Source organism: Salmonella sp. SAL04214 (assembly GCF_046550615.1).
In the GTDB taxonomy this organism is placed as follows: domain Bacteria; phylum Pseudomonadota; class Gammaproteobacteria; order Enterobacterales; family Enterobacteriaceae; genus Salmonella; species Salmonella enterica.
This window is the reverse complement of sequence record NZ_JBGDXT010000009.1, coordinates 134584-226357: the sequence shown is the minus strand read 5'-3', so window position 1 is coordinate 226357 and position 91774 is coordinate 134584. Positions and strand designations below refer to the sequence as shown.

The window sequence follows — 91774 nt, the reverse complement described above, 5'->3', positions numbered from 1 at the left end:
GTGGGGCTATAGCTCAGCTGGGAGAGCGCTTGCATGGCATGCAAGAGGTCAGCGGTTCGATCCCGCTTAGCTCCACCAAATTTACTCCCGATAAATTTGGCGTATACGTAAAAGCACTATGGGGCTATAGCTCAGCTGGGAGAGCGCTTGCATGGCATGCAAGAGGTCAGCGGTTCGATCCCGCTTAGCTCCACCAACATTCGAACCCTCGCTGAAAAGCGAGGGTTTTTGCTTTTTGTCACAAAATTATGGCCTTTGATCTGCTCTTCAGGTGCGTTTGTTTGCCGCTGCTTTTGCGGTCAATATGAGCTTTTGTTAGATTGCTTCATAATGCGAATATACTTATTATTCATGCGCCTTATATAATGATGTGAGCATTAAAGCAATGCCGGATAAGTGTAACGTATTAAAAAATATAAAAATATTCTTACTGGCCTTCTGCCTGACCGTTCCGGCTATTCTGTTATCTCGTTTCATTTCTCCCCGCGCCACAATTGATTCCAGCTATATCTTTCTGGCCTGGCTACCGCTCTGCGTCATGTTTTCCGTGCTGTTTTTATTTGGCCGCCGTGGCGTCGCGCCGATGGTAGGCGGAATGATGTTGACTAATGAATGGAATTTTCATTTACCTCTGCCACAGGCGATGGTGCTGCTATTTTGCCAGACGTTTCCCGTGTTGCTGGTTTGCGCTATCGTACGCTGGCAGCTGGGCGCGCGCTGGCGCTACGGAATACCCAACCAAGGCATCTGGCTACGCGTTTTCTGGTTAGGGTTAATGACGCCGTTTGGCATAAAAATCAGTATGCATCTGGCGGGGCACTACCTGGCTTTCCCGGTGACCATCTCTACCTTCTTTGGCACCGGCACCGCTATTTTCTCGATTGTCGATTTATTGAGTCTGATTTCTGCCGCGCTTATTTTTACCCTCTTTTTCTATTATCCGCTGCGGATGATAGTCAGCCCGCACTATATGCGTATTTTCTGGCGGAGGGATGTCGCTCCTTATCTCGCCAAAGAAAAACGCCTGTTTACGCTTCTCTGGTTTGCCACTCTGGCGACGCTATTAGCGGTGCTGTGTACGCCTTTCGAGACAAAGTATATTGCTGGCTATCTGGTGCCAGTTCTGTTCATTGGATTTACCATCGGCGTGGGGAAAATCAGCTATCCGCTGTTGAATTTTAGTTGGGCTCTCACTGCGCTATTCCTGCTTAGCTATAACCGCAATTTTCTGCAGGGCGTGGGCTCAGAATATTCGCTGGCATTTATCCTTTCAGTTCTCATTTCTTTTAGTATTTGTTTGTTGTACATGGCGCGGATTAATCAGCGCAGCGAATGGTTGAATCGACAGTGGCACTCGCAGGCATTGACCGATCCATTGACGCAACTGCCTAACCTGCGTGCGCTGGAACAGTTTCTTTTACAGGATGCCGGGCAAAGCGTGTGTTATCTACGCATGGAAAACCTGGAATTTCTGAGCCGTCATTACGGTATGCAGATGCGCGTGCATTGCGAACGCGAGGTGTTTCGCGTGTTGCAGCCGCTGCTGCTGGAAAAGGAGAAAATTTTCCATCTGCCGGGCAGTGAGTTATTGCTGGTATTGACGGGACCGGAGACGGAAGCCCGCCTGCAATATATGCTCAATGTGCTTAATAACCGCAAAATTTACTGGAACAATACCGGTCTGGACATGGAATACGGCGCATCGTGGGGAACATTCGATGGTCGCCAGGAAACCTTGCAACCGCTGTTGGGGCAATTAAGCTGGCTGGCGGAGCAATCCTGCTCGCACCGTCGGGTGCTTGCTCTGACCCAGAGTATTGAAGCCGCTTCCGGGCAGACGACGGAACGGGTGCTGCGGTTGCAGAAAATCCGTCAGGCGCTGGAGCGCGGCGCGCTGGTTTTGTATGCGCAACCCATTCGCGACGCGCAGGGAAAAGGGTATGACGAGATTCTGACGCGGCTTCGGTGCGACGACGGTATCATGATGCCCAATCAGTTCATTCCGCTTATCGCCCAGTTTAACCTGAGCGTACGGTTTGATATGCAGGTGATGGAAGCGCTCCTGCAATGGTTGTCCGCGCATCCTTCGGCGGAGCAGGGGGCGCGTTTCTCGGTTAATTTGATGCCGCTGACGCTGCTGCAAAAAGAGACGGCGTCGCGCATTATGCAGCTTTTTAAACGCTATGGCGTCCCGCCTGCTTCGGTCATCATCGAAATTACTGAAGAACAGGCCTTCTCTCATTCCGAAATCAGTATGCACAATATCAACCAGCTGCGTAAGTTTGGCCTAAAAATCGCCATTGATGATTTCGGCACCGGCTATGCAAACTATGAACGGCTAAAACGCCTCAAGGCGGACATCATTAAAATCGACGGTTGTTTCGTAAAAGATATTCTGACGGACTCCCTGGATGCGATGATCGTGAAATCCATCACTGATTTAGCGAAAGCGAAATCGTTGAGCGTCGTGGCTGAGTTTGTTGAAACGCCTGCGCAGCGCGATCTGCTATTGCAGCTTGGCGTACACAGTTTGCAGGGATATCTGATTGGCCGCCCGCGCCCGTTAGGCAAATAAGCGGCATAAAAAAACCGGGGATAGCTCCCCGGTTTCTACATTAAACGCAGACTTACAGTACCAGCGCCGCGATAGAGGCGGACAGTACGCTCACCAGCGTAGAACCGTAAACCAGTTTCAGACCAAAACGGGAAACCACGTTGCCTTGCTCTTCGTTCAGGCCTTTAATCGCGCCCGCAATAATACCGATGGAAGAGAAGTTCGCGAAGGACACCAGGAAGACGGAGATAATGCCTTCAGCGCGTGGAGAGAGGGTAGAGGCGATTTTCTGCAGATCCATCATCGCCACGAATTCGTTGGAAACCAGTTTGGTCGCCATGATACTTCCTACCTGCAGCGCTTCACTGGACGGTACGCCCATTACCCATGCGACCGGGTAGAAGATGTAACCCAGAATGCCCTGGAAGGAGATGCTGTAGCCGAACCAACCGGTAACCGTTGCGAACAGCGCGTTCAGCGCCGCGATCAGCGCGATGAAACCGATCAGCATCGCCGCGACGATAATCGCCACTTTAAAACCTGCCAGAATGTACTCGCCCAGCATTTCGAAGAAACTTTGGCCTTCATGCAGGTTCGACATCTGAATATTTTCTTCGCTGGCATCAACGGTATAGGGGTTGATCAGCGACAGTACGATAAAGGTGCTGAACATGTTCAGAACCAGCGCTGCGACCACATATTTAGGGTCCAGCATGGTCATATACGCGCCCACAATAGACATGGAAACGGTCGACATCGCCGTTGCAGCCATGGTGTACATGCGGTTACGGGACATTTTGCCGAGGATATCTTTATAAGCGATAAAGTTCTCAGACTGACCGAGGATCAGCGAGCTGACGGCGTTAAAAGATTCCAGTTTGCCCATACCGTTTACTTTGGACAGCAGGAAACCTATAGCGCGGATGACCACTGGCAGAACACGGATATGCTGGAGAATACCGATCAACGCGGAAATAAAGACAATCGGGCACAATACTTTCAGGAAGAAGAACGCCAAACCTTGATCGTTCATACTGCCGAAGACGAAGTTTGTCCCTTCGTTGGCAAATCCGAGCAGTTTTTCAAACATCTCGGAGAAACCTTTTACGAAGCCAAGGCCAACATCAGAGTTCAGGAAGAACCAGGCCAGTAATACTTCGATAACAAGTAACTGAATGACATAACGAATGCGAATTTTTTTACGGTCACTGCTAACCAGCAGTGCGAGTACCGCAACAACGGCAAGCGCCAGGACAAAATGAAGGACGCGGTCCATATTTGCTCCAAATATGAGGCAGGTTTAATTTTCGTGCACATTCTATGCAACAGCCGTAAAGAAAACGAGATCCAACACACACTATAATAAGGACCTGTGACGAGATTCAAAATTAGTGATCTGTAATACACTTTTACTGTACTGAATATGAAAATGAAAAGTTATATCAGTGTGCTAATCTTGTAATGTTAAGCCAAACTGTTCTGATACAGGTCGTCATCGTATCGGTCTATCGTTTCACACTATCAAAGTAATCACCCGTACCCATTGAAATGCACTTGATAATCATTATCAATAAACATAGCATGAAACATAGCAAAGGCTATGTTTTTGAGGCAAAAGATGACTGACAATCGCGTAGAGAATAGCAGCGGACGGGCGGCGCGCAAGCTAAGGCTCGCATTAATGGGACCTGCGTTCATTGCCGCGATTGGTTATATCGATCCCGGTAACTTCGCGACCAATATTCAGGCCGGCGCCAGCTTTGGCTACCAGCTACTCTGGGTGGTGGTCTGGGCGAACCTGATGGCGATGCTGATTCAAATCCTCTCGGCAAAACTCGGAATCGCCACGGGCAAGAACCTGGCGGAGCAAATTCGCGACCATTATCCGCGCCCGGTAGTCTGGTTTTACTGGGTACAGGCGGAAATCATCGCGATGGCCACCGATTTAGCTGAATTTATCGGCGCGGCAATAGGTTTTAAGCTGATCCTGGGCGTCTCTTTATTACAAGGCGCGGTATTGACCGGTATCGCGACGTTTCTGATTTTAATGTTACAGCGCCGCGGTCAAAAACCGCTTGAAAAAGTCATCGGCGGTTTACTGCTTTTTGTCGCCGCTGCTTACATTGTGGAGCTGTTTTTCTCTCAGCCTGATATGGCGCAGCTCGGAAAAGGAATGGTTATCCCGGCGCTACCGAACCCGGAAGCCGTATTCTTAGCCGCCGGCGTGCTTGGCGCGACGATTATGCCGCACGTGATTTATCTGCACTCGTCATTAACGCAGCATCTGCACGGCGGAACGCGGCAACAACGGTACTCAGCAACAAAATGGGATGTCGCTATTGCCATGACGATTGCCGGTTTTGTCAATCTGGCAATGATGGCGACCGCCGCGGCGGCGTTTCATTTTAGCGGCCATACAGGCATCGCCGACCTCGATCAGGCATACCTGACGCTGGAACCGTTACTAAGCCATGCGGCGGCAACGGTGTTTGGTCTTAGTCTGGTAGCGGCAGGGCTTTCCTCCACCGTGGTAGGGACTCTGGCGGGGCAGGTGGTGATGCAAGGGTTTGTCCGTTTTCACATTCCGCTGTGGGTACGGCGCACCATTACCATGCTGCCCTCATTTATTGTGATTTTGATGGGGCTGGACCCTACCCGAATTCTGGTGATGAGCCAGGTGCTGCTGAGTTTTGGTATTGCGCTGGCGCTGGTGCCGCTCCTGATTTTCACCAGTAACGCTACGCTAATGGGCGAGCTGGTGAACACGCGGCGAGTAAAACAGATTGGCTGGATAATTGTCGTGCTGGTCGTCGCCCTGAATATCTGGTTGCTGGTTGGAACGGTGATGGGATTGTCATAAAGACAGAAAGATAGCAGGCCCGATGCGTGGGCGTCATCGGGCTGTTATTCAGCAGGAGGCTTAGTGATGATGTTTGTGACCCCGGCCTCGCCCGCGATGATCGTCGCGATCGCGCCAGCCTTCCCGATAACCGCGTTCATACGCTTTACGCTTATCCCAGCCGCGATGATAGCCGTTGTCATGGCGCCACCAGCGATTTTTACGCCATTCATAATGGTTGTGCCAGTAATCACGGTCGCGCCAGCGACCACCGTCCCAGTAGTTACCGTAATCATCGCGATCGCCAATCTGTAATTTTATTGAGGGCAACAGGGTGATTTCGCCCGCATTCGCGGCAAGCGGTGTAAAAGCCAGCAAGGCTGCCGCCAGAATCAGTGACCTGAACATACTTTCTCTCCTTCACGATCGAGCCGTCGCCGGCCTGTTAATGCAATATTACAAAGCAGTAAAGATTTGTTTCATCGCCTTAACTCTTAAATCATGAAGGAGAGCATTTTTTGCTAAAACCGGCCCTCCAGAATAGCGTCAATTTCTGCACATTCCGCCGCCGAAAAACGGCGATTGGCCAGCATTCCTACGGCGTCTTCGATTTGCGACGGTTTGCTGGCGCCAATCAGTACCGAGGTAACGTTATCGTTACGCAGCACCCAAGCGAGCGCCATCTGAGACAATTTTTGGCCCCGTCGTGCAGCCAGTTCATTCAACCGGCGAACTTTTTCCAGTTTGTCGGCGGTAATCTGTTCTGGTTTAAGGAAACGGCTTCCGCTCGCCGCGCGGGAATCTTCCGGAATGCCATTCAGATAACGGTCAGTGAGCTGCCCGCCCGCCAGCGGCGAGAAGGCAATACTGCCGACGCCTTTTTCCTGCAACAGCGCCAGCAGCCCGTCCTCTACCCAACGCTCAAAAAGCGAATATTTAGGCTGATGAATCAGGCAAGGCGTGCCGAGATCCTCCAGAATATCGATAGCTTGTCTGGCCAGATCGGCAGGATAGTTAGAGATCCCCACGTACAACGCTTTGCCCTGGCGCACAAGGTGATCTAACGCTTTCATCGTCTCTTTAAGCGGCGTTTCGGGATCGGGACGATGGTGATAAAAGATATCGACATACTCCAGCCCCATACGTTTCAGGCTTTGATCGAGGCTGGCGATAAGGTATTTCCGTGAACCCCAGTCGCCATAAGGGCCATCCCACATGGTGTAGCCCGCTTTGGTGGAGATGATCAATTCATCACGCCACGGTAAAAAATCTTCCTGCAGAATGCGGCCAAAATTGCATTCTGCGGAGCCCGGCGGCGGCCCATAATTATTGGCGAGATCAAAGTGGGTAATGCCCAGATCGAACGCGCGTTGCAGCAGCGCCCGGCTATTTTCTACCCGTGTCGCATCGCCGAAGTTGTGCCATAACCCCAGTGAAATGGCGGGAAGTTTGATGCCGCTGCGCCCGCAGCGACGATACTCCATTGTGTGATAACGATTTTCATCGGGCTGATAAATCATGACCTTTCCCCCTGTGGCGTGAATAAATAGTGTATACGGTTACACTCGCCAGGCGGTATCCGGCTTTTACTGTTTGCCGCTGTAAACATTGTTTTCCAGGCTTTCATCCCCGCCGTGCTGGACAGCCATCGGCATTCCTTAATACTCAACATAATGTCAACGTCAGAAGGAAAGCTGTCATGCAAAACCCCTATACCGTGGCCGACTATTTGCTGGACAGACTGGCAGGATGCGGCATTGGCCATCTTTTTGGCGTACCGGGCGATTATAACTTGCAGTTTCTTGACCATGTGATTGACCACCCGACCTTGCGTTGGGTGGGATGCGCCAATGAGCTGAACGCCGCTTATGCCGCGGACGGTTATGCGCGCATGTCGGGCGCTGGAGCGCTACTCACCACCTTTGGCGTGGGAGAACTTAGCGCTATTAACGGTATCGCGGGCAGTTACGCGGAATATGTCCCGGTCTTGCATATCGTCGGCGCGCCCTGTAGCGCTGCGCAGCAGCGTGGCGAATTGATGCACCATACCCTCGGTGACGGCGATTTTCGTCATTTTTATCGCATGAGTCAGGCGATATCTGTTGCCAGCGCAATATTGGATGAACAGAACGCCTGTTTCGAGATTGACCGTGTATTGGGTGAAATGCTTGCCGCACGCAGGCCAGGATACATCATGTTGCCCGCCGACGTGGCGAAAAAAACGGCCATCCCGCCTACGCAGGCGCTGGTGTTGCCCGTGCATGAAGCGCAAAGCGGCGTGGAGACGGCTTTTCGTTACCACGCCCGTCAGTGCCTGATGAACAGTCGGCGCATTGCGCTATTGGCCGACTTTCTTGCCGGGCGTTTTGGTTTACGACCACTGTTGCAACGCTGGATGGCGGAAACGCCCATCGCTCATGCGACACTACTGATGGGGAAGGGGCTTTTTGATGAACAGCACCCGAACTTCGTTGGCACCTATAGCGCAGGCGCCAGCAGCAAAGAAGTGCGTCAGGCCATAGAGGACGCCGATAGGGTTATCTGCGTCGGCACCCGTTTTGTCGATACCCTTACGGCCGGATTTACCCAACAATTGCCGGCGGAACGCACGCTGGAGATTCAGCCTTACGCGTCGCGCATCGGCGAAACCTGGTTCAACCTCCCGATGGCGCAGGCGGTGTCTACGCTGCGCGAACTGTGCCTTGAATGCGCTTTTGCGCCGCCGCCGACGCGTTCCGCCGGACAGCCAGTGCGGATTGATAAGGGAGAACTGACCCAGGAAAGCTTCTGGCAAACTTTACAGCAGTATCTCAAACCCGGCGATATTATCCTTGTCGACCAGGGGACCGCCGCCTTTGGCGCTGCCGCGCTGTCGCTTCCTGACGGCGCGGAGGTTGTGGTACAGCCGCTGTGGGGATCTATCGGCTATTCCTTGCCCGCCGCGTTTGGCGCGCAAACCGCCTGTCCCGATCGGCGGGTGATTCTGATTATCGGCGATGGCGCGGCGCAGCTCACGATTCAGGAGATGGGCTCGATGTTACGCGACGGGCAGGCGCCGGTCATCCTGCTGCTCAACAATGACGGCTATACCGTAGAGCGCGCCATTCACGGCGCGGCCCAGCGGTATAACGACATCGCGAGCTGGAACTGGACGCAGATACCACCGGCGCTAAACGCGGCGCAACAGGCGGAGTGCTGGCGGGTGACGCAGGCTATCCAACTGGCAGAGGTCCTCGAACGTCTGGCGCGCCCACAACGTCTGTCATTTATTGAAGTGATGTTGCCAAAAGCCGATCTGCCGGAATTACTGCGTACCGTGACCCGGGCGCTGGAAGCCCGCAACGGGGGATAATGGCCCCCGCTGCGCCGGATTAGGGTTCGTGACGGTTGGCGGCCAGCAACGGTTTTCCCGCCAGCAATAGCCAGGCGGGGAGCATCACAATGCAGAGCAGCGGCAGCAGATTGGTATCCGGTACGACGACTGCCGCCATAAACAGACTGAGCCAGCCGTCGCGCGTCACTACCAGCACTAAGCCAAGAATCGCGCAGGAGACGGTAATCGCCGCGGGTACGGCCTCAACATGGGCATGGAGCATGAGCCCCAGCGCCGCGCCGATAAACACAGCCGGAAAAATGCGCCCGCCGCGAAAGCCGCTCGCCGCCGCGATGACCAGCGCGGCGAGTTTGACGACGGCTAAGGTAAAATAATCTCCCGCGCCCAACGTCTGGCTAAACGCCATTTGTTGCATTTCGTCCAGGCCTTTAAACAGGGTAAGCGGCCCGCCAATGACGCCCAGAATACCCAGTATAAAACCGCCAATGCCGAGAATCAGGACCGGATTTTTCAGTCGGTGCAGCAACTCATGCAGACGCGGAAGGCACCAGACGGCGACCATCCCTGCGGCAATGGCGATCGCCGCGACGATCGCTCCGCTGGCAATGTCCACCAGCCGCATCTGCGTGTAATGGGCGATGGGTAACGAAAAATGCGGATGAAAGAACAGGCTGGTGGTGAGTGACCCCGCCGCTGCCGCCATTAACGGCGCAAACAGGCGATCCCACATGGGAATATCGTTAGAGCCGCTAAGCGTTTGCGAAAAAATCAGCGCCGCAGCGACGGGCGTGCCGAACAGCGCGCCGATGGTGCCCGCTGAGGCCAGAATCGTCCAGTCTAACGCCGTGATACGCGGAAACAGGCGGGAGCCGAAAGCCGCTGCCAGCGCGATATTTATTGTCATTATCGGATGCTCTGGCCCCAAACTTACCCCACCAGCAAGGCCGATGATTAAGGCGAGAAGCAGCCCGGGCAGCGCAGATGGCGAGACCGGCATACTGATTAACGGTTCGATGGCCGGATCGGGGCCAGCGTGTCCGGGACTGTAACGGATAATCAAACCCACCACGATCCCGGTTAGCGTGAGCATACCCACTATCCAGAACGGCGAATCATAAGCGATGCCGATGCTGGTGGGCAGTCGTTGCCAAAGAAATTGCTGAAAAACCGACGCGACTTTCATCGAGGCGATTAAAACCAGGCTTGACGCTACGCCAATAATCAGCGCGGGGGGCGACAGCAGCAGCATCGTTCGGGCACGCGGGTGGAACATAATCTCTTCCTTACACGGGGTCGTATACCTATTTTGCACAGCCTGCCCGACGGCATTGCTGCAATTGGTGCTGAAACAAGAAAGTAATTCTGTGATGAAGATCTATATTTATAGGCAGTCAGCCTGATGGCCGTTGTTGTTATGCCCCCATGAATTTACAGTGTGACAAAGACTTATTTTGACTTTAGCGGAGCAGTAGAAGAATGACAAAGTATGCTTTAGTAGGAGATGTAGGCGGCACGAATGCGCGTCTTGCCCTGTGTGATATCGCCAGTGGAGAAATCTCGCAGGCCAAAACGTATTCCGGCCTGGATTATCCCAGTCTTGAGGCCGTGGTGCGCGTTTATCTCGATGAGCATAGCGTCAGCGTGGAAGATGGTTGTATCGCCATAGCCTGCCCGATTACCGGTGACTGGGTAGCGATGACTAACCATACCTGGGCTTTTTCTATTGCGGAAATGAAAAAAAATCTCGGCTTTAGCCATCTGGAAATCATCAACGATTTCACCGCCGTGTCGATGGCGATCCCGATGCTGAAAAAAGAGCATTTAATTCAGTTCGGCGGCGGCGAACCGGTAGACGGCAAACCTATTGCGGTGTATGGCGCGGGAACCGGCTTGGGCGTGGCGCATCTGGTGCATGTGGATAAGCGTTGGATTAGCCTTCCGGGCGAAGGCGGGCATGTCGATTTTGCGCCTAATAGCGAAGAAGAAGCTATGATTCTGGAAATATTGCGCGCCGAAATTGGCCACGTTTCCGCCGAGCGCGTGCTGTCTGGCCCGGGGCTGGTGAATCTTTACCGGGCGATTGTTAAGTCCGACAACCGTCTGCCGGAAAATCTGCGCCCGAAAGATATTACCGAACGCGCCCTGGCGGATAGCTGTATCGATTGTCGCCGCGCGTTGTCGCTCTTTTGCGTCATCATGGGGCGATTTGGCGGCGATCTGGCGTTAACCATGGGGACATTTGGCGGCGTTTATATCGCTGGCGGTATTGTCCCGCGCTTCCTGGAATTTTTTAAAGCGTCCGGCTTCCGTGGTGGCTTTGAAGATAAAGGCCGCTTTAAAGATTATGTACACGGTATTCCGGTCTATCTGATTGTCCATGATAATCCTGGCTTGTTAGGTTCCGGCGCGCATCTGCGCCAGACATTAGGTCATATTCTATAAGCCAGATGGCGGCATAAACGCCTTATCCGGCCTACAATAGTGTGTCATCTGTAGGCCTGATAAGCGCAGCGTCATCAGGCAATGAAACATTCTCTTGCCAGTCTCAAACCGCGTGCCTCACGCGGCTTTTTTCATTGCCTTTCCTGTGCATGAATGCTTCAACTGTCTGAATTATTTCACTTTACTCTTGCTGAGCGAAAGGTCAAACACCAGCGCGTTGAGTCATCATGTCATGGCGGTTAGTCAGGCGAAAACAGGGATTTATTTTACTATACGTATCCGGTTCGCTGCCTTATTTACGGTTTCATCGCGGCAGCTTGCCGGAAAGGATCCTCATTTTCGGGGAAATGTCCCTGAAAAACACCGCAATATGACATGATCGAATACCATTATCATTAGTAAGGATTTTGGTTAAAGAGGAAAAACCACAAAATCAAAAGGGGATTATTTGAGATAAGGTTTATTGACAGGAAATTATCGTCGGCTGCGCCACGTTACGTAAATTCAATGATATCAATTTGTTAATAATATGATTTGTTTGATGCTATAACTGACACGCTTAAAAAGTAAGTTTTTACGCTTGTTCCTCTTTTTTGTCGCTAAAAATATTTTCATTAGCCTCTCGACAGGAAGAAAATTTTCAGGCTATTTTCTAAAGGAGCCACCATCGTGGCAGCGTCGCTCGGACGGTCCGGGCGCTAACGTTAATCTGAGGATATTATGGCTGACTTCCGCCCTGAACGTCGCTTTACGCGTATCGATCGCCTTCCGCCCTATGTTTTTAACATCACCGCTGAACTCAAAATGGCTGCGCGTCGGCGCGGTGAAGATATTATTGATTTCAGTATGGGTAATCCTGATGGCGCAACCCCTCCCCACATTGTCGAAAAACTTTGCACCGTCGCGCAGCGTCCGGATACGCACGGTTATTCCACGTCTCGCGGCATACCGCGTTTACGCCGCGCGATTTCTCACTGGTATCAGGAACGTTATGATGTCGATATCGATCCGGAAACCGAAGCGATTGTGACCATCGGTTCCAAAGAGGGACTGGCGCATTTAATGCTGGCGACGCTGGATCATGGTGATACGGTACTGGTGCCGAACCCGAGTTACCCGATTCATATCTATGGCGCCGTTATCGCCGGGGCGCAGGTGCGTTCGGTTCCATTGGTAGAGGGAGTGGATTTCTTCAACGAGCTGGAGCGCGCTATTCGCGAAAGTTATCCGAAACCGAAAATGATGATTTTGGGTTTTCCGTCTAACCCTACGGCCCAGTGCGTCGAACTGGAATTTTTTGAAAAAGTGGTCGCTCTGGCTAAACGTTATGATGTGCTGGTGGTGCACGATCTGGCGTATGCCGATATCGTGTACGACGGCTGGAAAGCGCCATCCATTATGCAGGTGCCCGGCGCGCGCGACGTGGCGGTTGAATTTTTCACGCTGTCGAAAAGCTATAATATGGCGGGCTGGCGTATTGGGTTTATGGTGGGCAATAAAACCCTGGTCAGCGCGCTGGCGCGCATTAAAAGTTATCACGATTATGGCACCTTTACCCCGCTTCAGGTGGCGGCTATCGCCGCTCTGGAAGGCGATCAGCAGTGCGTGCGCGATATCGCCGAGCAGTATAAACGTCGTCGCGATGTGCTGGTGAAGGGGTTGCATGAGGCGGGCTGGATGGTTGAAATGCCGAAAGCCTCAATGTACGTCTGGGCGAAAATCCCGGAGCAATATGCGGCGATGGGATCGCTTGAGTTTGCCAAGAAGCTGCTGAATGAGGCGAAGGTTTGCGTTTCTCCAGGGATAGGCTTTGGTGACTATGGCGACACCCATGTACGCTTTGCATTAATAGAGAATCGCGACCGCATTCGCCAGGCCGTCAGAGGGATTAAAGCGATGTTCCGCGCCGATGGCGTGCTGCCGTCACATCCAAAACCCGTTGAAGCGAGCACGGAGTAGAAAAGCAAACAGGAGCCCCATGGCTCCTGTTTTTCTTTGCATTGTACTTTTAAATCATCAGGGCGAAAGTACCGGCCCAAACGATGACCATAAATGAAATGCCCATAAAGAAATATTTCACGTTTCATCTCTCCGCGTACCTGTCGTACGCCTAAATGAACTTACACTTACCTGATTATAGAGAGTTGATGCCGGACAATACGAAATTGAGAATTATTCGTGTTTCGACCGCCTGCATCACCTCAGAATTCTGCGCGTCATCGCTCCAGACGGCGCTAATGTACGCCTAAAAATGAGGTGAAACAAGAGGCATTTTCTTATTTACTTTTAGTAACTTACAAGTGTCGGGAATCGGCGACAGTTTAATTTCTGACAGTGATGAATCGCTATTGAGCGACGCCGCCGACACAGTAAAAAAACGCCTGTAAACAGGAGACTTATCGCTAAAAGCAGGAATGAGTAATTTACGATATGAATATTATGGCAATGCGAAATGCCAAAATAAAAGGCCTTGCGGCCTTTTTCAGATGTAGAGTGACGCTTCCCCCAGCGGGCGAGTCTTGAAACGGCGATGAATCCAGAGATATTGCTCCGGGGCGCGCATGATCTCTTTCTCAATAATTTTATTCATATAGGCAGCGGCTTGATTTTCATCTGCCGGGTAACCTTCCATTTCAGGGGTAATATACAGACGATAACCCGAGTTATCGGATTTCCTTACCATTGTAACGGTCAACATGGCGGCGCCAGACAGCCTGGACAGTACATAGGTGCCGTTGGTGGTGGCGACGTTTTCAACCGCGAAAAATGGCGCAAAGGAGCTGCCTTTAGGGCCGTAGTCCTGGTCGGGAGCAAACCAAACGGCTTCCCCTTTTTTTAGCGCGCCCACAATGCCGCGCAGATTGTTTCTGCCGATCATCGCTTTATTTGAGCGCATACGGCCGCGCGTCTGCACCCACTCCATGAGCGGATTGTTATGCGGACGATAGGTCGCCATCATCGGCTGGCAGAGACCCATTACCCGGCCTCCCAATTCCAGCGACATAAAATGCACGCCAACGACCATTACGCCGCGATTTTGCGCCTGCGCACGGGTAAGGTTGTCCAGCCCGTCCACATCAAACCATTTGCGAACCCGGCTATCAGGCCAGAACCAGGCCATGCCCGTTTCAAGCAGCGCCATGCCAAGAGAGTGGAAATTCTCGGCGATCAGTTTTTCCCTTTCTTCCCGGGAGAGGGTCGGAAAACAGAGTTCAATATTTTTCTGGGCGATTGACTCACGTCGCTTCAGGAAGGGGCGCGCCAGCTTACCGGTGCGGGTGCCCAGAAAACGCAAAACCGGGTAGGGAAGCTGCACCAGTAACCAGAGGACGCCAACACCAAACCACGTCAACCAGTAGCGCGGGTGCAAAAACGCGCGTGAAAATTTGCTTTGAGGAAACATAAAATACCTTCTGTAGATACGAAAATAATGTATCGCAGAAGAGTCATTATCCGCAGCGGTACACTCTGAAATACGCATCATCCTTCAAGTTGCGTTCGCTTATCCGAAGCACTTACTTGAGTAAGCTCATCAGGGTAACTTGAATGATTTGCGTATAGTTAGGCCATCATGTACGACAATGGTTCCCGTAAGGAGTGTAAAACTAAGTCAGTACTAAACCACGAGGGCATGAACGCCAGGCAGGCTAATGTACCACCAGTTATTTACTCGCGCCCAGAAATTCTTTATCAAGAAGCGTAAATATTTCTCCCGTAGCAAAAATAAGCTAATCATTATTTTTAATGCATTGTTTTTACAGTAATAATTTTATTTCAGACGAAGGTCATTGAAAAATGATTAAAAAAATAAAATGTGAGATAAATGTTATGGAAATGACTTGCTGATAAGGTTTATCTTAAAGGAGAAGTGAGAGGGACCGTAAGGCTATATGGAAGCCTTGCCATAGACAGGAGGTATTATAGATGATCTATTTATGGACATTTCTTGCAATAAGTATACTTGCCGTGAGTGGCTATATCGGTCAGGTGATGGGGACTTTTTCTGCGGTTTCTTCTTTTACGGGAATGGTTATCCTTGCCGCGCTGATTTATTTACTCAATGTATGGCTGCAGGATGGCGATGACATCGTTAGCGGATTATTGCTTTTTCTCGCACCGGCATGTGGGTTAATTATTCGCTTTATGGTGGGATACGGTAAGCGTTAGTCAGTACATACCCTTCATACTTCAAGTTGCTGATGTGTTGGCTATGGATTACTCGGCCCATTCATGGGCCTCGCCCTGACGGGACGTCGCTCACCCCAGTCACATCGTTATCTATGCTCCCGGGGACTCACTCCCTTGCCGCTTTTAAGCAACTCGAATTATTTTTGGTATACACGATGTCAGCGAATAGATAGCGCCGACAATGTCGGCGCTTCTGTTCCCCGGGAAGGCTAATCGTTTATTGCGCGTCCGCAAGCTGCAGTGAGTCCTGATTATGTAACGCATTCTGGCGCTGACGTTCCAGTTCCAGCGCGCCGCGATGGGAGAGGTAACAGAATAGAATGCAGCACACAATACCGCCCATCAGAAGATAAAATCCGCCGTACCAGCCCAGTTTATCCACCATGACGCCAAACAGGCTGGTGCCCAACGAGGCGCCGAAAATATAGCTCATGAACCCACGTAAACCGACGGCGGAACCTACGGCAAAGCTGGGGACTATCTCCATTGTCTGTACGGACGCGAGGAACTGCGGAACGTAAATCAGACAACCTACAATGGCGGCGAAAATCGTTACCATCAGCAAAGATTCACTTTTCCAGTATCCGATCAGACAGACAAAAATCAGCGCCATGCAAATCATGGCTAACGGCATTCTGCGGCCCTTAAACAGTTTATCTGACAGCCAGCCTGCCAGTAGCGTGGAAGGAATCGCCGCCCACTCGAAAAAGAGAAACGCGACGCTCATCTGTTCTTTTGAAAAGTGTTTTACTGTCAACAGATAGATAGGCAACCAGCTAATCATGCCAAACCGCACCATATAGACGAAGACATCGACCAGCGAAATATACCAGGCATTTTTATTGCGCAGCACATAAGTACAGAAGATTTGCCATGCGCTCATATTTTCCGGCGCTTTTGCCGTATTCTTCGTTTTCAGTACGACTTTTTCTTCCGGCATCATCTGTTCCAGGGAGGGAAGACCTTCTTCGCGCGGCGAACCTTTTCCCAAGACCAGAACAATTAAGGCAAAAATGACGGCGACGCAGGCCGGAACGATATAACTGGCGCTTTGCCAGTGTTCGCTGCCCAATATCGCAAAAGCCGCACCGACGATAGGCGCGACGATCCCGCCGCCAACGTTATGCGAGATATTCCAGAAGGCGCCTACGCGTCCGCGTTCCCGGCGAGGGAACCAGTTTGCAATGGTAATAAACGAGGGGCCGACGCCCATGCCCTGAAAAAGGCCATTGAAGACCACCAGAGCGGCAAATATCCAGAATGCGCTACTGAATCCCAGCCCAACGTTAACAATCGCGCAGAGTACCAGACCGCACGCCATGAAGACTTTTGGGCTGGCTTTATCCGCCAGACTGCTCATTACGCCTTTACTGATTCCGTAAGCAATAAGCATACAGCTACTCAGCAGGCCGATTTGCGTAGCGCTGAGATCCAATTGCTCTTTTAAATAAGGCGTCGATAATGTGAAGTTGTTTCTGACTATATAGTAAGCGAGATATCCCAGAAATACGCTTAACAATGCCTGTATACGATATCGACCATACGTAGCCTGGACTTTTTCCGGTGGGACTTTATGCGCCGATTGCCCTGTTTTTAATATTGTTAACATGGAGTCACCTGTATTTTATAGTGAGATGAACATCAGGAGGTTTTGTCGGTAGAGTGAAAGGAGTGACAATAAAATTCAAGTCGAAGAAATGTGTCAAAATTGACTCAATTGGGTGAATTTAAAGGTTATTTTTGACCCATCCTGAAGGGTGTGGTGAAACTTTAATTATTGGCATGGCCGTTTTATCGTTAGCATGTGCGGATATTAACAAATTTGCTGCCAGTGATCTGATACGCTTTATTGATGTTTTCGAGCGACGGACCCGTTATTATTCAAATAACGTTGTTCTGGATGCCAACAGAAATAAAAGGGTAAGTTTTGTCTCAATATTTTCTTTATGTGATATCGATATTTATGAACGGGATCACAAATCGACTTTTCTCATGCTGTAGTCGTTTCGCCAGAGTGGGCGCTTTTACGCTATGGCTGGCGGCGATGTTCGGTTCTTGCCAGGCGTACAGCCGCGAGCTGGTGATGGCAACGACCTTTTCACCCAGCGCGACCGCCTGGATTATCCAGCGCTGGCAGACGGAGCCGGGTTCCGTCATGATTCGTACGCTCAATCGTACCAGCGGTTCTTTAGAGCAATTACTTGATACGGCGAATGCGGAAAATGTCGATCTGATCCTGACGTCATCCCCCATGCTGTTGCAACACCTTCAGGAGCACCAAAAGCTGGCGCTATTGGATAGCGCGCCTGCCGCCAGCCAGAAGCTGGTGCCGCGTTCTATCCGCTCAACTTCAGTGGCGGTAGCGGTATCCGGATTTGGGCTATTGATCAATCGTTCAGCGCTCGCTGCGCGCCATCTTCCGCCGCCTGCCGACTGGCAGGATATGGGCCTGCCCAGTTACCAGGGCGCTCTATTAATGAGCAGTCCGTCACGCTCAGACACCAATCATTTGATGGTGGAGTCGCTGTTGCAGCAAAAAGGCTGGACGGCAGGATGGGCGACGCTGCTGGCAATCTCGGGTAATTTGGTCACGATTTCCTCTCGCAGTTTCGGCGTAGCGGATAAAATCAAAAGCGGGCTTGGCGTTGCCGGGCCGGTCATTGATAACTATGCTAATTTGCTACTTAACGATCCTAATCTTGCTTTTACCTATTTCCCGTATTCTGCGGTGTCGCCCACTTACGTCGCGGTGTTGAAAAACAGCCGTCATGCAGACGAAGCGCGTGCTTTTATTCATTACTTATTAAGTCCGAAAGGGCAAAGGATACTGGCTGACGCGAATACCGGTAAGTATCCCGTCGCACCGCTTAGCGCCGATAATCCTCGCGCCGCGCAACAACAGCGTTTGATGGCCCAGCCGCCGTTGAACTATCGTCTGATCCTGAAGCGTCAGCAACTGGTACAACGCATGTTTGATACCGCGATCAGTTTTCGTCTCGCGCAGCTTAAAGATGCATGGCGAGCGTTGCACAGCGCAGAAACGCGGCTTAAACGCCCCTTACCTGAAATCAGAGCCTTATTGACCAGCGTCCCGGTGGATGCGGCAAGCAGCGAAGATGAAACCTGGCTGGCGCAGTTTGATAATAAAAGCTTTGCCGAACAAAAAATGATGGAGTGGCAGATCTGGTTTCTGAACAATCAGCGGCTGGCGATTCACAAACTGGAAGAGCTGAAATGAAGGGGAGATTATTGCAACGGCTTCGTCAGCTCAGTATCAGCAACAGTTTACGGGGCGCATTTTTAACGGGCGCATTACTGACGCTGATTGTCAGTATGGTCAGCCTTTATTCCTGGCATGAGCAAAGTTCGCAGGTTCGCTATTCGCTTGATGAATATTTTCCTCGCATCCACTCCGCTTTTTTAATTGAGGGGAACCTGAATCTGGCCGTGGATCAGCTCAATGAATTTTTGCTGGCGCCGAACACGACGGTACGTTTGCAGTTACGTACGCAGATTATTCAGCATCTGGATAAGATTGAGCGTCTCAGTCAGGGGCTTCAGCTTGCTGAGCGGCGGCAACTGGCCGTCATTTTACAGGATAGCCGGACCTTGCTGGCGGAGCTGGACAACGCCCTCTACAACATGTTTTTGGTGCGGGAGAAAGTCAGCGAGCTTTCCGCTCGCATTGACTGGCTCCATGATGATTTCACCACGGAGCTAAATTCGCTGGTACAGGATTTTACCTGGCAGCAGGGGACGCTGCTCGATCAAATTGAGGCGAATCAGGGCGATGCAGCGCAGTATTTGCAACGTTCGCGCGAGGTGCAGAACGAACAGCAGCAGGTATATACCCTGGCGCGAATTGAAAATCAGATTGTTGACGACCTGCGCGACAGATTGAATGAACTCAAGTCCGGCAATAATGACGGGATGCTGGTGGAGACCCATATTCGCTATCTGGAAAACCTAAAAAAAACGGCGGATGAGAATATTCGTGCGCTCGATGACTGGCCCAGTACGATCACGCTGCGGCAAACCATCGACGAACTATTGGAAATCGGGATGGTAAAAAATAAGATGCCCGATACCATGCGCGATTATGTTGCGGCGCAAAAAGCCTTACTGGACGCCAGCCGCGCCAGAGAGGCTACGCTAGGGCGCTTTCGCACGCTGCTTGAGGCGCAGTTAGGTAGTAGTCACCAGCAAATGCAGACGTTCAATCAACGCCTGGAACAGATTGTTCGCGTTAGCGGCGGGCTTATTTTAGTGGCGACGCTCCTGGCGTTGCTGCTGGCCTGGGGACTCAACCACTATTTTATCCGTTCCCGGCTGGTAAAGCGTTTTACCGCGCTTAATCAGGCTGTGGTACAGATAGGGCTGGGGAGAACCGACTCGACTATCCCGGTTTACGGGCGCGATGAGCTAGGACGGATAGCCCGTTTGCTGCGCCATACGCTGGGCCAGCTCAATATGCAACGCAGGCAGCTTGAACAAGAGGTCGCCGAGCGCAAAGAGATAGAAGCCGACCTGCGCGCCATGCAGGATGAGTTGATTCAGACGGCGAAACTGGCGGTAGTCGGCCAGACCATGACCACGCTGGCGCACGAAATTAACCAGCCGCTGAATGCGCTTTCAATGTATTTATTTACGGCGGGACGCGCGATTGAACAAGGTCAGAGCGGACAGGCGAGAAATACGCTCACCAAAGCGGAAGGGCTCATTAACCGGATTGACGCCATCATCCGTTCGTTGCGGCAGTTTACCCGCCGGGCGGAGCTGGAAACGCCATTGTATCCCGTTGATCTGCGCCAAACCTTCGTGGCGGCATGGGAGTTATTGGCCATGCGCCACCAATCCCGGCAGGGAGCGCTTTCACTGCCAACCGACACCGTATGGGTTAGCGGCGATGAAGTGCGTATTCAGCAGGTTCTGGTGAATGTGCTGGCGAATGCGCTTGACGCCTGTTCGCATGATGCGGCGATCGCGGTGACGTGGCAGACGCAGGGAGAGGCGCTGGAGGTTTATATTGCAGATAACGGCCCTGGCTGGCCTGTGGCGCTGTTGCCCTCTTTACTCAAGCCGTTTACCACCAGTAAAGCTGTCGGGTTGGGTATTGGGCTGTCGATTAGCGTGTCGCTGATGGCGCAAATGAAGGGCGACCTGCGTCTGGCGTCGACGCTGACGCGTAACGCTTGCGTGGTGCTGCAATTCTCGGTAACGGATGTCGATGATGTTGAATGATGAATGTTCTATTTTGCTGATTGATGATGACGTTGATGTACTTGACGCCTATACCCAAATGCTTGAGCAGGCAGGCTACCGCGTGCGTGGCTTTACCCATCCTTTCGAGGCCAAAGAGTGGGTAAAAGCGGATTGGGAGGGGATCGTTTTGAGCGATGTATGTATGCCGGGGTGTTCCGGTATCGATCTTATGACGCTGTTTCATCAGGATGACGATCAACTGCCAATCTTATTGATTACCGGACATGGCGATGTACCGATGGCGGTTGATGCGGTGAAAAAGGGCGCCTGGGATTTTCTGCAAAAACCCGTCGATCCGGGCAAGCTGTTGATATTAATTGAAGACGCGCTACGCCAGCGCCGGTCGGTCATTGCACGGCGGCAATATTGCCAGCAGACGTTACAGGTTGAACTGATTGGGCGCAGCGAGTGGATGAATCAGTTTCGACAACGGTTACAACAACTGGCGGAAACGGACATTGCCGTATGGTTTTACGGTGAGCATGGCACTGGACGTATGACTGGCGCCCGTTATCTCCATCAACTGGGGCGTAACGCGAAAGGGCCGTTTGTACGCTATGAACTCACGCCGGAGAATGCCGGGCAGTTGGAGACATTCATCGACCAGGCGCAAGGAGGTACGCTGGTGTTGAGTCATCCCGAATATCTGACACGCGAACAGCAGCACCATCTGGCGCGTTTACAAAGCCTGGAGCATCGGCCTTTTCGTTTGGTGGGCGTTGGCAGCGCTTCGCTGGTGGAGCAGGCGGCAGCTAACCAGATTGCGGCCGAGCTTTACTACTGTTTCGCCATGACCCAAATCGCCTGCCAGTCTCTTTCTCAGCGACCGGATGATATCGAGCCGTTATTTCGCCATTATCTTCGAAAAGCCTGCCTGCGGCTCAATCATCCAGTGCCGGAAATAGCGGGGGAATTACTGAAAGGAATAATGCGACGCGCCTGGCCAAGTAATGTGCGCGAACTGGCTAATGCGGCAGAGCTTTTTGCTGTTGGCGTGCTGCCGCTGGCGGAAACGGTCAACCCGCAGTTGCTTCTGCAGGAGCCGACCCCGCTTGACCGGCGCGTTGAAGAGTATGAGCGACAAATTATTACCGAAGCATTAAATATTCATCAGGGACGAATTAATGAAGTGGCGGAGTACCTGCAAATTCCCCGTAAAAAACTTTATCTGCGCATGAAAAAATATGGTCTAAATAAAGAGCATTATAAATTCTGATATTACAGTTACTTTCAATCTGGCTGACAACATCAGCAACGATGTCGTTAGCCAGATAACGTCGCATCACCGTAATGGTAAATCATTCCATCATGATTATAGATTGCTTATTATTCACCTGAGCATCAAATTCTATTTCTTAACTTCAATATAAGGTAAAAATGCGTCAAGTTCTCTGGCGTAATAAATGTACTCTTGTCCGACGATTTGACAAGATGAAAACTTCATCACCTCTCCAGATTACATCTGAATATGAGGACAAGAGAAATGAAAAAACATGCTATTGCAGTAATGATGATCGCCGTATTTTCTGAGTCGGTTTATGCGGAGTCTACCTTATTTATTCCGGACGTCTCTCCTGATAGCGTCACGACATCCCTTTCTGTGGGGGTGTTAAATGGTAAATCCAGGGAGCTGGTTTATGATACCGACACCGGGCGGAAGCTGAGTCAACTGGACTGGAAAATAAAAAATGTCGCCACGTTGCAGGGGGATTTATCATGGGAACCCTATTCGTTCATGACGCTGGACGCCCGCGGCTGGACGTCTTTGGCGTCGGGATCGGGTCATATGGTTGACCATGACTGGATGAGCAGTGAGCAGCCAGGCTGGACCGATCGTTCAATTCATCCGGATACCAGCGCCAACTATGCTAATGAATACGATTTGAACGTGAAAGGTTGGTTATTGCAGGGCGATAACTACAAGGCGGGCGTAACAGCGGGCTATCAGGAAACCCGTTTTAGCTGGACGGCAAGAGGCGGGTCTTATATTTATGATAATGGTCGGTATATTGGTAACTTTCCTCATGGCGTGCGCGGCATAGGTTATAGCCAGCGTTTCGAAATGCCCTATATCGGGCTGGCGGGTGATTATCGTATTAATGACTTTGAGTGTAATGTACTGTTTAAATACAGCGACTGGGTAAATGCGCATGATAATGACGAACACTACATGCGCAAACTTACCTTCCGTGAAAAAACGGAAAATTCACGATATTATGGCGCTTCTATTGACGCCGGATATTATATTACCAGTAATGCAAAAATCTTTGCTGAGTTTGCTTACAGTAAATATGAAGAAGGTAAGGGCGGTACGCAAATCATAGATAAAACCAGCGGTGATACGGCGTATTTTGGTGGCGATGCCGCAGGTATAGCTAATAATAACTATACGGTTACCGCGGGGTTGCAGTATCGCTTCTAGACCACATCGGGATGTCATCGGTCATAACCGGCCGATGACGACTTTTTGCTGAACGTGTGGCATGTCCGGTGATATTGCATAGGGGCAATAAAAGCAACATGAAAGGGGAACCGCTCGAAAGACTATGCAGCAAGAAGAGAATGTCCTGGGTATCAATGGTGTCCCCTGCAGACACCTAATGAATGTCGTAAGTACAGGGGATTTATGATGAATTACAGAAGTGAAGAATTTTATGCCCGCATTTATGCCCGCAAAGGCAATTCATGAGACATTTTGAATGGGTGAGAAGTGGCTGCGTTTCCAGTTTTGATAGTCGGCATAAACCCACCTGGATGCGCTGCCTATTTTGTGCGGGGAAGGCAATTTACCTTTCTTGATTTCTGAGTAAATGAACGTTTTACCCATGCCAGAATCCTTCATCATGAACTTTAAGTCAACAAGTGAGTCGTCGCGTAATTCGCGCATAGGTTTTATCTCCGGTTTAGGAATCGAACCTGGAAGGAAGGGATATCTTGAGAAATGCACAGGCCTCATCGAGTGTGAGGCTGTGTGATTCTATGGTTACTCCGATAAAATAAATCCCCGCGAGTGCGAGGATTGTTATTTTTGCGGTGCTGAGAGCCGAGCTGCTGCGCTTCAGCATCTGTGGACTCTCCCCATAAGCAAACAAGCACCCCGAAGAGCGCTTGTTTTATCTTTCAGCATAAGATAGCTATGTGCTGAATGACATACGAACGTATAATCTTCGCATGAGATATGTTAAAAGCTATCGCATCATTGGAGCTTGAAGTTGTCGATATCATCTACAAATTCCAGATACCCATCTTCAACGCTTTTTAAAACAAGTAAATGCTTAATTCCCTCACTTAATGAGGTTGGCCTTTCAAGTACAAACTCGAACCCATCCTCGTGAATTTTTCCTAACCAATAACCACCGCCATATTCTTTAAGCCTTTGAAAGAAAACATATCCTCCAGGCTTGAAATAATTGAGTGTCTCGTCTCTATAAACGATTTGGTAGTTAGGTACTTTGCCACCCATTTTAGCCACCATGAATACTGTATTTTCATACAGTATAAATTAAAGCAAATGTTGGTCAATTTTGAAGGGTGAAATATCACTTCACCTCCTGTTGTGGTGCTGGCAGTGGCATCCAGTGGGTTACTTCCTTGAGGTGTAGGTCATTACCATCACCATCATCCCAACAAGGCTTCTCATCATCAAACCAGTCAGCATAAATTCCCACCTGAACATTAGGAATGCTTGCCAGATAATGTGTTCCACTAAAATCGCCAGCTAGTACATACTCACGATCAGGCATTCGCTCACTACAGCTTATCCAACCATCCGTAGTTGCCGGAGAGTTGCCAGCCTGAACGGTAGGCATATCCGGACCTTTGCGAATCGCCCTAGCAAGCTCGATTGGGTCATCGTACAACCAGTCACCTGTTTGCGGATGATTAGCCTCTGCCAGTTGAGCAGCCCACTCCAGTCCGTCTTTGTGTCCTTGAAGATAGTCCAGCGGTAACTCATCACGATTACTTACAGCTTCGGCCACCTGAAGCATGGCGGCGCGGCAGGAATTCATAAATTCCAGCGCAGTCACCAGGTCGCGCCTGTTGACCTTGCAAGAATGCTCATCGATGTGGTGCCATTCACTTAGATGGTCTGCCTGATACTGGAAACGCTCAATGATGCCACTGATATCTTCCGGCACTACCGGAACTGGCTGGGCGTGACGATAGAGCGGGATATCTCCCACCTCCTGGTTTTGTTTACCCCAAATCAAAGAGGTTTCTCGACCCCTGGCAATATGATGAAGATTTCGTTCGTCGGTGAACACAACGGGGTCGGCACCTTTCTCCGCTTCGAGCGATGCCAGCGCTATACGCGCCAGTTCGCGCAGGTTTTCGCTATACGGTGACGTGTTATCACGACTGATTACGTGGTTCGCCGTATCAATTAAAATCTGTTTTTGCTGTTCTCTGGTAATAGTGGTCATGGGTTATCCCTCAGCCTGCCGTGCTTTCAACTTGGTTAGGGAATGTCAGGCTCTCATTAAAGGCCGCTCCGATACGCATTGCGGCGGGGATAAATTCGCTTTTCCCCTTATCTACTTCATCAAAAATTTCGTCATAGCGCGTCACATCAAATAGCGATACTTCACAATCGCCAGTCGTCGCAAACGCGATCCGATTTGAGGGACACTCCGCCAGTAGCTTATTGAGTTTCTTTACCCAGGCTTTTTCCTGTTTCGTCAAAGTAGCCATATCACTCCCCCTCAACCTTGATGCCAGCGGCATGGATTGCATTAGCACATTCATTTCTCATGCTGGATGCACCATCAGCAAATCCCTCGTACCGCTCAGCAGTAGAGCCAAGAACTGGAAGTTTAGGGAGGCAAACTGTCCGCGCCTCCAGCTCTGCTATGCGACTCTCGGCACTGTTTGCACGGGTGTGTTGTGTAATAAGCGATCGATTCGCCATTACTAATTTCTCGCGCTCTGCATTTAATGCAGCCGCCAGCTTATCTGCGCGGTACCGCTCATTATCAAAGCTGATACGCCAGTTTTCCCGCTCCTGCTCTGCGGCTGCCAGTCGCTCCCGTGCCTGTCGCATATCATCACGCAGCGCCAGCGCCACGGCCTCTATTGCGTCTTTTTCCCGCTGGAGTTGAATATTCTCGTCAAGCAGCGCCAGCGCGACTTTCGGGTTAAATGCAGCAATAAATTCAGCGTTAGCCTCAGCATTCGGTTGACAATCAAACCTACCCCACTTAATAACGTTCTCACAGCGCTTATCTCGCGGGGTGTGGATGGAAAAAGTTTTAGTATCGATATCAGAAAATACCTTCCAGGGGCCTTTTGTCGCCTTCTCCGCCACTTCACGCAGCGCACGTTTGTCGATGTTCATACCGCACCGCCTTTACGAGGTTGGGCGGCGAACTCGCAAACTGTTACACCGCCTTCTTCGGTGTAATCTGCTGACGAGATATGCAGACCATGAACAATGCTGCCGTCGTCACGTTGAATGTTGCCAACCCACAGCAGTCCGTCAGTAAAATCACCGTACCCGGATTCATGACCGTCACCACATTGTGAACAAATTAACTCTATGTCCGATGGCTCAAGGAAAATTTGTTGAGGGACAAGCCCGTAACCATCAGGGATTGCACTTGTCCGCACCGCAACCAGCGCCGCGTATTTAGCCTCAAGTTCCGCATAATCACTATGACGCACCATATCAGTACAGAATGATTCTCCTGTTATTGGTGGTGATAACTGGTCACTGACAATCGTATATATTTTCACTTCTTTCATTTCTTCCAACTCCGCAACATTGCATTCAGATATTTGTTTTCATTAACAGAACCGAAACTATTTCGCTTAAGCATTTCTTCGCGTGGAATATCGTTTATGGGTTTGAAGCGGTGTCGAATAATCATTTCCGATGGAAGGATGCCGGGGTCGTAGGAAAAACCTCTCATGATGAATTCCTCAGTTATTGCTGATAGCGCCGTAACGCGAACGGTAATCACGAAGGCGCTGGTCTATTTCAATAAATTTGGTGTAAGTGGCTTTTCGGAATGGTCGGATTGCTGTTTCGTTTATTCGGTCTTTTTCCTGTTTTTCTGCGAGTTGTATATCGCGTCGGTACTTCCGTTCTGCTTTTGTTTCCGGTGGCAGAGCAAGAAACGCGTCGAGATTGTTTTTGATATTTTCCAGCACCTCCGACTTGGAGCTACCGGAGCAGTTGCGCGGGTCATCCGCACCATATAGAGGTGCAGGCATAATTTACTCCAGGGTAGGTTATCCGAATAATGTGGTACGTATAGGGTTATTTCTTTCGTAAACGTGATAGCCTGCTTTTTACCGACTCTTCACTTCGCCCGAGAATTTTTGCTACATTTCTTTGTGTATAGCCTGATGAGATAAGCGTCTGCATTCTTTTGTCTTCGTCGTCGCTCCATCTTGGCTTAACGAATGCCGTTTTTAATGACAGTTTTTTTGCTATGTAATAAAACTGATTTATGTTTAGGCCCAGATGTTCTGCTGCACGGCAAGCTACCATGCGACCGCAAACTGACTCCATCTCAGCTGGAGTTATGTTTAATCTTCTCATTAAGCCACCTGTTTAAGCTCATTTATTCTGATATTCATTACCTGAACGCATTTTGTCTGCGCATCATCGTGACCAGCCAATAATTGCCAGTCATGCTGATATCTCTCAATTAGCTTTTTCTTGTCAGTTTCTGTTGCTGCATAATCGCTGAAGTCTTTCAGGATTTGTTCGCAGTCAACCGATGGAGATTTCTGGTTGGTATTTTCTGGTGATGGTTGATTGCATGATGCTGGCATGGCCCAGTCCGGCAGCGATGGAGGGAGCCAGTAAAATCCTGTTCCATCCTTCAGTTTTGCCCTGTGCCATCCTTGTTTCTTATCTCTGGATATCTGCGCAAATCCTTCCTCAAGATTATACAGATACCGTCCTATTCCCCACTGAACGGCTGCGCGCTTCATTGCTCCTGAACGACCGCCTTTGACGGCTTCTACCTGCGTGTTTTCAGCGGCATCCCATTTAGTTACCCATTCGGAATCAATCTTGATTGATATTCCGCATTCAACGCCGCCATTGTTTGGAATATCGCGATATTCATTGCGCCATCCGGCCTTTCCGCAAACATCGTCCAGGCGTTTCATGATTGCCCTGTTCGTGACATAAGCCAGCACCATAGCCCATAACTTCCCATCGCGTGTTTTCCCGCTTTGCTGTATTCGCCACTCAATATCTTCAGCAGCGAACGGTTCATCTAACAGATCCAGATTCATGAGTAATACCCCGCAAATTCATCCCAGCTAATAATCGGATTCTGCCGTTCTGCGGCTAAGTTAATTTGCTGCTCCACTTCTTCCTCAATTTCAGGAGGAATGAGGGCAATAAACTCGTTATCATCAAAATCATGCAACATGACGCGCCTCCCATTCTTCGTCCTGCCACTTATCCCAACCAAGAGCTATTCCTGCAGCCCATGTATACGCATCAGACATTCCCTGTTTTGTATCCGGAAATACTTTCTCATATAGCTTGTTGAACTCCCTGTTTCCTTGCTGAACAAGAATTGTTCCGTTAACAGGCGTAATGGTCATGGCGTGGTACTCCTGGCTGATTAAGAATTTCACCGAGACGTTTCCATCCGGCCCGTAATTTTCTGGTGATACGCTCTAAAAGTGATTCATTAAGTTGGGCGATACCCATGACGGCACCGCCCGCGATAGCAAATGTCATCGTGGGACTCTCCATTTTCATTTATTGGCATAGCTAAAACGCCTCGATATGAAGCGCTGTGGATATGCGATAAAACAGCCGCACTCAGGCGGCTGTTGTTGTTTCTTCTTTCAGGCTTTCGATATATTCACGCGGGTCGTCGTAACACTGGCATTCGCTATACCAATCCACCCAGCGATCCGTAAGCTCCATTTCTTCCAAATCCTGGTCAGTAAGGCTCTCATCCCACATCTCAAGGCCGTTAGCGTTGCAGTAATCAGGTTTGATGTTGTTGTCATACTGAAATGCGTCATAATCAGCCAGTGCATCCATCACTCGCACACCCTCTTCAACACTTGCTACTTCTACAATGAATGGCTTCATAGGAACTTGCGGGATATGCCAGACACGTAATTTCATATTTCCTCCAGGTAAAAAGAATGCCGCCCATATAGAGCGGCAAATAACATCAAGGGATGATTTTTCGATTAACCAGAACGAGTCGTCGTCCTCGTTTGGTTACGAGCAATATTGCTCACAATGACCACTATTAAAATGGTCATTAGGTGCTTATTCGCTGACAAATTTGGTAAGACTTTCGTGTAGCGAAACCAAAATTTCATCATCAAACCCATCAAGTAATGCTTGTTCGATAAGTTTGATAATTTCTGATGCTTGCTCTTTATTTATTTCCATCACTCCTCCCCAAGAGCCTTGCTGATGGCTGAGCGAGCTTTTCTCTCAGCGTTTGAAATATCTTTAGAACTACCATTTGACCAGGAGTTGAGAAGCAATTGTAGCGCTTCCAATAACTCCGGAGCTGCTGCTATCAAGTGTGCATTGGCCTCACATTCAGCTACGCGATTTTCGTCATGGGTCATGATAAAACCAAGCTGCAACCCAGCTCTATCTTGCCTGCAAATGCGTACATCCTTTCCGCTCCAAGGACCTGGCGTACCTTTAAACTTTTTCATATTCACCTCTGTGTCTCGCTGCCAAAAATACGCTTACTCAGTTACTTCATCTGCATATTCTTTACTTGTTAACCAATCCGGGCGTTCACCTTTACCAATATAGAAATCGATAATGTCAAGAAGACGTGGATAAAATTTAAGAGCTTTACGACCATCCATCTCAGCAATTTCCTGCTTACTATATTTTCTCCATTCCTCAACTGTGTGGTTCTGGCATCCTGCTCGTACATATTCACCGTTCGTTATACTTATGAAGTATTTCTCACCCAGAATTACGAAAGTGAGATCAGGCAGGTCGGCACCGCACAGGTTGGCACCGCGCAGGTCGGCATCGCGCAGGTCGGCACCGCGCAGGTTGGCACCGCGCAGGTTGGCACCGAGCAGGTCGGCACCGCGCAGGTTGGCACCGCGCAGGTCGGCATCGCGCAGGTTGGCACCGCGCAGGTTGGCACCGAGCAGGTCGGCACCGAACAGGTCGGCATCGCGCAGGTCGGCATCGCGCAGGTCGGCTCTAGATCCGCTCTCACGCATTGAGGTAATCCACACTTTGTGTTCTTCAAGAATCTTCGATAAATCTGCTGAATTCATGTTGTTATTCCTTAAATTTTGGCAATAAAAAAGGCCGCATTGCGACCTGATTAGATATTTGAAGTGAGATAAAAGAAGACCAACTATGTAGCCTTTAGTTTTTCCAGCTCTCTGGCAATCATTGCCGTGGTTCTGATTGCCCATTTATCGACAATCTTTCCATCTTCTCTCACCAGAGCCATTTCCTCAGGCTTCACCATGCATTCAGCATCAAGCTTGCAGCCTTTGCATTTCACAAAGCGACTACACCATTGGTTGGTATCAATAGTCGTAGTCATATTGGTAGTCCTGGTATTGTTCCATCACATCCTGAGGATGCTCTTCGAACTCTTCAAATTCGTCTTCCATATCTCATCTCAATCGTAATAAGCCGGAATTGATTTTCCGCGCTGCTTCTGTACGGCGTGTATTTTATTTCCGAGCGGGTTAACGTCCCGGTAGTAAATGCGGTTCTTCTTAACCGCTGTTACTTCAACTTCCTTCTGGCGCGTTCCGGCAAGCGAAATGGCTTTGGTGACGCGGTCAATTCTTTTGGCTTTGACCTCATGAGAAGCATCAGGAGCATCGCAGCCAAAAATTGAATCGATGATATTGCAGATGGTGTCGTGCTCTATGGCGAGCTTCCTGCGCCGCTCATGACGGCGAGTTTTAGCATTGCCTGCAAACGTTGACTTCCCGTAGGTGATAACCGTCATGATGTATTCCTCATGTGAAATGGCTTTGGTACTGGCGCCGGAACCTGTCTCAATTTCCGGATTTCAAGTGGCTTCTCAGTCCGGCCCGATCGGTACAGCTAGAGGCCTAAGCTCCACCACACGCCAGTCCAAACCCATCTCGTTTGGTATTTGTTCGCGCTTTGTCAGCGCATCATCGAAGTTAAAGAGCGTTGCCTTTCCGTTTGGCTACCAGCGTCCTGCTGATGGCTAAAATTTAAGACTTCTTAATTAAATGGTCAAGTGTATTTTTGAAGAAAACTTAAATATTTTATCGTTACTTAAGTTTTTATTTGATTTTTAAAGGAAAATGTAGTGTGAGGGGCGGGTGCCCCTTATGGAAGATTTGCGAGTTTTGCGTCAACAACTACGCCAATGATTTTGCAGTTTCCGTTGATTTCTATCATCGGATATTGTGGGTTTAATGGTTTTAAAAACTTTCGGCCTGCATCCATAACTAATTTTTTGAATGTGGCCTCGTTTTCACCTTCTAATTTTGCAACAACCAGCTTGCCGTTTCTTGGTTCGACTTCGGGATCAACCAGAATTATCATTCCTTCTGGAATGCTTAACCCTGCCGGTGCTGTCATAGAGTCACCTTGTACATCAAGCCAAAATGAATCTTCTGAACAATCTACAGTGGTGTCGTGCCAGTTCTCTATCGCGCGCTTGTGATAAGGTTCTACAGCTTCCATCCATTGCCCTGCGCTTACCCAACTGATAAGAGGGTATGATCCTCTTGGCTCATGCCTACTATGATAGGCAACGTTTGTCTGGCTTAAATCTCCTTTCAGCAAATAGTCAGGGGAGCACTGAAGAGCCTTCGAAAGTGCCAACAGGTTCTCCCCATTTGGCTCAGTCTCCGAGCGCTCCCATTGCGATATTGCAACATTAGACACTCCCACCATCTTACCAAGAGCGGCTTGTCTAATCTTGAGTTTTTTTCTTCGAGCGCGAATACGCTCACCCATCAATTGTGTATTCATAGTTAAGTCATCTTAAATAAACTTGACTAAAGATTCCTTTAGTAGATAATTTAAGTGTTCTTTAATTTCGGAGCGAGTCTATGTACAAGAAAGATGTTATCGACCACTTCGGAACCCAGCGTGCAGTAGCTAAGGCTTTAGGCATTAGCGATGCAGCGGTCTCTCAATGGAAGGAAGTTATCCCAGAGAAAGACGCATACCGATTAGAGATCGTTACAGCTGGCGCCCTGAAGTACCAAGAAAACGCTTATCGCCAAGCGGCGTAAGCAAAACGCTCTTTACCAATCTGAACCGCCGACAACGCGGTAAACCTATTTCAAAGCGCATCAACGAATGCGCACAACTAACTATTAACTACAGGAATGTTCACATATGGAACTCACAAGCACTCGCAAGAAAGCCAACGCAATTACCAGCAGCATCCTTAACCGGATAGCTATTCGTGGACAGCGTAAAGTCGCTGATGCGTTAGGCATTAACGAATCTCAAATTTCACGATGGAAAGGCGATTTCATTCCGAAGATGGGGATGTTATTGGCGGTTCTGGAGTGGGGTGTCGAGGATGAGGAGTTGGCAGAACTGGCAAAGAAAGTTGCGCATCTGCTGACAAAAGAAAAAGCCCCGAAGAACGGCGAATTCTTCGAGGCCTGATGTAGAAAGACTGGATCAATCCACAGGAGTAATTATGCCAAAACAACTCAGTCCTGACCAGGACAAATTACACAAAAACATACTACGTGATCGGTTCTTATCCAGCTTCAAACAGCCTGGTCGATTCCGGGCTGAGTTGGAAAAGGTGAAGCTGATGCAGAAGGAGAAAGGTCATGAGTAATCTTGCAACCGTAACACATTTAAGGCCTTCACAACGGCCTGTGGAGCGTCGTGTGGCAGAAGTTGAAGATGGTTATACCCGTCTTGCAAATGCCCTGTATGAAGAGCTTATCGGCGCAGATTTAACGAAAAATCAGAGCAAGGTTGCCCACGCCATATGCCGTAAAACATACGGCTACGGTAAAAAGATGGATCGCATCTCTGATAGTCAGTTAGCTCAAATTACCAGGCTGCCAAGACAGAAGGTAAACAAGGCCAAGAATGAGCTTATCGCGATGAAGGTTATCCTTCGCGAAGGCCAGCAAATCGGGCCAAACAAGAACATCGAGGAATGGCAAATCGAAGGCTGTCACTACTCTGGTGATAATGTCACTGCATTGGTGACAAAAAGTGTCACCAAAACGGTGACAGCGCTGTCACCAAAACAGGGACACACAAAAGAAACTATTACAAAAGAAAAAAGAAATAATAAAAACACTATGTCCGAAAGTGTTCGGACGGAGTGTGAAAAATCACCTGACCGTTACGAAGAAACCGACAAGGCATTCGAGGAAATATTCTGGTGTGCAGGCATGCGGAAAGCCGGTAAGAAAAACGCAGCTTCGGCATTCAGAACACAGTTCAGGGAGTGGCGTAAAACTACCAGGGGGACGGCAAGCGAGTTTGCCACGATGCTGGCAGAAGACATCGCATACAGGAATGGTAAGCAGTTCGGATTCGACAGGTTGTTACCATCGAGCTACCTGAACGGTCAGCGCTGGAACGACGAAAAGCCAGAAACAATTCAACCACAATCCAAACCATCATCCGCAATCACCGTATCGAAAACTGGCTACGTGTTTTTCGACAGGTGAACCATGAAATCCAGAATCAAATCGCTACTGGTCGCTGGTTATAACCACGGCTGGTTAAGTATTTCGTTTGTCGATTTCTGGTTTAAAAATCTCAATCTGAGGGAATCATGACGCCAAGTGAACTTAGCGACCTGCTATGGGCGCAGGTTGACAGGGTGGCCCCGCACCTGTTGCCAAACGGCAAGAAAGAGGGGCATGAGTGGGTTGCTGGCAACGTCAACGGCGACAAGGGAAACAGCCTGAAGGTTAACCTTAGCGGTAAGAAAAAATGGGCTGATTTCGCTGAGGGAGACGGCGGTGACATGCTTGATTTGTGGATGGCATGTCGTGGAATTAACCTGCATCAGGCTATGCAGGAGGCGAAGGCATTTCTCGGCATCAAGGATGATGATCACCATTTCGACGCCAGACGTGAGAAGAAATTCTCCAGACCTGACCGCAAGAAAATCGCCCGTTACGTTACCAGAACAGAATCCCATCTTGAGTACCTGCAATCGCGTGGCATATCTCCAGAAGTCGTAAAGCGGTACGAGGTTGTCAGCGGCAAGGTGTGGAATGGAGAGCGAGAACTGGATGCTTTGGTGCTTCCGTACAAGCGCGATGGTGAGTTATTGCAGGTCAAGAGAATCAGCACCGAACGTCCGGACGGGAAGAAAGTCATCATGGCAGAAGGTGACTGTGAACCCTGTCTGTTCGGATGGCAGGCTCTCGATGCTGGCGTGAGGGCGGTTGTACTTTGCGAAGGCGAAATTGATTGCATGAGCTATGCGCAATACGGAATTCCGGCGCTATCTGTCCCGTTCGGTGGCGGGAAAGGCGCTAAACAACAGTGGATTGAGTTTGAATACCATAACCTCGACAGGTTTGAAGAAATATTTATTTCGATGGACGGTGATGATGTAGGTCGCGAAGCTGCAAGGGAAATCGCAAGCCGACTTGGTGAACATCGATGCCGTCTGGTTACACTGCCACACAAAGATATCAACGAATGCCTGATGAACGGCGTCACCGAGGATGAAATCTGGCAATACATCGGGACGGCGTCATATTTCGACCCCGAAGAGCTTTACAGCGCCCGTGAGTTTTATCAGGACACCATCAATGCTTTCTACGGCAAGCAGCAGTATCTGTTTAACCCACCGTGGGAAACGCTGGCTTACAACTTCCAGTTCCGTGAGGCGGAGTTAACTCTTGTCAATGGCGTGAACGGTCATGGAAAAACGGAGGTCGTCGGGCATATGGCACTTGAGGCCATGAGGCAGGGGGTAAAAACATGCGTCGCATCGCTTGAACTGAAGCCCGGGATTCTGCTTAAACGCCTGACCAGGCAGTCTACATGTTGCAAAATGCCGCCAGTTCTGGAAATCGAATCAGCATTTAAGTTTTACGATGACCGGCTATGGTTATTTGGCCTGACAGGTACAGCCAAGGCTGAACGCCTGATTGAAATTTTCACATACGCCAGACGGCGATACGGCATCCAGTTATTCATCATCGACAGCCTCATGAAGTGCGGTATTGGCGATGACGATTACAACGGGCAAAAGGCGTTTGTTGATGCGCTGTGCGACTTCAAGAATAAAACCAACTCTCACATTATCCTCGTCACTCACTCCAGAAAGGGAGACAGCGAGGAGAAACCTACCGGAAAGATGGACGTAAAAGGCTCAGGAGCGATTACAGACCTGACAGATAACCTGTTTATCATCTGGCGCAATAAAGCTCGCGAGAGAGCGTTACAGCGCGTTCAGGCTGGCGAGCAAATTAACGAGAAAGACCAGCAACTTCTTGCTGCGCCCGCATCTGTTTTAATGCTTGAGAAGCAGCGGAACGGGGAGGGGTGGGAAGGTGGCGTGCCGTTATTTCTTGACGAACAGTCTCACCAGTTCCTGCAAATGGAAGGTGCATCACCATACAACTACATAGCTAACATGCCGAAGTCGGAGTATGACGAAGTGTGGAGGCAGGAGAATGTTACGGAGTGCTAAATGACCATCTACATCACTGAGCTAATAACAGGCCTGCTGGTAATCGCAGGCCTTTTTATTTGGGGGAGAGGGAAGCATGGTTAATTGGATGCTCGCCGCCATCAAATGCATTGGCGTTGGATGGATTCTTCTGACGTTTTTTATTGTTCTGCGTAGCTACATTAGTCTTGTTAATGGCGGTAAAGACCCATTCTCTACGTTGTTTGGTGCTGCGTTTACCTGGGTACTTATCGGAATTGTACCTGTAGCGATAGCAAAAATGGCGTGGCGTTTTATCAACTAAAAGTGAGAGTAATGATGAGAAAGAAACAAGCAGAGAAATTATTTTGTGACGCCATGGATGCGTTGGCTAAGGTCGGCGAAAGCCCATTGAATTACTTTCTGTCTTATGCCCGTGGTTTTATGGCTGCCGAGAACAAGACGGAATATCTGCACGAATGGGAAGACGGGACAATGCGTCTGAAAGTTAGCGATGGTGAGCATATTCATTGATGGAGAAAAATATGGACGAGAGCTACCGACAGTTTGAAGATTGGTGGTCAAAAGACAAAAGCCAGTTTACGGATGACGACGAATTAAAAAATTTTTCTTGGGTTATATGGCAGGCATCACGCGCCGCTATCGAGATTGAGTTGCCAACAAAAAATGATATCTCCAGCGATGACAACTCCATTCCTGACCTGGTTGATTGGGATGATGGAAGAAACGCTGGAATTCAGGAATGCGCAGAAGCCATCCGCGCCGCTGGAATCAAAGTGAAGGAGTGATTTATGTGTGTATATCACCTGAAACAATGCTACGGATGCGGAATGCCTCTTCGGTTTAATGGATTCCAGGGTATTCCTGATGTGCCTATGTGTAGTTCTTGTCGGGATAAAGGAATTAAGCCGAGATACGTTTATGTTTATTCCGCCAACAAGATATTGCCGAAGTATGAATACAGCACGGAAATAATGAGGTCAAAAACAAATATCTAACGTGGTATAGCGATATGAAAAAACTAACCTTTGAAATTCGATCTCCAGCGCATCAGCAAAACGCCATTCACGCAGTACAGCAAATCCTTCCAGACCCAACCAAACCAATCGTAGTAACCATTCAGGAACGCAACCGCAGCTTAGACCAGAATCGAAAGCTTTGGGCTTGCCTTGGTGACGTTTCGCGTCAGGTTGAATGGCATGGTCGCTGGCTGGATGCAGAAAGCTGGAAGTGTGTGTTTACCGCAGCATTAAAGCAGCAGGACGTTGTTCCTAACCTTGCCGGGAATGGCTTTGTGGTAATAGGCCAGTCAACCAGCAGGATGCGTGTAGGCGAATTTGCGGAGCTATTAGAGCTTATACAGGCATTCGGTACAGAGCGTGGCGTTAAGTGGTCAGACGAAGCGCGACTGGCTCTCGAATGGAAAGCGCGATGGGGAGATCGGGCTGCATGACTATCAAATCAAATACGCCAGCACACGACAAGGACTGCTGGCAAACGCCGCTTTGGCTTTTTGATGCACTGGATATTGAGTTTGGATTCTGGCTGGATTCGGCAGCGAGCGACAAAAATGCTCTGTGTGCTCACTGGCTAACTGAGGCCGACGACGCGCTCAATTCTGAGTGGGTAAGCCACGGTGCAATCTGGAATAACCCACCGTACAGCAATATCAGGCCGTGGGTGGAAAAAGCCGCTGAGCAGTGCATACAACAGCGACAGACGGTAGTTATGCTTGTGCCAGAGGATATGTCAGTCGGATGGTTCAGCAAGGCTCTGGAGAGTGTCGACGAAGTTCGCATTATCACTGATGGACGGATTAATTTTATCGAACCATCGACAGGGCTGGAGAAGAAGGGAAACAGCAAAGGCTCCATGCTGCTGATTTGGCGACCGTTCATCAGTCCTCGACGGATGTTTACTACCGTATCCAAAGCGGCATTGATGGCGATCGGGCAGGGCGTCAGGAGGGCGGCATGAGGCGACAGCGACGAAGTATCACCGACATCATCTGCGAAAACTGCAATTACCTTCCAACGAAACGCTCCAGAAACAAACGCAAGCCAATCCCAAAAGAATCTGACGTAAAAACCTTCAACTACACGGCTCACTTGTGGGATATCCGGTGGCTAAGACATCGTGCGAGGAAATGACAATGCTTTTAATTCAACCAGGATTTGGCCTGAGCATCAAAAAAGGGCACATGTTTGGCGAGAAAGAGTCTCAACGAAAAATGGTGTCTATCCGGTTGCCATTTATCAGTATTTATTGGCTAAACAGGGAGGCAACAAATTATTGGTATACATGCGCGCGTGCCGCATTTAATGACCCTGACTGGTTTATTGAAAACCATCATGCAGTTCGTCAGGCGAAACGAAAATCCACCATAACAAAAATGAAAGCGTATCGGGACGCTTGGGAAGAACATAGAAATCGATACCAAAAGGACATTGAAAAGCTGAAATCAGAAAACACTGAGATAAAACGAAGGCTAGGGGAAGCGAAAAGGGATATTGATGCCTATAAGCGGCTTGTAGGTGGTGATAGCCATGCTTAGCCCAACTCAAATCATGCAATACCAGAAAGAAAGCGTCGATCGAGCTTTAACGTGCGCTAACTGCGGTCAGAAGCTGCATGTGCTGGAAGTTCATGTGTGCTCCGATTGCTGTGCAGAACTGATGAGCGATCCGAATAGCTCAATGTACGAGGAAGAAGACGATGGCTAAACCAGCGCGAAGACGATGTAAAAACGATGAATGTCGGGAATGGTTTCACCCTGCATTCGCTAATCAGTGGTGGTGCTCTCCAGAGTGTGGAACCAAGATAGCACTCGAACGACGAAGTAAAGAACGCGAAAAAGCGGAAAAAGCAGCAGAGAAGAAACGACGACGAGAGGATCAGAAACAGAAAGATAAACTTAAGATTCGAAAACTCGCCTTAAAGCCCCGCAGTTACTGGATTAAACAAGCCCAACAAGCCGTAAACGCCTTCATCAGAGAAAGAGACCGCGACTTACCATGTATCTCGTGCGGAACGCTCACGTCTGCTCAGTGGGATGCCGGGCATTACCGGACAACTGCTGCGGCGCCTCAACTCCGATTTGATGAACGCAATATTCACAAGCAATGCGTGGTGTGCAACCAGCACAAAAGCGGAAATCTCGTTCCGTATCGCGTCGAACTGATTAACCGCATCGGGCAGGAAGCAGTAGACGAAATCGAATCAAACCATAACCGCCATCGCTGGACTGTCGAAGAGTGCAGGACCATCAAGGCGGAGTATCAACAGAAACTTAAAAAACTGCGAAACAGCAGAAGTGAGGCTGCATGAATATCTACGAAAGAATTGATGGCAGCAAATACCGAAATATTTGGGTAGCTGGCGACCTGCACGGATGCTACACGAACCTTATGAACAAACTGGATACGATTGGATTCGACAACAAAAAAGACCTGCTTATCTCGGTGGGCGATTTGGTTGATCGTGGTGCAGAGAACGTTGAATGCCTGGAATTAATCACATTCCCCTGGTTCAGAGCTGTACGTGGAAACCATGAGCACATGATGATTGATGGCTTATCAGAGCGTGGAAACGTCAATCACTGGCTGCTTAATGGCGGTGTCTGGTTCTTTAATCTCGATTACGACAAAGAAATTCTGGCTAAAGCTCTTGCCCATAAAGCAGAAGAACTTCCGTTAATCATCGAACTGGTGAGCAAAGGTAAAAAATATGTCATCTGCCACGCCGATTATCCTTGTGACGAATACGAATTTGGAAAGCCAGTTGATCATCAGCAGGTAATCTGGAACCGCGAACGAATCAGCAACTCACAAGACGGGATCGTGAAAGAAATTAAAGGCGCGGACACGTTTATCTTTGGTCATACGCCAGCAGTGAAACCACTTAAATTTGCCAACCAAATGTATATCGATACCGGCGCAGTGTTCTGCGGAAACCTCACATTGATTCAGGTACAGGGAGAAGGCGCGTGGGCATAAGAGAACTAAACCTCACCAAAGAACAGCATGAGTGGCTGAATGGCTGGCTTGAACTGTGGGGCGCATGGGTTTATTCAGGTCGTCTGGAAAAGCGCATGAGCAGCGTAATAGCGAAGTTCATGGAGAGCGTAGAGCCGGGAAGAGTTATGACAAGGCCAATGTGCAATGATGATGATGGAATGTTGATTTCTCAGGTCGTCGATTCCGTCATGTGCATTGACAAGAAAGCCTTTGGCATCCTCCTCAGCTACTACGCTCATGGTTCATCTAAGCGAGCAATTGCATCCTACTATCACGCGACTGCAAAGCCACGCAAGATGTGTGGACGTGGTGGCGAGGGATGGAGAAAACCTTCACTGGCAACCTGTAGAAACGAAATTGACGACATCCTGAAAGCATCGTTATTTGTTTTGTACCAGCCAATGCAAAATGCTTTCAAAATGCGTAAACGTGTTGAGAAAGTTAAGCATGTTGCTGTTAAAAGCCTTGACATGCAATTATCCATTTAGCCATAATTAGCAGGTAAGCTGCCGTTAGTGACTCTTAAGTTGCAACGGTGGCTTTTTTATTTGCACAACAGGTAAGAGCATTGAACCCGCAGACCTCGCGGAATTGGTGAAAGGTGCCGCGCAGTGCTCTTATCGTTGTGGTGAAGCTCAATGGCGAGCTAGCAGATAGGCGATAGTGAAAATACTAGTCATGTAGCTGACCGCCGCGCGTACTGCAATCGGCAGCGCACCGATGGAAGCCGGTTCGATTCCGGCCGCCACAACCCAAACTGAGCCGTAGCCACTGGCTATCCTAGATTCATCAGTGATAGTTATGCTGCGGCCTTCTACACATGACCTTCGTGAAAGCGGATGGCAGGAGGTTGCGCTAACAACCTCATGCCGTTTTGCCCGTGCATATCGGTCACGAACAAATCTGATTACTAAACACAGTAGCCTGGATTTGTTCTATCAGTAATCGACCTTATTCCTAATTAAATAGAGCAAATCCCCTTATTGGGGGTAAGACATGAAGATGCCAGAAAAACATGACCTGTTAGCCGCTATTCTCGCGGCAAAGGAACAAGGCATCGGGGCAATCCTTGCGTTTGCAATGGCGTACCTTCGCGGCAGATATAATGGCGGTGCGTTTACAAAAACAGTAATCGACGCAACGATGTGCGCCATTATCGCCTGGTTCATTCGTGACCTTCTCGACTTCGCCGGACTAAGTAGCAATCTCGCTTATATAACGAGCGTGTTCATCGGCTACATCGGTACTGACTCGATTGGTTCGCTTATCAAACGCTTCGCTGCTAAAAAAGCCGGAGTAGAAGATGGTGGAAATCAATAATCAACGTAAGGCGTTCCTCGATATGCTGGCGTGGTCAGAGGGGACTGATAACGGACGTCAGAAAACCAGAAATCATGGTTATGACGTCATTGTAGGCGGAGAGCTATTCACTGATTACTCAGATCACCCTCGCAAACTTGTCACGCTAAACCCCAAACTCAAATCAACAGCTGCAGGCCGTTACCAGCTTCTTTCCCGTTGGTGGGATGCCTATCGTAAGCAGCTTGGCCTGAAAGATTTCTCTCCCAAAAGCCAGGACGCTGTGGCATTGCAGCAGATTAAAGAGCGTGGCGCTTTACCGATGATTGATCGCGGTGATATCCGTCAGGCTATCGACCGTTGCAGCAATATCTGGGCTTCACTGCCGGGCGCTGGTTATGGTCAGTTCGAGCATAAGGCTGACAGCCTGATTGCAAAATTCAAAGAGGCTGGCGGAACGGTCAGAGAGATTGAGGTATGAGCAGAGTAACCGCGATTATCTCCGCTCTGATTATCTGCATCATCGTCTGCCTGTCATGGGCTGTTAATCATTACCGTGATAACGCCATGACCTACAAAGAGCAGCGAGATAAAAAAGTCAGTGAGCTGAAGCAGGCGACCGCCACCATTACTGACATGCAGCAACGCCAGCGTGCTGCTGATTCACTCGATGCTAAATACACGAAGGAGTTAGCTGATGCGAAAGCTGAAAATGATGCTCTTCGGCGCAAGCTTGATAATGGTGGTCGGGTGCTCGTCAAAGGCAAATGTTCTGTGCCATCCTCAGCCGAAACCGCCAGCACCAGCCGCGTGGGCAATGCTGCCACCGTCGAACTCTCTCCAGGTGCTGGACAAAACGTTCTCAATATCCGCGCCGGAATCATCAGCGACCAGGAAAAACTGAAGTATTTGCAGGAGTACATCAGGACGCAATACCTGAAATAATTTCCATCACATAGAAATTTGACAAGTGACTTTCATGAAAATGCCTCGTAATGCGGGGCTTTTTTGTGTCCGCAGTAAACGCGCATCGCAGCGCATATAAACCCGAGTCTTTCAGAAAGCTGAGCCTGAGAACTGCCGTATATGGTGGCGACCATCTCGGGGACGGCTTTTCTGTGCGAACAGGCTCATCTTTCTAAAAGGTAAACGCTATGAATATCGTCCCACTCAATTACAAAGGCGAAGCCATCCGCTTCAATACTGATGGCTGGATTAATGCCACTGATATTGCAAAACGTTTCGGTAAGCGTCTGGATCACTGGTTGTCCAACGCTGAAACTCTCGAATACGTTAGAGCATTGGATGAGGTTTATTCAGGTGAACCATCGAAAATTCTACATACCCGTGATTCCGGGTATGTAAAAACAAGCAAGGCACGAAAGGACAGGGGCGGCGGAACATGGCTGCATCCAAAGTTATCAGTTGCCTTTGCAAGATGGTGCGATCCGAAATTCTCCGTCTGGTGCGACCTGCACATTGATAGCCTGCTTCGTGGTGAACTGACTGAGCAGCAGAAATATGAGCAAGCGTGTCGCATTCGTGATGACCGGAAATCAAAAGCCAGCAATGGAGCAAGAGAGATGGCTCGCTGGCGATGGGATAAGCCGGTCATTGAAGCCAATGTTGAGTTCTGGCGCGAGCAACTACAGTTGACTCTCGATATCGCGTGCTGATGGTAAACGCAAAACTGCGTTATCGGGAAAATCAAAGAATTACGAGAACTGCTAAACGGCTATCCATTACAAAGCCTATCTACGGGTGGGCTTTGTAATGAAACCTGAGTTTATTTCCTGTCAAACAATATTCAATTAGCAGCAGTACAGCTAAACAACCCAAGCCAGTAAGTGGGGAAATAACACTGGCAGCCACTGAAAGATGAACCTCCTGCCTTATGGCAAAAAAAGATTCTTTGTGGTGGCGGACTGATGGAAAGACATCCTAATACCAGCCAAACATTGAAGGAGTTGTTATGTCAGCAGAAGGTTTCAATAACCCATCCAAATTCAGGGATGAGTGGGATAGCAGCGTAAAGAGTAAGTGATGCCATCACAAAAGCCATTCCCTAAAGAGTGGCTTTGATAATCGCTTATACCCTACACGGGATAGCTTAACTGATATCCCTTTTAACGGATAAACGGAGCCAACAATGGCAGAGATTATTACCATGACTGAAGAACAGAAATTCCAGTTAGAGATTTACAAACTGGTCATGAACCAGAACGCAGCCGCAGAAGAAGCATTTCAATTCATCGGCACTGATGAGCTGAAGCTTGAGTTATTCAAGATTCACTTCCAGTCAGGCGGCGCTAATTCTGATATCACGACCCGCACTATCGAAGCGGTTCGTAAATCGAGGGAAGCATTAGACCTGTTCACTGCCGGAGCATAATCATGGCAAATCCAAATTTCACGCCATCATGGCCTCTCTACAAAGATGCTGACGGTGTATATGTGTCTGCTCTTCCGATTAAAGCTATCAAATACGCTAATGACGGAAGTGCAAGCGCAGAATTCGACGGTCCGTATGCTGACCAGTACATGTCAGCGCAAACAGTAGCCGTATTCAAGCCGGAGGTCGGTGGATATCTGTTCCGGAGCCAGTACGGCGAGCTGCTCTATATGAGCAAGACAGCATTTGAAGCTAAGTACACTTCTGCAAGCGGTTCAGTAACGAATGCAGAGACGGCGGATAAGTTATCTACTGCTCGCACTATCACACTAACCGGCGCTGTCACAGGTTCAACGTCCTTTGATGGTTCGGCTAACGTGACTATCGCAACAACATCAGGAAGTTAACTTATGGCAGCACCAAAGGGCAACCGATTCTGGGAGGCCCGCAGTAGTCATGGGCGTAACCCGAAATTCGAGTCGCCTGAGGCGCTGTGGGCTGCTTGTTGTGAATACTTCGAGTGGGTGGAGGCTAACCCACTATGGGAGATGAAGGCTTTCTCATATCAAGGAGAAGTTACACAAGAGCCTATCGCCAAGATGAGGGCGATGACCATCACTGGGCTAACGCTATTCCTCGATGTGACGCTTGAGACATGGCGACAATACAGGGTGAGAGAAGACTTATCTGAGGTCGTTACGCGAGCAGAGCAAATCATCTACGACCAAAAATTCTCCGGCGCAGCCGCTGATCTTCTCAACGCTAACATCATCGCCCGCGATTTGGGCCTCAAAGAGCAGTCGCAAGTTGAAGACGTGACACCTGATAAGGGAGATCGCGATAAGCGCCGCTCTCGTATCAAGGAGCTATTCAACCGTGGAACTGGACGCGATTCTTGATAACCTGAGCGACGAAGAGCAAATCGAATTGCTCGAGCTACTCGAAGAAGAAGAGAAATACCGGAACACACACCTGCTATATGAATTTACGCCATACAGCAAACAGCGTGAATTCATCGACGCCGGGCATGACTATCCAGAGCGCTGTTTTATGGCTGGTAACCAGCTTGGTAAGTCATTTACTGGTGCTGCTGAAGTCGCGTTTCACCTTACCGGGCGTTATCCGGGAACAAAAGGCTACCCGGATGATGGTAAATATGGCGGAGAGTGGAAGGGTAAGCGTTTCTATGAGCCTGTCGTCTTCTGGATTGGCGGCGAGACAAACGAGACTGTAACCAAAACGACTCAACGCATCCTGTGCGGTCGTATCGAAGAGAATGACGAGCCTGGCTACGGTTCCATACCGAAAGAAGACATCATTAGCTGGAAGAAGTCTCCTTTCTTTCCGAACCTTGTTGATCATCTTCTGGTTAAGCATCACACGGCTGATGGTGTTGAAGATGGCATTTCAATCTGCTACTTCAAGCCATACTCGCAAGGCCGTGCACGCTGGCAGGGTGACACAATCCACGGCGTGTGGTTTGACGAAGAGCCACCATACAGCATTTATGGCGAAGGTCTTACCCGTACAAACAAATACGGGCAATTCTCAATTCTGACGTTTACCCCGCTGATGGGGATGTCTGACGTTGTTACCAAGTTCCTGAAGAATCCCAGCAAGTCGCAGAAAGTGGTCAACATGACCATCTATGACGCTGAGCACTACACCGACGAGCAGAAAGAGCAAATCATCGCATCCTATCCTGAGCATGAGAGAGAGGCGCGTGCTCGCGGTATTCCTACGATGGGTAGCGGTCGAATATTCCAGATACCGGAAGAGACGATTAAGTGCCAGCCGTTTGAGTGTCCCGATCACTTCTATGTTATCGACGCTCAGGACTTCGGCTGGAACCACCCGCAAGCTCACATTCAGCTTTGGTGGGACAAAGACGCAGATGTTTTCTATCTGGCGCGTGTGTGGAAGAAATCAGAGAACACCGCAGTTCAGGCATGGGGTGCTGTTAAGTCGTGGGCTAACAAAATACCTGTCGCGTGGCCTCATGACGGTCACCAACACGAAAAGGGCGGTGGTGAGCAACTTAAAACCCAATATGCGGACGCCGGGTTCTCTATGCTTCCCGAACACGCAACGTTCCCGGATGGCGGTAACTCAGTAGAGTCAGGCATTAGTGAACTTCGTGACCTGATGCTTGAAGGAAGATTCAAAGTATTCAACACATGCGAACCATTTTTTGAAGAGTTCCGCCTATATCATCGCGATGAGAACGGCAAGATTGTCAAGACCAACGATGATGTGCTCGATGCTACTCGCTACGGCTACATGATGCGCCGCTTCGCCAGGATGATGCGCGATATCAGAAAGCCGAAAGAAAAGAAAATCCCCGCACCGATTAGACCAGTACGCAGAGGACGATAATGGCCGACAATGAAAACAGGCTGGAGAGCATCCTGTCGCGCTTTGATGCGGACTGGACAGCCAGTGATGAAGCCAGACGAGAGGCTAAGAACGATCTGTTCTTTAGTCGGATCAGCCAATGGGATGACTGGCTATCACAATACACAACCCTGCAATATCGCGGGCAGTTCGATGTGGTACGACCAGTGGTGCGCAAACTCGTTTCTGAGATGCGTCAGAACCCTGTTGATGTTCTGTATCGCCCAAAGGATGGAGCAAGTCCTGACGCTGCTGATGTGCTAATGGGAATGTATCGCACAGACATGCGACACAATACGGCAAAAATCGCGGTCAACGTCGCTGTTCGTGAGCAGATTGAATCTGGCGTAGGTGCGTGGCGTCTGGTCACTGACTACGAAGATCAAAGTCCGACGAGCAACAATCAGGTTATCCGTCGAGAGCCTATCCATAGTGCCTGCTCCCATGTTATCTGGGACAGCAACAGCAAACTGATGGACAAGTCTGACGCCCGTCACTGCACAGTTATCCACTCAATGAGCCAGAATGGTTGGGAGGATTTCGCAGAAAAATACGACCTTGATGCTGATGATATTCCATCATTCCAGAACCCCAACGATTGGGTATTTCCATGGCTGACGCAGGACACAATTCAGATCGCTGAGTTTTACGAAGTGGTCGAGAAGAAAGAGACGGCGTTTATCTACCAAGACCCGGTTACGGGTGAGCCGGTAAGCTACTTTAAGCGCGATATTAAAGACGTCATCGACGACCTGGCTGATAGTGGATTTATCAAAATTGCAGAGCGCCAGATTAAGCGTCGCCGGGTATACAAATCGATTATCACCTGCACCGCTGTACTCAAAGACAAGCAGCTCATTGCTGGCGAACATATCCCCATTGTTCCGGTATTCGGCGAGTGGGGCTTCGTTGAAGATAAAGAAGTGTATGAGGGTGTCGTCCGCCTGACAAAAGACGGTCAGCGTCTGCGCAACATGATTATGTCGTTCAACGCCGACATCGTGGCCCGTACTCCGAAGAAGAAGCCGTTCTTCTGGCCTGAACAGATTGCAGGCTTTGAGCATATGTATGACGGTAACGACGATTACCCGTATTACCTGCTCAATCGCACGGATGAGAACAACGGAGAAATGCCAACTCAGCCGCTGGCATACTATGAAAATCCGGAAGTTCCACAGGCCAATGCCTATATGCTGGAAGCTGCAACCAGCGCAGTAAAAGAGGTTGCCACTCTTGGTGTAGATGCTGGGTCGGTTAATGGTAATCAGGTTGCATTCGATACCGTAAACCAACTCAATATGCGGGCTGACCTTGAGACATACGTGTTTCAGGATAATCTGGCTACCGCTATGCGCCGTGACGGTGAGATTTACCAGTCGATAGTTAACGACATCTACGATGTTCCTCGCAGCGTGACAATCACCCTTGAGGATGGCAGTGAAAAAGAGGTTCAGCTAATGGCTGAGGTTGTTGACCTTGCCACTGGTGAGCGGCAGGTACTGAACGATATCAGGGGGCGCTATGAGTGCTACACGGATGTTGGACCATCATTCCAGTCCATGAAGCAGCAAAACCGCGCAGAAATTCTTGAGTTGCTCGGCAAGACGCCACAGGGAACGCCAGAATATCAACTGCTGTTGCTTCAGTACTTCACCCTGCTTGATGGTAAAGGTGTCGAGATGATGCGTGACTATGCCAATAAGCAGCTTATTCAGATGGGCGTTAAGAAGCCGGAAACACCTGAAGAGCAGCAATGGTTTGTCGAAGCGCAGCAGGCCAAACAAGGACAGCAAGACCCGGCAATGGTTCAGGCGCAGGGTGTGCTGTTGCAAGGTCAGGCTGAACTGGCTAAAGCGCAGAATCAGACGCTATCTCTTCAAATCGACGCGGCTAAAGTCGAAGCTCAAAACCAACTTAACGCTGCGAAAATCGCAGAAATATTCAACAATATGGATCTCAATAAACAGTCCGAGTTTAGAGAGTTCCTCAAAACCGTTGCTTCATTCCAGCAGGACCGCAGCGAAGACGCTCGCGCAAATGCTGAGTTACTCCTTAAAGGCAATGAACAGACGCACAAGCAGCGAATGGACATTGCCAATATCCTGCGATCGCAGAGACAAAATCAACCTTCCGGCAGTGTAGCCGAGACACCTCAATAAGAGAGAGTTAATCATGAAACCAACCACCGAAATTCAGGCAACTGAAGACTTAACCCTGTCCGGCGATTATGCAGCGGCATCTGCTGATAGCTTAGTTGTCGATAATGCCAACGACAATGCAGGTCAGGAAGAGGGCTTTGAGATTGTCCTGAAGGACGATGAGACAGCACCAAAACAAGACCCGGCAAAGAACGCAGAATTCGCCCGCCGCCGCATCGAGCGCAAACGACAGCGCGAGCTTGAGCAGCAGATGGAAGCAGTTAAACGCGGAGAATTGCCGGAGAGTTTACGGGTAAACCCTGACCTCCCACCTCAGCCGGATATTAATGCCTATCTGTCAGAAGAAGGCCTGGCCAAATATGACTATGACAACAGCCGTGCGCTTGCCGCTTTCAATGCTGCCAATACCGAATGGCTAATGAAAGCGCAGGACGCCCGCAGCAATGCCGTAGCAGAACAGGGCCGCAAGACTCAGGAGTTTACCCAGCAATCAGCGCAATACGTCGAAGCTGCCCGCAAACACTATGACGCGGCAGAAAAGCTCAATATCCCTGACTATCAGGAGAAAGAAGACGCATTTATGCAACTGGTTCCGCCTGCGGTTGGGGCCGACATTATGCGCCTGTTCCCGGAGAAGTCTGCCGCGCTCATGTATCACCTTGGTGCAAACCCGGAGAAAGCCCGCCAGTTACTGGCGATGGATGGGCAGTCCGCGCTGATTGAACTAACTCGACTATCCGAACGCTTAACTCTCAAGCCTCGCGGTAAACAAATCTCTTCCGCTCCCCCTGCTGACCAGCCGATTACCGGTGATGTCAGCGCAGCAAATAAAGATGCCATTCGTAAACAGATGGATGCGGCTGCGAGCAAGGGCGATGTGGAAACTTACCGCAAGCTAAAGGCAAAACTTAAAGGAATCCGATAATGGCTTTGAACGAAGGTCAAATTGTTACACTGGCGGTGGATGAGATTATTGACACCATCTCCGCAATCACTCCAATGGCGCAGAAAGCCAAGAAATATACCCCGCCTGCGGCTTCTATGCAGCGCTCCAGCAATACCATCTGGATGCCTGTAGAGCAGGAGTCCCCCACTCAGGAAGGTTGGGATTTAACTGATAAAGCGACAGGGTTACTGGAGCTTAACGTCGCGGTAAACATGGGAGAGCCGGATAACGACTTCTTCCAGTTACGCGCAGATGACTTGCGAGACGAGACTGCGTATCGTCACCGAATCCAGTCCGCAGCACGCAAACTGGCTAACAACGTTGAGCTGAAAGTCGCAAACATGGCCGCCGAGATGGGGTCATTGGTTATCACTTCGCCGGATGCAATCGGCACTAATACCGCAGACGCATGGAACTTTGTGGCCGACGCAGAAGAAATCATGTTCTCCCGCGAACTTAACCGCGACATGGGCACATCGTACTTCTTCAACCCGCAGGACTACAAAAAGGCGGGTTATGACCTGACCAAGCGTGATATCTTCGGGCGCATCCCTGAAGAAGCGTACCGCGATGGCACCATTCAGCGTCAGGTTGCTGGCTTCGATGATGTCCTGCGCTCTCCGAAACTTCCTGTGCTGACAAAATCCACCGCAACTGTCATCACTGTATCCGGTGCGCAGTCCTTCAAGCCTGTCGCATGGCAACTGGATAACGATGGCAACAAAGTTAACGTTGATAACCGTTTTGCTACCGTCACCCTGTCTGCAACTACCGGCCTGAAACGCGGCGACAAAATTTCGTTTACTGGCGTGAAGTTCCTTGGTCAGATGGCTAAGAACGTACTGGCGCAGGACGCGACTTTCTCCGTAGTTCGCGTTGTTGATGGTACTCACGTTGAAATCACGCCGAAGCCTGTAGCACTGGATGATGTTTCTCTTTCTCCTGAGCAACGCGCCTACGCCAACGTTAACACCTCACTGGCTGATGCAATGGCGGTGAACATCCTGAACGTTAAGGATGCCCGTACCAACGTGTTCTGGGCTGATGACGCCATCCGTATTGTGTCTCAGCCGATTCCGGCCAACCATGAGCTTTTTGCAGGTATGAAAACTACCTCATTCAGCATCCCGGATGTCGGCCTGAACGGTATCTTCGCTACGCAGGGGGATATTTCCACCCTGTCCGGCCTGTGCCGTATTGCGCTGTGGTACGGCGTAAACGCGACACGACCGGAAGCAATCGGAGTTGGCCTGCCTGGTCAGACTGCGTAACTAACAGGGGCTTCGGCCCCTTTTTTATTTGAGGTGACACATGGGTGTAATGCTATATAAGCAGGGTCGTGGAACGAAGGTATGGGGCAAGGAAGTTCAGGTTAAAGTTGTCGATGACGGCGACGTAGAAGATCACCTTGCCGATGGTTGGGTTAAGCATCCAAATCTAGTGCCGGAGACCAATGACGAACCAATCGGCGAGTCAGGCGTGGTCAAGAAAGACATGGGTGAAGTGTCTGATGGATACCACACCTTTAACGAACTATATGCACATCGAGTGCGCCTGTTTTCAACGCTAATGAATGCCTTCCGCGAAAGCGCATGGTGGAGCTTCCAGCATCATGACGGCGAGCAATGGGATGGATGGGTGTTAGCTGGCATCGACACCCCAGAAGGCGCGGTAACATACCACCTCCCAGAGAGTGAAATTGAACATCTGCCTAAAGGCACGGAAATTGAGTTTGGCAAGGAATGGGACGGCCACACGGCAGATGATGTGTTGAATCGCCTGCTAAGCCTGCGACCGAAAGAGCCGGCAACCAAAGAACGCAAAAAGCCAGGACCAAAGCCTAAGGCGGAAAGCGATGCAGATAAAGACTAAAGGCGATCTGGTCAGGGCGGCGCTGCGTAAGCTTGGTGTAGCATCAGATGCAACTCTCACTGATGTTGAGCCACAGTCTATGCAGGATGCCGTTGATGATCTGGAAGCGATGATGGCTGAGTGGTATCAGGACGGAAAGGGCATCATCACCGGCTATGTATTCTCAGATGATGACAATCCTCCCGCTGAAGGTGATGATCACGGTCTTCGCTCAAGCGCAGTCAGCGCAGTATTCCACAATCTGGCCTGCAGAATCGCTCCGGATTATGCGCTTGAGGCCACAGCGAAAATTATCGCTACAGCTAAATACGGGAAGGAACTTCTCTACAAGCAGACCGCCATCGCCAGAGCTAAACGAGCGCCTTACCCGTCACGTATGCCAACTGGCAGTGGAAACAGTTTCGCCAATCTGAACGAATGGCATTATTTCCCCGGAGAGCAGAATGCCGATTCAACAACTCCCCATGATGAAGGGAATGGGTAAGGACTTCAAGAATGCCGACTACATTGATTACCTACCAATCAACATGTTGGCCACACCGAAAGAAGTCCTCAACTCATCGGGTTATTTACGCTCATTCCCGGGCATAGCGAAGCGCAACGATGTAAATGGTGTATCGCGTGGCGTTGAATACAATACCGCTCAGAACGCTGTATATCGCGTTTTAGGAAGTAAGCTCTACAAAGGGGAAGCCGTAGTAGGTGATGTAGCCGGAAGCGGTCGCGTATCAATGGCACATGGTCGGACATCACAGGCGGTAGGCGTTAATGGTCAACTGGTCGAGTATCGCTATGATGGCATGGTTAAAACCGTCTCAAACTGGCCTGCAGACAGCGGATTCACGCAGTATGAGTTAGGTTCAGTCCGTGACATTACGCGCTTACGTGGGCGTTACGCATGGTCAAAAGACGGAACCGATTCATGGTTTATCACTGACCTCGAAGATGAGTCGCATCCTGACCGCTACAGCGCACAATATCGCGCAGAGTCGCAGCCTGACGGCATCATCGGCATCGGAACATGGAGAGACTTCATCGTCTGCTTTGGTTCGTCAACGATAGAGTATTTCTCCCTGACAGGCGCAACCACCGCTGGCGCTGCGTTGTATGTCGCACAGCCATCGTTGATGGTACAGAAGGGCATTGCCGGAACATACTGTAAAACGCCATTCGCTGACTCATATGCATTCATCAGTCATCCGGCTACTGGCGCACCTTCCGTCTACATCATCGGGTCAGGGCAAGCTTCACCAATTGCGACGGCCAGTATTGAGAAGATTATCCGCTCATACACAGCTGAAGAACTGGCGACTGGTGTAATGGAGACTTTGCGCTTCGATTCTCATGAGCTTCTGATTATTCATCTCCCTCGTCATGTTCTGGTTTACGACGCATCGTCAAGTCAGAACGGACCGCAATGGTGTGTGCTGAAAACAGGGCTTTACGATGATGTATATCGTGCTGTCGACTTCATGTATGAAGGCAACCAGATAACGTGCGGCGATAAATCAGAAGCGGTGACGGGGCAGTTGCAATTCGACATCAGTAGTCAGTACGACAAGCAGCAAGAACACCTGTTGTTTACGCCCCTCTTCAAGGCAGATAACGCCAGATGCTTCGACCTCGAAGTTGAATCATCCACTGGTGTTGCTCAATACGCTGACCGCCTGTTCCTGTCTGCAACCACAGACGGAATCAATTACGGTCGCGAACAGATGATTGAGCAGAATGAGCCGTTTGTGTACGACAAGAGAGTTTTATGGAAGCGTGTAGGTCGTATTCGTCGATTAATCGGATTCAAACTGCGGGTAATCACCAAATCACCAGTAACACTATCCGGGTGTCAAATTCGTCTGGAGTAAAATATGGCAGACCCGTCACTTAATAATCCCGTCATCATTCAGGCTACTCGTCTTGATGCCTCAATCCTCCCACGCAACATCTTCAGCCGGTCCTATCTGCTCTACGTAATCGCGCAGGGGACTGACGTTGGCGCTATTGCGGGAAAGGCAAACGAAGCAGGGCAAGGCGCCTATGACGCGCAGGTAAAGAACGATGAGCAGGATGTTGAGCTTGCAGACCACGAAGAGAGAATTCAACAGTTACGCATTGACGTAGACGACCATGAAATACGTATTACTGCAAATGCCAATGCAATTGCGGTACTGGATGTCAGACTAACCACGGCTGAAGGCAAAATAGTCACCTTGCAGGCTGATGTCAGTGCTCTTGATGGTAGGGTTACGGCTGCTGAAAGCACTATTTCTTCATTGCAGGCTGATTACGTATCGAAGTCAGCAACTGCTTCTCAATCGCTGGCGTCACCTCTCAACGTGACAACGTCCTATTCAGTTGGCGGCACTAAAGTTATCGGTGCTCGACAGACCGGATGGACAGCAGCAACAGGCGCTGCGCTTCTCGGTGCATTCAACGCTAACCAGACTTACACGGTCAGTGCCACATATACGCAGTCTGAGGTATCAGCTCTGGCTACCGGATTGCAGCAGGCGCGACAGCGTATCAAAGCTCTCGAAGATGCAATACGAACTCATGGATTAATCAACTGATGATTACATTCACTCCCACCCGAAACATCGACCTGATAGAAACTGTCGGCAACCATCCCGACATCATCGCAGGGAGCAACAACGGTGACGGATACGACTACAAACCTGACACGAAATATTTCGAAGTCCACGTACATGGTGAGTTCGGAGGCATCGTCTATTACCACGAAACGCAGCCGTTAACATTCGACTGTCACGCGATGTATTTGCCGCATGCCAGAGGATTCAGTAAAGATATCGGCCTGGCATTCTGGCGACACATCATTACTACGACCAACTTTGCCTGCGTGATTTCCTATGCGGCGCGTAAGTTCCGTCACGGCCAGATTTACTGCGCGATGATCGGACTTAACCGCGTGGGAACCATTAAGAAGTATTTCAAAGGCGTAGACGACGTCACTTTCTATTCAGCAACCCGCGAAGAACTAATCGACTTCCTCCAGAAACACTCCAGGAGCTAACCATGAGCAATATTTTTGCACTGGGCAGGAAACTGCGCGGTGAGGAACCTCTTTGGCCTGAAAAAGGTGGTAAGGGCGGTTCATCCAGCAGCGGTCAGAAGGAGGCGGCGCAGGCAACAAAATATGCGGCAGACCTTCAGAACGAACAGTTTAACCGTGTCATGGAGCAGCTTGCACCATACGCGGCAGCCGGATTGCCAGCTCTCCAGCAAATCCAGCAATTATCTACGCTGGAAGGGCAGGGTAATGCGCTGAATGATTACTACGGGTCAAATCAATTCAAGAATCAGGCAGACCAATTAAGATATCAGGCGCTAAATTCAGCTGAGGCTACAGGTGGATTAGGCTCTACCGCAACAACAAATTCACTGGCTGCAATAGCGCCAACGCTTGGGCAAAACTGGCTTTCCGGCCAGATGCAGAATTACGGCAACCTGTTAAATGTCGGTCAGTCTGCGGCAGCCGGTCAGGCATCTGCAGGTCAGAACTACGCCAACAACGCCGGAAATCTCGCACAGCAGATGGCGGCTATCCGCTCTCAGGGCTCTGGACAATCCACGCTTGGTAGCGCCATTAGCGGCGGTACGAGCGGTGCACTTGCCGGTGCTGGTATTGCAAGCCTGTTAGGTACTTCCACGCCATGGGGCGCTGGTATCGGTGCTGGTATCGGATTGCTTGGCTCTCTCTTCTAAGGAGTTATCGTGGCTACATTTCAACTCGCTGGTCTGCCATCAATGCAGGTGGCAAACCAAAACGCTCCCGGGCAGCCATCACTATCAAGCTACGACTTTAGCCAGCGTCCAAATGTAGGCGTTCAACTTGCTCAGGGGCTTGGCGCAGTTGGCCAGGCAATACAGCAGAATGAGGCTGCTCAGAGGCTTTCTGACTTTCAAAAAGCTTTCGGTCAGGCTTATGCGGCAGGTGATCGGGACGCCTTGCGTCAACTTGCAGCCACCAATCCAGACCAGATTGAAACAATTCGTCAGGGCATGGGCTTTGTTGATGCTGACAGAAATCAGGCGATGGGCGATATGTCTGCACGATTGAATATTGCCGCCGCTCAGGGGCCTGAAGCGGTGATGCGAGAGCTTGCCACTCACCAGAATACGCTGCAGCAAATTGGCGTATCTCCTGAACAGGCGTGGCAGACATATCAACAAAGCCCTGAAGGCTTCACGCAGTTAACAGACCTTATTGGAATGCACGCGGTAGGACCAGAAAAGTATTTTGATATTCAGGACAAGTTGACAGGTCGCGAGATTGATCGAGGTCGACTTGCTGAAACAATCCGCAGCAATAAAGCAGGGGAAGGACTTCAGGCTCGCGGGCAAAATATTACTATGCGCGGACAAGACATGTCAGCCTCTACAGCCCGCCGCGGTCAGGATTTGGCAATGCAAAGGGCAAACGCCAGAACGATATCAGGAGTTGAGGGGAATCGGGTCGTTCAGCTTGCAGATGGTAGAACAGTCAACATTGACGGAAAACTTCACGGCGCAGGGGCGAATGCATTTTACGAAGGCATTGACGATAACGGCAATATGGTTCGCGTACCGGCAAGTGCTATTGCTGCACCTCCAACGTCTGCGGCAAGTGCACAGAACTACGCGATGAAGAAAGACATTGACGCAATCGCAAATGCAGATGCTTCTGCTCTCGATTTCATGACTGGCATGACTGGCGGAGCAGGAAATCCGGCAATTGGTGCAGATGTTAGCAGCCGACTCACAGGCAAAGAGCAACGCCAGTTATATAACTCCGCACAACGTATTCAGGGAAGAATGCAGAATCAGGGCGTGGCAGCAGCAAGAGATATGGGCGCTAGCGGTATCAACACCATTGCAGAAGCGAAGATGTATTTTCAGGGGATGCCGCAAGTTGACTACTCAAGCCCGGAGGCTATGCAGCAGTCTATTCGTGAGATACAGGAATACACCAACAATTATAACCAGCAGTACAACGTTGATGTTGGTAATGGTGGGCAGAAATCATCAAGGCAGCAGCCAGCGACTCAGCAATCAGTCGGAGGAAGCTACACGTCTAAATCCGGCATTCAATTCACGGTGGAATGATGAAAGTAACTGCAAACGGTAAGACATTCACCTTTCCTGATGGTACAAGCACTGAGGATATTGGTGCCGCCATTGATGAGTATTTTTCTGGGCAGGCATCGGCAGTAGAAACACAACCAGCAGAACAGCAGACAGAACCATCATTAATGCAGCGTGCCGGTGATTTCCTGACTGGCGGGCAGGGCGCAGGACAAATCGCCGAGCAGGCTGGACGCGGGCTGGTAAACATACCTTTTGATGTATTGCAGGGTGGGGCGAGCCTCATTAACGCAATTAGTCAGGGGTTAGGCGGCCCGAAAGTGCTGGATGACGTGTATCGCCCCGTTGACCGACCGACCGATCCATATGCTCAGGCAGGGGAGGCTATTGGTGGGTATCTTGTCCCTGGGGTTGGAGTGGCGGGTAATATGGCTATCGGGTCAATCGCTGAGGCCGCTAATCAGCAAGGTGATTTTGCTGGCAATGTTGCAAAGAATGCCGCCATCAACCTTGTGGCGCAAGGGGCTTTATCGGCTGTTGCAAAAGGGATAGGAAGGGGAGTGACAGCGCTGCGAGGTGATATATCTCCTGCAGATCAGCAATTGCTCAAGCGTGCCGCTGCGGCAGATGTACCAGTTATGACATCGGATGTAGTCCCTCCAAAAACAAAGCTCGGCAATCAACTGCAGGATTACTCAGAGGGGGTCATCGCTGGAACTGGACCAATGAGAGCTGCTCAGCAGGATGCCAGATCCAAGCTTGTTAATCGTTTCACCGAAAAATACGGCGACTATGATCCATCGGTAGTAGTTGATAGCCTAAGGTCAGGTGTTGCAAGGGAAAAATCGTTAGCCAAGTCAAAGCTAAACGACCTGTCAGGTAGAATGGTTGGTAAGACAGTTGATACAAGGGGTGCCATAAGAGCTATCGACGGCGCAGTAAACGAACTTGGAAAACTTAAAGGTGTTTCTGATACCCAGACCATTTCTGCTCTTAATGATTACAAGAATGCCATTCAGGAGATATCCAGTGGCGATGATGCCTTTGAGTTACTTGATAAGCTAAGAACTCAGTTCCGCATTGACGTAAAAGGCGATCGCACAGTTCTGCCATCAATGTCGCAAACAATGGTAGACAGGGTCTATAACTCGCTAACCAATAGCCTTAGTAAATCTATAGCGAAAGGAATTAGCCCAAAAGATGCTTCAGCATGGAGAGCAGGAAAAGCTGATTATGCAAAAATGGCAACGCATGCAACTCAGACGCGACTTAAAAACGTTCTAAACAAAGGCGATTTAACACCAGAGACTGTAAATACCATTGTTTATGGGCAATATGGGTCAGATATAGCTCGATTGTACGGGAAACTCGATCAAAAAGGCAAAGACATGCTAAGGGCTGCATATATCAGCAAAATAGCTGACAAGGTAGGTGACAGCCCTCAGAAAATGATGACCGAGCTTGGCAAGCTGCAAAAACAAGCAAATGGTCAAGTGTTTAAAACTGTATTTGGCGGGAAGCACGGAAAAGAGATAGAGGGGATGCTATCTATTCTCGAAGCTACCAAAAGAGCATCTGAGGCCAATGTTGTGACAAAAACTGGTATGACACTTGCGCCTTTAGTAAGGGTTATTGGTAATCTAAAAACTGGTGGCGCTCTCTTGGCCGGTGAAACAGGAATTGGCCTTATGTCTAGGGTTTATGAAAGCCCTATGGCAAGGAATGCGCTCTTACGTCTGGCGAATACTAAGGCAGGAACGCCAGCCTATGAAAGAGCGTTGAGTCAGGCTGCTACGGCTGTAAGGCCGCTACTGGCTAACCAGGCAACACAGCAGTGATTAAACGCCATGGATGGCTATTTAATTCTCTTTTCAATAGCTGCAATTATTCCTTTTCCTGATGTTTCAGGAGATTTTGTAGCCATATAAGACGAAAAAATCATGTCCGTCATTCTTTCATAACTTACTATTTCCCACTTAGCCAGTGCATTGGACAGTTTGTAGTTGTCATCAGTTAGTGTCCTTATGGAATTTTTTAAGTGTGTATTCTCTTCCGTTAATCGTTCAATTTTTGCATCAATTTCATATGGGTGATCTAATGCCTGAACCTTTTTCTTGAGGGCAACTAACTCTGCATAGAGTGCGCAACAGGCTATACCAAGAACTAATACTATTATTTCTAACACGCCAACCTCCTTAGTTTTGTGCAGGATACCATGAGGTAAGCGCAAGGGGGAGCAAAGCAAGTTGTAGGTGATAGAACGGTATTTCCGCATGGATAATGTTGAAGAATAAAGAATTACCTCCTTCATTATATCGCTACTGACAGATAACCAACGCAACTACCCAGCACTGGCTGGGTTTTTATGCCCAAAATTCACCGTGGACACGCTGCGGCGATTCATTGCATCTGGAGCACATTAAATGACAGATATCACTGCCAACGTAGTTGTTTCTAACCCTCGTCCAATCTTCACTGAATCCCGTTCGTTTAAAGCTGTTGCTAATGGGAAAATTTACATTGGTAAGATAGATACCGATCCGGTTAATCCTGCTAATCAGATACCCGTATACATTGAAAATGAGGATGGATCTCACGTCCAGATTGCTCAGCCGCTAATTATCAACTCAGCCGGTAAAATCGTATACAACGGTCAACTGGTGAAAATTGTCACCGTTCAGGGTCATAGCATGGCTATCTATGATGCCTATGGTTTTCAGGTTGATTATATTGCTAACGTATTGAAGTATGACCCAGATCAGCTCCGACAAGAACTGGCTGAGCCGGATGGATCTAAAAAAGTAGGGTATAAAGACAGTAACGTATATGACACATTGAACAGGCATGATAATGAATTAGCGAAGCTTGAGTTAAAATTCAAATCATTTCAGGCTATGCGTGATGATGATTCAAATGAGATCGGAGACTACGCTCTCCTGACAGGCTGGCATGAAGAGTATCAAGGTCATGGTGCTGGAGTATTTCAGTGCGTTGATAAAACTGGTTTAACGGACGACGGTGGCACTATTGCGGTTGGCTCTACGTATGCGTGGAAACGTATCACGGGTCCGGGAGATGCAACTGAGTTTGGAGTTGTTCCGAACGCCGGGAGTGCGTTTGATAATAAGCAGTATATTGAGTCGGCAGAAAGTGTAAAAAAGTGCATTTTGCCAGCCGCAGAATATTATTCAACAAAGATTATATTGGTTAATGGTTGTATCTCAGGAAATGGTGGGATAGCTGTATTGCGACAAATGAGTGATGATGTTACCGGTGGTAATTACATCGAAATTTCAGCGCAGAACTGGGATAGTAGGATAAAGAATGGTGTAATTAAAGACTTAGCGGTCTATCCATTAAGCGGAACAACGGCCATACATAGCAGTTTTACACAATACTTTGATATAGTAAATGTCACAACATCTGGTGGCTATAACGGAATGTTTTTAGAAGGAGTTGGCAACTGGAATTTAAGAGGATGCACCTTTTATGGCGCGAAAAATAACGGTTGCAGAATTGAGACGCGCTACAATGACCCTGTTAATCTTTTGATGCCAATTGGTACATTTATATTTTTCTCGCAATGTGCGTTCCGTGATACTTCAGCAGGTCCTGGTTGTGTTGTCGTGCATACACCATCAGTATTCTTTGAACAATGTACCTTTTTTTATAACGCAACTGTTGGTCTTTATTGTAACTCAAATAACATTAACATGCTCAACTTTACGGTCGTAAATGCAAGTAACTGTGATTTTGATAGTAACCTAAGTGGCTCTATACACTGTCTGGCTGTGTGGTTATTGGACCTTAATCACAATTGGATTGGTGGCCCACGAGATAGTGACGGATTAGATAGTTCAGTTTTGCTTGAAGATTGTATGGATTTTAAAATTACTGGTAATGAGATAGTAGAAGGGACTGATAACGGCCTTTCACTGTATCGATGCAACAGAGGTAGCATTACCGGAAACGTATTGAGTGGAAATAAAAATAGTGGCCTTTTTCTTGATAGTTGCAATAGTATTGCGGCTACTGGAAACACACTTGGAAATCTTGATTGGACTAGGTTTCGGCAAAAAACTGGAGCCAACCTCAATGGAGAGCATATAGTGTTTACAGGAAATAGTCTCTGGAAAAACACAGATAATGCGATAATTAACAATGTTACGGTGGATCCACAGGTTGGATATAATTCGGTAATAAATTCTTAAGATGAATGGAAAGGCGCTTCTGCGCCTTTTTTTATTCTATGAATATTCTTGCGTCATCATAGTAAATTATATATGCATTATCAATCTCTTTTATACGACCTTCGCGGCCATACTGCGCTAATATCTTATCAATATCATGCTTGAACTCTGTGACGATATACCTTGATTTAAATCCATACCATGCTTTATTTGACAGCCAGTTTAACCTAGCCGCTTTGTTTTCTTCAGTAAACGTGACTGGCCTTACGTCGCCGTTTTTAAATAGAGAAACGGCAGACGCAACCCAGTATGTACCGTAACCATCACCGAGATTATTATCACGCACAAAGTTACTAATATCTTGTACTCTGGAATTGGGTAGCTTGTAATCCCCGCTTGGGAAGAAAATAAAAATCAGTATGATAGTTGAAGCAAAAGCATAGAGTTTTTGATCGGCTTGTGAATTGAGATAACGAGCAATCAAAGCAGATCCAGTAATAAAAGAGAAAACCAGATACCTTGTAGTTCCAAGGTCTACAGGCATATTACTTGCTACATATGCGACTGGCAGCAATACTGAGGAAATAGCCAATACAGTATCAACAAAAGTCTCTTTGAACCTGTTTCTGATAGCTACAACTAAAAGAGCCAACCAAATCATCATCACTGCAAATCTGCCGAATATCAGTGTATTGCTTGCAGAAAGTTGCTTTCCAAAAATGAAGGCGTCGAAATACTGGATGATACCAACAATGAAAAGATTCAGGTTGGACGGAATATTCTCATAGCTAACAAATGCTGGCGGCTGAGTGCCTGGCACGTTTAGTAAATCAAAATGATTTGCTATTAAAGCAAGTGACTTTGCTATGACAACACCAATAATAACTGCAAGTACATATCGCCACTTGCTGAAGTCCCTGTTTAACAATACATGCGCAGCAAAAGCAAAGACTATCGGTATAGTGATATAGTAGTTGAATATCGAGTCACTGAATACAGATGCAGCAGTGAGAGTCCCTACGCATGCCAGTTTAGTGGTTGTGTGCCTATCACACTTAAGCACATTTAAACAAACCAGAGCAAATATAATGGTTCCAACGTGTACACATGTCTCCAGTGTCATGGTTGATGCCAGCGGAGAGGAAATGATTACGCATGGAATTAGCGCTGCGATTGACCATTTTCTTTTCCCGTCTGTACGTGACAGTGCAAAGGCCAGCACAATAGCAATCGTATAAAATGTGGCTGGTAACACATACATCAGGTATATGCTGTCGCCAAAAACCCTGATTGCTATCGCATACCAAATCGCTTCAGTAAAATAAAAAGATACGGTTGAAAGCGTCCATCCGCGTAGCAGAATGTTTCCATCCGCCATATCCTTTGCTTCTAAAAATAAAGAGGCTCCGTCAGATGTAACTGGGTTATTGAAGGATATATAAAGGCATAGTGCGAAAACACATATCGAAAATATAGAATATAAAGTTACTGTGTTTCTATTTAACACTGTTCTTCCTCTTCAAAATATATTTAGGTCTTGCTTTGGTTTCAATGTAGATCCTTCCGATATACTCACCGAGTACACCGATACCAATCAGTTGGATGCCGCCGAGGAACAGGATTGAAACTAACAGAGACGGATACCCCCGCACGGCGTTACCGAACGCCAGAGTGTCGAATATCATCCAGGCACCATACAGGAATGCAACACCGGCGACAGCTAAACCGATGTAAGTCCAGATGCGAAGAGGGAAGGTTGAGAAGCTGGTAATCCCTTCCAGTGCCAGATTCCACAACTTCCAGCCGTTAAATTTCGAATCACCGGCTACGCGTTCAGCGCGGGCATATTTAACAACATCCGTTTTTCCGCCAACCCAACTGAGCACCCCCTTCATGAACAAGTTGCGTTCGGGCATTAATTTAATATTTTCGACAACCTCACGGCTCATTAACCGGAAATCACCGACGTTCTCTTCAATTTTCGGATTGCTGATTTTATTATGCAGCTTATAAAACCATTCGGCTGTCTTACGCTTCATGCGCCCGTCAGTTGAGCGGTCTGAGCGCTTAGCCAGCACCATATCCGCGCCAGCCTGCCACTTCTCAATGAGATGAGGGATAACCTCAATCGGGTCTTGCAGATCGACATCAATCGGAATTACTGCGTCACCAGTTGCATGGTCAAGTCCGGCAAACAGGGCTGGTTCTTTGCCAAAATTACGGGTGAATGACAGGGGAACGACAAGCGGATCGGACAGTGCCAGAGCGTTAATTAACGACTCAGTGGAGTCCCTGCTTCCGTCGTTGATGAAAACAATCTCAACTTCATACGGTTTCAGCTCTTCAAATTCGCGAACCGTTTTATAAAAAATTGGTATCGTGGCCTCTTCATTGAAGACCGGAACGACTAACGAGATTTTCATTTCGCATCCCTAAAGACAATGAACTTTGAATAAATGAATCCGCATATCAGGCTGATGAGGGAGAAAGTGATAAGAGTAATGATTGGTGGAAATGCGGATTTATCTGCAACCCATCCAACGGTAGCACTCAATGTTCCCATGAAACCAATATATAGCATATAACGCATAGTTGTGGTTGATGCGTTGAATGTGAATCTGGCGTTTGCAAAGAAGCTGAACGAAACAGCAATTACGAACCCGGCAAAGTTCGCCAGCGCCTGATTTGTATGCAAACCATAGAGGCATACTGCAAAAACAACCCAATGTATGAGCGTGTTCAGGATGCCTATCGATGTGTACTTAGCGAATAACTTTAGCATTATAAAAAACAATGAGTTCTTGGAGGCCGGAAGTTTAGCATTTGAGCAGTGAACGATCGACCTGTGACGCAAGAGAGTGATAAAAAATAGGTAAACACAGACTTTTAACCGATTTGCGAGACTTTTGTTACATTTTTATGGCACCTTCTCATCAAGCCAGTCCGCCCAAAATTGCATCATTTCTCTGCGGGTAGCCAGATATGCAGCATGGTTGTAAACTGAGCGCGTCCCGCCGCTTACGTGTGCCAGCTGCATCTCTATTGCGTCGCTGTTCCAGTGCTTCTCGTTGAGTACCGTGCTGAATTGATGTCTGAAACCGTGTCCGCATGTCTGCCCTTCATATCCTATGCCGCGGATTACACCAAGGACGGCATTTTCGCTGATTGGCTTCTTCCTGTCATTCCTTCCCGGGAAGCAAAGTTCGTACTGTCCGGTGATTTGTTGCAGGAATTTGAAAAGCGCTGTAACTTGCTCTGACATTGGAACGACATGCAGTTTTCTTCCTTTCATGACTTCAGGGTCAACGGTGATCAGCCTGTTTTCAAAGTCAATTCCTGACCATACCAACGAACGTAACTCCACTGTTCGCATTGCTGTATAGTGAAGAACTTGAGCAGCAATCTTACCTATAACCCAGCCTCCATACCCATTCAGCGCCCTCTGGAATTCGTGAATGCGATGCATAGGGAGGAAAGGGTAGTTGTTTTTTCTGTAACCCTTCATTGCCCCAACAAGGTCTGGAGCCGGATTATATTTAGCTCTTCCGGTTACTATTGCGTAGCTGAAAACCTCGCCACACCTGCGCCGAGCCTTATCAGCACGTTCCATCGCCCCTCTGTCCTCAAATAGCCTGATCACCTTCAGTAGCATCATCGGCTCCACCTCTTCCATTCTAAGATGCCCGATGAGCGGCAATATATCGTCAGTGAACATGTTCATCATTTCGTCAGCATATCCTTTCGACCATACCTTCGATTTATGAGCATGCCACTCCCTGAAGATATCACCGAACGAATCAGCTACTTCTTCCTTTTCCTTCTTCTTTATAGCCTGTTTCTGTTCTGATGGGTCCACGCCAGCAAGCAGCTTCATTTTCGCGTCAGATTGTTTTGCCCTGGCTTCGGTAAGCGAGATTTGCGGGTACGGTCCGATGACCAGCGTCTTTTCCTTTCCTTCGAACCGGTAGCGCATTCGCCACACCTTTTTGCCTGATGGAGGTACGAACAGGAACAGGCCTCCAGAATCAGCAAGGCGATATGATTTTTCTGCAGGTTTTGCTGCGTCAATTTGCTTAACCGTGAGCATGTGGGCATAAATCCGTGGTCATTTTAGCATGTGCCCACAATATGCCCGCATTATTGTGCGGTAGTCAACGATCTGCTACGAACGTCTAAGAACTTATTTTTGGTATAAGTAGTGATTATTAAGGGGATTCTAGAACTGTAACGAACGAGGAAGAACTGAAAAGTGGTGTCCCCTGCAGGAATCGAACCTGCAACTAGCCCTTAGGAGGGGCTCGTTATATCCATTTAACTAAGGGGACAACGCGGCGCCAGTATAGCGTTTTTTATTCGCCGGAGTAAGTGTAGCGCCGCCTGACTGGTTAAACCGTCGCCACTCAGCGCTGTTTTTCCGCTTTTTTCCGCTCCTGTTCCAGGCGCTCGCCGCGTAGCCTCGCTTCTTCCTTACGCTTATTGCTCATATCGTTGCGGATCTGCGCGTGGCTCATCAATGCGAAAATAAAGGTGCCGCCGCAGATATTTCCGGCAAGTGTGGGAAGGGCGAAGGGCCAGAGAAAGTCGCTCCAGGGCAGCGTGCCGTTGAAAACCAAATACAAAATTTCAACGGAACCGACGACAATATGGGTGGTATCGCCCAGCGCGATAAGCCATGTCATCAAAATAATGACCACAATCTTTGCCCCGCCTGCAGCAGGAAACATCCATACCATTGTGGCGATGATCCAGCCAGAGATAATCGCGTTGGCAAACATCTCCGTTGGGCTATTTTTCATGACCTCCATACCAATTTTGACAAAGGCGTCGCGGGTCTCTTCATCAAATATAGGCATATATTCAAATGCCCACGCCGCAACCCCGGTGCCAATAAGGTTGCCCAATAAGACTACGCCCCATAAGCGCATCAGCAGGCCAACGTTACTCAGAGTGGGATTTTGCATTACCGGCAATACGGCAGTAACGGTATTTTCAGTAAATAATTGCTGGCGGGCCATGATGACAATGATAAAACCAAAGGTATAGCCGAGATTTTCCAGTAAAAAGCCGCCGGGAACGCCTTCAAGCTGCACGTGAAAAATCCCTTTCGCCAGGAGTGATGCCCCCATAGAAAGTCCTGCGGCAATGGCTGACCAGAGCAAAGCCATCGCATCGCGTTCCATCTCTTTTTCACCATCCTGGCGAATATGTTCATGAATCGCCATGGCGCGGGAAGGAAGACGATCTTCATCCACTTCAATCTCTTTACCGATTTGTTTTTCTTCGCTTTCAACTTCCAGGTCACTGCTTTGCCGGTTAATTTTATCGTCGTTAAGGCTATCCATGATGATCTCTGCTGATTAACACATATTAATAAAGCGTAGCGGTTTTTCATTTACCCAGGCCGGGGCATTCTCCGAAAAAATAAAAATGATCACGCTCGTTTTTATCTGTTTCGTTAGAATAGGGCCGTCACGTTGTTGCGTTACCAGGCTATGCTCAGAGCAATGAGATCGCGCATATAGACATCGTTTGACGTGCTGTTAAAATCGCTCACACCTAAACAGGCGGATACGGTAGCGTTCCGTCATGGATGGCAATCAGCGATAGCCATAATTCACAGGGAGACATCTATGAAGCTTCGCCTGTCGGCGCTGGCGCTGGGAACCACACTGCTGGTCGGGTGTGCGAGTTCCGGTACAGAACAGCAGGGGCGTTCAGACCCATTTGAAGGGTTTAACCGCACCATGTACAACTTCAACTTTAATGTGCTGGACCCGTATGTTGTTCGGCCGGTCGCGGTCGCCTGGCGTGATTATGTTCCACAGCCTGCGCGTAACGGTTTAAGTAATTTCACCGGCAACCTCGAAGAACCGGCGATCATGGTGAACTATTTCCTGCAGGGCGATCCTTATCAGGGTATGGTGCATTTCACCCGTTTCTTCCTGAACACCTTATTAGGGATGGGCGGCTTTATTGACGTCGCGGGAATGGCGAATCCTAAGCTGCAGCGCGTTGAACCGCATCGCTTTGGCAGTACCCTGGGCCATTATGGCGTGGGGTATGGGCCTTATATGCAACTTCCGTTCTACGGCAGCTTCACGCTGCGTGAAGATGGCGGGGATATGGCGGATACCTTGTATCCGGTGCTCTCGTGGTTGACCTGGCCAATGTCCATAGGAAAATGGACTATCGAAGGGATAGAAACCCGCGCGCAGTTGCTGGACTCCGATGGTTTGCTGCGCCAGTCTTCCGATCCTTATATTATGGTGCGCGAGGCGTACTTCCAGCGTCATGACTTTATCGCCAATGGCGGAAAACTCAAGCCGCAGGAAAACCCGAACGCGCAGGCGATTCAGGATGAACTCAAAGAGATCGACTCGGAATAAACGGCAGTAAATAAAAAGGTGAGCGCAATGCTCACCTTTTTGATCCGTCTCAGAAAGAGATTAGAACGCGTAGTTAAAGTTAGTACCGAACAGCCAGGCTTTCCCTTCAGATTCAAACTGATAAGGGCCTTCATTAATTTTCACGCTCTGACCATGCATATAAGAGACGCCAACGTCGACAGACGCATCTTTGTTAAAGGCGTAAGTCGTACCGGCGCTCAGCCAGAAACGGTCCTGGTCCGGAATAGAGATAGAACGGTTTTGCGCTGGTACCGGGCTGTCATCGAAGGCGATACCGGTACGGAACGTCCAGTTGTCATCGTAGTAATAGGTGGTACCCAACGCAATGCGATAAGCGTCTTTAAAGCCTTCATGCTTCTCAAAGAGCGTATCGCCGGCGGTCGATTTTGCCTTCAATTCCTGGAACTGACTCCAGCTGGTATAGGCCAGGCTATAGTGGATGGCCCACTGTGGCGCCACACGGTTATAACCGGACACTTCCCACATTTCCGGCAGATTCAGCGTCAGGTAGCCTGACTGCGTCGCGCCGCCGGTTGCCGTTGGGATGGGCAGATTAAATTGGTTTATAGCGATGGGAAGATCGCTACTGTAGTTGCCTTTAAAGTCAATTTTGACTTCCGAGCGGTAGGTCAGCGCGTAGCGGTTATTTTTATCCAGTTCATAAAGGATCCCGGCATTCCAGCCAAAGCCCCACTGATTACCGTTCAGGTGGGCAATCTTGGTATCGCTGGGAATCCGACCCGCGACCGGCGCCAGCGCCGGATTCTGTGCCGCGACCAACTGGCCTAAATCGCCCGCAAAACGTTCGATTTTCGCGCGCGCGTATACCGCATCAAAGCCAAGGCCGAAGCTCCAGGCCTCATTTAAGCGATAAGCGCCGCTTAAATTCAGGTTCATGGTTTCAAGATCGGTCGTACCGCCAACCGAGCCGCCGGCGTATGTGTCGTTAAACTCTGTCGCCAGACCATAGTTAGAGGTAATAGAAGCCCCCCAGCCAAACTGATCGTTAATCGGGGCGACAAAATGGACGTTCGGCACCCAGGCCGTCGGCGCGATGTTATCCGCATCTAACGTCCGACGAGATGGCGATGTCCCGCTAATATTAACATCAGGATCAATATAAACCGCGCCCGCTGAAAACGTCGGGCGGTCAAACATGGTAATTAACGCCGGGTTGCGGCTAACGTTACCCGCATCATCTGCGATTGCGCCTTCACCCGAATAGGCCCGGCCAAGGCCAGAGGAAGAAAATTCGTTTAACTGAAAGCCTGCAGACCAGGCCTGGGTGGAGATGATTGCCACTGCGACTGCGAGAGCAGACTTTGTAAACAGGGTTTTCTGGCTCATGACCATAACCTCATTGATTATTTTTATACAAACTATGTTACATGCTGTAACAGGAGCGCGAAGTGTAGGGTCTGCGGTACGACTTAGAAATCAGACCAGTGGCGAGAGTATAGGTCTGACCAGCTAGAATGTTGCAAGTATGTTTATAAGTTTTTTCAATTGTGATCTTAGAAACGAGATCTGGCTGGCAAAATCGGCGGGCTTAACGGTCACCCGATCGCGCGATTTTTGTTTTAGATCATTTTTAAGTGTGATTTCGGTCACTTAACGCGTTTCCCACCATTAACGACTGGAGAGGCGAATGCCGGGAGCGTAAAATATCCCCATCGTTTATCTGGCACCCTGGGTGCAAATACAGAGGAAATCTACAATGAGTAAATGCAGTGCTGATGAAACCCCGGTTTGCTGCTGTATGGACGTTGGAACCATCATGGACAACTCCGATTGCACCGCGTCATACAGCCGCGTATTCGCTACCCGCGCAGAGGCTGAAGAGACGCTGGCGGCGTTAACCGAAAAAGCGCGTAGCGTGGAGTCTGAACCTTGCCAAATTACGCCAACCTTTACCGAGGAATCCGAAGGCGTTCGTCTGGATATTGATTTTGTTTTCGCCTGCGAAGCAGAAACGCTGATCTTCCAGCTCGGCCTGCGTTAATCCGTTCATTCACGACGCCTCCGTCATCATCTGGCGGAGGCGTTTTCTTTTTTTGTCACTTCCCTTCACTGTGCCTTAGCTCCCACTTTCTTTTCTCTCTGCTTGGCTAAATGTAAAAAATTGGTTAAGACTGTGATCAGGTCAGACCACTAATTTATTTTTTTACAGGGGAGTACTATGCGTCAGGCTTTACCGTTGGTCACCCGTCAGGGCGATCGCATTGCTATTGTCAGTGGGTTACGAACCCCCTTTGCTCGTCAGGCCACTGCATTTCATGGTATTCCCGCTGTTGATCTCGGCAAGATGGTGGTAGGCGAGCTGCTGGCGCGCAGTGAAATTCCAGCCGATGCCATTGAGCAACTGGTTTTTGGTCAGGTAGTACAAATGCCGGAAGCGCCCAACATTGCGCGCGAAATTGTGCTGGGTACGGGGATGAATGTTCATACCGATGCCTATAGCGTAAGCCGCGCCTGCGCCACCAGTTTTCAGGCGGTAGCGAATGTGGCGGAAAGCCTGATGGCCGGCACGATACGTGCGGGTATCGCTGGCGGCGCAGATTCGTCGTCGGTACTGCCAATAGGCGTGAGTAAAGCCCTGGCGCGGGTACTGGTTGATGTCAATAAAGCCCGGACGACCCGCCAACGGCTGACGCTTTTTTCTCGTCTGCGCTTACGCGACCTGCTGCCCGTTCCTCCCGCCGTTGCTGAGTATTCCACCGGTCTGCGCATGGGCGATACCGCCGAACAGATGGCGAAAACGTATGGTATTACGCGTGAACAGCAGGACGCGCTGGCGCATCGTTCACATCAGCGCGCCGCGCAGGCATGGGCGGAGGGCAAACTGGCGGAAGAAGTGATGACGACCTATGTGCCGCCGTATAAAAACCCCTTTGCAGAAGACAACAACATTCGCGGCGCCTCCACGCTGGCGGACTACGCTAAACTGCGTCCCGCTTTTGACAGAAAACATGGCTCTGTGACCGCCGCCAATAGTACACCGCTGACCGACGGCGCTGCCGCCGTTATTCTGATGACCGAATCCCGCGCTAAAGAGCTGGGGCTGCGCCCGCTTGGTTATCTGCGCAGCTACGCCTTTACCGCTATTGATGTCTGGCAGGACATGCTATTGGGGCCGGCCTGGTCAACGCCGCTGGCGCTGGAGCGGGCCGGGTTGACGATGGCCGATCTGACGCTTTTTGACATGCATGAAGCGTTTGCCGCTCAGACTCTGGCGAACTTACAACTGCTGGGCAGCGAACGATTTGCCCGTGAGGTGCTTGGTCGTGCGCAGGCGACAGGGGAGGTAGATGACGCTAAATTCAACGTGCTCGGCGGCTCAATCGCCTACGGGCATCCTTTTGCCGCAACGGGCGCACGGATGATAACCCAAACGTTGCATGAATTACGGCGTCGGGGCGGAGGTTTTGGCCTGGTCACGGCCTGCGCGGCTGGCGGTCTTGGCGCGGCGATGGTTCTGGAGGCGGAATAATGACTACCACATCAGCTTTTATGCTTAACGTGCGTCTGGATAATGTCGCGGTTGTCGCTATTGATGTCCCTGGAGAAAAGGTGAACACCCTGAAAGCGGAGTTTGCCGCGCAGGTACGCGCCATTCTGAAGCAAATCCGGGAAAACAAAGCGTTGCAGGGCGTTGTTTTTATCTCAGCCAAAGCAGATAACTTTATTGCTGGCGCTGATATCAACATGATAGGTCACTGCCAAAACGCGCAGGAAGCGGAAACGCTGGCGCGTCAGGGGCAACAACTGATAGCGGAGATTCAGGCGTTGCCTGTTCCGGTTATCGCCGCCATTCATGGCGCCTGTCTGGGGGGCGGTCTTGAAATGGCGCTGGCCTGCCATCGGCGTATCTGTACCGACGACGTTAAAACCGTTCTCGGACTGCCGGAGGTACAGTTAGGGCTTTTACCGGGATCGGGCGGAACGCAGCGACTTCCACGGCTGGTGGGGGTCAGTACCGCGCTGGATATGATCCTGACAGGTAAACAGCTTCGCGCCAGACAGGCGCTTAAAGCCGGGCTGGTTGATGATGTGGTGCCGCAAACTATTTTACTGGAAGCGGCTGTCGAGCTGGCTAAAAAAGAACGCCTGGCGCAGCGGACATTACCGGTCCGTGAACGTATCCTGGCGGGGCCGCTGGGGCGCGCGCTGTTATTTCGCCTGGTGCGTAAAAAGACAGCGCAAAAAACGCAGGGTAATTATCCGGCGACGGAGCGGATCATTGATGTGATTGAAACCGGACTGGCGCAGGGCAGCAGTAGCGGCTATGACGCGGAAGCGCGCGCTTTCGGCGAGCTGGCGATGACGCCTCAATCGCAGGCGCTGCGCGCTGTTTTTTTTGCCAGTACCGAGGTGAAAAAAGATCCCGGTAGCGATGCACCGCCCGGCCCGCTGAACAGCGTGGGCATCTTAGGCGGCGGGTTAATGGGCGGCGGTATCGCCTGGGTTACGGCCTGTAAAGGCGGCTTGCCAGTACGAATTAAGGATATAAATACTCAGGGGATCAATCATGCTCTGAAATACAGCTGGGATCTGCTTGAAACAAAAGTACGCCGCCGCCATATCAAAGCCAGCGAACGCGATAAACAGTTGGCGTTGATATCAGGTTCTACCGATTACCGTGGTTTCAGTCATCGTGATCTGGTCATTGAAGCGGTGTTTGAAGATCTGCCGTTAAAACAACAGATGGTGGCGGAAGTGGAGCAAAATTGCGCTGCTCACACCATTTTTGCCTCCAATACTTCTTCCCTGCCGATTGGCGATATTGCGGCGAATGCGGCCAGACCGGAACAGGTGATTGGATTGCACTTTTTTAGCCCGGTCGAAAAAATGCCGCTGGTTGAGGTTATTCCTCATGCGTCTACTTCCGCGCAGACCATCGCCACGACCGTTAAGCTGGCGAAAAAACAGGGTAAAACCCCGATAGTCGTCAGTGATAAAGCCGGGTTTTATGTTAACCGAATTCTTGCGCCATATATCAATGAGGCGATTCGGATGCTGACTGAAGGCGAACGCGTCGAACATATTGACGCCGCCCTGGTAAAATTTGGTTTTCCGGTGGGGCCAATCCAACTTTTGGATGAGGTAGGAATCGACACGGGCACTAAAATTATTCCTGTGCTTGAGGCGGCGTATGGAGAACGTTTTAGCGCGCCTGCAAATGTTGTCGCTTCAATTTTGAATGACGATCGCAAAGGTAGAAAAAATGGTCGCGGTTTCTATCTTTATGGCGAAAAAGGGCGTAAAAGCAAAAAACAGGTTGACCCTGCTATTTATAAGCTTATTGGCGTGCAAGGGCAGAGTCGACTGTCTGCGCAGCAGGTGGCAGAGCGCTGTATCATGTTAATGCTTAACGAAGCGGCGCGCTGTTTCGACGAAAAAGTGATTCGCAGCGCGCGCGATGGCGATATCGGCGCCGTGTTTGGTATCGGTTTTCCGCCGTTTCTCGGTGGCCCGTTCCGCTATATGGATGCTCTCGGGCCGGGTGAAATGGTGGCGACATTACAGCGCCTGGCCGCACTTTACGGTCCTCGTTACGCGCCTTGTGAACAATTAGTGCGCATGGCGGAGCGCAGGGAGCATTTCTGGACGAATGGGGAAACTGACCAGGGAAATTGAGGTCAAAGAGAATATGAATCCGCACTGAATGCCTCCTTAGTGGCGAAATAATAATCAAGGATTGACTATACTTACGCCATTGAGGTAAAAAACAGCGTTTCATTCAGTGAATGGATAAGGCACAATGCCGGCCACCGCATTTTTGCCGCAGCCAATAGGGGCATGTGGTAAGCGTGTTGGTGAAACTGGTTAACAAAAGCGGTGCAATATGCAAGTTTTTATCATGCGTCACGGCGACGCAGCCCTCGATGCCGCCAGTGATTCGGTTCGTCCCTTGACCCCTTGTGGGTGTGACGAGTCTCGCCTGATGGCGAACTGGCTGAAAGGTCAAAAAGTGGATATCGAACGTGTTCTGGTGAGTCCGTTTCTTCGGGCCGAACAGACGTTAGATGTGGTCGGCGATTGTATGAATCTGCCGGCTCAGGTGGATGTCCTGCCGGAGCTAACGCCCTGTGGCGATGTCGGTCTGGTCAGCGCCTACCTCCAGGCGCTGGCCAATGAAGAGATCGGATCGGTGCTGGTGATTTCTCACTTACCTCTGGTCGGATACCTGGTATCTGAGCTTTGTCCGGGCGAAACGCCGCCGATGTTCACGACGTCCGCAATTGCCAACGTTACGCTTGATGAAAGCGGCAAGGGGACATTCAACTGGCAAATGAGTCCCTGCAATCTGAAAATGGCGAAAGCGATTTAATCTTTGCTGCCTGATGGCGCTTCGCTTATCAGGCCTACGACAGCGCTGGCTGTTCGTAGGCTGGATAAGCCGCTTGCGCCGCCATCCGGCAATTCCGCATCAGGGTAATTCGGGCGGTTGCCACTCTTCCACTTCAATCAACACCAGCAGCGCGGCGTCGCCGCCGTACTCTTTCGGCGCCTGATGAAAGGCCATCACATGCGGATGCTGCGCCAGCCATAACGGCGTTTGCTGTTTCAGAATATGTTTACCGTGTCCATGCATGACGCAGGCGCAAAAAATATGTTCCCGACGGCAGGCGGCAATCAGCGCCCCCAGTTCCTGCTTGGCCTGAAGCTGCGTTAAGCCGTGTAAATCCAGAAACAGTTCCGGCGAATAGTCGCCGCGGCGCATTTTTTTTAGCTCGAAATGGCTGACATCTTCACGGACATACTTTACCGGCCCTTCCGTATTGAGCAGCGGCTGGAACTCATCGGAAAAATAGTGGCTGGCGTCCGCCTGTTCCTGAATTAACCTTCGGGTAGGGACTTCCGTGATTTTCTTGCGCAGTGGCCGATGGACGATAGTATCCTGTTTAATCTTTCGGGTGCCGACCATCAGCTGACGGAACAGCGCCTGGTCCTCCTCGCTGAGCGATGTTTTCTTTTTCATTCGTGGGTCTCGTCTGATCTTTTGCCTTAGTTTACCCGACCCGGAGGATATCCGAACGGTCAAAACGGATTTTTCGTATTCTCCCGCCGCGTCAATGCTGATTTATCCCTGTCTTCGTGGCAAACTAGCCGCCGAATTTAATGCGAGCATGCCCTGGAGGAATACGTGGATAAAATTTTCGTCGATGAAGCAGTAAGTGAACTGCATACCATTCAGGACATGTTGCGCTGGGCGGTAAGCCGCTTTAGCGCGGCGAATATCTGGTATGGACACGGTACCGATAACCCGTGGGATGAAGCGGTACAACTGGTGTTGCCGTCTCTTTATCTGCCGCTGGATATTCCGGAAGATATGCGGACCGCGCGGCTGACGTCCAGCGAAAAACACCGCATTGTCGAGCGAGTGATTCGTCGCATTAACGAGCGTATCCCGGTCGCCTACCTGACCAATAAAGCCTGGTTCTGCGGCCATGAATTTTATGTCGATGAGCGCGTGCTGGTGCCGCGTTCGCCGATTGGCGAGCTGATTAATAACCACTTCGCCGGCCTTATTAGCCAACAGCCGAAATATATTCTGGATATGTGTACCGGTAGCGGCTGCATCGCCATCGCCTGTGCTTATGCTTTCCCGGACGCAGAGGTTGATGCGGTCGATATTTCGCCGGATGCGCTGGCTGTCGCCGAGCATAACATTGAAGAACACGGTCTTATCCATCACGTGACGCCAATCCGTTCCGATCTGTTCCGCGATCTGCCGAAAGTTCAGTACGATCTGATTGTCACTAACCCGCCTTATGTCGATGCGGAGGATATGTCCGATCTGCCGAACGAATATCGCCACGAACCTGAGCTGGGGCTGGCGTCCGGCACTGACGGCCTCAAATTGACCCGTCGTATCCTGGGAAATGCGCCGGATTATCTGTCCGATGACGGCGTTCTGATTTGTGAAGTCGGAAACAGCATGGTACATCTGATGGAGCAGTATCCGAATGTGCCGTTCACCTGGCTGGAGTTTGACAACGGCGGCGATGGCGTCTTTATGTTGACCAAAGCGCAGTTGCTCGCGGCCCGTGAACATTTCAATATTTATAAAGATTAAAACACGCAAACGACAACAACGATAACGGAGCCGTGATGGCAGGAAACACAATTGGACAACTCTTTCGCGTAACCACTTTCGGCGAATCACACGGGCTGGCGCTTGGGTGTATCGTCGATGGCGTGCCGCCCGGCATCCCGTTGACGGAGGCCGATCTGCAGCACGATCTCGACAGACGCCGCCCCGGCACCTCGCGCTATACTACCCAGCGCCGCGAACCGGATCAGGTAAAAATTCTCTCCGGCGTGTTTGATGGCGTGACGACCGGCACCAGCATTGGCCTGCTGATTGAAAACACCGATCAGCGCTCGCAGGACTACAGCGCGATTAAAGATGTTTTTCGTCCGGGACACGCGGATTACACCTATGAGCAGAAATACGGCCTGCGCGATTACCGTGGCGGTGGACGTTCTTCCGCGCGTGAAACCGCGATGCGCGTAGCGGCAGGGGCGATCGCCAAGAAATACCTGGCGGAAAAGTTCGGCATCGAAATCCGCGGCTGCCTGACCCAGATGGGCGACATTCCGCTGGAGATTAAAGACTGGCGTCAGGTTGAGCTTAATCCGTTCTTTTGCCCCGATGCGGACAAACTTGACGCGCTGGACGAACTGATGCGCGCGCTGAAAAAAGAGGGTGACTCCATCGGCGCGAAAGTGACGGTGATGGCGAGCGGCGTGCCGGCAGGGCTTGGCGAACCGGTATTTGACCGACTGGATGCGGACATCGCCCATGCGCTGATGAGCATCAATGCGGTGAAAGGCGTGGAGATCGGCGAAGGATTTAACGTGGTGGCGCTGCGCGGCAGCCAGAATCGCGATGAAATCACGGCGCAGGGTTTTCAGAGCAACCACGCTGGCGGCATCCTCGGTGGTATCAGTAGCGGGCAACACATTGTGGCGCATATGGCGCTGAAACCTACCTCCAGCATTACCGTGCCGGGACGTACGATCAACCGGATGGGTGAAGAAGTCGAAATGATCACCAAAGGGCGCCACGATCCGTGTGTGGGGATTCGCGCAGTGCCGATCGCAGAAGCCATGCTGGCGATCGTGCTGATGGATCACCTGCTGCGCCATCGGGCACAGAATGCGGATGTAAAGACAGAGATTCCACGCTGGTAAGAAATGAAAAAAACCGCGATTGCGCTGCTGGCATGGTTTGTCAGTAGCGCCAGCCTGGCGGCGACGCCGTGGCAGAAAATAACCCATCCTGTCCCCGGCGCCGCCCAGTCTATCGGTAGCTTTGCCAACGGATGCATCATTGGCGCCGACACGTTGCCGGTACAGTCCGATAATTATCAGGTGATGCGCACCGATCAGCGCCGTTATTTCGGCCACCCGGACTTGGTCATGTTTATCCAGCGGTTGAGTCATCAGGCGCAGCAACGGGGGCTCGGAACCGTCCTGATAGGCGACATGGGGATGCCTGCCGGAGGCCGCTTTAATGGCGGACACGCCAGTCATCAGACCGGGCTTGATGTGGATATTTTCTTGCAGTTGCCGAAAACGCGCTGGAGCCAGGCGCAGCTATTGCGCCCGCAGGCGTTAGATCTGGTGTCCCGCGACGGTAAACATGTCGTGCCGTCGCGCTGGTCGTCGGATATCGCCAGTCTGATCAAACTGGCGGCACAAGACAATGACGTCACCCGTATTTTCGTCAATCCGGCTATTAAACAACAGCTTTGCCTCGATGCCGGAAGCGATCGTGACTGGCTACGTAAAGTACGCCCCTGGTTCCAGCATCGCGCGCATATGCACGTGCGTTTACGCTGCCCTGCCGACAGCCTGGAGTGCGAAGATCAACCTTTACCCCCGCCGGGCGATGGATGCGGCGCTGAACTGCAAAGCTGGTTCGAACCGCCAAAACCTGGCACCACAAAGCCTGAGAAGAAGACACCGCCGCCGCTGCCGCCTTCCTGCCAGGCGCTACTGGATGAGCATGTACTCTGATGGACAATTTTTATGATCTGTTTATGGTCTCCCCGCTGCTGCTGGTGGTGCTGTTTTTTGTCGCCGTACTGGCAGGATTTATCGATTCTATCGCCGGGGGCGGAGGGCTGCTCACTATCCCTGCGCTGATGGCCGCCGGGATGTCGCCGGCAAACGCGCTGGCGACCAATAAATTACAGGCGTGCGGCGGCTCCCTCTCGTCTTCGCTCTATTTTATTCGCCGTAAGGTGGTAAACCTGGCCGAGCAAAAGCTCAATATTCTGATGACGTTCATTGGCTCGATGAGCGGCGCGCTGCTGGTGCAGCACGTGCAGGCGGATATTTTGCGCCAGATCTTGCCTATCCTGGTGATTTTCATCGGCCTCTATTTTTTATTGATGCCGAAGCTGGGCGAGGAAGATCGCCAGCGCCGCCTGTATGGATTACCGTTCGCGCTGATAGCCGGGGGATGCGTCGGGTTTTACGACGGCTTTTTCGGGCCTGCCGCCGGGTCGTTTTACGCTCTGGCGTTTGTCACCTTATGTGGCTATAACCTGGCGAAATCCACGGCACATGCCAAAGTGCTTAACGCTACCTCCAACGTTGGCGGCCTGCTGTTATTTATCATCGGCGGCAAAGTGATCTGGGCGACGGGCTTCGTGATGCTGGTTGGTCAGTTTTTAGGGGCGCGAATGGGGTCGCGTCTGGTGTTGAGCAAAGGCCAAAAGCTTATCAGACCGATGATCGTTATTGTCTCGGCGGTAATGAGCGCCAGGTTACTTTATGATAGCCACGGACAGGAGATCCTCCACTGGTTGGGGATGAACTAATGAACAGTACGCACCATTACGAACAGTTAATTGAGATTTTTAACGGCTGCTTTGCCGAAGAATTTAATACCCGTCTGATTAAAGGCGACGACGAACCGATCTATCTTCCTGCTGACGCGCAGGTACCGTACCACCGCATCGTCTTTGCGCATGGGTTTTACGCCAGCGCGCTGCATGAGATTTCTCACTGGTGTATCGCCGGTAAGGCGCGCCGCGAACTGGTTGACTTTGGTTACTGGTACTGCCCGGACGGACGCGACGCGCAGACCCAAAGTCAATTCGAAGACGTTGAGGTGAAGCCACAGGCCTTCGACTGGTTGTTTTGCGTGGCGGCGGGGTATCCCTTTAACGTCAGTTGCGACAATCTGGAAGGTGATATTGAGCCGGATCGCGTGGCGTTTCAGCGCCGGGTTCATGCGCAGGTAATGGCGTATCTGGAGCAGGGCATTCCTGAACGTCCGGCCCGCTTCATCAAAGCGCTACAGAATTACTATCACACGCCCGAACTTAAGGCGGAACAGTTCCCGTGGCCGGAAGCGCTTAATTAAAGCCAGCGCCACGTTTACAATGAGGAAAGAAGATGATCGCGGAGTTTGAATCACGCATTCTGGCATTAATTGACGATATGGTAGAGCACGCCAGCGACGATGAGCTTTTTGCCAGTGGATACCTGCGTGGCCACCTGACGTTAGCCATTGCCGAGCTGGAGAGCGGTGATGACCACTCCGTCGAGGCGGTCTATGCCAACGTTAGCCAAAGTCTGGAAAAAGCGATCGGCGCCGGTGAACTGTCGCCGCGCGATCAGGCGTTAGTCAAAGCGATGTGGGACAATTTGTTCGACAAGGCAAAACAATAACGCCGAGGGCCGGAAGGCGACGCTTGCCGCCTTCCGCTATTGACTGGCCCATTACTTCACCGCTTTTCCCTTCAATAACTTTCTCACCCATAACCGATTCGGATTTAACGCCGCCAGCGTACCGGCATCCAGTGGAATCGGCTCGTTACTCATCTGCGCCGCCAGAATTTCTGCGCATAATGGCGCTGAACACAAACCACGCGATCCCAGCGCGCCGAGCATAAATAAACCCGGATACACAGGCGCAGGCGCCGCCGACGTTTTATTATCGGCTAAATCGGCGTAATGCGTCAGCGTGGCATGGTAATCCGGGACATTGCCCACCATCGGCAGATGGTCGCGGGTGGCGCAACGCACGCCGCAACGGGCGCTGTTGCCGCTAACGTCAACCTCTGTGGCCCATTTCGCATCCGGAAAACAGTCAAGCAGACGCTGTCGGTTCTGACGCTGATCTTCTTCGCGCCAGACGGTGCTTTCGTCGCCCCGGTGATAGCTGGCGCCAATACAGTGCTGCTGATTATGCGGATTTTGCGGCGTCAGATAGCCGTCGTAGCATAACACCTGACGCAACGCCGAGAGGGCGGGGGTGGTGGGAATATGACTGACCTGCCCCCCGACGGCATAAACCGGCAGCGGCCGGGTCTGATCAAAACGGTTAATCTGATGGCCGTTCGCCAGAACGACGGTCTCATGGCTGGCGGTTTCACCTGACGCAAAGCGCAGTTGCCAGCGCGACTCCTGCGCAACGAGCGACGTGAGCGTATGGCGAAAGCGCGTTTGTAAACCCTGTTCGGTCGCCAGTGCGATGACTGCGCGAGTTAATTGTTCCGGGCACAGCCAGCCGCCTGCCGGATAGGTAATTCCTCCGCAGCGTGTCGTCACGCCAACCGCCTGTTTCGCCTCTTCGGCATTGAGCGCCGAGGCCAGTCCGGCGGGCAGCGCCAGGGACAGCATCTGGGCGATTTTCTGCTGGCTTTTCTCATCCCATCCGAGCTGCGTCACGCCGCACCAGTCATGATCAAAAGAGACGGGCAGGGCATCATACAGGCGACGGGCAAAGGTGAATGCGGTCGGGAAAAAGCGATTAATGGCGGCGTCATGTTTGCTAAGGAGCGGATAAAGCGCGCCCTGTCGATTACCGGAAGCGCCCTGGGCGGGCTGATCATCTGCGCAATAGAGCGTCACCTGCCAGCCGCGACGCAGTAACGCCAGTGATAACAGCGCGCTGGCGATGCCGCCGCCAATGATCGCCGTTTCACGTTTTTCGCTTCCGCTGCGGTAAAACCAGGGCGCGGAAAGGGCCGGCATGAGGTGTTGTTCCATCACTCCACAAAGCATCTCGCGTTTACGCCCGAAGCCTTTGCGTTTTTGCATGGTAAAACCGGCTTCCTGCAATCCCCGACGGACGAAACCCGCCGAGGTAAACGTCGCCAGCGTTGCGCCGGGCCGCGCCAGCCGCGCCATCGCGTTAAACAGGTTTGGCGTCCACATATCCGGATTTTTCGCCGGGGCAAAACCGTCGAGGAACCAGGCGTCGACTGTTTGATTCAGCGTGGCGTCCAGTTGGTCGGTCAGTTCATTAATATCGCCAAACCACAAATCCAGCGTCACCCGGCCCCGATCCAGCAATAGGCGGTGGCACCCCGGGAGCGGCAGCGGCCATTGCGCCTGCAGCTGCTCTGCCCAGGGCGCGAGCTCCGGCCAGTATTGGTGCGCCAGCGCCAGATCGTCGCGCGTTAACGGGAATTTCTCAAAACTGATGAAATGTAACCTTTGCAGCGTCGCCTGTGGGTGCGCAGAACGAAAGCTGTCAAACGCCTGCCACAGCGTCAGGAAGTTAAGTCCGGTGCCAAAACCGCTTTCCGCGACTATAAATAATGGATGTGAATGTACGGGAAATCGCTCCGCAAGACGATTGCCGCCAAGAAAAACGTAGCGTGTCTCTTCGAGTCCATTGTCATTAGAAAAATAGACATCATCAAAATCTCGGGAAACAGGTGTACCCTCAGCGTTAAATTCGAGTGTGGCGGGTTGTATGGCGTATTGTTTCACGTAAGTTACTCGTCTGACGGGCGGTATCGCGATCTTAACGATGTGTGCCTGATGGCGCAAATTTCCGTACTAAATGGCTGATCGGACTTGTTCGGCGTACAAGTGTACGCTATTGTGCCAATCGAAACTTAAAAATAGTGCGAATTACAGAGGTATTGAATGAAACGTGCAGTGATTACTGGCCTGGGCATCGTTTCCAGCATCGGTAATAACCAGCAGGAAGTCCTGGCATCTCTGCGTGAAGGACGTTCAGGGATCACTTTCTCTCAGGAGCTGAAGGACGCCGGCATGCGTAGCCAGGTATGGGGCAACGTAAAACTGGATACCACTGGCCTCATTGACCGCAAAGTCGTGCGCTTTATGAGCGACGCCTCCATCTATGCTTATCTGTCTATGGAGCAGGCAGTGGCCGACGCCGGTCTGGCGCCGGAAGTCTATCAGAATAACCCGCGTGTCGGCCTGATTGCAGGTTCCGGCGGCGGCTCCCCGAAATTCCAGGTCTTTGGCGCAGACGCCATGCGTAGCCCGCGTGGTCTGAAAGCCGTGGGCCCGTATGTGGTGACGAAAGCAATGGCATCCGGCGTTTCCGCCTGCCTCGCTACGCCGTTTAAAATTTATGGCGTGAACTACTCCATTAGCTCCGCTTGCGCGACCTCCGCACACTGTATCGGCAATGCGGTTGAACAGATCCAACTGGGCAAACAGGACATCGTTTTTGCTGGCGGCGGCGAAGAGCTGTGCTGGGAAATGGCCTGTGAGTTCGATGCGATGGGCGCACTGTCCACCAAATATAACGATACGCCTGAAAAAGCGTCCCGTACCTATGATGCGCACCGTGATGGGTTTGTCATCGCGGGCGGTGGCGGTATGGTTGTTGTCGAAGAGCTGGAACACGCTCTGGCGCGCGGCGCGCATATCTATGCGGAAATCGTCGGTTACGGCGCAACATCCGATGGCGCAGACATGGTTGCTCCGTCTGGTGAAGGCGCAGTACGTTGCATGCAGATGGCGATGCACGGCGTAGACACGCCGATCGACTACCTGAACTCTCACGGTACCTCTACTCCGGTAGGCGACGTGAAAGAACTCGGTGCAATCCGTGAAGTGTTTGGCGATAACAGCCCGGCAATTTCTGCAACCAAAGCGATGACCGGCCACTCGCTGGGTGCCGCAGGCGTGCAGGAAGCTATCTACTCTCTGCTGATGCTGGAGCACGGTTTTATCGCGCCGAGTATCAACATCGAAGAGCTGGATGAGCAGGCTGCGGGTCTGAACATCGTGACCGAAACGACCGAGCGTGAACTGACTACCGTAATGTCTAACAGCTTCGGTTTTGGCGGCACCAACGCCACGCTGGTGATGCGTAAGTTGTAAGCCTGACTATTACGTTGTAGTATCAATAATGAAACAGGTCGCTAATGCGACCTGTTTTTTCATTCAGGGAACAACAAATTATATGGATATTCTATAAATGCCAACTAATACATTAGATAAAATTAGGCATAGTTTGAGTTGTGTGGCTGTTTTATTTGGTTTGCTTGGCATTTTTGTTTTTGCCTCATTTTCGCCTTCCTATGCCTGGCTTTATTTGGGAGGTCTGGCTGCGCCTTTTATATATAGTATTGTTTTTGTCTATGCGATTGCCGCCTGGAGTATTTATTCAAAGTATTACCCGTTTTTATCATTGGGCCGCTTATCATTTGTGGAATGTTTTTTTCCGGCGCTGGCCCTGGTGTGCCTTACCGTTCTCTACAATGCTTTTAGTGGCCCGGAACCCTGGATGGCCGAGTTATCAAGGCAATTTTTTCTTCATAAATTTCTTAACACGCTGGCGATGTGCTTTCTGGCTCCTGTGGCGGAGGAAATTATATTCAGAGGGTTTTTATTAAACAGCAGTATCGGTTGGGGTCGGTACTCAAGAGTTTCCGGTATTATTATTACCTCACTCGCTTTTGCAATTATGCATACACAATATCTCTTTGCGGTGACTTTTGTTTATCTGTTTGTTTTTTCATCGATATTATGCGTTGTTCGAATGAGAAGCCGTGGGCTAATGATACCGATAATACTTCATATTTTAAATAATGCCTGGGTTATTTTCGGCTTACTGTTTTCAGCGACGGAATAAGCGCCTGATGCAAGAGGCGCTTTAACCTCTCCGGTACGAACAAGAGACCGATGGCGGTTCCCTTTTTTAATGCTTCTTATATTCCGGCGCGGCTTTCGCTGACCAGGCCTCAGCCTGGGTGATGGCGCCTGCGTCATAAATCGGCTGTTCATAACCCCTGTCAGCATCCCGAACGCGGTAAATTTTCCAGCGTCCCTCTTCCCAACGGGTATAAACTTCCAGGTGGATGGGCGTTGACTCTGTAGCCAACAGAACATCCACTTTTTCTCCGCCGAGGAAAGGGTGTGCCTTCCCAACCCGTAACTGTGGAATCCACTCTGGCGCATAGTCCTGCGCATACATAAAATAATCAGCCCCCACAATCTCCTGTTCATAAAGGGACTGTATTAGCGCCAGGCGATGAATAACCTCTTTAGCGACGTAACGTTGCATTAAGGCGGTGGTGTCGTCAGGGGGATTCACATCGTTCGTGAACGTCGTCATCCATGAGGTATAGAACTGCTTCACGGCCTGCGTACTGTCGTGATGAGGCGCAGAGCAACTACAAAGCAACAGGATAAGCGCGACAAGGGAGAACGTTTTCATTAATTCTTCCTGTAGATGGTATATGAGGGCCTGGCTGCCCGGTAGCCCGGGCCGGCCCACATATCGCGTTGTTTAAAATCTGAATACCACTCTGTGCCATCATATATCGCCATGTGACCGCTCGGGTTTCCGCCAGCGTAAGGTTGAATAATGATGACGTCACCCTCGCGCGGCATTTCATAGGTACCAATGGCGGTGAATCCGGCGCTTCTTAACATTGGGCCATAATCTTTCGCATGATACGTATGCCCCAGCGTGATACCGCCCGCCTGAATTGCCTTTCGGGTAAATTCCGCACACCGGCCTCGAGAATGAGAACCTGCATGCGTTTTGGCATAATTAACCGCCATTCTTTTATCCCAACTCATAATGATTCCTGTTAATAAAATACGTAATAGCAATGACGTAATGCTTTAACAGTATTTAATTCGGGAAGCATGACAAATAGTGCTATTACTATTTTCAATAGAATAAGTTTAAATATTTATTAATTGTTGAGATTGATAAGTTAGGGCCAATTTATTCAACATTAACTATTATTCTGCGATATCGGCATCATTTTTTATTTGCATATCGCCATAGCGCGACGGCCAGATCTCCTGCGGCGTGATGCCCAGCGCGTCCGCAATAATCCGTTCAGCTCTCGGCCAGGAACGGGTAAAGACATTGCGCAGTGAATCAGGTGATAAACCGGCCTGACGAGAAAGATCTCTGAGCGTAATACCTCTTTTTTCCAGTGCACTTTTAATATCTGCACGATGCCAGTCTTGGCTTTTTGGTTCCATTCTGTAATCCTAAGAAGATGTGTTATCGGCGCCGATATTTTTTAGATGAAAATTAGCGCATGGAAAAGGAAGTTACTTTCTTTTTCACGCTAAGAATAGTGCCAGAAAGAAAGCAAAATTTCGCGCAAAAGAAGAAATATTTTTATTTCATCAGGGGAAAGGAAAGAAACCGATGGCAAAGGAATGGTTCACGGTTAAGGAATGTCTTGGCTTACCGGGGTTTCCGGGAAGCGAGCCTGCGGTTCGCGAACGTTTGTATAAGTACAGCGAAGGGAAAGAGGGGGTCAGGCGTAAGCGTGTTAAATCAAAGGCCGAGGAGTTTCATATATCTGTTTTCCCTCTTTATGTTCATCGTTATCTTGACGACAGCGGAGAGGAACCGACGCCAGAACCCATTTCCTTACAGGAAGCGGAGCCTGAAGATATCTGGGAGATGATGTTCAGGTTACTGACGCCAGAACAGCGCAAGCAGGTGACCGGACGGTTTAAGGTGAGAGGAATGAAAGCGGTCTTTCCCTTTCTGTTTGATGACACGCCGCCACGTTGATAGCCTGGCTGCAATTTCAAGGTTGACAAGTTTCGCGTCTCACAGGCAGACTTCACTTTCTACATTATCCTTCCGATAATGCGTAAGCGTTTAACGTTATCCAACGCACCTTAATCCTGACGTTCAGGTAGAGGGGGGCGTGGCCTTTCCCCGCCTTACTCTGCATTCTGGAGTAATGCATGACAGCAGTTAGCCAAAAAACAACGACCCCGTCTGCGAATTTTTCGCTGTTCCGCATCGCCTTTGCGGTTTTCCTGACCTATATGACGGTCGGCCTGCCGTTACCCGTCATCCCGCTTTTTGTCCATCACGAACTGGGCTATAGCAATACGATGGTTGGGATCGCCGTGGGCATTCAGTTTTTTGCGACGGTACTGACGCGCGGCTATGCCGGACGGCTGGCGGATCAATATGGCGCTAAACGATCGGCGTTACAGGGGATGTTTGCCTGCGGGCTGGCGGGCGCCGCCTGGCTCCTGGCCGCGCTGTTGCCGGTTTCCGCGCCGGTAAAATTCGCGCTGCTTATTGTCGGGCGTTTGATCCTCGGATTTGGCGAAAGCCAGCTGCTGACCGGAACCCTGACCTGGGGACTGGGGCTGGTTGGCCCAACGCGTTCCGGTAAGGTGATGTCGTGGAACGGAATGGCGATTTACGGCGCGCTGGCGGCTGGTGCGCCGTTGGGCTTGCTGATCCATAGCCACTTTGGCTTCGCGGCGCTGGCGGGGACGACGATGGTTTTACCGCTGCTGGCCTGGGCATTCAACGGCACCGTGCGTAAAGTGCCTGCGTATACGGGGGAGCGACCTTCACTGTGGAGCGTGGTCGGGCTTATCTGGAAACCGGGCCTGGGCCTGGCATTGCAGGGCGTGGGCTTTGCCGTCATCGGTACGTTTATTTCACTTTATTTTGTCAGCAATGGCTGGACGATGGCGGGATTCACCCTGACCGCGTTTGGCGGTGCGTTTGTACTGATGCGCATGTTGTTCGGTTGGATGCCGGACCGCTTTGGCGGCGTGAAGGTCGCCGTTGTCTCATTGCTGGTTGAGACGGCAGGGCTGCTGCTCTTGTGGCTGGCGCCGACGGCCTGGATAGCGCTGGTAGGCGCGGCGCTCACCGGGGCAGGGTGTTCACTGATTTTCCCGGCGCTGGGCGTGGAGGTTGTGAAACGCGTACCTGCACAGGTACGCGGTACGGCGCTCGGCGGCTACGCCGCATTTCAGGATATTTCCTACGGCGTTACCGGCCCGCTGGCGGGCATGCTGGCCACGTCATGCGGCTATCCTTCCGTATTCCTCGCGGGAGCGATCTCCGCGGTGGTTGGCATCCTGGTGACGATATTATCGTTCCGGCGCGGTTAAGAAACCAGCCAGAAAAGCGCCAGTACAATTATTAGCGCGATAAACAACAGGCCTGGTCGCGCAGACAGATTTTTCACGGTTTCAATCATCGGCGCAAACGGGCGGTAGATGGGTTGAATAGAGAGCGGTTCAAGCTCATCCGCCTCCCGCTCTACGCGACGCAGGAAAATATGGTTAAGTAAATCCTGCACCTGGGCGGTGGTCAGCACCGTTTGCGGCTGAATTTGATAAGTGTGTTGGGCATACTCTTTGATCGTTGTGAGTTCGTCCGGTTCCAGCGGTTGTTTTAACGCAGCCTGCAGCGTATGTAGCGTAGGCGCGTGTTGTAGTGACAGCGTCTGCCGCGCCTGTAGCCATGTCGCCAGATGGGTAAACTGTTTTGCCGGAATGAGCTCGCCGCTTTTCACGCCGGAGAGTTCCAGCATTGATTGCCAGATAAGTTTGTTTGACTCGCCGGTCGCGGCCGCCAGCTTCGTCACCAACTGATTCAACGTATTATGTTCAGCAGGCAATAATGGCCGATCCGTTGCCGGACGTTGCTGCGGCTGCGGAATGGAAAGCTGCCCCTGTTGCAGGAGCGTCAGCACGTTTTTGAGTTGATCGGGCGTAAGCTGGCTAAGCGCGGTTTGACCGTATTGCTGACGGATAAAATCGCTGACGGCCTGACGATTATTCCCGACGCCAAGCAGCTCTGTTAGCTGTGAAAGTACCTGACGATTGGCGTGATTTTGCTGCGCTACGCCCAGACGCTGGGTAAGATTCTGTTCAGCGGCGGGGAAGTGGCGCGACAGTAGCGGCGCGTCATTTTTTATCCCCAGATCGTGTTTCATTCCGGCCCATACTTCCGCGCTTTGCTGCTGGGTCAGTGAAATCAGGCGCGTGATCAGCCTTTCCAGTACCGTACGCTGTTGCATGGAAAGCGGCTGCTCGCTCGCAGCGGAAAGAGGATTACGCCCTTCGCCTGGAGGCTGTGCAGGGGCGCCGGAGATGGGATGCATAATTAATTATCCTTTAACCATAAATCTGAGCAATATATGCCTGGCGGCCAGATTATGGCACACTTGTCCGGTTAACTCTCGTTCTCAAACAGGTACGACAGTCGTGAAAATTCTCGTTGATGAAAATATGCCTTACGCCCGCGAATTATTTAGCCGCCTGGGTGAGGTAAAGGCAGTGCCGGGTCGCCCGATCCCCGTTGAAGAATTGAACCATGCCGATGCGTTAATGGTGCGTTCGGTCACGAAAGTGAATGAATCGCTGCTGAGCGGCACGCCGATTAACTTCGTTGGTACTGCTACGGCAGGCACCGATCATGTGGATGAGGCATGGCTGAAGCAGGCGGGCATCGGTTTTTCAGCCGCGCCCGGCTGTAATGCTATCGCCGTGGTGGAGTATGTGTTTTCCGCGCTGTTGATGCTGGCCGAACGTGACGGCTTTTCGTTACGCGATCGCACTGTAGGGATTGTCGGCGTGGGTAACGTCGGAAGCCGACTACAGACCAGGCTTGAAGCGTTGGGTATCCGCACGTTGCTGTGCGATCCGCCACGCGCCGCACGCGGGGACGAGGGTGATTTTCGTACGCTGGATGAGCTGGTGCAGGAAGCGGATGTCCTGACTTTCCATACGCCGCTCTATAAAGACGGACCGTACAAAACGCTGCATCTGGCCGATGAGACGCTGATCCGTCGACTGAAACCCGGCGCCATTCTCATTAACGCCTGCCGCGGTCCGGTGGTGGATAACGCCGCGTTGCTGGCGCGACTTAATGCCGGGCAGCCGCTGAGCGTGGTGCTTGATGTGTGGGAGGGCGAACCGGATCTTAACGTCGCGCTACTGGAAGCCGTGGATATCGGCACGTCGCATATTGCCGGCTATACGCTGGAAGGCAAAGCGCGCGGCACCACCCAGGTCTTTGAGGCGTATAGCGCGTTTATCGGTCGCGAGCAGCGTGTCGCGCTGGAGACATTACTGCCTGCGCCTGAGTTTGGTCGTATTACGCTTCATGGCCCGCTGGATCAACCGACGCTGAAAAGACTGGCGCATTTGGTGTATGATGTGCGCCGCGACGATGCGCCACTGCGTAAAGTCGCTGGAATTCCGGGTGAATTTGATAAATTGCGTAAAAATTATCTTGAGCGCCGTGAATGGTCGTCTTTATACGTGATGTGTGACGACGAAACGGCAGCCGCCTTGCTGTGTAAGCTAGGTTTTAACGCTGTTCATCACCCGGCACATTAATGTCTTCTTAATGCTCCCTGTCGAATAATGCGACAGGGACGCTTATGTATTTCTGGAGTAAATCACCATGTCTGAAGGCTGGAACATTGCCATTCTGGGCGCAACGGGCGCCGTAGGCGAAGCCCTGCTTGAAACACTGGCTGAACGCCAGTTCCCGGTCGGTGAAATTTATGCGTTGGCGCGTCATGAAAGCGCGGGCGAGCACCTCCGTTTTGGTGGCAAGTCGGTCATTGTCCAGGATGCGGCGGACTTTGACTGGACGCAGGCGCAGTTGGCGTTTTTCGTTGCCGGCGCAGAGGCATCGGCTGCCTGGATAGACGACGCGACCAATGCAGGTTGCCTGGTGATAGATTCCAGCGGTCTGTTCGCGCTGGAGCCTGATGTGCCGCTGGTCGTGCCGGAAGTTAACCCGTATGTACTGGCGGATTACCGTAACCGTAACGTGATTGCGGTCGCCGATAGTCTGACCAGTCAACTGCTGGCGGCGCTCAAGCCGTTAATCGATCAGGGGGGACTGTCGCGCATCGCCGTCACCAGTATGTTATCAGCGTCCGCACAGGGGAAAAAAGCGGTCGATGCGCTGGCTGGACAGAGTGCGAAGCTGCTTAACGGCATACCGATTGATGAAGATGATTTCTTTGGCCGCCAGTTAGCGTTCAATATGCTGCCGCTGCTGCCGGATCGGGAAGGCAGCGTGCGCCAGGAACGTCGTATCGTCGATGAAGTGCGTAAAATTTTGCAGGACGATGGCGTGATGATCTCCGCCAGTGTCGTGCAGTCGCCGGTGTTCTATGGCCATGCGCAGATGGTGAGCTTTGAAGCGCTCCGTCCGCTGGCGGCGGAAGAGGCGCGCGAGGCGTTTTCCCGCGGTGAAGATATCGTACTGTCAGAAGAGACGGATTACCCGACGCAGGTGGGCGACGCTTCCGGCAATCCACAGCTCTCTATTGGCTGTGTGCATAATGATTACGGTATGCCGGAACAAATTCAGTTCTGGTCAGTGGCGGACAACGTGCGTTTCGGCGGCGCGCTGATGGCCGTTAAAATTGCGGAGAAGCTGGTGCAGGAGTATCTGTACTGATGTCCGGACAGCAATCATCGCCGGTCTATAAAATTGCGCTGGGTATTGAGTACGACGGCAGCAAGTATTATGGCTGGCAGCGTCAGAATGAAGTGCGCAGCGTGCAGGAAAAGCTGGAAAAAGCGCTCTCGCAGGTGGCAAATGAACCTATTAACGTGTTCTGCGCCGGGCGCACCGATGCCGGCGTTCACGGCACCGGGCAGGTTGTCCATTTCGAAACGACCGCATTGCGCAAAGATGCGGCATGGACGCTGGGGGTAAATGCGAATTTGCCTGGTGACATTGCCGTGCGTTGGGTGAAAACTGTACCGGATGATTTTCACGCGCGATTTAGCGCTACGGCTCGCCGTTATCGCTATATCATCTACAATCATCGACTGCGTCCTGCGGTATTAGCAAAAGGCGTGACGCATTACTATGAGCCGCTGGATGCAGAGCGGATGCATCGCGCGGCGCAGTGTCTGCTTGGCGAAAATGATTTTACCTCGTTTCGTGCGGTGCAGTGCCAGTCGCGCACGCCGTGGCGTAATGTGATGCACATCAACGTTACTCGCCACGGCCCTTATGTGGTGGTCGATATCAAAGCGAATGCCTTTGTTCATCATATGGTCAGGAATATTGTCGGCAGCCTGCTGGAAGTAGGCGCTCACAACCAGCCGGAGAGCTGGATCGCAGAGCTGTTAGCGGCCAGGGACAGAACGCTGGCGGCGGCAACGGCGAAGGCGGAAGGGCTATATTTGGTTGCGGTGGATTACCCTGACCGGTTTGACCTTCCAAAACCGCCAATGGGCCCGCTATTTCTGGCGGACTAATCCGAATCGTACACCCGAAACGTGTCGGGTAGAAAGGCAAAGACAAATATGGACCTGATCTACTTTATTATTGATTTTATTCTGCACATCGATGTGCATCTGGCGGAGCTGGTCGCGGAGTACGGCGTCTGGGTGTACGCTATTTTGTTTTTGATTCTGTTTTGTGAAACCGGCCTGGTCGTCACGCCGTTCCTGCCGGGCGACTCGCTGCTGTTTGTCGCCGGGGCGCTGGCTTCGCTGGAAACCAACGATCTCAATGTGCATGTTATGGTGGCGTTAATGCTGATCGCCGCAATTGTCGGCGATGCGGTAAATTACACGATTGGTCGACTGTTCGGCGAAAAACTGTTCAGTAATCCGAATTCGAAAATTTTCCGCCGCAGTTATCTGGATAAAACCCACCAGTTTTATGAAAAACACGGCGGTAAAACTATCATTCTCGCCCGCTTCGTGCCGATCGTCAGAACCTTTGCGCCGTTTGTGGCAGGGATGGGGCACATGTCCTATCGGCATTTTGCCGCTTATAACGTCATCGGCGCGCTGCTGTGGGTGCTGCTCTTTACCTACGCCGGTTATTTCTTCGGTACGATACCGTTGATTCAGGATAACCTTAAGCTGCTGATTGTGGGGATTATCGTGGTTTCGATATTACCTGGCGTCATCGAGATTATTCGGCATAAGCGCGCTGCGTCGCGTGCCGCAAAATAGAAAGTAACTCAGCGGTTCGACCACTTTTTTATCCAAAGTTTCGGGCTGTTATGTTTTAATGTGCAACATTCATGGTCTGTTGGGGGCAAAAATGGCATTATGCGCCCCTTATAATAAAGCTGACTAAGGTTCAGGCAGAAAGGTCACCAATGAGCTGGATTGAACGAATTAAAAGCAACATTACTCCCACCCGCAAGGCAAGCATTCCTGAAGGGGTGTGGACCAAGTGTGATAGCTGCGGTCAGGTTTTATACCGCGCTGAGCTGGAACGTAATCTTGAGGTCTGTCCTAAGTGTGACCATCATATGCGCATGTCGGCGCGCAATCGCCTGCATAGCCTGTTAGATGAAGGTTCCCTTGTGGAGTTGGGTAGCGAGCTGGAGCCAAAAGACGTGCTCAAGTTCCGCGATTCCAAAAAATATAAAGACAGACTGGCGTCCGCGCAGAAAGAAACCGGCGAGAAAGACGCGCTGGTGGTCATGAAAGGGACGCTTCACGGTATGCCGGTTGTCGCCGCCGCGTTTGAATTCGCGTTCATGGGCGGCTCAATGGGGTCTGTCGTTGGCGCACGCTTCGTTCGCGCCGTTGAACAGGCGCTGGAAGACAACTGTCCGTTAGTGTGTTTCTCTGCTTCCGGCGGCGCGCGTATGCAAGAAGCGCTGATGTCGCTGATGCAGATGGCGAAAACCTCGGCGGCGCTGGCTAAAATGCAGGAACGCGGTTTACCGTACATTTCTGTACTGACCGACCCAACGATGGGCGGCGTTTCCGCCAGTTTTGCGATGCTGGGCGATCTCAACATCGCCGAGCCAAAAGCCCTGATTGGCTTCGCCGGCCCGCGCGTTATCGAACAAACCGTCCGTGAGAAGCTCCCGCCGGGATTCCAGCGCAGTGAGTTCCTGATCGAAAAAGGCGCTATTGATATGATCGTCCGCCGCCCGGAAATGCGCCTGAAGCTGGCGAGCATTCTGGCGAAGCTGATGAATCTGCCCTCGCCGAACCCGGACGCCCCGCGTGAAGGCGTGGTGGTGCCTCCGGCGCCGGATCAGGAGTCTGAGGCCTGATAACTGAAAAGGGCAGGGCCGCAGGCTCTGCCCTTTTGCTTTTCACCGTAAAGAAGCAGCGGAATCAATGAAAAACAAATCTATACCTCAAGCTGCGTCGCCCCTGGCCTCGTGGCTTTCTTATCTGGAAAACCTGCACAGCAAGAGTATCGATTTAGGCCTTGAGCGCGTAAGCCAGGTGGCAGCGCGTCTGGACATCCTCAAGCCTGCGCCGTTCGTTTTTACCGTGGCGGGAACCAACGGTAAAGGTACGACCTGTCGAACGCTGGAGTCGGTGTTAATCGCGGCGGGATACCGTGTGGGCGTCTATAGTTCGCCTCATCTGGTACGTTACACCGAGCGCGTGCGCGTGCAGGGGAAAGAATTAGCGGAATCCGCGCATACCGCGTCCTTTGCGGAAATAGAAGCGGCGCGCGGCGATATTTCATTGACCTATTTTGAATATGGCACGTTGTCGGCATTGTGGCTGTTTAAACAGGCTAACCTTGACGTGGTGATTCTGGAGGTCGGGTTGGGCGGGCGCCTGGACGCCACGAACATTGTGGATGCCGATGTAGCGGTAATTACCAGCATCGCGCTTGACCATACTGACTGGCTGGGGCCGGATCGCGAAAGTATCGGCCGCGAGAAGGCCGGGATTTTTCGCGCGGAAAAACCCGCTATTGTCGGCGAACCGGAAATGCCGGCAACCATCGCGGATGTCGCGCAGGAGACCGGCGCGCTGTTGCGGCGTCGCGGCGTTGACTGGC

General features: G+C 50.6%; 106 protein-coding genes and 3 tRNA genes (1 of these 109 cut by a window edge). 69 read left to right on the top strand and 40 right to left on the bottom strand.

Features of this window, described 5'->3' with window-relative positions:
• Positions 1–2: 2 nt before the first annotated feature.
• The 3 genes from ACLJQD_RS16555 (at position 3) to ACLJQD_RS16545 (ending at position 2575) form a co-directional block, all read left to right on the top strand.
• A tRNA-Ala gene (locus ACLJQD_RS16555) sits at positions 3–78 on the top strand.
• A gap of 42 nt (positions 79–120) precedes the next feature.
• Positions 121–196, top strand: a tRNA-Ala gene (locus ACLJQD_RS16550).
• Between the two features lie 189 nt (positions 197–385).
• Positions 386–2575: a sensor domain-containing phosphodiesterase gene (locus ACLJQD_RS16545; protein ID WP_017441405.1), complete on the top strand. Its 2190-nt coding sequence runs from the start codon at positions 386–388 to the stop codon at positions 2573–2575.
• A gap of 52 nt (positions 2576–2627) precedes the next feature.
• Here the strand turns inward: ACLJQD_RS16545 and nupC are convergent, their stop codons facing one another.
• Positions 2628–3830: a nucleoside permease NupC gene (nupC, locus tag ACLJQD_RS16540; RefSeq protein ID WP_000376343.1), complete on the bottom strand. Its 1203-nt coding sequence runs from the start codon at positions 3828–3830 to the stop codon at positions 2628–2630.
• A 342-nt stretch (positions 3831–4172) separates the two neighbouring features.
• Between nupC and ACLJQD_RS16535 the strand changes: the two genes are divergently transcribed.
• Positions 4173–5414, top strand: a complete 1242-nt coding sequence (locus ACLJQD_RS16535) for an Nramp family divalent metal transporter (protein WP_000131734.1) — start codon at positions 4173–4175, stop codon at positions 5412–5414.
• Between the two features lie 60 nt (positions 5415–5474).
• Here the strand turns inward: ACLJQD_RS16535 and ypeC are convergent, their stop codons facing one another.
• Together ypeC and mgrA are read right to left on the bottom strand one after the other, a co-directional pair.
• A complete protein-coding gene (gene ypeC, locus ACLJQD_RS16530) occupies positions 5475–5801 on the bottom strand; it encodes a DUF2502 domain-containing protein YpeC (RefSeq protein ID WP_000490091.1) in 327 nt (108 codons plus the stop codon).
• A 113-nt stretch (positions 5802–5914) separates the two neighbouring features.
• Complete coding sequence (gene mgrA / locus ACLJQD_RS16525; protein ID WP_017441406.1) at positions 5915–6913, bottom strand: L-glyceraldehyde 3-phosphate reductase; 999 nt, start codon at positions 6911–6913, stop codon at positions 5915–5917.
• Between the two features lie 179 nt (positions 6914–7092).
• On the opposite strand from mgrA, the gene ACLJQD_RS16520 reads away from it, so the two are divergent.
• Positions 7093–8745 carry an alpha-keto acid decarboxylase family protein gene (locus ACLJQD_RS16520; RefSeq protein ID WP_017441407.1) on the top strand — a complete coding sequence of 551 codons (1653 nt, stop codon included), beginning with the start codon at positions 7093–7095 and terminating at the stop codon, positions 8743–8745.
• A gap of 19 nt (positions 8746–8764) precedes the next feature.
• Here ACLJQD_RS16520 and ACLJQD_RS16515 read toward each other — a convergent pair whose 3' ends face one another.
• Entirely contained in the window at positions 8765–10000 is a 1236-nt protein-coding gene (locus tag ACLJQD_RS16515; RefSeq protein WP_017441408.1) for an ion channel protein, read from the bottom strand.
• Between the two features lie 203 nt (positions 10001–10203).
• Here ACLJQD_RS16515 and glk point away from each other — a divergent pair, with 203 nt between their 5' ends.
• On the top strand, positions 10204–11169 hold the full coding sequence (glk, locus tag ACLJQD_RS16510; RefSeq protein ID WP_000170380.1) for a glucokinase: 966 nt from the start codon (positions 10204–10206) through the stop codon (positions 11167–11169).
• A gap of 720 nt (positions 11170–11889) precedes the next feature.
• Complete coding sequence (gene alaC, locus ACLJQD_RS16505) at positions 11890–13128, top strand: alanine transaminase (RefSeq protein ID WP_000763118.1); 1239 nt, start codon at positions 11890–11892, stop codon at positions 13126–13128.
• A 49-nt stretch (positions 13129–13177) separates the two neighbouring features.
• Here alaC and ypdK read toward each other — a convergent pair whose 3' ends face one another.
• Positions 13178–13249, bottom strand: a complete 72-nt coding sequence (gene ypdK / locus ACLJQD_RS16500) for a membrane protein YpdK (RefSeq protein ID WP_010723117.1) — start codon at positions 13247–13249, stop codon at positions 13178–13180.
• A gap of 402 nt (positions 13250–13651) precedes the next feature.
• Positions 13652–14572, bottom strand: a complete 921-nt coding sequence (gene lpxP / locus ACLJQD_RS16495; protein WP_000484431.1) for a kdo(2)-lipid IV(A) palmitoleoyltransferase — start codon at positions 14570–14572, stop codon at positions 13652–13654.
• A gap of 521 nt (positions 14573–15093) precedes the next feature.
• Here lpxP and ACLJQD_RS16490 point away from each other — a divergent pair.
• A complete protein-coding gene (locus ACLJQD_RS16490; protein WP_017441409.1) occupies positions 15094–15336 on the top strand; it encodes a YfdY family protein in 243 nt (80 codons plus the stop codon).
• Between the two features lie 238 nt (positions 15337–15574).
• Here the strand turns inward: ACLJQD_RS16490 and pgtP are convergent, their stop codons facing one another.
• A complete protein-coding gene (pgtP, locus tag ACLJQD_RS16485; protein ID WP_000955747.1) occupies positions 15575–16966 on the bottom strand; it encodes a phosphoglycerate transporter PgtP in 1392 nt (463 codons plus the stop codon).
• Between the two features lie 435 nt (positions 16967–17401).
• Between pgtP and pgtC the strand changes: the two genes are divergently transcribed.
• The 4 genes from pgtC (at position 17402) to pgtE (ending at position 23041) form a co-directional block, all read left to right on the top strand.
• Positions 17402–18595, top strand: a complete 1194-nt coding sequence (gene pgtC / locus ACLJQD_RS16480; protein WP_000467983.1) for a phosphoglycerate transport regulator PgtC — start codon at positions 17402–17404, stop codon at positions 18593–18595.
• Entirely contained in the window at positions 18592–20598 is a 2007-nt protein-coding gene (gene pgtB, locus ACLJQD_RS16475) for a two-component system sensor histidine kinase PgtB (protein ID WP_000678493.1), read from the top strand. The genes pgtC and pgtB overlap by 4 nt, the downstream gene beginning before the upstream one ends.
• On the top strand, positions 20588–21835 hold the full coding sequence (gene pgtA, locus ACLJQD_RS16470) for a two-component system response regulator PgtA (protein WP_017441410.1): 1248 nt from the start codon (positions 20588–20590) through the stop codon (positions 21833–21835). Before pgtB ends, pgtA begins: the two co-directional genes overlap by 11 nt.
• A 267-nt stretch (positions 21836–22102) precedes the next feature.
• On the top strand, positions 22103–23041 hold the full coding sequence (gene pgtE / locus ACLJQD_RS16465) for an omptin family outer membrane protease PgtE (protein WP_000716011.1): 939 nt from the start codon (positions 22103–22105) through the stop codon (positions 23039–23041).
• A 774-nt stretch (positions 23042–23815) separates the two neighbouring features.
• Here pgtE and ACLJQD_RS16460 read toward each other — a convergent pair.
• The 19 genes from ACLJQD_RS16460 to ACLJQD_RS16370 all read right to left on the bottom strand — a co-directional run bounded on the left by ACLJQD_RS16460 (position 23816) and on the right by ACLJQD_RS16370 (position 31567).
• Positions 23816–24082 carry a hypothetical protein gene (locus ACLJQD_RS16460; RefSeq protein WP_017441413.1) on the bottom strand — a complete coding sequence of 89 codons (267 nt, stop codon included), beginning with the start codon at positions 24080–24082 and terminating at the stop codon, positions 23816–23818.
• A gap of 76 nt (positions 24083–24158) precedes the next feature.
• The gene (locus ACLJQD_RS16455; RefSeq protein WP_017441414.1) at positions 24159–25043 is read right to left on the bottom strand and encodes a DUF551 domain-containing protein; all 885 of its coding nucleotides are present in this window, start codon (positions 25041–25043) and stop codon (positions 24159–24161) included.
• A 10-nt stretch (positions 25044–25053) separates the two neighbouring features.
• Positions 25054–25311, bottom strand: coding sequence for a hypothetical protein (locus ACLJQD_RS16450; protein ID WP_017441415.1), 258 nt, complete (start codon positions 25309–25311; stop codon positions 25054–25056).
• A 1-nt stretch (position 25312) separates the two neighbouring features.
• On the bottom strand, positions 25313–25954 hold the full coding sequence (locus tag ACLJQD_RS16445) for an ead/Ea22-like family protein (protein WP_042948408.1): 642 nt from the start codon (positions 25952–25954) through the stop codon (positions 25313–25315).
• Positions 25951–26361, bottom strand: a complete 411-nt coding sequence (locus ACLJQD_RS16440; protein WP_042948410.1) for a hypothetical protein — start codon at positions 26359–26361, stop codon at positions 25951–25953. Before ACLJQD_RS16440 ends, ACLJQD_RS16445 begins: the two co-directional genes overlap by 4 nt.
• A complete protein-coding gene (locus ACLJQD_RS16435; protein ID WP_023242789.1) occupies positions 26358–26528 on the bottom strand; it encodes a DUF2737 family protein in 171 nt (56 codons plus the stop codon). Before ACLJQD_RS16435 ends, ACLJQD_RS16440 begins: the two co-directional genes overlap by 4 nt.
• Positions 26529–26538: 10 nt before the next feature.
• The gene (locus ACLJQD_RS16430) at positions 26539–26832 is read right to left on the bottom strand and encodes a phage anti-RecBCD protein (protein WP_410967626.1); all 294 of its coding nucleotides are present in this window, start codon (positions 26830–26832) and stop codon (positions 26539–26541) included.
• 46 nt (positions 26833–26878) lie between these two features.
• A complete protein-coding gene (locus ACLJQD_RS16425) occupies positions 26879–27163 on the bottom strand; it encodes a sigma-70 family RNA polymerase sigma factor (RefSeq protein WP_001253476.1) in 285 nt (94 codons plus the stop codon).
• Positions 27163–27870: a Rad52/Rad22 family DNA repair protein gene (locus ACLJQD_RS16420; RefSeq protein WP_001046968.1), complete on the bottom strand. Its 708-nt coding sequence runs from the start codon at positions 27868–27870 to the stop codon at positions 27163–27165. Before ACLJQD_RS16420 ends, ACLJQD_RS16425 begins: the two co-directional genes overlap by 1 nt.
• Complete coding sequence (locus ACLJQD_RS16415) at positions 27867–28010, bottom strand: hypothetical protein (protein ID WP_000902092.1); 144 nt, start codon at positions 28008–28010, stop codon at positions 27867–27869. The genes ACLJQD_RS16420 and ACLJQD_RS16415 overlap by 4 nt, the downstream gene beginning before the upstream one ends.
• Positions 28000–28188, bottom strand: coding sequence for a DUF5444 family protein (locus tag ACLJQD_RS16410; protein WP_000156731.1), 189 nt, complete (start codon positions 28186–28188; stop codon positions 28000–28002). The genes ACLJQD_RS16415 and ACLJQD_RS16410 overlap by 11 nt, the downstream gene beginning before the upstream one ends.
• A complete protein-coding gene (locus ACLJQD_RS16405; RefSeq protein WP_000141641.1) occupies positions 28169–28327 on the bottom strand; it encodes a protease FtsH-inhibitory lysogeny factor CIII in 159 nt (52 codons plus the stop codon). The genes ACLJQD_RS16410 and ACLJQD_RS16405 overlap by 20 nt, the downstream gene beginning before the upstream one ends.
• Positions 28328–28411: 84 nt before the next feature.
• Entirely contained in the window at positions 28412–28726 is a 315-nt protein-coding gene (locus ACLJQD_RS16400; RefSeq protein WP_000776963.1) for a Superinfection exclusion protein, read from the bottom strand.
• 150 nt (positions 28727–28876) lie between these two features.
• Positions 28877–29002 carry a hypothetical protein gene (locus ACLJQD_RS16395; RefSeq protein ID WP_000405108.1) on the bottom strand — a complete coding sequence of 42 codons (126 nt, stop codon included), beginning with the start codon at positions 29000–29002 and terminating at the stop codon, positions 28877–28879.
• Positions 29002–29280, bottom strand: a complete 279-nt coding sequence (locus ACLJQD_RS16390) for a hypothetical protein (protein ID WP_001748038.1) — start codon at positions 29278–29280, stop codon at positions 29002–29004. The genes ACLJQD_RS16395 and ACLJQD_RS16390 overlap by 1 nt, the downstream gene beginning before the upstream one ends.
• A gap of 33 nt (positions 29281–29313) precedes the next feature.
• Positions 29314–29868 carry a pentapeptide repeat-containing protein gene (locus ACLJQD_RS16385; RefSeq protein WP_410967625.1) on the bottom strand — a complete coding sequence of 185 codons (555 nt, stop codon included), beginning with the start codon at positions 29866–29868 and terminating at the stop codon, positions 29314–29316.
• 83 nt (positions 29869–29951) lie between these two features.
• Positions 29952–30146, bottom strand: a complete 195-nt coding sequence (locus ACLJQD_RS16380) for an antirestriction Ral family protein (RefSeq protein WP_000213981.1) — start codon at positions 30144–30146, stop codon at positions 29952–29954.
• A gap of 78 nt (positions 30147–30224) precedes the next feature.
• Positions 30225–30563, bottom strand: coding sequence for a hypothetical protein (locus ACLJQD_RS16375; protein WP_197901855.1), 339 nt, complete (start codon positions 30561–30563; stop codon positions 30225–30227).
• A 353-nt stretch (positions 30564–30916) separates the two neighbouring features.
• Positions 30917–31567, bottom strand: coding sequence for a LexA family protein (locus ACLJQD_RS16370; protein WP_001095984.1), 651 nt, complete (start codon positions 31565–31567; stop codon positions 30917–30919).
• Positions 31568–31647: 80 nt separating this feature from the next.
• Between ACLJQD_RS16370 and ACLJQD_RS16365 the strand changes: the two genes are divergently transcribed.
• From ACLJQD_RS16365 to ACLJQD_RS16195, 35 genes are all read left to right on the top strand, one after another.
• Complete coding sequence (locus tag ACLJQD_RS16365; RefSeq protein ID WP_000276884.1) at positions 31648–31833, top strand: Cro/CI family transcriptional regulator; 186 nt, start codon at positions 31648–31650, stop codon at positions 31831–31833.
• 106 nt (positions 31834–31939) lie between these two features.
• Positions 31940–32218, top strand: coding sequence for a lambda phage CII family protein (locus ACLJQD_RS16360; RefSeq protein WP_000424166.1), 279 nt, complete (start codon positions 31940–31942; stop codon positions 32216–32218).
• Between the two features lie 34 nt (positions 32219–32252).
• Positions 32253–32399: a DUF2740 family protein gene (locus ACLJQD_RS16355; protein ID WP_001125982.1), complete on the top strand. Its 147-nt coding sequence runs from the start codon at positions 32253–32255 to the stop codon at positions 32397–32399.
• Positions 32392–33252, top strand: coding sequence for a replication protein (locus ACLJQD_RS16350; protein WP_410967624.1), 861 nt, complete (start codon positions 32392–32394; stop codon positions 33250–33252). The genes ACLJQD_RS16355 and ACLJQD_RS16350 overlap by 8 nt, the downstream gene beginning before the upstream one ends.
• A gap of 107 nt (positions 33253–33359) precedes the next feature.
• Positions 33360–35240 carry a toprim domain-containing protein gene (locus ACLJQD_RS16345; RefSeq protein ID WP_410967623.1) on the top strand — a complete coding sequence of 627 codons (1881 nt, stop codon included), beginning with the start codon at positions 33360–33362 and terminating at the stop codon, positions 35238–35240.
• Positions 35241–35316: 76 nt separating this feature from the next.
• Entirely contained in the window at positions 35317–35523 is a 207-nt protein-coding gene (locus ACLJQD_RS16340) for a hypothetical protein (RefSeq protein ID WP_023170974.1), read from the top strand.
• Positions 35524–35534: 11 nt separating this feature from the next.
• Positions 35535–35732 carry a hypothetical protein gene (locus ACLJQD_RS16335; RefSeq protein WP_410967622.1) on the top strand — a complete coding sequence of 66 codons (198 nt, stop codon included), beginning with the start codon at positions 35535–35537 and terminating at the stop codon, positions 35730–35732.
• An 11-nt stretch (positions 35733–35743) separates the two neighbouring features.
• Positions 35744–36007: a hypothetical protein gene (locus ACLJQD_RS16330; protein ID WP_023972016.1), complete on the top strand. Its 264-nt coding sequence runs from the start codon at positions 35744–35746 to the stop codon at positions 36005–36007.
• A 224-nt stretch (positions 36008–36231) separates the two neighbouring features.
• Complete coding sequence (locus ACLJQD_RS16325; RefSeq protein ID WP_000736903.1) at positions 36232–36672, top strand: recombination protein NinB; 441 nt, start codon at positions 36232–36234, stop codon at positions 36670–36672.
• On the top strand, positions 36669–37196 hold the full coding sequence (locus tag ACLJQD_RS16320) for a phage N-6-adenine-methyltransferase (protein WP_000153280.1): 528 nt from the start codon (positions 36669–36671) through the stop codon (positions 37194–37196). Before ACLJQD_RS16325 ends, ACLJQD_RS16320 begins: the two co-directional genes overlap by 4 nt.
• Positions 37193–37369 (top strand): NinE family protein, encoded by a 177-nt coding sequence (locus ACLJQD_RS16315; RefSeq protein ID WP_080182530.1) that lies wholly within the window; start codon positions 37193–37195, stop codon positions 37367–37369. The genes ACLJQD_RS16320 and ACLJQD_RS16315 overlap by 4 nt, the downstream gene beginning before the upstream one ends.
• Positions 37370–37371: 2 nt before the next feature.
• Positions 37372–37773, top strand: a complete 402-nt coding sequence (locus tag ACLJQD_RS16310; RefSeq protein WP_000924597.1) for a hypothetical protein — start codon at positions 37372–37374, stop codon at positions 37771–37773.
• The gene (locus tag ACLJQD_RS16305; RefSeq protein ID WP_080182531.1) at positions 37766–37942 is read left to right on the top strand and encodes a protein NinF; all 177 of its coding nucleotides are present in this window, start codon (positions 37766–37768) and stop codon (positions 37940–37942) included. Before ACLJQD_RS16310 ends, ACLJQD_RS16305 begins: the two co-directional genes overlap by 8 nt.
• A complete protein-coding gene (locus tag ACLJQD_RS16300) occupies positions 37935–38546 on the top strand; it encodes a recombination protein NinG (protein WP_001108028.1) in 612 nt (203 codons plus the stop codon). The genes ACLJQD_RS16305 and ACLJQD_RS16300 overlap by 8 nt, the downstream gene beginning before the upstream one ends.
• The gene (locus ACLJQD_RS16295; RefSeq protein ID WP_001028837.1) at positions 38543–39214 is read left to right on the top strand and encodes a serine/threonine protein phosphatase; all 672 of its coding nucleotides are present in this window, start codon (positions 38543–38545) and stop codon (positions 39212–39214) included. The genes ACLJQD_RS16300 and ACLJQD_RS16295 overlap by 4 nt, the downstream gene beginning before the upstream one ends.
• On the top strand, positions 39205–39723 hold the full coding sequence (locus ACLJQD_RS16290; RefSeq protein WP_000512805.1) for an antiterminator Q family protein: 519 nt from the start codon (positions 39205–39207) through the stop codon (positions 39721–39723). Before ACLJQD_RS16295 ends, ACLJQD_RS16290 begins: the two co-directional genes overlap by 10 nt.
• 508 nt (positions 39724–40231) lie before the next feature.
• Complete coding sequence (locus ACLJQD_RS16285; protein WP_000783734.1) at positions 40232–40555, top strand: phage holin, lambda family; 324 nt, start codon at positions 40232–40234, stop codon at positions 40553–40555.
• Positions 40539–41015: a glycoside hydrolase family protein gene (locus tag ACLJQD_RS16280; protein ID WP_000229392.1), complete on the top strand. Its 477-nt coding sequence runs from the start codon at positions 40539–40541 to the stop codon at positions 41013–41015. Before ACLJQD_RS16285 ends, ACLJQD_RS16280 begins: the two co-directional genes overlap by 17 nt.
• Entirely contained in the window at positions 41012–41479 is a 468-nt protein-coding gene (locus tag ACLJQD_RS16275) for a lysis protein (RefSeq protein WP_064034457.1), read from the top strand. Before ACLJQD_RS16280 ends, ACLJQD_RS16275 begins: the two co-directional genes overlap by 4 nt.
• Positions 41480–41688: 209 nt before the next feature.
• Positions 41689–42210, top strand: a complete 522-nt coding sequence (locus ACLJQD_RS16270) for a KilA-N domain-containing protein (RefSeq protein ID WP_023994441.1) — start codon at positions 41689–41691, stop codon at positions 42208–42210.
• Between the two features lie 473 nt (positions 42211–42683).
• Positions 42684–42926, top strand: a complete 243-nt coding sequence (locus ACLJQD_RS16265) for a DUF2560 family protein (protein ID WP_023217190.1) — start codon at positions 42684–42686, stop codon at positions 42924–42926.
• A 2-nt stretch (positions 42927–42928) separates the two neighbouring features.
• Complete coding sequence (locus ACLJQD_RS16260; protein ID WP_017441430.1) at positions 42929–43333, top strand: hypothetical protein; 405 nt, start codon at positions 42929–42931, stop codon at positions 43331–43333.
• 3 nt (positions 43334–43336) lie between these two features.
• On the top strand, positions 43337–43825 hold the full coding sequence (locus tag ACLJQD_RS16255) for a DNA-packaging protein (protein WP_000729924.1): 489 nt from the start codon (positions 43337–43339) through the stop codon (positions 43823–43825).
• The gene (locus tag ACLJQD_RS16250) at positions 43803–45302 is read left to right on the top strand and encodes a terminase large subunit (RefSeq protein ID WP_017441431.1); all 1500 of its coding nucleotides are present in this window, start codon (positions 43803–43805) and stop codon (positions 45300–45302) included. Before ACLJQD_RS16255 ends, ACLJQD_RS16250 begins: the two co-directional genes overlap by 23 nt.
• The gene (locus ACLJQD_RS16245) at positions 45302–47479 is read left to right on the top strand and encodes a portal protein (RefSeq protein WP_017441432.1); all 2178 of its coding nucleotides are present in this window, start codon (positions 45302–45304) and stop codon (positions 47477–47479) included. The genes ACLJQD_RS16250 and ACLJQD_RS16245 overlap by 1 nt, the downstream gene beginning before the upstream one ends.
• Positions 47480–47492: 13 nt before the next feature.
• Positions 47493–48404, top strand: coding sequence for a scaffold protein (locus tag ACLJQD_RS16240; RefSeq protein WP_017441433.1), 912 nt, complete (start codon positions 47493–47495; stop codon positions 48402–48404).
• Entirely contained in the window at positions 48404–49696 is a 1293-nt protein-coding gene (locus ACLJQD_RS16235; protein WP_410967621.1) for a P22 phage major capsid protein family protein, read from the top strand. The genes ACLJQD_RS16240 and ACLJQD_RS16235 overlap by 1 nt, the downstream gene beginning before the upstream one ends.
• Positions 49697–49736: 40 nt before the next feature.
• The gene (locus ACLJQD_RS16230; RefSeq protein ID WP_000538675.1) at positions 49737–50297 is read left to right on the top strand and encodes a hypothetical protein; all 561 of its coding nucleotides are present in this window, start codon (positions 49737–49739) and stop codon (positions 50295–50297) included.
• Positions 50281–50781 carry a packaged DNA stabilization gp4 family protein gene (locus ACLJQD_RS16225; protein WP_010835893.1) on the top strand — a complete coding sequence of 167 codons (501 nt, stop codon included), beginning with the start codon at positions 50281–50283 and terminating at the stop codon, positions 50779–50781. The genes ACLJQD_RS16230 and ACLJQD_RS16225 overlap by 17 nt, the downstream gene beginning before the upstream one ends.
• Positions 50741–52159: a packaged DNA stabilization protein gp10 gene (locus tag ACLJQD_RS16220; protein ID WP_023198766.1), complete on the top strand. Its 1419-nt coding sequence runs from the start codon at positions 50741–50743 to the stop codon at positions 52157–52159. Before ACLJQD_RS16225 ends, ACLJQD_RS16220 begins: the two co-directional genes overlap by 41 nt.
• Positions 52160–52162: 3 nt before the next feature.
• Positions 52163–52864, top strand: a complete 702-nt coding sequence (locus ACLJQD_RS16215) for a hypothetical protein (RefSeq protein WP_023198767.1) — start codon at positions 52163–52165, stop codon at positions 52862–52864.
• Positions 52864–53325, top strand: coding sequence for a DUF2824 family protein (locus ACLJQD_RS16210; RefSeq protein WP_017441438.1), 462 nt, complete (start codon positions 52864–52866; stop codon positions 53323–53325). Before ACLJQD_RS16215 ends, ACLJQD_RS16210 begins: the two co-directional genes overlap by 1 nt.
• 2 nt (positions 53326–53327) lie before the next feature.
• Positions 53328–54017, top strand: coding sequence for a hypothetical protein (locus tag ACLJQD_RS16205; RefSeq protein ID WP_023198768.1), 690 nt, complete (start codon positions 53328–53330; stop codon positions 54015–54017).
• A gap of 9 nt (positions 54018–54026) precedes the next feature.
• On the top strand, positions 54027–55397 hold the full coding sequence (locus ACLJQD_RS16200) for a phage DNA ejection protein (protein ID WP_023198769.1): 1371 nt from the start codon (positions 54027–54029) through the stop codon (positions 55395–55397).
• Positions 55397–57214, top strand: a complete 1818-nt coding sequence (locus tag ACLJQD_RS16195; protein ID WP_024156488.1) for a hypothetical protein — start codon at positions 55397–55399, stop codon at positions 57212–57214. Before ACLJQD_RS16200 ends, ACLJQD_RS16195 begins: the two co-directional genes overlap by 1 nt.
• A gap of 17 nt (positions 57215–57231) precedes the next feature.
• Here ACLJQD_RS16195 and ACLJQD_RS16190 read toward each other — a convergent pair whose 3' ends face one another.
• Positions 57232–57561 (bottom strand): hypothetical protein, encoded by a 330-nt coding sequence (locus ACLJQD_RS16190; RefSeq protein ID WP_023198770.1) that lies wholly within the window; start codon positions 57559–57561, stop codon positions 57232–57234.
• A gap of 238 nt (positions 57562–57799) precedes the next feature.
• On the opposite strand from ACLJQD_RS16190, the gene ACLJQD_RS16185 reads away from it, so the two are divergent.
• Positions 57800–59587, top strand: a complete 1788-nt coding sequence (locus ACLJQD_RS16185; RefSeq protein WP_017441443.1) for a phage tailspike protein — start codon at positions 57800–57802, stop codon at positions 59585–59587.
• A gap of 31 nt (positions 59588–59618) precedes the next feature.
• On the opposite strand, the gene ACLJQD_RS16180 is transcribed toward ACLJQD_RS16185, so the two are convergent.
• The 6 genes from ACLJQD_RS16180 to ACLJQD_RS16155 form a co-directional block, all read right to left on the bottom strand.
• The gene (locus ACLJQD_RS16180) at positions 59619–61073 is read right to left on the bottom strand and encodes a hypothetical protein (protein ID WP_024137322.1); all 1455 of its coding nucleotides are present in this window, start codon (positions 61071–61073) and stop codon (positions 59619–59621) included.
• Positions 61063–61989, bottom strand: a complete 927-nt coding sequence (locus tag ACLJQD_RS16175; protein WP_410967620.1) for a glycosyltransferase family 2 protein — start codon at positions 61987–61989, stop codon at positions 61063–61065. Before ACLJQD_RS16175 ends, ACLJQD_RS16180 begins: the two co-directional genes overlap by 11 nt.
• Positions 61986–62348 (bottom strand): GtrA family protein, encoded by a 363-nt coding sequence (locus tag ACLJQD_RS16170; protein WP_000915518.1) that lies wholly within the window; start codon positions 62346–62348, stop codon positions 61986–61988. The genes ACLJQD_RS16175 and ACLJQD_RS16170 overlap by 4 nt, the downstream gene beginning before the upstream one ends.
• Before the next feature lie 135 nt (positions 62349–62483).
• On the bottom strand, positions 62484–63653 hold the full coding sequence (locus ACLJQD_RS16165; protein ID WP_023199727.1) for a tyrosine-type recombinase/integrase: 1170 nt from the start codon (positions 63651–63653) through the stop codon (positions 62484–62486).
• Between the two features lie 163 nt (positions 63654–63816).
• Positions 63817–63891 (bottom strand) — tRNA-Arg (locus ACLJQD_RS16160).
• Positions 63892–63966: 75 nt separating this feature from the next.
• Positions 63967–64908 carry a formate/nitrite transporter family protein gene (locus tag ACLJQD_RS16155; RefSeq protein ID WP_017441448.1) on the bottom strand — a complete coding sequence of 314 codons (942 nt, stop codon included), beginning with the start codon at positions 64906–64908 and terminating at the stop codon, positions 63967–63969.
• Between the two features lie 288 nt (positions 64909–65196).
• Between ACLJQD_RS16155 and mlaA the strand changes: the two genes are divergently transcribed.
• On the top strand, positions 65197–65952 hold the full coding sequence (mlaA, locus tag ACLJQD_RS16150; RefSeq protein ID WP_000776787.1) for a phospholipid-binding lipoprotein MlaA: 756 nt from the start codon (positions 65197–65199) through the stop codon (positions 65950–65952).
• Between the two features lie 60 nt (positions 65953–66012).
• Here the strand turns inward: mlaA and fadL are convergent, their stop codons facing one another.
• A complete protein-coding gene (gene fadL, locus ACLJQD_RS16145; protein ID WP_001549822.1) occupies positions 66013–67320 on the bottom strand; it encodes a long-chain fatty acid transporter FadL in 1308 nt (435 codons plus the stop codon).
• A gap of 370 nt (positions 67321–67690) precedes the next feature.
• On the opposite strand from fadL, the gene ACLJQD_RS16140 reads away from it, so the two are divergent.
• The 4 genes from ACLJQD_RS16140 (at position 67691) to sixA (ending at position 72304) form a co-directional block, all read left to right on the top strand.
• Positions 67691–67975 (top strand): YfcZ/YiiS family protein, encoded by a 285-nt coding sequence (locus ACLJQD_RS16140; RefSeq protein ID WP_000030904.1) that lies wholly within the window; start codon positions 67691–67693, stop codon positions 67973–67975.
• 177 nt (positions 67976–68152) lie between these two features.
• Positions 68153–69463 carry an acetyl-CoA C-acyltransferase FadI gene (gene fadI / locus ACLJQD_RS16135; RefSeq protein WP_001248126.1) on the top strand — a complete coding sequence of 437 codons (1311 nt, stop codon included), beginning with the start codon at positions 68153–68155 and terminating at the stop codon, positions 69461–69463.
• Entirely contained in the window at positions 69463–71610 is a 2148-nt protein-coding gene (gene fadJ, locus ACLJQD_RS16130) for a fatty acid oxidation complex subunit alpha FadJ (RefSeq protein WP_017441449.1), read from the top strand. The genes fadI and fadJ overlap by 1 nt, the downstream gene beginning before the upstream one ends.
• A 208-nt stretch (positions 71611–71818) precedes the next feature.
• Positions 71819–72304: a phosphohistidine phosphatase SixA gene (gene sixA, locus ACLJQD_RS16125; protein WP_001195800.1), complete on the top strand. Its 486-nt coding sequence runs from the start codon at positions 71819–71821 to the stop codon at positions 72302–72304.
• A gap of 99 nt (positions 72305–72403) precedes the next feature.
• Here the strand turns inward: sixA and smrB are convergent, their stop codons facing one another.
• Entirely contained in the window at positions 72404–72955 is a 552-nt protein-coding gene (gene smrB / locus ACLJQD_RS16120; RefSeq protein ID WP_000730794.1) for an endonuclease SmrB, read from the bottom strand.
• Between the two features lie 165 nt (positions 72956–73120).
• Between smrB and prmB the strand changes: the two genes are divergently transcribed.
• The 6 genes from prmB to ACLJQD_RS16090 are packed head-to-tail and all read left to right on the top strand — an operon-like array spanning position 73121 to position 77667.
• Complete coding sequence (prmB, locus tag ACLJQD_RS16115; protein WP_001650203.1) at positions 73121–74053, top strand: 50S ribosomal protein L3 N(5)-glutamine methyltransferase; 933 nt, start codon at positions 73121–73123, stop codon at positions 74051–74053.
• A 35-nt stretch (positions 74054–74088) separates the two neighbouring features.
• Positions 74089–75174: a chorismate synthase gene (gene aroC, locus ACLJQD_RS16110; protein WP_000918457.1), complete on the top strand. Its 1086-nt coding sequence runs from the start codon at positions 74089–74091 to the stop codon at positions 75172–75174.
• 3 nt (positions 75175–75177) lie between these two features.
• Positions 75178–76002, top strand: coding sequence for a penicillin-insensitive murein endopeptidase (gene mepA, locus ACLJQD_RS16105; protein ID WP_000750429.1), 825 nt, complete (start codon positions 75178–75180; stop codon positions 76000–76002).
• Complete coding sequence (locus tag ACLJQD_RS16100; protein ID WP_000368599.1) at positions 76002–76811, top strand: sulfite exporter TauE/SafE family protein; 810 nt, start codon at positions 76002–76004, stop codon at positions 76809–76811. The genes mepA and ACLJQD_RS16100 overlap by 1 nt, the downstream gene beginning before the upstream one ends.
• Positions 76811–77359, top strand: a complete 549-nt coding sequence (locus ACLJQD_RS16095) for an elongation factor P hydroxylase (protein WP_001089211.1) — start codon at positions 76811–76813, stop codon at positions 77357–77359. Before ACLJQD_RS16100 ends, ACLJQD_RS16095 begins: the two co-directional genes overlap by 1 nt.
• Before the next feature lie 32 nt (positions 77360–77391).
• Positions 77392–77667, top strand: a complete 276-nt coding sequence (locus ACLJQD_RS16090; protein WP_000559749.1) for a YfcL family protein — start codon at positions 77392–77394, stop codon at positions 77665–77667.
• Positions 77668–77718: 51 nt separating this feature from the next.
• Here the strand turns inward: ACLJQD_RS16090 and mnmC are convergent, their stop codons facing one another.
• Positions 77719–79719, bottom strand: coding sequence for a bifunctional tRNA (5-methylaminomethyl-2-thiouridine)(34)-methyltransferase MnmD/FAD-dependent 5-carboxymethylaminomethyl-2-thiouridine(34) oxidoreductase MnmC (gene mnmC / locus ACLJQD_RS16085; protein ID WP_017441450.1), 2001 nt, complete (start codon positions 79717–79719; stop codon positions 77719–77721).
• Between the two features lie 159 nt (positions 79720–79878).
• On the opposite strand from mnmC, the gene fabB reads away from it, so the two are divergent.
• Entirely contained in the window at positions 79879–81093 is a 1215-nt protein-coding gene (fabB, locus tag ACLJQD_RS16080; protein WP_000817161.1) for a beta-ketoacyl-ACP synthase I, read from the top strand.
• A gap of 97 nt (positions 81094–81190) precedes the next feature.
• The gene (locus ACLJQD_RS16075; RefSeq protein ID WP_001142914.1) at positions 81191–81847 is read left to right on the top strand and encodes a CPBP family intramembrane glutamic endopeptidase; all 657 of its coding nucleotides are present in this window, start codon (positions 81191–81193) and stop codon (positions 81845–81847) included.
• 66 nt (positions 81848–81913) lie between these two features.
• Here ACLJQD_RS16075 and ACLJQD_RS16070 read toward each other — a convergent pair whose 3' ends face one another.
• The 3 genes from ACLJQD_RS16070 to ACLJQD_RS16060 all read right to left on the bottom strand — a co-directional run bounded on the left by ACLJQD_RS16070 (position 81914) and on the right by ACLJQD_RS16060 (position 83217).
• Positions 81914–82432, bottom strand: a complete 519-nt coding sequence (locus ACLJQD_RS16070) for a YbjP/YqhG family protein (RefSeq protein WP_017441451.1) — start codon at positions 82430–82432, stop codon at positions 81914–81916.
• On the bottom strand, positions 82432–82800 hold the full coding sequence (locus ACLJQD_RS16065) for an NlpC/P60 family protein (protein WP_017441452.1): 369 nt from the start codon (positions 82798–82800) through the stop codon (positions 82432–82434). Before ACLJQD_RS16065 ends, ACLJQD_RS16070 begins: the two co-directional genes overlap by 1 nt.
• A gap of 168 nt (positions 82801–82968) precedes the next feature.
• Positions 82969–83217 (bottom strand): transcriptional regulator, encoded by a 249-nt coding sequence (locus tag ACLJQD_RS16060; protein ID WP_000433427.1) that lies wholly within the window; start codon positions 83215–83217, stop codon positions 82969–82971.
• Positions 83218–83389: 172 nt separating this feature from the next.
• On the opposite strand from ACLJQD_RS16060, the gene ACLJQD_RS16055 reads away from it, so the two are divergent.
• Together ACLJQD_RS16055 and ACLJQD_RS16050 are read left to right on the top strand one after the other, a co-directional pair.
• Positions 83390–83764 (top strand): hypothetical protein, encoded by a 375-nt coding sequence (locus ACLJQD_RS16055; protein ID WP_001051266.1) that lies wholly within the window; start codon positions 83390–83392, stop codon positions 83762–83764.
• Positions 83765–83943: 179 nt separating this feature from the next.
• Positions 83944–85122 (top strand): MFS transporter, encoded by a 1179-nt coding sequence (locus ACLJQD_RS16050; RefSeq protein ID WP_000127731.1) that lies wholly within the window; start codon positions 83944–83946, stop codon positions 85120–85122.
• Here ACLJQD_RS16050 and flk read toward each other — a convergent pair.
• The gene (gene flk / locus ACLJQD_RS16045; RefSeq protein WP_017441453.1) at positions 85119–86120 is read right to left on the bottom strand and encodes a flagella biosynthesis regulator Flk; all 1002 of its coding nucleotides are present in this window, start codon (positions 86118–86120) and stop codon (positions 85119–85121) included. The genes ACLJQD_RS16050 and flk overlap by 4 nt on opposite strands.
• A gap of 103 nt (positions 86121–86223) precedes the next feature.
• Between flk and pdxB the strand changes: the two genes are divergently transcribed.
• From pdxB to folC, 6 genes are all read left to right on the top strand, one after another.
• Positions 86224–87360, top strand: a complete 1137-nt coding sequence (gene pdxB / locus ACLJQD_RS16040) for a 4-phosphoerythronate dehydrogenase PdxB (protein WP_017441454.1) — start codon at positions 86224–86226, stop codon at positions 87358–87360.
• A gap of 67 nt (positions 87361–87427) precedes the next feature.
• Positions 87428–88441 carry an aspartate-semialdehyde dehydrogenase gene (locus ACLJQD_RS16035; RefSeq protein ID WP_001289141.1) on the top strand — a complete coding sequence of 338 codons (1014 nt, stop codon included), beginning with the start codon at positions 87428–87430 and terminating at the stop codon, positions 88439–88441.
• Positions 88441–89253 carry a tRNA pseudouridine(38-40) synthase TruA gene (gene truA / locus ACLJQD_RS16030; RefSeq protein WP_000016631.1) on the top strand — a complete coding sequence of 271 codons (813 nt, stop codon included), beginning with the start codon at positions 88441–88443 and terminating at the stop codon, positions 89251–89253. Before ACLJQD_RS16035 ends, truA begins: the two co-directional genes overlap by 1 nt.
• Before the next feature lie 48 nt (positions 89254–89301).
• Positions 89302–89961 (top strand): DedA family protein, encoded by a 660-nt coding sequence (locus ACLJQD_RS16025; protein ID WP_000364317.1) that lies wholly within the window; start codon positions 89302–89304, stop codon positions 89959–89961.
• A gap of 149 nt (positions 89962–90110) precedes the next feature.
• A complete protein-coding gene (accD, locus tag ACLJQD_RS16020) occupies positions 90111–91025 on the top strand; it encodes an acetyl-CoA carboxylase, carboxyltransferase subunit beta (protein ID WP_001630099.1) in 915 nt (304 codons plus the stop codon).
• 67 nt (positions 91026–91092) lie between these two features.
• A protein-coding gene (folC, locus tag ACLJQD_RS16015; protein ID WP_000792275.1) for a bifunctional tetrahydrofolate synthase/dihydrofolate synthase crosses the window boundary here: on the top strand, positions 91093–91774 show its 5' portion. It continues 587 nt past the right edge of the window; 682 of the gene's 1269 nt are visible here — the first part of the coding sequence; the start codon lies at positions 91093–91095; its stop codon lies beyond the right edge, outside the window.

Excerpts from the sequence above, each read along its gene's own strand:
- ACLJQD_RS16545 (WP_017441405.1), top strand. The coding sequence starts at position 386 with ATGCCGGATAAGTGTAACGTATTAAAAAATATAAAAATATTCTTACTG.
- nupC (WP_000376343.1), bottom strand. The coding sequence starts at position 3,830 with ATGGACCGCGTCCTTCATTTTGTCCTGGCGCTTGCCGTTGTTGCGGTA.
- ACLJQD_RS16535 (WP_000131734.1), top strand. The coding sequence starts at position 4,173 with ATGACTGACAATCGCGTAGAGAATAGCAGCGGACGGGCGGCGCGCAAG.
- ypeC (WP_000490091.1), bottom strand. The coding sequence starts at position 5,801 with ATGTTCAGGTCACTGATTCTGGCGGCAGCCTTGCTGGCTTTTACACCG.
- mgrA (WP_017441406.1), bottom strand. The coding sequence starts at position 6,913 with ATGATTTATCAGCCCGATGAAAATCGTTATCACACAATGGAGTATCGT.
- ACLJQD_RS16520 (WP_017441407.1), top strand. The coding sequence starts at position 7,093 with ATGCAAAACCCCTATACCGTGGCCGACTATTTGCTGGACAGACTGGCA.
- ACLJQD_RS16515 (WP_017441408.1), bottom strand. The coding sequence starts at position 10,000 with ATGTTCCACCCGCGTGCCCGAACGATGCTGCTGCTGTCGCCCCCCGCG.
- glk (WP_000170380.1), top strand. The coding sequence starts at position 10,204 with ATGACAAAGTATGCTTTAGTAGGAGATGTAGGCGGCACGAATGCGCGT.
- alaC (WP_000763118.1), top strand. The coding sequence starts at position 11,890 with ATGGCTGACTTCCGCCCTGAACGTCGCTTTACGCGTATCGATCGCCTT.
- lpxP (WP_000484431.1), bottom strand. The coding sequence starts at position 14,572 with ATGTTTCCTCAAAGCAAATTTTCACGCGCGTTTTTGCACCCGCGCTAC.
- ACLJQD_RS16490 (WP_017441409.1), top strand. The coding sequence starts at position 15,094 with ATGATCTATTTATGGACATTTCTTGCAATAAGTATACTTGCCGTGAGT.
- pgtP (WP_000955747.1), bottom strand. The coding sequence starts at position 16,966 with ATGTTAACAATATTAAAAACAGGGCAATCGGCGCATAAAGTCCCACCG.
- pgtC (WP_000467983.1), top strand. The coding sequence starts at position 17,402 with ATGTTCGGTTCTTGCCAGGCGTACAGCCGCGAGCTGGTGATGGCAACG.
- pgtB (WP_000678493.1), top strand. The coding sequence starts at position 18,592 with ATGAAGGGGAGATTATTGCAACGGCTTCGTCAGCTCAGTATCAGCAAC.
- pgtA (WP_017441410.1), top strand. The coding sequence starts at position 20,588 with ATGTTGAATGATGAATGTTCTATTTTGCTGATTGATGATGACGTTGAT.
- pgtE (WP_000716011.1), top strand. The coding sequence starts at position 22,103 with ATGAAAAAACATGCTATTGCAGTAATGATGATCGCCGTATTTTCTGAG.
- ACLJQD_RS16460 (WP_017441413.1), bottom strand. The coding sequence starts at position 24,082 with ATGGGTGGCAAAGTACCTAACTACCAAATCGTTTATAGAGACGAGACA.
- ACLJQD_RS16455 (WP_017441414.1), bottom strand. The coding sequence starts at position 25,043 with ATGACCACTATTACCAGAGAACAGCAAAAACAGATTTTAATTGATACG.
- ACLJQD_RS16450 (WP_017441415.1), bottom strand. The coding sequence starts at position 25,311 with ATGGCTACTTTGACGAAACAGGAAAAAGCCTGGGTAAAGAAACTCAAT.
- ACLJQD_RS16445 (WP_042948408.1), bottom strand. The coding sequence starts at position 25,954 with ATGAACATCGACAAACGTGCGCTGCGTGAAGTGGCGGAGAAGGCGACA.
- ACLJQD_RS16440 (WP_042948410.1), bottom strand. The coding sequence starts at position 26,361 with ATGAAAGAAGTGAAAATATATACGATTGTCAGTGACCAGTTATCACCA.
- ACLJQD_RS16435 (WP_023242789.1), bottom strand. The coding sequence starts at position 26,528 with ATGAGAGGTTTTTCCTACGACCCCGGCATCCTTCCATCGGAAATGATT.
- ACLJQD_RS16430 (WP_410967626.1), bottom strand. The coding sequence starts at position 26,832 with ATGCCTGCACCTCTATATGGTGCGGATGACCCGCGCAACTGCTCCGGT.
- ACLJQD_RS16425 (WP_001253476.1), bottom strand. The coding sequence starts at position 27,163 with ATGAGAAGATTAAACATAACTCCAGCTGAGATGGAGTCAGTTTGCGGT.
- ACLJQD_RS16420 (WP_001046968.1), bottom strand. The coding sequence starts at position 27,870 with ATGAATCTGGATCTGTTAGATGAACCGTTCGCTGCTGAAGATATTGAG.
- ACLJQD_RS16415 (WP_000902092.1), bottom strand. The coding sequence starts at position 28,010 with ATGTTGCATGATTTTGATGATAACGAGTTTATTGCCCTCATTCCTCCT.
- ACLJQD_RS16410 (WP_000156731.1), bottom strand. The coding sequence starts at position 28,188 with ATGACCATTACGCCTGTTAACGGAACAATTCTTGTTCAGCAAGGAAAC.
- ACLJQD_RS16405 (WP_000141641.1), bottom strand. The coding sequence starts at position 28,327 with ATGACATTTGCTATCGCGGGCGGTGCCGTCATGGGTATCGCCCAACTT.
- ACLJQD_RS16400 (WP_000776963.1), bottom strand. The coding sequence starts at position 28,726 with ATGAAATTACGTGTCTGGCATATCCCGCAAGTTCCTATGAAGCCATTC.
- ACLJQD_RS16395 (WP_000405108.1), bottom strand. The coding sequence starts at position 29,002 with ATGGAAATAAATAAAGAGCAAGCATCAGAAATTATCAAACTTATCGAA.
- ACLJQD_RS16390 (WP_001748038.1), bottom strand. The coding sequence starts at position 29,280 with ATGAAAAAGTTTAAAGGTACGCCAGGTCCTTGGAGCGGAAAGGATGTA.
- ACLJQD_RS16385 (WP_410967625.1), bottom strand. The coding sequence starts at position 29,868 with ATGAATTCAGCAGATTTATCGAAGATTCTTGAAGAACACAAAGTGTGG.
- ACLJQD_RS16380 (WP_000213981.1), bottom strand. The coding sequence starts at position 30,146 with ATGACTACGACTATTGATACCAACCAATGGTGTAGTCGCTTTGTGAAA.
- ACLJQD_RS16375 (WP_197901855.1), bottom strand. The coding sequence starts at position 30,563 with ATGACGGTTATCACCTACGGGAAGTCAACGTTTGCAGGCAATGCTAAA.
- ACLJQD_RS16370 (WP_001095984.1), bottom strand. The coding sequence starts at position 31,567 with ATGAATACACAATTGATGGGTGAGCGTATTCGCGCTCGAAGAAAAAAA.
- ACLJQD_RS16365 (WP_000276884.1), top strand. The coding sequence starts at position 31,648 with ATGTACAAGAAAGATGTTATCGACCACTTCGGAACCCAGCGTGCAGTA.
- ACLJQD_RS16360 (WP_000424166.1), top strand. The coding sequence starts at position 31,940 with ATGGAACTCACAAGCACTCGCAAGAAAGCCAACGCAATTACCAGCAGC.
- ACLJQD_RS16355 (WP_001125982.1), top strand. The coding sequence starts at position 32,253 with ATGCCAAAACAACTCAGTCCTGACCAGGACAAATTACACAAAAACATA.
- ACLJQD_RS16350 (WP_410967624.1), top strand. The coding sequence starts at position 32,392 with ATGAGTAATCTTGCAACCGTAACACATTTAAGGCCTTCACAACGGCCT.
- ACLJQD_RS16345 (WP_410967623.1), top strand. The coding sequence starts at position 33,360 with ATGACGCCAAGTGAACTTAGCGACCTGCTATGGGCGCAGGTTGACAGG.
- ACLJQD_RS16340 (WP_023170974.1), top strand. The coding sequence starts at position 35,317 with ATGGTTAATTGGATGCTCGCCGCCATCAAATGCATTGGCGTTGGATGG.
- ACLJQD_RS16335 (WP_410967622.1), top strand. The coding sequence starts at position 35,535 with ATGATGAGAAAGAAACAAGCAGAGAAATTATTTTGTGACGCCATGGAT.
- ACLJQD_RS16330 (WP_023972016.1), top strand. The coding sequence starts at position 35,744 with ATGGACGAGAGCTACCGACAGTTTGAAGATTGGTGGTCAAAAGACAAA.
- ACLJQD_RS16325 (WP_000736903.1), top strand. The coding sequence starts at position 36,232 with ATGAAAAAACTAACCTTTGAAATTCGATCTCCAGCGCATCAGCAAAAC.
- ACLJQD_RS16320 (WP_000153280.1), top strand. The coding sequence starts at position 36,669 with ATGACTATCAAATCAAATACGCCAGCACACGACAAGGACTGCTGGCAA.
- ACLJQD_RS16315 (WP_080182530.1), top strand. The coding sequence starts at position 37,193 with ATGAGGCGACAGCGACGAAGTATCACCGACATCATCTGCGAAAACTGC.
- ACLJQD_RS16310 (WP_000924597.1), top strand. The coding sequence starts at position 37,372 with ATGCTTTTAATTCAACCAGGATTTGGCCTGAGCATCAAAAAAGGGCAC.
- ACLJQD_RS16305 (WP_080182531.1), top strand. The coding sequence starts at position 37,766 with ATGCTTAGCCCAACTCAAATCATGCAATACCAGAAAGAAAGCGTCGAT.
- ACLJQD_RS16300 (WP_001108028.1), top strand. The coding sequence starts at position 37,935 with ATGGCTAAACCAGCGCGAAGACGATGTAAAAACGATGAATGTCGGGAA.
- ACLJQD_RS16295 (WP_001028837.1), top strand. The coding sequence starts at position 38,543 with ATGAATATCTACGAAAGAATTGATGGCAGCAAATACCGAAATATTTGG.
- ACLJQD_RS16285 (WP_000783734.1), top strand. The coding sequence starts at position 40,232 with ATGAAGATGCCAGAAAAACATGACCTGTTAGCCGCTATTCTCGCGGCA.
- ACLJQD_RS16280 (WP_000229392.1), top strand. The coding sequence starts at position 40,539 with ATGGTGGAAATCAATAATCAACGTAAGGCGTTCCTCGATATGCTGGCG.
- ACLJQD_RS16275 (WP_064034457.1), top strand. The coding sequence starts at position 41,012 with ATGAGCAGAGTAACCGCGATTATCTCCGCTCTGATTATCTGCATCATC.
- ACLJQD_RS16270 (WP_023994441.1), top strand. The coding sequence starts at position 41,689 with ATGAATATCGTCCCACTCAATTACAAAGGCGAAGCCATCCGCTTCAAT.
- ACLJQD_RS16265 (WP_023217190.1), top strand. The coding sequence starts at position 42,684 with ATGGCAGAGATTATTACCATGACTGAAGAACAGAAATTCCAGTTAGAG.
- ACLJQD_RS16260 (WP_017441430.1), top strand. The coding sequence starts at position 42,929 with ATGGCAAATCCAAATTTCACGCCATCATGGCCTCTCTACAAAGATGCT.
- ACLJQD_RS16255 (WP_000729924.1), top strand. The coding sequence starts at position 43,337 with ATGGCAGCACCAAAGGGCAACCGATTCTGGGAGGCCCGCAGTAGTCAT.
- ACLJQD_RS16245 (WP_017441432.1), top strand. The coding sequence starts at position 45,302 with ATGGCCGACAATGAAAACAGGCTGGAGAGCATCCTGTCGCGCTTTGAT.
- ACLJQD_RS16240 (WP_017441433.1), top strand. The coding sequence starts at position 47,493 with ATGAAACCAACCACCGAAATTCAGGCAACTGAAGACTTAACCCTGTCC.
- ACLJQD_RS16235 (WP_410967621.1), top strand. The coding sequence starts at position 48,404 with ATGGCTTTGAACGAAGGTCAAATTGTTACACTGGCGGTGGATGAGATT.
- ACLJQD_RS16230 (WP_000538675.1), top strand. The coding sequence starts at position 49,737 with ATGGGTGTAATGCTATATAAGCAGGGTCGTGGAACGAAGGTATGGGGC.
- ACLJQD_RS16225 (WP_010835893.1), top strand. The coding sequence starts at position 50,281 with ATGCAGATAAAGACTAAAGGCGATCTGGTCAGGGCGGCGCTGCGTAAG.
- ACLJQD_RS16220 (WP_023198766.1), top strand. The coding sequence starts at position 50,741 with ATGCCGATTCAACAACTCCCCATGATGAAGGGAATGGGTAAGGACTTC.
- ACLJQD_RS16215 (WP_023198767.1), top strand. The coding sequence starts at position 52,163 with ATGGCAGACCCGTCACTTAATAATCCCGTCATCATTCAGGCTACTCGT.
- ACLJQD_RS16210 (WP_017441438.1), top strand. The coding sequence starts at position 52,864 with ATGATTACATTCACTCCCACCCGAAACATCGACCTGATAGAAACTGTC.
- ACLJQD_RS16205 (WP_023198768.1), top strand. The coding sequence starts at position 53,328 with ATGAGCAATATTTTTGCACTGGGCAGGAAACTGCGCGGTGAGGAACCT.
- ACLJQD_RS16195 (WP_024156488.1), top strand. The coding sequence starts at position 55,397 with ATGAAAGTAACTGCAAACGGTAAGACATTCACCTTTCCTGATGGTACA.
- ACLJQD_RS16185 (WP_017441443.1), top strand. The coding sequence starts at position 57,800 with ATGACAGATATCACTGCCAACGTAGTTGTTTCTAACCCTCGTCCAATC.
- ACLJQD_RS16175 (WP_410967620.1), bottom strand. The coding sequence starts at position 61,989 with ATGAAAATCTCGTTAGTCGTTCCGGTCTTCAATGAAGAGGCCACGATA.
- ACLJQD_RS16170 (WP_000915518.1), bottom strand. The coding sequence starts at position 62,348 with ATGCTAAAGTTATTCGCTAAGTACACATCGATAGGCATCCTGAACACG.
- ACLJQD_RS16165 (WP_023199727.1), bottom strand. The coding sequence starts at position 63,653 with ATGCTCACGGTTAAGCAAATTGACGCAGCAAAACCTGCAGAAAAATCA.
- ACLJQD_RS16155 (WP_017441448.1), bottom strand. The coding sequence starts at position 64,908 with ATGGATAGCCTTAACGACGATAAAATTAACCGGCAAAGCAGTGACCTG.
- mlaA (WP_000776787.1), top strand. The coding sequence starts at position 65,197 with ATGAAGCTTCGCCTGTCGGCGCTGGCGCTGGGAACCACACTGCTGGTC.
- fadL (WP_001549822.1), bottom strand. The coding sequence starts at position 67,320 with ATGAGCCAGAAAACCCTGTTTACAAAGTCTGCTCTCGCAGTCGCAGTG.
- ACLJQD_RS16140 (WP_000030904.1), top strand. The coding sequence starts at position 67,691 with ATGAGTAAATGCAGTGCTGATGAAACCCCGGTTTGCTGCTGTATGGAC.
- fadI (WP_001248126.1), top strand. The coding sequence starts at position 68,153 with ATGCGTCAGGCTTTACCGTTGGTCACCCGTCAGGGCGATCGCATTGCT.
- fadJ (WP_017441449.1), top strand. The coding sequence starts at position 69,463 with ATGACTACCACATCAGCTTTTATGCTTAACGTGCGTCTGGATAATGTC.
- sixA (WP_001195800.1), top strand. The coding sequence starts at position 71,819 with ATGCAAGTTTTTATCATGCGTCACGGCGACGCAGCCCTCGATGCCGCC.
- smrB (WP_000730794.1), bottom strand. The coding sequence starts at position 72,955 with ATGAAAAAGAAAACATCGCTCAGCGAGGAGGACCAGGCGCTGTTCCGT.
- aroC (WP_000918457.1), top strand. The coding sequence starts at position 74,089 with ATGGCAGGAAACACAATTGGACAACTCTTTCGCGTAACCACTTTCGGC.
- mepA (WP_000750429.1), top strand. The coding sequence starts at position 75,178 with ATGAAAAAAACCGCGATTGCGCTGCTGGCATGGTTTGTCAGTAGCGCC.
- ACLJQD_RS16100 (WP_000368599.1), top strand. The coding sequence starts at position 76,002 with ATGGACAATTTTTATGATCTGTTTATGGTCTCCCCGCTGCTGCTGGTG.
- ACLJQD_RS16095 (WP_001089211.1), top strand. The coding sequence starts at position 76,811 with ATGAACAGTACGCACCATTACGAACAGTTAATTGAGATTTTTAACGGC.
- ACLJQD_RS16090 (WP_000559749.1), top strand. The coding sequence starts at position 77,392 with ATGATCGCGGAGTTTGAATCACGCATTCTGGCATTAATTGACGATATG.
- fabB (WP_000817161.1), top strand. The coding sequence starts at position 79,879 with ATGAAACGTGCAGTGATTACTGGCCTGGGCATCGTTTCCAGCATCGGT.
- ACLJQD_RS16075 (WP_001142914.1), top strand. The coding sequence starts at position 81,191 with ATGCCAACTAATACATTAGATAAAATTAGGCATAGTTTGAGTTGTGTG.
- ACLJQD_RS16070 (WP_017441451.1), bottom strand. The coding sequence starts at position 82,432 with ATGAAAACGTTCTCCCTTGTCGCGCTTATCCTGTTGCTTTGTAGTTGC.
- ACLJQD_RS16065 (WP_017441452.1), bottom strand. The coding sequence starts at position 82,800 with ATGAGTTGGGATAAAAGAATGGCGGTTAATTATGCCAAAACGCATGCA.
- ACLJQD_RS16060 (WP_000433427.1), bottom strand. The coding sequence starts at position 83,217 with ATGGAACCAAAAAGCCAAGACTGGCATCGTGCAGATATTAAAAGTGCA.
- ACLJQD_RS16055 (WP_001051266.1), top strand. The coding sequence starts at position 83,390 with ATGGCAAAGGAATGGTTCACGGTTAAGGAATGTCTTGGCTTACCGGGG.
- ACLJQD_RS16050 (WP_000127731.1), top strand. The coding sequence starts at position 83,944 with ATGACAGCAGTTAGCCAAAAAACAACGACCCCGTCTGCGAATTTTTCG.
- flk (WP_017441453.1), bottom strand. The coding sequence starts at position 86,120 with ATGCATCCCATCTCCGGCGCCCCTGCACAGCCTCCAGGCGAAGGGCGT.
- ACLJQD_RS16035 (WP_001289141.1), top strand. The coding sequence starts at position 87,428 with ATGTCTGAAGGCTGGAACATTGCCATTCTGGGCGCAACGGGCGCCGTA.
- truA (WP_000016631.1), top strand. The coding sequence starts at position 88,441 with ATGTCCGGACAGCAATCATCGCCGGTCTATAAAATTGCGCTGGGTATT.
- ACLJQD_RS16025 (WP_000364317.1), top strand. The coding sequence starts at position 89,302 with ATGGACCTGATCTACTTTATTATTGATTTTATTCTGCACATCGATGTG.
- accD (WP_001630099.1), top strand. The coding sequence starts at position 90,111 with ATGAGCTGGATTGAACGAATTAAAAGCAACATTACTCCCACCCGCAAG.